This window comes from Neorhizobium sp. USDA 3394, assembly GCF_056280385.1.
Genome location: NZ_JBWCDU010000002.1, coordinates 849947 through 965289, shown reverse-complemented (window position 1 = coordinate 965289; position 115343 = coordinate 849947). Strand labels below are relative to the sequence as shown.

At 60.3% G+C, this 115343-nt stretch carries 99 protein-coding genes (2 of these 99 running past the window's edge); 51 read left to right on the top strand and 48 right to left on the bottom strand.

The features are described 5' to 3' along the window. Nucleotides 1-1448, top strand: the 3' portion of a protein-coding gene (gene fhuB / locus ACZ9EJ_RS26160; RefSeq protein WP_052754097.1) for a Fe(3+)-hydroxamate ABC transporter permease FhuB. It extends 550 nt beyond the left edge of the window; only the last 1448 of its 1998 coding nucleotides appear in the window; its start codon lies beyond the left edge, outside the window; it ends in the stop codon at nt 1446-1448. Nucleotides 1449-1608: 160 nt separating this feature from the next. Here the strand turns inward: fhuB and ACZ9EJ_RS26155 are convergent, their stop codons facing one another. From ACZ9EJ_RS26155 to ACZ9EJ_RS26115, 9 genes are all read right to left on the bottom strand, one after another. Next, the gene (locus ACZ9EJ_RS26155) at nt 1609-3264 is read right to left on the bottom strand and encodes an alpha-keto acid decarboxylase family protein (protein WP_046641010.1); all 1656 of its coding nucleotides are present in this window, start codon (nt 3262-3264) and stop codon (nt 1609-1611) included. 35 nt (nt 3265-3299) lie between these two features. Beyond that, nucleotides 3300-4124: an MBL fold metallo-hydrolase gene (locus ACZ9EJ_RS26150; RefSeq protein ID WP_046630284.1), complete on the bottom strand. Its 825-nt coding sequence runs from the start codon at nt 4122-4124 to the stop codon at nt 3300-3302. 99 nt (nt 4125-4223) lie between these two features. Then, complete coding sequence (locus ACZ9EJ_RS26145) at nt 4224-5246, bottom strand: sugar phosphate isomerase/epimerase family protein (protein ID WP_046630450.1); 1023 nt, start codon at nt 5244-5246, stop codon at nt 4224-4226. Between the two features lie 212 nt (nt 5247-5458). Beyond that, nucleotides 5459-6397, bottom strand: a complete 939-nt coding sequence (gene iolE, locus ACZ9EJ_RS26140) for a myo-inosose-2 dehydratase (RefSeq protein WP_046641009.1) — start codon at nt 6395-6397, stop codon at nt 5459-5461. Beyond that, nucleotides 6394-6921 carry a hypothetical protein gene (locus ACZ9EJ_RS26135; protein WP_046630280.1) on the bottom strand — a complete coding sequence of 176 codons (528 nt, stop codon included), beginning with the start codon at nt 6919-6921 and terminating at the stop codon, nt 6394-6396. The genes iolE and ACZ9EJ_RS26135 overlap by 4 nt, the downstream gene beginning before the upstream one ends. Next, complete coding sequence (locus tag ACZ9EJ_RS26130) at nt 6918-8042, bottom strand: ferritin-like domain-containing protein (protein WP_046630278.1); 1125 nt, start codon at nt 8040-8042, stop codon at nt 6918-6920. Before ACZ9EJ_RS26130 ends, ACZ9EJ_RS26135 begins: the two co-directional genes overlap by 4 nt. A 100-nt stretch (nt 8043-8142) precedes the next feature. Then, nucleotides 8143-10014: a GMC oxidoreductase gene (locus tag ACZ9EJ_RS26125; RefSeq protein ID WP_046630276.1), complete on the bottom strand. Its 1872-nt coding sequence runs from the start codon at nt 10012-10014 to the stop codon at nt 8143-8145. A 51-nt stretch (nt 10015-10065) separates the two neighbouring features. After that, complete coding sequence (locus ACZ9EJ_RS26120) at nt 10066-11505, bottom strand: glycoside hydrolase family 15 protein (protein ID WP_046641008.1); 1440 nt, start codon at nt 11503-11505, stop codon at nt 10066-10068. An 876-nt stretch (nt 11506-12381) separates the two neighbouring features. Continuing rightward, nucleotides 12382-13353 (bottom strand): mannonate dehydratase, encoded by a 972-nt coding sequence (locus ACZ9EJ_RS26115; protein ID WP_046630272.1) that lies wholly within the window; start codon nt 13351-13353, stop codon nt 12382-12384. 386 nt (nt 13354-13739) lie between these two features. On the opposite strand from ACZ9EJ_RS26115, the gene ACZ9EJ_RS26110 reads away from it, so the two are divergent. From ACZ9EJ_RS26110 to ACZ9EJ_RS26090, 5 genes are read left to right on the top strand one after another with little or no spacing between them, the layout of a single operon-like run. After that, entirely contained in the window at nt 13740-15284 is a 1545-nt protein-coding gene (locus ACZ9EJ_RS26110) for an ABC transporter substrate-binding protein (RefSeq protein WP_370649755.1), read from the top strand. Between the two features lie 26 nt (nt 15285-15310). Further along, entirely contained in the window at nt 15311-16339 is a 1029-nt protein-coding gene (locus ACZ9EJ_RS26105) for an ABC transporter permease (RefSeq protein WP_046630268.1), read from the top strand. Continuing rightward, a complete protein-coding gene (locus ACZ9EJ_RS26100) occupies nt 16336-17238 on the top strand; it encodes an ABC transporter permease (protein WP_046630266.1) in 903 nt (300 codons plus the stop codon). The genes ACZ9EJ_RS26105 and ACZ9EJ_RS26100 overlap by 4 nt, the downstream gene beginning before the upstream one ends. Beyond that, complete coding sequence (locus tag ACZ9EJ_RS26095) at nt 17225-18070, top strand: ABC transporter ATP-binding protein (protein WP_046630264.1); 846 nt, start codon at nt 17225-17227, stop codon at nt 18068-18070. The genes ACZ9EJ_RS26100 and ACZ9EJ_RS26095 overlap by 14 nt, the downstream gene beginning before the upstream one ends. Further along, on the top strand, nt 18067-18804 hold the full coding sequence (locus ACZ9EJ_RS26090) for an ABC transporter ATP-binding protein (protein ID WP_046630262.1): 738 nt from the start codon (nt 18067-18069) through the stop codon (nt 18802-18804). Before ACZ9EJ_RS26095 ends, ACZ9EJ_RS26090 begins: the two co-directional genes overlap by 4 nt. Nucleotides 18805-18948: 144 nt before the next feature. Here the strand turns inward: ACZ9EJ_RS26090 and ACZ9EJ_RS26085 are convergent, their stop codons facing one another. From ACZ9EJ_RS26085 to ACZ9EJ_RS26040, 10 genes are all read right to left on the bottom strand, one after another. Further along, nucleotides 18949-19215 carry a hypothetical protein gene (locus ACZ9EJ_RS26085; RefSeq protein WP_046630260.1) on the bottom strand — a complete coding sequence of 89 codons (267 nt, stop codon included), beginning with the start codon at nt 19213-19215 and terminating at the stop codon, nt 18949-18951. Between the two features lie 87 nt (nt 19216-19302). Further along, nucleotides 19303-19539 (bottom strand): hypothetical protein, encoded by a 237-nt coding sequence (locus ACZ9EJ_RS26080; protein ID WP_046630258.1) that lies wholly within the window; start codon nt 19537-19539, stop codon nt 19303-19305. Nucleotides 19540-20404: 865 nt separating this feature from the next. Beyond that, entirely contained in the window at nt 20405-21316 is a 912-nt protein-coding gene (locus ACZ9EJ_RS26075; RefSeq protein WP_046641007.1) for a class I SAM-dependent methyltransferase, read from the bottom strand. Further along, nucleotides 21313-22029, bottom strand: a complete 717-nt coding sequence (locus ACZ9EJ_RS26070) for a ThiF family adenylyltransferase (RefSeq protein WP_052754096.1) — start codon at nt 22027-22029, stop codon at nt 21313-21315. The genes ACZ9EJ_RS26075 and ACZ9EJ_RS26070 overlap by 4 nt, the downstream gene beginning before the upstream one ends. Before the next feature lie 64 nt (nt 22030-22093). Next, on the bottom strand, nt 22094-23542 hold the full coding sequence (locus ACZ9EJ_RS26065; protein WP_476100101.1) for an aKG-HExxH-type peptide beta-hydroxylase: 1449 nt from the start codon (nt 23540-23542) through the stop codon (nt 22094-22096). A gap of 271 nt (nt 23543-23813) precedes the next feature. After that, a complete protein-coding gene (locus ACZ9EJ_RS26060; RefSeq protein WP_046630252.1) occupies nt 23814-25511 on the bottom strand; it encodes a S8 family serine peptidase in 1698 nt (565 codons plus the stop codon). Nucleotides 25512-25543: 32 nt separating this feature from the next. Beyond that, nucleotides 25544-26566, bottom strand: a complete 1023-nt coding sequence (locus ACZ9EJ_RS26055; protein WP_046641005.1) for a phosphatase PAP2 family protein — start codon at nt 26564-26566, stop codon at nt 25544-25546. A 35-nt stretch (nt 26567-26601) separates the two neighbouring features. Beyond that, complete coding sequence (locus tag ACZ9EJ_RS26050; protein ID WP_255736498.1) at nt 26602-28392, bottom strand: AfsR/SARP family transcriptional regulator; 1791 nt, start codon at nt 28390-28392, stop codon at nt 26602-26604. A 505-nt stretch (nt 28393-28897) separates the two neighbouring features. After that, nucleotides 28898-29083, bottom strand: a complete 186-nt coding sequence (locus ACZ9EJ_RS26045; RefSeq protein ID WP_476100099.1) for an FCD domain-containing protein — start codon at nt 29081-29083, stop codon at nt 28898-28900. Beyond that, on the bottom strand, nt 28998-29528 hold the full coding sequence (locus ACZ9EJ_RS26040) for a GntR family transcriptional regulator (protein ID WP_476100097.1): 531 nt from the start codon (nt 29526-29528) through the stop codon (nt 28998-29000). The genes ACZ9EJ_RS26045 and ACZ9EJ_RS26040 overlap by 86 nt, the downstream gene beginning before the upstream one ends. 120 nt (nt 29529-29648) lie before the next feature. Between ACZ9EJ_RS26040 and ACZ9EJ_RS26035 the strand changes: the two genes are divergently transcribed. The 7 genes from ACZ9EJ_RS26035 to ACZ9EJ_RS26005 all read left to right on the top strand — a co-directional run bounded on the left by ACZ9EJ_RS26035 (nt 29649) and on the right by ACZ9EJ_RS26005 (nt 36855). Continuing rightward, nucleotides 29649-31073 (top strand): M20 family metallopeptidase, encoded by a 1425-nt coding sequence (locus tag ACZ9EJ_RS26035; RefSeq protein WP_046630246.1) that lies wholly within the window; start codon nt 29649-29651, stop codon nt 31071-31073. After that, a complete protein-coding gene (locus ACZ9EJ_RS26030; RefSeq protein WP_046630244.1) occupies nt 31066-32748 on the top strand; it encodes a M28 family peptidase in 1683 nt (560 codons plus the stop codon). The genes ACZ9EJ_RS26035 and ACZ9EJ_RS26030 overlap by 8 nt, the downstream gene beginning before the upstream one ends. A gap of 49 nt (nt 32749-32797) precedes the next feature. Then, nucleotides 32798-33643 (top strand): transporter substrate-binding domain-containing protein, encoded by an 846-nt coding sequence (locus ACZ9EJ_RS26025; protein WP_046630242.1) that lies wholly within the window; start codon nt 32798-32800, stop codon nt 33641-33643. A gap of 97 nt (nt 33644-33740) precedes the next feature. Next, nucleotides 33741-34463 carry an ABC transporter permease gene (locus ACZ9EJ_RS26020; protein ID WP_476100095.1) on the top strand — a complete coding sequence of 241 codons (723 nt, stop codon included), beginning with the start codon at nt 33741-33743 and terminating at the stop codon, nt 34461-34463. After that, entirely contained in the window at nt 34463-35185 is a 723-nt protein-coding gene (locus tag ACZ9EJ_RS26015; protein WP_046630238.1) for an ABC transporter permease, read from the top strand. Before ACZ9EJ_RS26020 ends, ACZ9EJ_RS26015 begins: the two co-directional genes overlap by 1 nt. Continuing rightward, complete coding sequence (locus ACZ9EJ_RS26010) at nt 35182-35964, top strand: ABC transporter ATP-binding protein (RefSeq protein ID WP_285229814.1); 783 nt, start codon at nt 35182-35184, stop codon at nt 35962-35964. Before ACZ9EJ_RS26015 ends, ACZ9EJ_RS26010 begins: the two co-directional genes overlap by 4 nt. Nucleotides 35965-36006: 42 nt before the next feature. Beyond that, entirely contained in the window at nt 36007-36855 is an 849-nt protein-coding gene (locus ACZ9EJ_RS26005; protein ID WP_046630236.1) for a transporter substrate-binding domain-containing protein, read from the top strand. A 48-nt stretch (nt 36856-36903) separates the two neighbouring features. Here ACZ9EJ_RS26005 and ACZ9EJ_RS26000 read toward each other — a convergent pair whose 3' ends face one another. Further along, the gene (locus ACZ9EJ_RS26000; protein ID WP_046630234.1) at nt 36904-37341 is read right to left on the bottom strand and encodes an Lrp/AsnC family transcriptional regulator; all 438 of its coding nucleotides are present in this window, start codon (nt 37339-37341) and stop codon (nt 36904-36906) included. A gap of 116 nt (nt 37342-37457) precedes the next feature. Here ACZ9EJ_RS26000 and rocF point away from each other — a divergent pair, with 116 nt between their 5' ends. The 5 genes from rocF (at nt 37458) to ACZ9EJ_RS25975 (ending at nt 43624) form a co-directional block, all read left to right on the top strand. Further along, on the top strand, nt 37458-38378 hold the full coding sequence (rocF, locus tag ACZ9EJ_RS25995; protein WP_046630232.1) for an arginase: 921 nt from the start codon (nt 37458-37460) through the stop codon (nt 38376-38378). Further along, nucleotides 38378-39499 (top strand): ornithine cyclodeaminase, encoded by a 1122-nt coding sequence (locus tag ACZ9EJ_RS25990; RefSeq protein WP_046641004.1) that lies wholly within the window; start codon nt 38378-38380, stop codon nt 39497-39499. The genes rocF and ACZ9EJ_RS25990 overlap by 1 nt, the downstream gene beginning before the upstream one ends. Before the next feature lie 193 nt (nt 39500-39692). Further along, the gene (locus ACZ9EJ_RS25985) at nt 39693-40754 is read left to right on the top strand and encodes an ABC transporter ATP-binding protein (RefSeq protein WP_046630223.1); all 1062 of its coding nucleotides are present in this window, start codon (nt 39693-39695) and stop codon (nt 40752-40754) included. 121 nt (nt 40755-40875) lie between these two features. Further along, nucleotides 40876-41898, top strand: a complete 1023-nt coding sequence (locus ACZ9EJ_RS25980; protein WP_046630221.1) for a Fe(3+) ABC transporter substrate-binding protein — start codon at nt 40876-40878, stop codon at nt 41896-41898. Nucleotides 41899-41950: 52 nt separating this feature from the next. Continuing rightward, complete coding sequence (locus ACZ9EJ_RS25975) at nt 41951-43624, top strand: ABC transporter permease (protein ID WP_080954099.1); 1674 nt, start codon at nt 41951-41953, stop codon at nt 43622-43624. A gap of 50 nt (nt 43625-43674) precedes the next feature. Here ACZ9EJ_RS25975 and ACZ9EJ_RS25970 read toward each other — a convergent pair whose 3' ends face one another. Beyond that, nucleotides 43675-45021 (bottom strand): sensor histidine kinase, encoded by a 1347-nt coding sequence (locus ACZ9EJ_RS25970; protein ID WP_251089566.1) that lies wholly within the window; start codon nt 45019-45021, stop codon nt 43675-43677. Then, nucleotides 45018-45722, bottom strand: a complete 705-nt coding sequence (locus tag ACZ9EJ_RS25965) for a response regulator (protein ID WP_255736499.1) — start codon at nt 45720-45722, stop codon at nt 45018-45020. Before ACZ9EJ_RS25965 ends, ACZ9EJ_RS25970 begins: the two co-directional genes overlap by 4 nt. 215 nt (nt 45723-45937) lie before the next feature. Here ACZ9EJ_RS25965 and ACZ9EJ_RS25960 point away from each other — a divergent pair, with 215 nt between their 5' ends. The 9 genes from ACZ9EJ_RS25960 to ACZ9EJ_RS25920 all read left to right on the top strand — a co-directional run bounded on the left by ACZ9EJ_RS25960 (nt 45938) and on the right by ACZ9EJ_RS25920 (nt 55317). Next, nucleotides 45938-46243: a hypothetical protein gene (locus ACZ9EJ_RS25960; RefSeq protein ID WP_046630215.1), complete on the top strand. Its 306-nt coding sequence runs from the start codon at nt 45938-45940 to the stop codon at nt 46241-46243. A gap of 74 nt (nt 46244-46317) precedes the next feature. After that, the gene (locus tag ACZ9EJ_RS25955) at nt 46318-47235 is read left to right on the top strand and encodes a sterol desaturase family protein (protein WP_080955761.1); all 918 of its coding nucleotides are present in this window, start codon (nt 46318-46320) and stop codon (nt 47233-47235) included. Beyond that, complete coding sequence (locus ACZ9EJ_RS25950) at nt 47232-47495, top strand: cysteine rich repeat-containing protein (RefSeq protein WP_046630213.1); 264 nt, start codon at nt 47232-47234, stop codon at nt 47493-47495. Before ACZ9EJ_RS25955 ends, ACZ9EJ_RS25950 begins: the two co-directional genes overlap by 4 nt. A gap of 26 nt (nt 47496-47521) precedes the next feature. Continuing rightward, nucleotides 47522-48184 carry an SH3 domain-containing protein gene (locus ACZ9EJ_RS25945; protein WP_046630211.1) on the top strand — a complete coding sequence of 221 codons (663 nt, stop codon included), beginning with the start codon at nt 47522-47524 and terminating at the stop codon, nt 48182-48184. A 5-nt stretch (nt 48185-48189) separates the two neighbouring features. Continuing rightward, nucleotides 48190-48507 carry a hypothetical protein gene (locus tag ACZ9EJ_RS25940; RefSeq protein ID WP_046630209.1) on the top strand — a complete coding sequence of 106 codons (318 nt, stop codon included), beginning with the start codon at nt 48190-48192 and terminating at the stop codon, nt 48505-48507. 205 nt (nt 48508-48712) lie between these two features. Next, nucleotides 48713-49750, top strand: a complete 1038-nt coding sequence (adhP, locus tag ACZ9EJ_RS25935; protein ID WP_046630206.1) for an alcohol dehydrogenase AdhP — start codon at nt 48713-48715, stop codon at nt 49748-49750. Between the two features lie 603 nt (nt 49751-50353). Then, nucleotides 50354-51436: an HlyD family secretion protein gene (locus ACZ9EJ_RS25930; RefSeq protein ID WP_080954106.1), complete on the top strand. Its 1083-nt coding sequence runs from the start codon at nt 50354-50356 to the stop codon at nt 51434-51436. Continuing rightward, nucleotides 51433-54201 carry a ribosome-associated ATPase/putative transporter RbbA gene (gene rbbA, locus ACZ9EJ_RS25925; RefSeq protein WP_046630204.1) on the top strand — a complete coding sequence of 923 codons (2769 nt, stop codon included), beginning with the start codon at nt 51433-51435 and terminating at the stop codon, nt 54199-54201. The genes ACZ9EJ_RS25930 and rbbA overlap by 4 nt, the downstream gene beginning before the upstream one ends. A gap of 3 nt (nt 54202-54204) precedes the next feature. Further along, nucleotides 54205-55317, top strand: coding sequence for an ABC transporter permease (locus ACZ9EJ_RS25920; RefSeq protein ID WP_046630201.1), 1113 nt, complete (start codon nt 54205-54207; stop codon nt 55315-55317). A 235-nt stretch (nt 55318-55552) separates the two neighbouring features. Here the strand turns inward: ACZ9EJ_RS25920 and ACZ9EJ_RS25915 are convergent, their stop codons facing one another. The 6 genes from ACZ9EJ_RS25915 to ACZ9EJ_RS25890 form a co-directional block, all read right to left on the bottom strand. Beyond that, nucleotides 55553-56707 carry a mandelate racemase/muconate lactonizing enzyme family protein gene (locus ACZ9EJ_RS25915; RefSeq protein ID WP_046630199.1) on the bottom strand — a complete coding sequence of 385 codons (1155 nt, stop codon included), beginning with the start codon at nt 56705-56707 and terminating at the stop codon, nt 55553-55555. A 28-nt stretch (nt 56708-56735) separates the two neighbouring features. After that, nucleotides 56736-57944, bottom strand: a complete 1209-nt coding sequence (gene manD, locus ACZ9EJ_RS25910) for a D-mannonate dehydratase ManD (protein WP_046630198.1) — start codon at nt 57942-57944, stop codon at nt 56736-56738. Between the two features lie 4 nt (nt 57945-57948). Next, nucleotides 57949-59661 (bottom strand): ABC transporter ATP-binding protein, encoded by a 1713-nt coding sequence (locus ACZ9EJ_RS25905; RefSeq protein ID WP_046630197.1) that lies wholly within the window; start codon nt 59659-59661, stop codon nt 57949-57951. Continuing rightward, nucleotides 59658-60812 carry an ABC transporter permease gene (locus ACZ9EJ_RS25900; RefSeq protein WP_046630196.1) on the bottom strand — a complete coding sequence of 385 codons (1155 nt, stop codon included), beginning with the start codon at nt 60810-60812 and terminating at the stop codon, nt 59658-59660. The genes ACZ9EJ_RS25905 and ACZ9EJ_RS25900 overlap by 4 nt, the downstream gene beginning before the upstream one ends. Continuing rightward, nucleotides 60809-61795, bottom strand: a complete 987-nt coding sequence (locus ACZ9EJ_RS25895; protein ID WP_046630195.1) for an ABC transporter permease — start codon at nt 61793-61795, stop codon at nt 60809-60811. Before ACZ9EJ_RS25895 ends, ACZ9EJ_RS25900 begins: the two co-directional genes overlap by 4 nt. Nucleotides 61796-61879: 84 nt before the next feature. Continuing rightward, nucleotides 61880-63820, bottom strand: a complete 1941-nt coding sequence (locus ACZ9EJ_RS25890) for an ABC transporter substrate-binding protein (RefSeq protein ID WP_046630194.1) — start codon at nt 63818-63820, stop codon at nt 61880-61882. A gap of 173 nt (nt 63821-63993) precedes the next feature. Between ACZ9EJ_RS25890 and ACZ9EJ_RS25885 the strand changes: the two genes are divergently transcribed. Beyond that, the gene (locus tag ACZ9EJ_RS25885) at nt 63994-64686 is read left to right on the top strand and encodes a GntR family transcriptional regulator (RefSeq protein WP_046641002.1); all 693 of its coding nucleotides are present in this window, start codon (nt 63994-63996) and stop codon (nt 64684-64686) included. Between the two features lie 257 nt (nt 64687-64943). Beyond that, complete coding sequence (locus ACZ9EJ_RS25880; protein WP_255736872.1) at nt 64944-65645, top strand: GGDEF domain-containing protein; 702 nt, start codon at nt 64944-64946, stop codon at nt 65643-65645. 71 nt (nt 65646-65716) lie between these two features. Here ACZ9EJ_RS25880 and ACZ9EJ_RS25875 read toward each other — a convergent pair whose 3' ends face one another. From ACZ9EJ_RS25875 to ACZ9EJ_RS25845, 7 genes are all read right to left on the bottom strand, one after another. Beyond that, entirely contained in the window at nt 65717-66814 is a 1098-nt protein-coding gene (locus ACZ9EJ_RS25875; protein WP_046630435.1) for a hypothetical protein, read from the bottom strand. Nucleotides 66815-66836: 22 nt separating this feature from the next. Continuing rightward, nucleotides 66837-68009, bottom strand: a complete 1173-nt coding sequence (locus ACZ9EJ_RS25870; protein ID WP_046630191.1) for a polysaccharide pyruvyl transferase family protein — start codon at nt 68007-68009, stop codon at nt 66837-66839. Between the two features lie 54 nt (nt 68010-68063). Continuing rightward, nucleotides 68064-69242, bottom strand: coding sequence for a polysaccharide pyruvyl transferase family protein (locus ACZ9EJ_RS25865; protein WP_046641001.1), 1179 nt, complete (start codon nt 69240-69242; stop codon nt 68064-68066). A gap of 39 nt (nt 69243-69281) precedes the next feature. Next, nucleotides 69282-71960, bottom strand: coding sequence for a glycosyltransferase (locus ACZ9EJ_RS25860; protein ID WP_046630189.1), 2679 nt, complete (start codon nt 71958-71960; stop codon nt 69282-69284). Next, nucleotides 71950-73431 (bottom strand): DUF6212 domain-containing protein, encoded by a 1482-nt coding sequence (locus ACZ9EJ_RS25855; protein WP_046630188.1) that lies wholly within the window; start codon nt 73429-73431, stop codon nt 71950-71952. The genes ACZ9EJ_RS25860 and ACZ9EJ_RS25855 overlap by 11 nt, the downstream gene beginning before the upstream one ends. 181 nt (nt 73432-73612) lie before the next feature. Next, on the bottom strand, nt 73613-74860 hold the full coding sequence (locus tag ACZ9EJ_RS25850) for a glycosyltransferase family 4 protein (RefSeq protein WP_046630187.1): 1248 nt from the start codon (nt 74858-74860) through the stop codon (nt 73613-73615). Nucleotides 74861-74904: 44 nt separating this feature from the next. Further along, entirely contained in the window at nt 74905-75417 is a 513-nt protein-coding gene (locus ACZ9EJ_RS25845) for a MarR family winged helix-turn-helix transcriptional regulator (RefSeq protein ID WP_046630186.1), read from the bottom strand. Nucleotides 75418-75672: 255 nt separating this feature from the next. Here ACZ9EJ_RS25845 and ACZ9EJ_RS25840 point away from each other — a divergent pair, with 255 nt between their 5' ends. From ACZ9EJ_RS25840 to ACZ9EJ_RS25800, 9 genes are all read left to right on the top strand, one after another. Then, the gene (locus ACZ9EJ_RS25840) at nt 75673-77433 is read left to right on the top strand and encodes a type I secretion system permease/ATPase (RefSeq protein WP_046630185.1); all 1761 of its coding nucleotides are present in this window, start codon (nt 75673-75675) and stop codon (nt 77431-77433) included. A gap of 17 nt (nt 77434-77450) precedes the next feature. Next, entirely contained in the window at nt 77451-78851 is a 1401-nt protein-coding gene (locus tag ACZ9EJ_RS25835) for an HlyD family type I secretion periplasmic adaptor subunit (protein ID WP_370649753.1), read from the top strand. Nucleotides 78852-79123: 272 nt separating this feature from the next. After that, on the top strand, nt 79124-79783 hold the full coding sequence (locus tag ACZ9EJ_RS25830) for a calcium-binding protein (protein ID WP_046630183.1): 660 nt from the start codon (nt 79124-79126) through the stop codon (nt 79781-79783). Between the two features lie 65 nt (nt 79784-79848). Next, nucleotides 79849-82104 carry a glycosyltransferase family 2 protein gene (locus ACZ9EJ_RS25825; protein WP_046630432.1) on the top strand — a complete coding sequence of 752 codons (2256 nt, stop codon included), beginning with the start codon at nt 79849-79851 and terminating at the stop codon, nt 82102-82104. Next, nucleotides 82101-82940, top strand: coding sequence for a class I SAM-dependent methyltransferase (locus ACZ9EJ_RS25820; protein WP_046630182.1), 840 nt, complete (start codon nt 82101-82103; stop codon nt 82938-82940). Before ACZ9EJ_RS25825 ends, ACZ9EJ_RS25820 begins: the two co-directional genes overlap by 4 nt. Beyond that, nucleotides 82937-84199, top strand: coding sequence for a glycosyltransferase family 4 protein (locus ACZ9EJ_RS25815; RefSeq protein WP_046630181.1), 1263 nt, complete (start codon nt 82937-82939; stop codon nt 84197-84199). The genes ACZ9EJ_RS25820 and ACZ9EJ_RS25815 overlap by 4 nt, the downstream gene beginning before the upstream one ends. Beyond that, the gene (locus ACZ9EJ_RS25810) at nt 84196-84927 is read left to right on the top strand and encodes a hypothetical protein (protein WP_046630180.1); all 732 of its coding nucleotides are present in this window, start codon (nt 84196-84198) and stop codon (nt 84925-84927) included. The genes ACZ9EJ_RS25815 and ACZ9EJ_RS25810 overlap by 4 nt, the downstream gene beginning before the upstream one ends. Nucleotides 84928-84945: 18 nt before the next feature. Next, on the top strand, nt 84946-87231 hold the full coding sequence (locus tag ACZ9EJ_RS25805; protein WP_080954097.1) for a glycosyltransferase family 2 protein: 2286 nt from the start codon (nt 84946-84948) through the stop codon (nt 87229-87231). Then, nucleotides 87228-88547 (top strand): glycosyltransferase family 4 protein, encoded by a 1320-nt coding sequence (locus ACZ9EJ_RS25800; RefSeq protein ID WP_046630178.1) that lies wholly within the window; start codon nt 87228-87230, stop codon nt 88545-88547. The genes ACZ9EJ_RS25805 and ACZ9EJ_RS25800 overlap by 4 nt, the downstream gene beginning before the upstream one ends. Before the next feature lie 80 nt (nt 88548-88627). Here the strand turns inward: ACZ9EJ_RS25800 and ACZ9EJ_RS25795 are convergent, their stop codons facing one another. Continuing rightward, entirely contained in the window at nt 88628-89581 is a 954-nt protein-coding gene (locus ACZ9EJ_RS25795; protein ID WP_046630177.1) for an alpha/beta hydrolase, read from the bottom strand. Between the two features lie 377 nt (nt 89582-89958). Here ACZ9EJ_RS25795 and rfbC point away from each other — a divergent pair, with 377 nt between their 5' ends. The 4 genes from rfbC to rfbA are packed head-to-tail and all read left to right on the top strand — an operon-like array spanning nt 89959 to nt 93411. Beyond that, nucleotides 89959-90531, top strand: a complete 573-nt coding sequence (gene rfbC, locus ACZ9EJ_RS25790) for a dTDP-4-dehydrorhamnose 3,5-epimerase (protein WP_046630176.1) — start codon at nt 89959-89961, stop codon at nt 90529-90531. A gap of 10 nt (nt 90532-90541) precedes the next feature. Further along, on the top strand, nt 90542-91603 hold the full coding sequence (rfbB, locus tag ACZ9EJ_RS25785) for a dTDP-glucose 4,6-dehydratase (RefSeq protein ID WP_046630175.1): 1062 nt from the start codon (nt 90542-90544) through the stop codon (nt 91601-91603). Continuing rightward, nucleotides 91603-92502 (top strand): dTDP-4-dehydrorhamnose reductase, encoded by a 900-nt coding sequence (rfbD, locus tag ACZ9EJ_RS25780; protein WP_046630174.1) that lies wholly within the window; start codon nt 91603-91605, stop codon nt 92500-92502. The genes rfbB and rfbD overlap by 1 nt, the downstream gene beginning before the upstream one ends. 45 nt (nt 92503-92547) lie before the next feature. Next, nucleotides 92548-93411 (top strand): glucose-1-phosphate thymidylyltransferase RfbA, encoded by an 864-nt coding sequence (gene rfbA, locus ACZ9EJ_RS25775; RefSeq protein WP_046630173.1) that lies wholly within the window; start codon nt 92548-92550, stop codon nt 93409-93411. A 217-nt stretch (nt 93412-93628) separates the two neighbouring features. On the opposite strand, the gene ACZ9EJ_RS25770 is transcribed toward rfbA, so the two are convergent. Beyond that, nucleotides 93629-95632 carry a putative bifunctional diguanylate cyclase/phosphodiesterase gene (locus ACZ9EJ_RS25770; protein WP_046642401.1) on the bottom strand — a complete coding sequence of 668 codons (2004 nt, stop codon included), beginning with the start codon at nt 95630-95632 and terminating at the stop codon, nt 93629-93631. A gap of 261 nt (nt 95633-95893) precedes the next feature. Between ACZ9EJ_RS25770 and ACZ9EJ_RS25765 the strand changes: the two genes are divergently transcribed. After that, on the top strand, nt 95894-96937 hold the full coding sequence (locus ACZ9EJ_RS25765) for a class I SAM-dependent methyltransferase (RefSeq protein WP_046642400.1): 1044 nt from the start codon (nt 95894-95896) through the stop codon (nt 96935-96937). A gap of 200 nt (nt 96938-97137) precedes the next feature. Here the strand turns inward: ACZ9EJ_RS25765 and ACZ9EJ_RS25760 are convergent, their stop codons facing one another. The 4 genes from ACZ9EJ_RS25760 to ACZ9EJ_RS25745 all read right to left on the bottom strand — a co-directional run bounded on the left by ACZ9EJ_RS25760 (nt 97138) and on the right by ACZ9EJ_RS25745 (nt 101564). Then, nucleotides 97138-98196 (bottom strand): ABC transporter ATP-binding protein, encoded by a 1059-nt coding sequence (locus ACZ9EJ_RS25760; RefSeq protein WP_046642399.1) that lies wholly within the window; start codon nt 98194-98196, stop codon nt 97138-97140. An 88-nt stretch (nt 98197-98284) separates the two neighbouring features. After that, nucleotides 98285-99181 (bottom strand): carbohydrate ABC transporter permease, encoded by an 897-nt coding sequence (locus tag ACZ9EJ_RS25755; protein WP_080954096.1) that lies wholly within the window; start codon nt 99179-99181, stop codon nt 98285-98287. Beyond that, complete coding sequence (locus tag ACZ9EJ_RS25750) at nt 99178-100146, bottom strand: carbohydrate ABC transporter permease (protein ID WP_046630169.1); 969 nt, start codon at nt 100144-100146, stop codon at nt 99178-99180. The genes ACZ9EJ_RS25755 and ACZ9EJ_RS25750 overlap by 4 nt, the downstream gene beginning before the upstream one ends. A gap of 62 nt (nt 100147-100208) precedes the next feature. Beyond that, nucleotides 100209-101564: an ABC transporter substrate-binding protein gene (locus ACZ9EJ_RS25745; RefSeq protein ID WP_046642398.1), complete on the bottom strand. Its 1356-nt coding sequence runs from the start codon at nt 101562-101564 to the stop codon at nt 100209-100211. Between the two features lie 405 nt (nt 101565-101969). Between ACZ9EJ_RS25745 and ACZ9EJ_RS25740 the strand changes: the two genes are divergently transcribed. The 3 genes from ACZ9EJ_RS25740 to ACZ9EJ_RS25730 all read left to right on the top strand — a co-directional run bounded on the left by ACZ9EJ_RS25740 (nt 101970) and on the right by ACZ9EJ_RS25730 (nt 105769). Next, nucleotides 101970-102884 carry a LysR family transcriptional regulator gene (locus ACZ9EJ_RS25740; RefSeq protein WP_046630167.1) on the top strand — a complete coding sequence of 305 codons (915 nt, stop codon included), beginning with the start codon at nt 101970-101972 and terminating at the stop codon, nt 102882-102884. A 237-nt stretch (nt 102885-103121) separates the two neighbouring features. Beyond that, the gene (locus ACZ9EJ_RS25735) at nt 103122-104033 is read left to right on the top strand and encodes a sugar phosphate isomerase/epimerase family protein (protein ID WP_046630166.1); all 912 of its coding nucleotides are present in this window, start codon (nt 103122-103124) and stop codon (nt 104031-104033) included. A gap of 80 nt (nt 104034-104113) precedes the next feature. After that, entirely contained in the window at nt 104114-105769 is a 1656-nt protein-coding gene (locus tag ACZ9EJ_RS25730; protein WP_046630165.1) for a GMC oxidoreductase, read from the top strand. 129 nt (nt 105770-105898) lie between these two features. Here the strand turns inward: ACZ9EJ_RS25730 and ACZ9EJ_RS25725 are convergent, their stop codons facing one another. The 3 genes from ACZ9EJ_RS25725 to ACZ9EJ_RS25715 are packed head-to-tail and all read right to left on the bottom strand — an operon-like array spanning nt 105899 to nt 108317. Then, nucleotides 105899-106489 (bottom strand): hypothetical protein, encoded by a 591-nt coding sequence (locus ACZ9EJ_RS25725; RefSeq protein WP_046630164.1) that lies wholly within the window; start codon nt 106487-106489, stop codon nt 105899-105901. Beyond that, the gene (locus ACZ9EJ_RS25720) at nt 106489-107532 is read right to left on the bottom strand and encodes an SAM-dependent methyltransferase (protein ID WP_046642397.1); all 1044 of its coding nucleotides are present in this window, start codon (nt 107530-107532) and stop codon (nt 106489-106491) included. The genes ACZ9EJ_RS25725 and ACZ9EJ_RS25720 overlap by 1 nt, the downstream gene beginning before the upstream one ends. Beyond that, nucleotides 107529-108317 (bottom strand): DUF1295 domain-containing protein, encoded by a 789-nt coding sequence (locus tag ACZ9EJ_RS25715; RefSeq protein ID WP_046642396.1) that lies wholly within the window; start codon nt 108315-108317, stop codon nt 107529-107531. Before ACZ9EJ_RS25715 ends, ACZ9EJ_RS25720 begins: the two co-directional genes overlap by 4 nt. Before the next feature lie 187 nt (nt 108318-108504). Between ACZ9EJ_RS25715 and ACZ9EJ_RS25710 the strand changes: the two genes are divergently transcribed. From ACZ9EJ_RS25710 to ACZ9EJ_RS25690, 5 genes are read left to right on the top strand one after another with little or no spacing between them, the layout of a single operon-like run. Then, a complete protein-coding gene (locus tag ACZ9EJ_RS25710; RefSeq protein ID WP_046630429.1) occupies nt 108505-109887 on the top strand; it encodes an NAD(P)/FAD-dependent oxidoreductase in 1383 nt (460 codons plus the stop codon). Beyond that, a complete protein-coding gene (locus ACZ9EJ_RS25705) occupies nt 109884-110708 on the top strand; it encodes a DUF1365 domain-containing protein (protein WP_046630161.1) in 825 nt (274 codons plus the stop codon). The genes ACZ9EJ_RS25710 and ACZ9EJ_RS25705 overlap by 4 nt, the downstream gene beginning before the upstream one ends. Beyond that, complete coding sequence (locus ACZ9EJ_RS25700; RefSeq protein WP_046630160.1) at nt 110705-111937, top strand: SAM-dependent methyltransferase; 1233 nt, start codon at nt 110705-110707, stop codon at nt 111935-111937. Before ACZ9EJ_RS25705 ends, ACZ9EJ_RS25700 begins: the two co-directional genes overlap by 4 nt. A gap of 24 nt (nt 111938-111961) precedes the next feature. Continuing rightward, nucleotides 111962-112333 carry a DUF2147 domain-containing protein gene (locus tag ACZ9EJ_RS25695; protein WP_080954105.1) on the top strand — a complete coding sequence of 124 codons (372 nt, stop codon included), beginning with the start codon at nt 111962-111964 and terminating at the stop codon, nt 112331-112333. A gap of 31 nt (nt 112334-112364) precedes the next feature. After that, the gene (locus ACZ9EJ_RS25690; RefSeq protein WP_046630159.1) at nt 112365-112784 is read left to right on the top strand and encodes a DUF2177 family protein; all 420 of its coding nucleotides are present in this window, start codon (nt 112365-112367) and stop codon (nt 112782-112784) included. A gap of 247 nt (nt 112785-113031) precedes the next feature. Here ACZ9EJ_RS25690 and ACZ9EJ_RS25685 read toward each other — a convergent pair whose 3' ends face one another. From ACZ9EJ_RS25685 to ACZ9EJ_RS25670, 4 genes are all read right to left on the bottom strand, one after another. Further along, nucleotides 113032-113463: a response regulator gene (locus ACZ9EJ_RS25685; protein ID WP_046630158.1), complete on the bottom strand. Its 432-nt coding sequence runs from the start codon at nt 113461-113463 to the stop codon at nt 113032-113034. Then, nucleotides 113460-114587, bottom strand: a complete 1128-nt coding sequence (locus ACZ9EJ_RS25680; RefSeq protein ID WP_046630157.1) for a PAS domain-containing protein — start codon at nt 114585-114587, stop codon at nt 113460-113462. The genes ACZ9EJ_RS25685 and ACZ9EJ_RS25680 overlap by 4 nt, the downstream gene beginning before the upstream one ends. Nucleotides 114588-114721: 134 nt before the next feature. Then, the gene (locus tag ACZ9EJ_RS25675) at nt 114722-115099 is read right to left on the bottom strand and encodes a response regulator transcription factor (RefSeq protein WP_046630156.1); all 378 of its coding nucleotides are present in this window, start codon (nt 115097-115099) and stop codon (nt 114722-114724) included. After that, nucleotides 115089-115343: the 3' portion of a response regulator gene (locus ACZ9EJ_RS25670; protein WP_052754092.1), read on the bottom strand. 147 nt of this gene lie beyond the right edge of the window; the window shows 255 of its 402 coding nt (coding positions 148-402); its start codon lies beyond the right edge, outside the window — the gene reads right to left on this strand; its stop codon occupies nt 115089-115091. Before ACZ9EJ_RS25670 ends, ACZ9EJ_RS25675 begins: the two co-directional genes overlap by 11 nt.

Sequence of the window (115343 nt, the reverse complement as noted above, 5' to 3'; positions counted from 1 at the left end):
GCGCGCTCAACCAGCAGGACTGGAGTGGCGTCGTGGCGCTCGCGCCGCGGCTGGCAGCGGGCATCCTCGCCGCGGCACTGCTGCTGCGGCCGCTGCGTGTCCTGGCGCTTGACGATTCCAGCGCCAGAAGCCTCGGCGTCGCGCTGCAGGGGGTCCGGTTCTCGATCCTCGTCCTCGCCGTCTGGCTGTCTGCCTCGGTCACGGCAACGGTCGGCATCATCGGCTTCCTGGGGCTCGCGGCGCCCACAATGGCCAGGTTCTGCGGCGCGCGCACCACCGGACAGGTGATGATGGCCGCGCCTCTCGCAGGCGCCGCGGTGCTTTTTCTCGCCGATTGCCTGACCCAGCTGCTGGGGCCGGGTTTTTCCGATCTCGTGCCGACGGGGGCCGCAACCGCTCTGCTCGGCGGACCGCTGCTTCTCCTGCTGCTGCCGCGCGTCCACGGTTTTTCTGCCGCGACCGCAACGGCCGATGCGGCCTCGCGGCAGCTTCGAAAGCCTGCTGCTGCGCTGTTGCTTCTGGCTGCGGCGCTTGCCATCATCGTCGCCCTCGTCCTGACGCTAAGCCCGACGGATCACGGCTGGAGCGTTGCGCTCGGCCCGCTCTTTTCCGAGCTTCTGCCCTTCCGCCTGCCGCGTATCCTGGCATCCGGCGGTGCCGGGGCCATGCTCGGAGCAGCCGGCTTCATCATGCAACGGGTGACCGGCAACCCGATCGCCAGCCCCGAAGTGCTTGGTGTTTCGAGCGGCGGCGGTGCCGGGCTGACGGCCGCTCTTTTCCTGTTCGGCTTTCCGTCACCTGCAATCATGCTTCTCGGCATGGCACTTGGCTCGCTTGCCGCCTTCCTGGTGATGATCGCGATTGCCGGCCGCTCCGGGTTTTCGGCCGAACGGCTGCTGCTCGCCGGTATCGCCATCAGCGCCTTCTGCATGGCGATCGTCAGCATGGTGCTCGCCCAGGGAGACATGCGCAGCTATATCCTGCTCACCTGGATGTCCGGATCGACGAATCGCGCCGGCGCCTTCGAAGCCTGGACGGCGATGATCACGCTCGTGGTGTTGACGGCGCCGCTTTTCCTGATGATCCGGTGGCTCGCCATCCTCCCGCTCGGGACTAGCCTTTCCCGCGGCGTCGGCCTTCGCGTCCTGCCTTCGCGCCTTGTGCTTGCGATCCTCGCAGCATTGATGACGGCGATCTCGTCTTTCCTCGTAGGCCCCTTGAGCCTGACGGGACTGATCGCGCCGCATCTCGCCCGGCTCGTCGGCTTCCGGAACCTGCGATGCCAGCTTGCCGCGGCAATCCTGATCGGCGCAGGCGTACTGATTGTGGCCGACTGGCTGTCGCGCGTCGTCATCTATCCCTACCAGGTACCGGTCGGCCTCTTCGCGGCGCTGATCGGCGGGCCTTATCTTCTATGGCTACTAGGGATGAAGGAACGCTCTCCCTAGCAGGATGTTGAAAAAGGCCTCCGGTTGACGAAATGGACGAGATCTCGGGCGACGGTCATGCCGAATTGTTCGACGATTGCTCCATCGAGATCGCATTCGCATACCCAAATGGCGACGAGGCCATCAAAGCAAAACCAGAGACTTCTTCAACAGCAGCCCACTAGTTCTGTTTCCACATTGCGTTGTCGGGGATCGAGTGGCTGGGCACGACCACCTGTATAATCGATGGGCTGCTCAGGTTTTCCAACCCACCGAGGACCGCGTCCTTGAGTTCGCCATATGTATGCACTTCCCAACCCTGGCAACCAAAGACATCGGCGAGTTTGCTGTAGTTCCAGCGGTGCAGGATGCAGGAATTGCGGAACGGCTTTTCGGCTTGAAAGACCGATGCGTCAGCGAGCCACTGCTCGACACCGTAGACCCCGTTGTCGATGACGAAGATGATTGGATTCAGTCCGAAACGGGTTTGGGTGGAGAGGCATTGCGCGGTCATCTGGAAGCCGCCGTCTCCCGAGAAAACCATCACCCGCTGGGAAGCCTCCTTCGCCAGACACACACCGGTCGCCGCCGGCCCTATATAACCTATTGCCGAATAGGAGGATTGGATGACGAAGCCCCGGGGGGCGGCTATCTTGAGAAGCATGCTTCCAAAATAGTTCAGGCTCGCGTCGCTTCCGACAATCGTATTCCCGTCGATGTAATAACGAATGAAATCGTAAAAGCCCTGATAGGTGACCTCCTCTGACAGGTTGCCTCGGGCCGGATTCGGAGGAATTTCCTGCGGCAGATCCTGGCGCGCGCAAGTCAGGTTCTTCTCAAGCAATCCATCGAGCAGATCCGCCAGCGAAACTTGCGCGTTGAACACCGCGCCGTACTTGAACGTTTCAAACGACGCAAATGCAGTTTTTTCAAAATCGATGGGCCAGCCGAGATCATTGATGTCAGTCAGCCAGACGCCGAGCGCCAGAACGAAATCGGAGTTCTTCATCAGTTCCTGAACCGAGGGAGACGAAGATTGCCCGTCGAAGACCCCGGCGAACTGGGCATCGTTTTCCGACAGGGTCGCCTTGCTCAACAGTTCGGTGACATAAGGGATCTGCAACTGCTGGATCAGCTTTTCCGCCTTGTCGCGAAGCCCGAACCGGTCGATTTCAACCCCGATCCAGAGCAGCGGATTGGCGGCCTGCTTCAGTCTTTCGCCAATCTGTCCGATCGTCTGCGTAAGGCTGTCTTGGTCGGACAAGACGGAGGCGGCGCTCAAGGCATTGGAAGGAGGCTGGCATTCCAGATCCACCATATCCTCAAGCAGTTCGATATAGACAGGGCGCCGCTGCGTGATGCATTGCGTGAGCGCATAGTCGATCAGCATCGGCGCCAGATGCGGGCTATCGATACGCACCGCGGCGGCCGTGATGTATTCGAAGACCTGCCTATCCGTCTCGCGACCACTGATGAAGTGATGGGCGCTATAGCCCGTCTGGTCGAAGGTCAGCGTTTTCTTGATGCTGGGCGCCCCGTTGATGAGAACAACCGGCACTCGCTCGACAAAGGCTCCGGCGATGGCATTGGTCGCACAAAGCGCGCCGGCGGAATAAGTGACGCAGAGCGCGCCAATTCCCTTCAGTCGCGCATATCCGTCGGCGGCATAACCGGCGTTTAGTTCGTTGACCTCTTCAATGACCTGGATGCCGCTCTTCTCGACGTAGTCGGTCACCCATTCGATCGAATAGTCTCCAGCGACGGAGAACAGGTGCAGCAGACCCAGTTCGTGAAGTCTATCGACCAGATATTGTCCGACCGTGTATTTCTCGTCCATGGCCTGTATGCTCCCATTTGCAAGAAAGATGAGGGCTAGAATTGACGCGCATTGCCGAAGAGACGCGGCATGTAGATGTCGAATATTGCCGGACATTTCCGCTCGGGATACCGTTCAAGCATGAAGCGCTTGAAGTCCTCGTTCACCAGCCCGTTGCCGGCGGCGTCCATGGCAACGGTCAGGTATTCCATGTTTCTTGCGACTTCGTTTCTGTCGGCTGGGACACCATGCCCGGCCAGGAACAGGTCGTAGTCGCTGAGCAACATCCCCTGCAAAACCTGGGCCCAATGATTCATGCTCTGCGTCAGATAGAGATGAGTGCCGCTGTAGATCAGGTCCTGCGCGATGAACACGCCAAGGTCTGGAAGACCGATTGTCAGAAGAAAATCGATTTCGGTATCCACGACCTCATCGAACACATATCTGACCCCGTCGATGATCTCCTCGCCGGCGCACACCACTTGTCCCGGTATGACGACGGTATCGGGCGCCAGATTGCCCATTTTCCAGTGGTCCAGCCTGGAATCCTCGCCATGTTCCTTCAGAAACTCGATGGTCTCATTGAGTGCATAAATGGGAAGGTCGTCGAAGGCGGCGCATAGGCCAAACCAGTGATCGGGATGCCGGTGCGACAGGTAGATCCGGTCGATGGGCTTGCCGATACTGTCCGCATACTCCCGGAACTTCTGGGCGTAAGGGGTAAGAAACTGCCCATCGACGAGAACAAGCTTGTTCTCGCTTTCGATGATATGCGTCGCATTGGCGATATTGTCTTCGGTAAACGAGGAAATGAACGTGTGAAGCCGCACGCCGCCTATTCGCCGGGCAATGATGATGGGATCAGGAAATTGCGCTACCATTGACGTCTTCCTCTCGAAAATCATTGGCTGCGGCACTCATGCGGGCGGCTGCCGGTGATGAATGTCCCATGCTGCGGCAAAGCGGTTGGCCGCTCGCCATCACCGGCTCGACGAATGGCTAAAGGCCGCGATTTTGTCTTCCAATGTCTTCAGCGCGCTACGAGCAACATCGTAGGCACTGTCTCGCCCTGTCTCCGGCTCGTCTTCGCCCGGCCGCCAGAAGCGCCTGCGCGTCATCCTCATGGAGCTATCGAAGGGTGGAATCGCGTTGAAGACCTCGACCAGATACGGCCCGGTATAGACCGGCTCGATTTCGCCCAGCATGATGTCCCAGGGGATCCAGCTATCGGTCACGGCGCCACGGTCCGGCCCTGAAATATGGACGTAATTGAGTTGGTTCTTGCGTGTGGCGCGGGCGACATTGGCCTTGAAGATTGCAGGGCCCTGGCTTTCCATCACGACTTGCGCCGTGTCGATCGTCACGCCACATGCGGGAATGTCGTAGGTTTCCAGAAAATCGAGCGCGTCCGAGATCATGGTCGTGCCGGGCGTTTCCCAGTTCTTGACCGGTTCGATGGCGAGTTTCACTTTCTTTTCGTTGGCATATGCGGCCAATTCCCTGAAGGGGGCACTGGCCGCCGCGTAACGCGGCTTCATCCAGTCCTGGAGCGCATCGCTCCAGATTCCGTCACCGGAATCGGTCAGCGGAAAGACACCATAGGGATAGAGGAAAGGACCCGACATGATCGCATCCTCGCCGCCGAGCGCCAATGTGATATCGACGCGTGACTTGAGATAGGCCAGAGCCTGCCTGCGCTGCTCCTCGTAGGGCGAAGTGGGGTCGAATGTCCGGGTGGTGCCCACATTGGTCGTGAATTTCGCATCCCTGAAGCCCGCATCATCGAATGCCCTCTTCAGGCAGACATAGCTGTCGACCTCGGCATGATGATCAGCCGCGGCCGGCCCGCTGGCGATGTGCAGATCGAAACCGGTATAGCCCATCTCCGTCAGAGCCTGCAGATGCCGGATAAGGACCTGGGTATAGGCCTTGTCATCCGGCCTCGCGTCCGCCGTGAACATGAAGAAGCTGAAATATATGTCTCGCTTGAAAGGCTTTTGCATCGTCATCGCTCCAGCTGTCTCTATGTTTGAAGATCGGTTGATCCCCGTGAATGAATTTTCGGATGAGCGCGGCTGTCTCACCTCTGTAATCTCGATGCGAACGGGCTCGGCGAACGGCTCAGGAACCAACCCTTAAGAGCTTTCCAATCCAAGAAAGCGCGCATAGATTGCATTCATAAAGACGGTTGTGCCATCATAACCGCCCGCCAGGATCACCAGCCGAGCAGTTCGCGCAAATAAGCCCGCCCCATTTTTGCGTATTGCAGCGGATTGGCCTTTGCCGGGTCCTGCTCGGCCTCGACACAGATCCAGCCGGCGAAGCCTGCTGCTGCCAATGCCTCCAGAATCTCCGGAAAGGTGCGGATCGAGCCATCCCCGGGGACGGTGAATATGCCCGCCTCTATCCCCTGCTCGAAGGACAGCCCCTTCGCATGGATCTCCGAGACGATATCTGCGCGCATATCTTTCAGGTGAACATGCTTGATGCGATGAGCGTAGGTGCGGGCAAGCGCGAGCGGATCGACACCGGCAGCCGCCTGATGCGCGGTATCCAGAAGCATGTTGACCAAGGCGGGATCCGTCTCATCCATCAGCCGGTGGATCGCTTCGGTTTTCATCACCCCGGTCCCCAGGTGCGAGTGATAGCAGAGCCGGCGATTGCGGGCCCTGGCCTTCTCTCCCGCCTCGTGCAAACCTTCGATCAGGCGCTTCCACTGATCCTCGGAGAAGTCCGGGCAATTGGGAAACAGGGCGACGGGAAGCGGGTTGACGGCCCCGCCAAATTCGGCAACGACCAGATCGGCCCTCCGCGGATCGTCGCTGTCGCATTCCATGGCCTCCAGAAAGTCGAGTTGGGTATCGACATTGCTCAGCGTGTGCTGCTTCATCGATCTGATGGTGAAATAGGTGCTGACCCAGGGTTCGGAAATCCGGAGCCCCCGCAGTTCCAGTGCGGGCCGCAAGACCTTCGGGTCAGTGGGATATTTGTGGCCGACGCCACATCCGACATAACCGGCCAGCGCCATTTCGCTCAAAGCCTGTTCGTAGGGAATGCCGATATCGATGCTGATGAAATCGTCATTCCACCAGAGCGTGGGGATGACGCCGAGCCAGACCTTGTCGGGCGTCAGGCGGTGCAGATTTGTTGTCATGACATGATCCCAGCGTTTTGGAGATGAACGGAAATGGCCTCGGATTTTGCTGTCGAAGAACCTGGAAAGGCTGGAATTTTCGGAGGATAGGCCCATGAGCCGTAACCCGGCGCCTTGGCACCGGCCGGATGGGCTCCGATTGCCTTCCAGAGCAATCCTTCCACATAGGCATCTGGAGAAACCACGAAGGTCGCATCCGCCGGCTTGGGTCCAAAGCGCTGCGTCCAGGCGTAAGACAATTCGAACCAGGTGCCCGAATACCAGAGCTTGGTCAGCGAACGTGCCACATCGCCCAGCAGTTCATTTCCCAGAATGGTCGCACGCAGTGCCTGGCTACGGGTGGAATCTTCGGGTGGAGGCAGAGCGACGAAGGCGGCCAGCAGCGTGTCGGTAATGTCGTCGCCGACAACCCTATCCAGCGTGCCGAGATAGGCTTCTGCCAGGCCTGTCCCAAGAAGATCGAAACGGGAAAAGGCGGTCAATTCGGCGGAGAGGGTAAGAAATATCTCGATACGGTTGCTCATGCGACCGCCTCCGCCTGGCTTGCAACCTCTTGCGCGGCAACATCTCGTCCGATCTCGTAGGTCGGGCTGCCGTTCAGACCGGGATGGCCCGGCAACGGATTGCGGATGAGCTCCAGCATCATATTGCGGAACTCGAACATGATGGGCACGGCCTCGAGCAGCAGGCTCGGCTGCCCGTTATAGGCGAGCGTCAGAAGCTTCAGGAAATCCCCGTAGCGGTGATTGAATGCGATCGTCGCCGCGCGCAGTTCCGAGCCGTCGGGAATCTCCGCCACTTTCAGGTTAGGCTTGATGGGATAAGCGCCGTCCCAGTCGACCTGCAATTGCGGACCCGTCGGGTGGCCGGGCTTGTCGCCCTTTATGTAGTAACGCCCTTTGACCAGCTCGTCGAAACGATAGTAGTGGGCGAGTTCGTGCTCGTCACCGTCGTAAATGCCGCCACCGTCGCCTTCACCCTGTTCGATAATGAGTTCGAGGGCATCGAGAGCGGTCTTCAGATTGAAAACGGGAAGCAGTTCGCCGCCACCGGAATAATAGTATTCCGAGGTGACCTGGCGCGATATATCCCCGGTGAAGATGGTCCCGCCTTCCCGCTGCGCCTTTGCTTCAAACTCCTTGAGACTACACACGATGGCCATGTAGAACTCGCCGATACTGTAGAAATGCATTTCGTTGTTGCTCGGATGGCTGCCAAGCATGCTTTTATGCGGCGCAGTTCTGCGCTGTATCAGCGGATTGCCGGCTTTCAGATTCTCCGGACGGATAGCAGGCCGCTCGATTTTCAGGAAGGTCGCCAGCGCCTCACGGCCGAATGCCTGGATGCCGACCTCGAAATCCGTCTCGCCATCCGGCAGATAAGCGGGATAGCTGACGACGAAATCCGGCCGCCTGAGGTCCGGCGTGCCGCCAATGGCATTCAGAACATTGGCGGCGATGGTGAGGTGCAGCATTTCTTCAACGACGATCACGCGCAGAATCTGTGCTGCGTCCCGGTTGACGCCGGGCTTAATTGAATAAAGCGCAGTCAGATAGGGCGGGATTGTTGCGTGTTCGAGCCGCATGGCCTCATGGAGAAACTCTTTCAGCTCGTCAAGCGTCCGAATGCTGCTGTGCGTGTGCATGCTCAAGCTCCGTAGGATGTAACCTGGATACGGGGGACTGTGCCGGTGTCGCTTGCGTCAGATCCGTCTCTTCGTGCCGCGCACCTGCAGCCGTTTTCTCTCAATGCAGATATTTCAGGATGTCGCGGCCGCTGCGGAAGCACATAGCCGCCAGCGTCAATGTGACATTGGCGGTGCCGATCGTTGGCATGCTGCCACCGCCCACAAGATAGAGGTTTTCGTGGTCCCAACTGCGCTGGTTCTTGTCCACGACCGAATTGGTTTTCATCGTTCCCATGATATGCGTGCCGGCGAGGTGATTGCCCCCGCGGATCGCATATCCTTGCCCCTCGTAGGCCACATAGCCGAAGTCGCGGGGGTCGTAGCTGGTATGATCCTGAGCGCCGAGACGCGCAAAAACGGTGCGGGAAAACTGGCGGGCATAGGCAGCGCCCCTCATGGTATATTCCGGCACGGTGAAGGACAGGACGGGCCGCATATTGCCCAGCGCGTCCGTGAATTGCGGATCCACCGTGATGCGATTGCTTTCGACAGGCAACACCTCCAGCATGACCGCCAGCAGCAGCTGCCGCGAGATGCGGTCGATCAAGCCTTGCCGCAGATCCGCCCCATACAGGTTCCGATCGTCCACCAGTTCGAGAAGATCGGAGGTCGGCGCCCCCGTTGCCCAGCCCCAACCGTCATTGTGGATATCGATGGCAAAAGCCGCCTGCTTTTCGCGGAAAGGACCGTCCCTCAGGTCCACAATGCCGCCCGTCGAGCTGGTGCCGCGCATCGCGCCGCAGATCTGCGGCATCAGCGCCCAATTCAGGAGATAGGCATGGTCCATGAGATTGCGTCCGACGAGGCCGCTGGTGCTGCGCAGGCCGGATGAGAGCATTAGGCGCGCCGTTTCGATAGCGCCTGCCGCGAGGACGAAGACCTTGCCCTTCACCGTGATCGTCTCATGCTCCGGCGAGGCGGCGTCCTTATAGACCTTCACCTCCAGGGCACTGACTTTCCCGCTGTCGGGATCGATGACCACCTTCGAGGCGACGGCCTGCGACAACAGATCGACCAGCGGCTGACCGCTCTTGCCGTTCATCTGGAAAGCCTTGGCAAGCGTTTTGCCGGAATGGTAACGGGCTTGTACGGGACAGAGCGGCACGCAGTTCGTGTTGCCCTGGCAACGGCCGCCCTCTTCCACCTGATGGGTATCGACCGCCCCGATCGGGCGGTAACCCGCTCCGCCGTCATAGGCCGGATTGGGAATGCCGTTGCGTCCTTGCGGATAAGGTCTGACCTTGAGCGGATAGGTTCGACCGTAAAGATCAACGCTTGTGCCATCGATACCGTTGTTGACCTGCTGGTCCAGATAAGACAGCGGCAGGCCGCGCATGGGAAAGACATAGTCGCCGGGAAAGGTCTGTCCCAGGTAGGTCTGGTCCTCGACATTGGCCGACACGCCGATTTCCCGCTCGGCCAGGCGATAATCCTCCTCGACCTCTTCGAAGCTCAGGGGCCAGTCCAGCCCCTGGCCGTAGATGGTGCGGGACTTGAAGTCGGAACGAAGCATGCGGGGGGTCTTTGCCTCCCAATGCATGGTCGTTCCGCCGAAAATGCGGGTATATGTAGTATCGCTCACATAAGGGCCGGATTGAACGATATAGGTCGAACTGTCGGTCTCTCCCGCCTGCAGCTTTCGGAGTTGCGGGCTGCGAGGTATGGCCGCATTCGCGTTCATGGGGAATGGCGACTGGTTATCCTTGGTCGCGGCCGAATAGAAGGTCGTCAGGAGATCATCGTAGCCGACGAGACTGCGGTTGACACCCGTTCCCGCCTCCAGAACAAGCACGCGCTTGCCCGCTTCTGCGGCCTGCTTGGCAATGATTGCGCCGGATATGCCGGAGCCGACGATCACGATATCGTAGTCGGTGGACCCGGCAACAGCATGGGGGTCGGCTTTCAGCGCCGATTCAGATGGAAGAAGCACGTCGATCCTCCATATCACGAAGAAGTTTAGGCGCAGTCGTGTGCTCTTGGCTCATGCCGCACCCACAAGGTTTTGAGGATTTTTAGCTTTGGCTTTGGCGCTCCCAGCGGTCACCCTATTCCGGGCAACGGCGGAGCGGGCTCTGACCGCAGACAGGAAGGATGCATAGCTCCACGTCAGATTGTGCACGCTTTTTTCGTAACCCGTGCTTCCATCGAACTGCTCGCTCAATTCGTAATGATCGCTGTGATAGACGACGGAACGCAGCATGGCGTCGGAGGACGCGCGTAGCGCCGCTGCTGCATTCGCTGGAGTACTGGAGACACTGATGGAGAGGCCGTCGAAGAAGGGCTTGGAAAGGTCGTCAAGCGGGATGGTGCCGCCCGCCTCGATGGCATTGGCGAGGCGGTATTGAAACTCAGCGAAATTGGCCGTGCACAGAGCCCAGGGATGCCCTCCGGTGATTGGATAAGCGACATCCCCGTCATAATGATCGCCGGGATAACGTCCGAATAATGGACCAATGCCCTTGCCGGCATCAGCGCCGTTGATCGGGTAGAAGGTGGAAACCGACGGGTCGGCCCACTGGCGTCTCAGGATAGCAGCGGTCGCCAGGACCTTCGTATCCGTTGGCTCAATCGCGCCGTAGCAAACTGCCGATATGATATCGATGTTCGCGTCATAACCAGGTTGCGTGGCGGCATCGAGGACGCTCACATAGAGCTGTCCGTTCCAGTGGCCCGCAAGCTGACCTTCCAGCCATGCAATCGCATCGGCCACCGCCGCTGGCACCGCAACGCCGATGGAGTTCCTGGAAATTTCCTGGAAAAACCGCAGTTGCACCGCTCTCGCAAAGAAGGAATATCCGACATATTCCTCCCACAGGTTGGCAGTCTTGTTCTGATAGACCTGCAGGAGATATGACAGATTGGTTTCAACCAGCTGCTTGGCGAGGTTCTGCGTATTGCCGTCGAGTTGATCGAAGGCAATCAGAAGCGCGACCGACTGAATGGCCGGGCCGTCATTCTGTTCGGACCACGGACGGATATCACCGGCGACAGTAAAGCAGGCGTGGCCGAGCGTCACCGCGGACGAGTTCATGGCATTGGTTTGACAGAGAGCCGCGAAGTTCACGTAGTCGATAAGAGCTGGCACGCCTCCGCCTTTAACCGGCGGCAGATCCGCCGACGTGATCTCTATCGCGGTAATGGCGCTGTCACGGACCCAGTTGAACACGTAATCCTGATCCACGCCCGGTGTGTTCGCGGGATAGGAAGGCGCGGCAATGACGCAGCCCGGTTTGGAATAGACACCAGGGCTCACCGGGTCTTCGATGACATAGCCGCTGCTCGTTACATTCCGCATCATCAGCAACAGGAAATAACGTGACAGCGCCACCAGATCGGTCTGGGCGAAAGCAGGCGCTGGGGTTCTTGCAGGCGTATTGGCACCCACCGCCGGACCTAAACCGGCCAGGTTCGTGTTCGTCATAGCTGGCTCCAAAATCAGTTGTGATCAAATCAGCAGGAATGCTTGGTTGCCACTCGCTGGAGATGCTCCGCCAACCTGACGCTGCAAAAGCACCTCAGCCCGCCTCATCCCCTCCCCGGAACTCAACATCCCTGGAACGGAAGAACCTTCACCGTTAAATATTCTCGATCATCTCAGATATTACACTCGCAGATCAGGTGTTGATCCTGCTTCAGGCATGCGAAAGCGATCCCCCGGCACCAGGAAGTAGCCGAGTGTGAACTGCCGCCGATACAAGAAAACGAGGTCATCAAAGTCTTGAAAATGACGCCTAAGACGCGATCTCAGGGAAAGCTTATTGGAAGACGAACAGTACGAATTACCGAACTAAATACAGGTTGCACCGGCTACCAGCAGTCACCAAAACCTATTCTCGGCCAGTCCAGGAAGACCAGATTGTCTTGCGCCAGAGGCGCGCAAACCCTCTACCTATACGAGATTTTCTCTCGACCACACATTTATCGCAAGTTGATTCCGGCCGCAACAGGAAAACTCGATCGCGAGATTATTTCTGGACGCGGCGCCTGGAAAGTCGGCCTGGATCCCTGGGCGCCTTCCTGAATTCGTATGATTCACTGCGGTCAGCGGTGGCGCCGAAATGGCCGGACCCGCGGAAAGCGTTGTTTATGACTTCGCGTGGAATGCATCACTTTACAACGCCCACTCGCCGCCGCAAATCGGCGACGAGGCTTTGGATTTCGAGGCCCCTGTCACCGGCCCGACGAGCCGGTAATGGACAATGGGCGACCTGTAATATCGCAAGATAGCGCTTCGGGATCCAAGCCGCCGAGCCCGGCAGCTTCGATCACCGACGTGGCGTAAGGGCGGCCGTCAACGTCACTGTTTCATCGCTTCGAGCAGGGCTGTGATATAGCCGTAGCAAAATGCAAAGGCTACGCCCGTGGGATCGCGGCCGCTTATCGTGGGAACGTGGTCCGGCATGATCATGTAGCGATAGCCGACCTCCTTATAGACTTTGAGGGAGCGTACCATGTCCATGTCGCCCTCGTCCGGAAAGGTTTCCATGAAGGAGAGCTTTCCGCCCGCGATATTACGGAAATGCACATTGAAAATCTTGCCGCGCGTCCCGAACCAGCGGATGATGTCGTCGATTTCCTCTCTGGGGTTCTCCAACATCTCGCCGATCGAACCCTGACAAAAATTGAGACCGTGATAGGGGCTCTCGCGCATGAGCACGAACTTCTTCAGACCCTCGACGGTACCGAGCACGCGAGTAACGCCCCTGTAACCGGGCGGGGTGTAGGGATCATGCGGATGGCAGGCAAGCCGCACCTTGTTGCTCTCTGCGACGGGCACGACGCGTTCCAGGAAATAGTCGATCCGTTCCCAGTTTTCATCCTCCGACAACACACCCGCCAAGCCCGGTTCGGCCTGCTGGTCGGCCTTGTCCCATCGGAAGGCTTCGTTGAGCGACCCTCCCCGGCCCGGTTCCATCTGCGTACGCGGGATGCCGATCAGGTTGAGATTGTATTTCACCGAAGGAATTCCGGCCTTGGCCGTTTCCTCGATCAACCTGCACACCGCGTCGATCTGCCGGTCGCGGTCGGGACCCTTGAGGAGGATATCCGGATAGGATGCCTTTTCGATAGGCTGCGACGGAAGCGGAAGCTGGATCATGTCGAGGATGAGCCCGAAGCTTTCAATCTTGTCGCGGTGACGTTCGAGATCTTCCAGTTTCCAGCTCGATGGCGCGCCGGGCGGATCGGCGCAGATATGTTTCAATCCCAACTGAGCGAAAACGCGGTAGTCGTCATCGTCTCTCGCGCCAACTTGGGTGCCCACATACATTTCAACATCCTCCCTGAGCGTATCATTTATCATACGACCTAATATGATTTTTACCGGCTGTCGAGCATCTTCGTGCGGCAGGCGTGGAGATCCGGCCGATGGATCTATACATGAACAGTTAGCCGCCCCGCACGGTTATTCTCGAAAATTCTGTGAATATTGTTTGCTTGTGCGTATTACCCGGAATATAGGCGATGAATTCTTACGCTCTGGGAAAAAATGAAAGCCCTGCGGAAGACTCCCGCGGCTAGCTTGCCATCCCTGGAAAAGTTGGCTAAGTCATCATACAACATTTGAACAAGCGACCATGTCTTCAGTTCACTCTGGGAGGAGTTACAATGAGATACCTTTGCGCCCGATTGCTCGTCGGCGCGGCTTTTGCCGTCATGTCTTTCGGCACGCCGGCAGCTTTTGCCGAGACGCCGGCCAATCAGCTCGTCATTGCGACCTCGCTTGCCCAGGTTCTCTCGCTGGATCCGCATCAGGCGACGGAAGCCAAGGCCAACGAGATCATGGCAAACCTCTACGATCGCCTGGTTTCCACCGATGGTTCCGGAAAGATTTCCCCGCAACTTGCCGAAAAGTGGGAGATCGATGACAAGGGAATCACGTTCCATCTGCGTAAGGCGGAATTCGCCTCGGGCAATCCGGTCACCTCCGCGGACGTGGTATACTCGATCACCCGCCTCCTGAAACTCGACCAGGCCGCGGCCGCCAATCTCAAGCGTGTCGGCTACAACGGCGGCAACGTTGAAAAACTGGTGACAGCGCCGGACGAGAAGACGGTGCGCATAGACCTTTCCGGCGAGGTCACGGCGGAACTCCTGCTCTATCGCCTGGCGATGGTCATCGCGAGCGTTGTCGACAGCAAGGAACTGAAGAGCCATGTCGTCAACGACGACTGGGGCAATGCATGGCTACGCACCAATTCGGCAGGCTCGGGCCCTTTCACGCTGAACAAGTGGACGCCGAACGAGATCGTCATCCTCGACGCGAACAAGAATTACGTCGCCGGGCAGCCGAAGATGCGCCGCGTCGTGGTCCGCCATGTGCCTGAAAGCCAGGTCGAAAGGCTGATGCTGGAGCGTGGCGATATCGACATCGCGAGCGCGCTGACCGCCACCGACCTTGCAACATTTACGGGCAAGCAGGGTTATGAAATCCAGCGCGTCCCGACGGGAGGCTTCTATGTCCTGGCGATGAATGCCGGCAAGGAACCGCTTTCCAATCCGAAGGTCCGCGAAGCGATCGCCTACGGCATCGACTACAAGGGCATGGAAAAGGCGATCATGGGACCATACGGCCGGGCGCGCACGGTTCCAGTTCCGGAAAACTTCGAATATGCCATTCCGAGCCCGGATTGGAAGCTGGACGTTGCAAAGGCAAAGGCCTTGCTTGCAGAAGCCGGGTACAAGGACGGCTTCACGCTGAACCTGAAGACGATTGCCCAGACGCCGCGCATCGATCTTGCGACCGCGATCCAGGCGTCGCTCGGTCAGATCGGCGTGAAGATCAACATCATGCAGGGCAATGGTGCGGATATCATCGCCGCGCACCGAGCGCGAGATTTCGATTTCCTGATCCCGCAGACAGGGGCCTATATGCCGAATGTCCTGGGCGCGATGGAGCAATTTTCGAGCAATCCGGACAATTCGCTGAAGGCCAACAATGCCGGCAACTTCGTATGGCGTTCCAGCTGGGACATTCCCGAGCTGACGGCCATCACGGCCAAGGCAGCGCTGGAGCCGGACGCGAAGAAGCGCGGAGCGCTTTACGTTCAGATGCAGGAAATGTTCGTTGCCCAGAAGCCTGCCGTTCTGCCGCTTTTCGAACGCTACGAACCGATCGTCCTGACGAGCCGTGTGCAGGGCTATGTCGGGCATCCGAGCCAGACGACGCGCCTGGAAGGCGTCACGAAGACCGATAAGTAACTCAACGTCAGGTCAGGCAGCCGATCATGAAGGAACTTTCGTTAGGCGAGCTGGGACGACGACTTATCCATCTCATCGTCAGCCTGTTCATCCTGTTGTGCGTCACCTTCGTGATCGGCCGCGTTATGCCGACCGATCCGGTCGGGGCCATTGTCGGCGAACTCGCCGATCCGAAAGCCTACGAGGCCATGCGCGTCAGGCTTGGCCTCGATCTGCCCCTCTACCAGCAATTCTTCGTCTATGTCTGGGGACTGCTGCATGGCGATATGGGCACAGCCATCCTGACCGGCAACGCGGTCACCAAGGACCTGTCCCAGGCATTTCCGGCAACGCTGGAACTTGCGACGCTCGCGGTGTTGATCTCCACTCTGATCGGCGTTCCCCTCGGCCTGGCGGCCGGTCTTTTCAGGGATAGCGCGATCGACAAGTTTGCCCGCGTCTTCGCGCTGGTCGGGCATTCGATCCCGGTCTTCTGGTTCGGTATCGTTGGGCTGGTCATCTTCTATGCCAGCCTCAATCTGGTCGGCGGGCCTGGCCGCGTCGATGTCTTCTACGAAGGCCTGATCGAGCCGACCACGGGGCTAATGCTCGTCGACAGCCTGCTCGAAGGCGAGACCGAGATATTCTGGAACGCCCTGTCGCACATCATACTGCCGGCCTGCATCCTGGCCTACATGGCGATGGCCTATATCACGCGCATGACCCGGGCGTTCACGCTAGAGCAGCTCAACCAGGACTATGTCATCGCCGCACGCGCCAAGGGCGTCGGCCCGGTCCGCACCGTTATCGGCCACGTCCTGCCCAATATCGCCGTCCAGCTGATCACGGTCCTCGCGATCTCCTACGGCAACCTGCTGGAAGGCGCGGTGGTGACGGAGATCGTATTTTCCTGGCCGGGCATCGGCCAGTACATGACCAATGCCCTCATGATCGGCGACATGAACGCAATCCTTGCGGCAACCATCGTTGTCGGTTTCATCTTCATGTTCCTGAATTTCGTTGCAGACATTGCCTACGCGCTTCTTGATCCGCGTACCCGGGAGGCCGCACGATGAGCAATATAGTCCAGGACGACGCCATCATCCGGCCGCCGGCAATCGGCACCCGGATATGGAACTCGACCTCCCGCATTCTGCACAAGCTCGCCGACGAACCGCTTGGCATGATGGGTTTCATCATCCTCGCCATCCTGGTTGTGGTCGCGATCTTTGCGCCGCTGATCGCGCCTTACGATCCCGCGGCCCAGACATTGAGCGACGCGCTTCAGCCTCCGAGCTTCGCGCATCTGGCCGGCACGGACGAATTCGGGCGCGATATCTTCAGCCGCCTCGTCCACGGCACGCGCATCACGATCCAGACGGTCCTGTCCGTCTCGGTGATTGTCGGCCCGATCGGCCTGGTGATCGGTGTCGTCGCGGGCTTTTTCGGTGGACGCACCGATGCCATCCTGATGCGTGCCACCGATATAGTCCTGTCGTTTCCGTCCTTGATCCTGGCGCTTGCCTTCGCCGCTGCTCTCGGGGCAGGCTTGGGGACCGCGATCGTCGCCATTTCGCTGACCGCCTGGCCACCGATCGCCCGGCTCGCACGCGCGGAAGCACTCGTCGTGCGCAACGCGGATTACGTGGCGGCGGCCCGGCTTTACGGCGCCTCACCGTTGCGCATCCTGCTTCTCTATATCGCCCCGATGTGTATTCCCTCGGTGATCGTGCGGCTGACGCTCAACATGGCGGGCATCATCCTGACGGCGGCTTCCCTCGGCTTCCTTGGCCTTGGTGCGCAGCCGCCGCTGCCGGAATGGGGCGCGATGATCTCCAGCGGGCGAAAATTCATGCTCGATTACTGGTGGGTCGCGGTGATGCCCGGCGTCGCCATTCTGCTGACCAGCCTTGCCTTCAACATCGCCGGAGACACGCTTCGCGATCTATTGGACCCGCGCCATGCCAGATCTTGATGAAACGCCTGTCCTGTCCGTTCGCGACCTGAACGTCCGCTTCGGCCGAAACTCCATTCCGGCGGTCTCCAACGTCAGCTTTGATGTCGGGCGGGAGCGCATCGGCATCGTCGGCGAATCCGGTTCGGGCAAATCGACAACCGGCCGCGCCATCATGCGGCTCCTGCCGCAACGCGCCGCCGTGACCGCCGAGCGAATGGATTTCCTCGGCAGCCCGTTGCTGGAAAAGACCGAACGGCAGATGGGAGGCCTTCGCGGCAAAGACATCGCCCTGATCATGCAGGATCCGCGCTATTCGCTGAACCCTGTCCTGACCATCGGAAAGCAGGTTGCCGAGGCCGCAAAGCTGCATCTTGGCGTCCGCGGCAAGGATGCCGTCGCGCGTGCCCGCGACATGCTGGCGAGAGTGCGCATCAACGATCCCGATCGCGTCCTGTCTCTTTACCCGCACCAGATATCCGGCGGCATGGGCCAGCGCGTGATGATTGCGATGATGCTTCTGGCGCGCCCCAAGCTCGTGATCGCCGATGAACCGACGTCTGCGCTCGACGTCAGCGTCCGCAAGGACGTTCTGATGCTGCTTGATGAACTGGTACGGGAGAACAATTCCGGCCTGATCCTCATCAGCCACGACATCCGCATGGTCGCAGCTTTTTGCGAGCGCATTCTGGTCATGTATAGCGGCCGCGTCGTCGAAACGCTGAGCAGGCTCGAAGATGCGGCGCATCCCTATACCCGAGGCCTGATAGCCGCGATGCCGGATCCCAAACATCCCGTCCGGCGTTTGAAGGTCCTCGATCGCAAGTCCATCGAAGTGGAGACCAATCCATGATCAAGGTCGAAAACCTCGATGTCGTCTATGGTGCCAAGGATAAAAGCAATCATGTCGTACGCGGCGTCAGCTTCGCCGTAAGCCGCGGCGAAACGCTGGGCATTGTCGGTGAATCCGGTTGCGGCAAGTCGACGGTGCTGCGTTCTCTTGCCGGCCTCGAGGGCGCATGGACCGGATCGATATCGTTTGACGGCAAGCCGGTCGGCAAGGTGCGGACACGCGAAGAGCTGAAACTTGCCCAGATGGTGTTTCAGGACCCCTACGGTTCGCTGCATCCGCGCCATCGCATCGGGACCGCGCTCGCCGAACCCATCAGGTCGATGGGCGGTGGCGATGGTTGGGCAAGGGTCGCGGAGGCACTGCAACAGGTCGGCTTGCCGGCGCATTTCGCCAGTCGTTTCCCGCATGAACTTTCCGGCGGCCAGCGTCAGCGCGTAGCGATCGCACGGGCGCTGATCCTGTCGCCGCCGATCCTGCTTCTCGACGAGCCGACCTCGGCGCTCGATGTCTCGATCCAGGCGGAGGTACTCAATCTGCTGGCAGACCAGCGGGAGGACCGCAATCTGACGTTCATCCTTGTCAGTCACGATCTCTCCGTCATCTCCCACATGTGTGATCGGGTCCTGGTCATGCAGAACGGCGTATTTGTCGACGAACTCAGCAGAGAGGATCTTCAGGCGGGCGTGACCCACGCGAGCTATTCCCGCGAACTGTTCGAGGCCAGCTTTTTGTAGACCGTCCACTCCGAACCTCACCCGGGCGATGATCCCAGTTCGTTGAGCCGCATATGGTGGGGAGCAGGAAGAAACATGGCGAGAGCCGCCAGCGACAGAAAAAGCGCCGGGAAATCCCGGCGCTCTATGTTCGAACCTTCGGTATTAGCGGGCGCGCATTAGCCCGTCGTAATAGTCACCGCTGTCGATCATCGGAGACGCCGGAATCTCGACACGCCGATCGCGCTTCAGCGGCGGATAGCCATAGCGGGTGACCGAGGGAATGCCCAGGGAATCCGCCGTGACCGCCAGCTGGCCGCGGTCGCGAGAAGCGCCCTCATAATATTCGCCTTCCTGCGCAAAGGCACTGCCGCCTGCAAGGGTGGATACCATCAGGGTGGCGAGGATGGTGGAGATGACAGAGTTTTTCATAGTCGTTGTTCCTTGTTTAGCCTGATCGGCTTCTGGTGCGACCCGCCGATCGATGTCTTGAATGGACTGTTTGGATGCTTCCGGGATCTACTGCCGTTCGTCGCCGGGAAGCCGGTTGTCGCGACGGGTTGGGGCCCGGACCTGCGCCACGTCACGCGTGGCATCGGCCTTTGCCGCGGTTTTGGCGGCATCCGCCGGGGCGGTGAACGAAACTTCGGTTCCCGAAGTCAGCCGATGGCCGTCATAGGCAAGGACCTGTCCGGCAAACGAAGCCATGCAGGCCGCGGCGATGATGAAGGCAATCTTCTCTATAGGCACAGTCATTTTTTCACTCCATTGTTGGCGAAACCCGCTTCTGCGGGCGTCGTGATGATTTCAAGTCTGGTGAGACAGCAGTCGCTGTCATCAGTTTCCGAATGACTGGAGGATCTCCTCTCGGCCCGTTGAACGGTGTTGCCGAAGCTCTCCGTGAGCTCATCCTTCGGAGACGAAAGTAGGCATGAGGATCTGCCTCACCGGCTTGAAGCGTTTGTGAGCGTATATTCTCCTGCCGATCGGTTGAGTGCTGCCGGGGACGGCCAATGCCAGCCAGCCGGACCGTGTTCTCCACCGCCTTTCGTGATGAGACTTTCTCTCGAACCCGTCATCGCCCCGCCAGCGCGGCGTTAAACTTCCGTAAAAAATCACGGCAGCGGGAAAAGTAATGGGGAGGCGCTTCAACTAGAATTTTTCGCGCCAGCGAACGGTCCTAGATCTTCCGGTTTAATATATAAAAAATCAGAACTATTATAGGAATTATTTCGTAATCATACATAGCAATGCCTTAAATAATCTGACTTTAATTCATATTATACTCGCGAGAAACCGCCCGGACGAATCGGGATAACTGAAGGTTTCCCGATCTCGTCTCGTGCGGAATGTGTGTGGGGGCGCGATATTGTGATTGTGTCAGGCGGTGCCGGACACCCCGGATGCTATGGGTCATGATGACCGCGATCGAAAGGGAATGCGCGCCGGACCGTCTCTCGGGGACGCTCCCGACGTGACTGACGGTGCAAGCTTGGCTGAGATCGAGGAATTTATCGAAACATTCCGGTCGTGAAAGCTCGGCTTCCACCACCAGAATGTTGTTTGAAAGGGACAGATGCCTTCAGGAAGCCGTGCGAGACAATGTGGGTCTATCGCGATCTTACGAGTATGCGCTTTGCAGGCGAACCGCCCTTGCCGCCTCCATCCAAAAACTGCGTGCGGCAACAGTCGGGTGACGAACGGAAACATGACGATTGGACGTCACCGCTTCCAGCGCCATCGGGACTTCTGTGCGTTTGCGTTGCCTCACGCCTTCGGCACCGATCCGTTCGCCGGCGCGCGCGACCAGCAGATAAGGGTGTCGGTGATGCGCGAGCTTGCTGATCAGCCGGCGGCGTTTCGCCATCGCCTCCGCCAGTTCCTGCATCTTCGGAACCGTGTGCAGAATATCGCGCGCCAGCCGGGCTGCGGCGCTGTCTTCGAAATGGAACCGAGGCAGCCGCTTGATCTTCCCGACGCTCAATCCCGCGTCTTCGTGCACGGCCACGATGTCGTTCAGTCCGTCAGGCATCCACCCCAGGCCGAACGTTTCTTTCTCCTCCTGGCGAAGGCAAGGAGGTGCATCGGCGTCGTAGACATAGTGGCAATCCATCAGGAGACCGCCCGGCCTCAGGCATCTCGCTACCATCCGGTAGAGATCCAGCGGACGCTCGAAAAAGGCAGCACTTCCTCCGCATATGATCACATCTGCCTCCGACATAACGCCTGGGAGCGCGGCAATATCGACGCAGGAAAACATCGCCGTCGAACCCTCCAGCCGTGCGACCTCCCGCGCGACGTCGATGATCGCCGGATTTTCGTCCACGCCGATCACTTCGGCTCGTGGGAAAGCCCGTGCAACCCTGCGGCTGATCCAGCCGGTATTGCAGCCGAAGTCGACGATTTTGCGCGAGCCGCTGGGAAATGCGGCAAGGATCGCCTCCATCATTGCTTCCCCGCCGGGCGGTACGTTCTTCTGTTTCAAGGCGGCGACGATCGAGAAATAGTAGTCCTGGGAAGAGAGGCTCTTCATGGTTGACATACCTTGCAATCGAGGTGCTTGGAAACGGGGTGGAGCGCGGCGTGGCCCATGGCAGGATTGAAAACCCAGCGATGGCCGCGCAATGAACTACCCTGGGTGAGGCGTTCGATGGCGATCTGCGAAACCGCAAAACAAGCGATCAGGGCGTTGTCAGCCGGCGACGGCGGGACTTCGCGCCCAGTGTCGACCGATTCTGGCAATGTCGCGCAACAGAAAGGGCAGGCATCGTCCGGCTGCGCCACCAGTGGCCCGGCGACATAAAACGAGCCGGTCTGGCCGACATGCAGGTAAGGCGGAGGCACGGGCTCCGTTGCGTGATATTCCGCCAGAAACTGGCGGGCCAGGGAGTCATCGTCTTCTGCAAGTATCAGGAAAGGTTTGCGTGTGCGGGCCAGAGTGAGCCGGGCAGCTTCCGCCCCATCGGTAAACTGGGTCATGATCGCGACCGCGGCGGAAAATCGCGAGGCGAGATAAGTTGCCAGCCGGTCGCTCTTCAGTCGACCGGCATCCTCCGCCGCCCCCCGGCTCATCCGTTTTTGGCTGCTCGCTTCGATACGGTCGCCGTCCACCAGGAAGAAATTGCGAGCCCCGAGCGCTGCAAGCTGGGAGGCGATCTGGGAGCCGAGGCCTCCGCATCCGACAATTATGAAATCCGTATCGTGAATGACATCAAAGAGATCGGCATGATGTTCGAAGGCTCTCATGATCGTTTACCTTGCTTGTACCGGTCGGGAACTGCTGAGAATTCAGAGCAACCTCGCCCACCCATCACGCATGCTCCATCACTATCGAAGCTGACGTTCCCGCCAGCGCGACATCTGGGAAGGATAACTCATGGGGAGGCTGCCTGGCGGCTTTGCGGATCGTATGGAGCCGTCCATGGTACCAGAGGCTCAGGCCATCGCCGCTGCCCTGCAGCATCGGGCGGCCCATTCTTGGGTCGATGGGCTGCTCCCCCCGCAGAAGCACCTGGCCTAGATCCCAGGCCTGACGATCCACGACACACATGCGCTGGGCATAATAGGCCTGGCGCCGCGCCGGCGGCTCGCAATCCAGAAGCCGGTCGATGAGCGCCAGGATTGTGGCGCCCCAGGATGGAATGACGGCGATGTCCCGGAGGTCGAGAAGAACATCGCCGCCCAGACGCTCGATCCCCTCGCGGGCGATATCGATGAGCGGAATTAGGCGGGCAGCATACGCAATGACAAAAGCTGCTTCCCGCGCGCGGTGCTCAGGCGGTGCTCTGAAAGGCAAGCATGCAATGCGGACGGCGCACTCCCAGGGAATGGCGTAGGCCGTATGCAGGATGCTTTCGAGCGTCTGTAAACTGTGTGTGTATGGCGATACGTATCGCAGCTCGGTGGGCAGCGATAACGGCGCAGCCGCCGTATACAGCCGTAAGAGGACATGCCCCGCTTCGCGCAGAAGCTCCGCGGCGGTCGCCGGATAGTCTTCGGCGTCCAGTTTTTCCTGCGACAGGACCGCGACGGCACTCCCCGGCAGGTCACCGGAGCTGGAGAACAAGCTTATCGCACCACGCCGGGTGCCAATATAAAGTGTGTGAAGCCCTGCAGTGAGCCGTTGATGGCCACCGGGATCGACGTTCGAGATCAAGTCGATTGCCTTGGTGAGATGATCGTCGATCCGGTCCAGGTCATGGTCACTCATCTGGGCCTGCTCGAAGCCGGGATCGGCCTGCCGGCAATGAGCGATGCGCTTGCGCATCGTGCGGCTCGCTTCCAGACTGTCAATCGGGACAAGGCCGATACCACAGGCAAGCCGGCGGGCAGGACGGCGTTCGAGCGCAAGGTCTTCAGCAACAAGATCAGGCTGCAGGCTGTAGTCCACAACCTCGGAACTGGCGCCATCGACGTAGCTTTCCAGCCCCCGCTGAAGCTCGTCCATCCAAGCCGCCAGCGCGGGAGACCGGTAGGGGTCGCTTCGCACGGGCAGGAAGGCTGCGGTGGGCAGGAACGCGTCGGCATCATGATATCCGCCATCGGCAAGGCCTGGGAAATAACGGGCCAGCGCCTCGACCCTTTCTCCACAACCCGGCAGTTCGGAAGCAGCAGCCAGAATTCGGGCATAACGAGGCCGCTGTTTCAGCATGTTGCCCGTTGCGGCCGCATTCACGAAACCGGACTTTGAAAAGAGCGGATTGCGCTGGAGCAAGGCTCTGGCCTGATCCGCCAACGGCTCGATCTGATAAGCAGACATCTTAAGCTCTCCTCGCCCCAGGCGCATCAAACCTCATCATGAGGCGCGCCACTTCAGGGAAGATTAGTTGCTGCCAGAACCGGCCGTACCGACGGCCTTCCGGCTTGAAACCACGATCTCGTCTAGTCTTCCGTTGAGAAGAGCTTCTTGCGGACCCGTCATCGGCACGCCAGCACCGCGTTAAACTTCCGTGAAAAGGAAGCTTCGCCGACAAAAAAAGCCCCCTTTTTTAGGGGGCTTCAATCCTGGTCATCCTTGCTGAGGAACGGCCTCACGGGGACAAGACGGCGGCGATGGCTGCAGGGACATCAGGCAGGCCGAACCCGAAGAAATAGCTCATATCGAGAGCATCTTCGCCATCCGCATTCATGCAGTCGGCGGTCAATGCGCGTATTCCCGGTGCGACCACCGCATCCAGCCGAGCCGTGGACTGGAGGATTGACTTGACGGAAGGGCCGGAGAGCCGTGCATCGCCACCGTTCCGGGTCTTATGGGCTCGCTGGATCAAGGCGCATATGCCCCCCACCTGTGCGGAGGCTCCCGACGTGCCCCCGAACGTGGTGTAGTAGCCTCCACCAATGCCGGGATTGGCTGCCGACGGCACCAGGGACGACCATGGATCCGCACCCCGGTCGTAACCGAATGCGCCGGGAAGGTCGGTCGTCAGCAGCGAGAAGTGAGAATACTTATATTCCCGCAGCCCGAATGCCTCATGGTCATGTTGCGCAGCGAATGGGGACAGGCGGTCAACGCGCAACTGATGACGATTGAAGACTTCGCCGTCGTCGGATGGCGAGACGACCGTAAGCCCCTCACCGTAATTGCTGTATCCCGAGCGGTAACCCTCGACGGTGACCGCGCCGACGGCGATTATCCCGTTGTCGTCGGCGGCCAGATTGGCCGGGTAGATCAACTGGCTTTCACCGCTGTTTCCCGCAGCGCATACGATTGGAATGTGATGACTGATGGCAACGATGAGTTGCTTGAGGATATGCCAAGCTCTATCGGGGTTTGATCCCTTTTGCGGGGCTTTGGGCTCCAGCTCGAAGCCCCCCTGCTCAGCCAAAGAAATACGCGCGAACAGATCGGCAGCAATCTGATTTTTCCAGCGTTCGAGATCGGCCTTCAATTCGTTCTTCGGAATAACCCGACTGCGCTTCGGGTCCGGCAAGCCGCGTGGCAGGACGATGACATCGACGCGCTGATGATAGGCGTAGAGGAATGCGGCTATGAATTGCAGGACGTCGTCCTCGAAAGACGTCCTGATCGAGATCACCCGCGAGAAGGGATCGACACCGAAATAGGGAAGAACGTTGCGATTGGCGCTCGGGCATGGCGTGCCGCCAGCACCGTAGAATACACCCTCGGGGAGAGCCGAGGGACCTCCGTCCTGCGTCGCCACGGCCGGTTCGCCGGCGATCAGGCCGGCACAGCAGGTGCCATGGGAAGCAAAAAGCGACTCCGGATTAAACAGTCGTCGCACGACACCCTGCGAAGCCGCGTATTCCGCGACAATGTCGTCGAGATATTCCCGATCATCGTTGGACAGGCCGAGATTTCCCAACGGCGCGATATCAAGCCCCGAGAAGAACGCCTGCTTTTCTTCACGGTCGAAGGATGTGGTCGCATCGAGGATTTCGGCGACGCGCGAACCGTAGCGGTGGCTCGTAAGGTCGATCGAGGCTTCGCGATCAAGCCGGGTCGCCAAATTCGGATGATCGGGCGCAATCCCAACATCGATCAACGCCACGCGGGCGGGATGGATAAGACCGGCAGCCGCAATCGTGTCCCAGACACTTCCCCCGATCTGCGGGTCGGGGACCGGACGCGCCGCAGTCTCGTTCTCGGACGGCGGAACGATCGGCGGCGAACCGTAGTCGGCATCGATGACGCCCAACGCGGTCAGATGCCAGAGATAGTAGTAGTTCATCGGCGCGGCTTGCGGCGCTTCCATGTCGGCGGACGTCATGATCTTCGTTCTCCCCAAAGAATAAATCGGCCTCAAACCCATTCGTCGTGGACCGCCTGGAAAAGCGGCCCGAACGCATCATGGAGGTACGGAGCGAAACGCCGCGCCAGGTCCCGGCCGGCCTGCGTATCGCTCGGATAATGCAGCCCGGCCCATTCGCGATTTTCAGCGACGTTCTGCGCGATACGGGCGAGTTCGTCCGTTGCCGGATGTTCAGGCAGGATCGTCGAAAAAGCGAACGCGATCGAAAAGCACTGGAAGGCATGGTTGCTGGGATAGGATTCGTGCACCGGCACCGGCAGAAGCGGTCGCAACAGGGATTCGAACTGGTTCGGCCGGAGCCTGTTGAACTGGCTCTTGTAGAGAAGCCCGACATATTCGCAGGCGGTCAAGATCGCCTGAAACAATCCCTCGGTCTGTTCGTACCCGCCGATGTCCTCGATATACAAGGCGCGGGTAAATTCCGACACGGAAATGGTCGCCTCGGCCTCGATGTCTGGCAATCGCCTCGCCCGCTCTCGATCGCGCCGCTGCATGGAAAGCAGCACCGCCGATTCCAGCCGGGTATAGTCCGGGCCGGGCGGTGGCAGGATGTCGAGCATTTCCCAGGTAAAGCGCCGCGCGGCCGTGAACGCGTTGCGCGACGGCTGCTGGTGCAATCTGCGCAATTCGAACGCTGGAATGAGTTGCGATACGCCGAGACTCGCGCCGTCCATAGTCGACTTGTTTTTGTTCTTATTCTTATTTTTGTTTTTATTCTTGTTCTTGTTCAGCGTAGCCTTGTTGAGCACCGACTTGTTTGCGACGCCCTTGTTGAGAACCGAGGCAGCTGCCATCGTCGCCATCATCAACGGAGGCTCGTCTATGGATAGGTCCTCCTCAGGCATATCGGCCGGCGCGGATGGAACCGGAGGCGGCGGCTCCACCGCCTCAGGAATGGCCTCGATGGGCCTCGGTTCGCAAGGCAGGACCGTATCAGGCTCAACCCGAAATTTAAATGAATTCATAAATTCTACAATTTTAGATTGCATCTCCAAGTTTGTTTCCCCTACCATGCCCCAGTCTCCCATAATGAGATCATCGTGATGCCTTAGCGAATTCTGGCGCCAGCCTTGATCAGGCCGTCGAGCAACAGCTTTCCACCGCCCGTGCTGAGCAACGGATAGCCCGTGCCGCGAAACGAGGTTATGGAAAACCCGTTTTCAACCTTGTCGAGCCGTTCCACATATTGGCGCGCGGCCTCCAAATTGCCCGTGTGAGCGTGGCTGGAAGCCAGATAGCGCAACAGGCTATTGAAGTTCGGCCGGGAATGGAGTGCATCCTCGCCTGCCGTTATTGCCGCCACGTGGTCGCCCGCTAACCCGGCGCTGATGCATTTCGTTGTATCGAAGTAATATTTATGAGGGCTGTAGACGCCGAGCTCCTGCACCCAGCGCGCCATCGCACTGGCCTTCTCCGGCTGCCCCGCATAGCAATGCAGCATGGCATAGAGATCCCAACCGAGCGGCAAGGCCGGGTTCAGACGGATCGACTTTTCGAACAGACCGGCTGCGTAATCGTACTCCCGGAACAGGAAAGAATGCACATGCCCGACCAGCGCCAGCGAGACGGAGTTATTGGGATCGAGTTCGAGAGCCTTTCGCGCATAGGCCTGGGCCTCCTCGATCACATGCGCATCCAGCGCGCTAAAGCGCTGGCCGACCTGGAATGTGCGGATGAAGGATAGCCAGGCGAAGGCAGACGCTCGAGGCTGATAGTGAATCTGCTCCTGCAGCTGCCTTTCCGCTTTATCGAGATCGCCTCTCGAAAGCCGGAAGATCGCGTTGACCGCATCGATGAAGAGACCATCGCGGGTCAGGCGACCGTCGCCGGCGCTCATCTCCTGGTACAGCGACAACTGGTCGACCGCCTGGCTGATCAGAGCCGCCGCGATCCCGTATTCGGACCTTTCCATCTGGGTGCGTCCGATCATACGGCTGCCGAGCCACATGATCCGGTTGTCGAGCAGATGCTTGATCGCCAGTTCCACCAGCACCTGACTGCCATCGAATGTCAGCCGCAGTTGAAGGCACAGTGGAAGACCCATCTTCCGATCCGGCTGGCCAAGGTGCGGATCGAAGGAGAGATCGGTAATGCCGAGCCCCAATCCGTCGAAGATCGCCTTGGCGAGCAGGTTCTGGAATTGCAGTGCCGCGATCTGCCCGCCATCTCCGGCGCCGATGACAATCGGCGGCCGGAGAGCGATGGTCCACTGGATATTGTCCGGCGACGGGGGCTTGTCCGGATCATTGCCCACACCTGCCGAGGGAATATTGGCCGGCCGCTGGTCAGGCAAGCCTGTCAAAGGTAATAGCGCCGAGAGCGTGCTGACGTCGCGGCGAGGTTGCTGCCGAGGTTCGAAAACATCGTCGACGCGCCCTTCTTCGACGCGTCGGTACCAGTTCTGCCTCTCGACCGTCAGCCAGTCTTCGAATTCAGGATCGCGGATATCCATGCCTTCGAGCAATTCGTCGGTGATCTGGTCGACAAGGCGCTCGCTGCGCAGCATATCGTCGGTGTCGAGCGCGATGCGGTCCATGTCCAGCCACACGGTGTTCTTGTCGGCGATGATGAGATCGCGGGACGAACCGAGGGCTTTATGAATATCCAGCAGGGCCTGTCTCAGGCTGGCAGCCGCCTGATCCTCGGATCGGTCGCTCCACAATTTGTCTCTCAGCCACACCCGCGAGCGGGATCCCCGCGCAGACAGAGCAAGCATTGCAAGGATCGCCTGGGCCTTCTGGGACCTGGGTGTGGCGGATTTCCCTTTGCTGTCGACGAGACTGAACGGGCCAAGCAGGTACATCCGGAACACTGCATGTTTTGCATCCATGCGATCCATTGGCCCAACTCGTCTTGTGCCCCTCTCGATCATCTCATCGAACCTGGGCTGCCCGTCCAGCAGACAGTCTGACACAAAAGCGGTCCTTGACAAGAGCGCGACAGGCACGACGGCCGGTCGGCAGCGCATGTCAGCGTTGTGGCCATTAACGAGTTGAAGCATATAGAGCATCCCTGGAAACCGCACGCCTGCCCTAGCGCGCCGCAGTCAAAGCAGCGTCAAAACAGCGTTAAAATCGGGCATCCACGACCGGTGCCGAAGCGGTATCTCGCATTTCTCGCTTGCGAAACAAGGCGCCGGCCCGCGATCCCGGGAGCCCGATTATCTAGATAGAATTGACTAGGGCGCCGTCGTTATAGCCAGAACGAGCATCGTCTTGCCCTTGCTGATCTTGTTGCCGCTTTCCGCCAGAATTGAACGACCGGCGCCGCTGTTTTGCCGTGCCGATGGCACCGGGATCTGTTTCCCGCCTACGCAGTGGCAGTGGGGGATTTACAAAGCATGCTCATCTTTGTCGGATGTGTCTCTCGATGAGCGACTTCAGCCTGTTGACGTTGCGCGCCTCCAGGAGATCGACCATCTCATGATGCTCTAGAGCTGACTGCTCAATTCGGGCCCGTGTCTTCCATTGGGCAACGGGAGCGGAAGATGTGCGCTGGCGGAGTTCGGCGATAGTCCCATCCAAGCTCATCGTTACCGGACAGCTGAACGAAGGCACGGTGGAAGCTCAGATTGGCTTCATACAGTTCCAGCACGGTCCCGTGCAGGGTCAGGTTTTCGAACCGCTCTGCCAAAGCGCGCAAATTCCCGAGATCCTCGGCAGTCGCCATGGCCACGACTTTCGACACGATCCCGGTTTCCAGTATGATACGGATCTCGGCAATATCATCCGCTTGTTTTCCGTCGGCCTTGTAGACGTGATAGCCGCGGTTCGGCACGTGCTCGACAACGCGCTTCTGCGCCAGGCGATCGAGCGCTCGGCGGATCTCGTTGCGCCCCCGCCCGTAACGCGCTTCGAGATCGATCTGCTTCAACCAGGCACCCGGCGGAAACAGGCCGGATTGAATGTCCGTCAGTATGAGCTGGGTGGCATCGGGTTCGCCATCGGCAACGGAATCGTCGAGCAGGCTATTCATAGTTTTGACCTCAGGCGGCCGCGAGGCGATTTGCCTATTCATTAGCCAGAAATTTCGGTTGCCGAAAGAAGAATCTTCTCATAAATTGGTACCAATTTTGGATCAAATGTGTAGGCAAAAATGAAAAATTCGGATGGCGTCTGGGAGATCGTTGACCACAAGGCACCCCGGTTTGCCGAGCTCAGCGATTACGTCTGGGAGGTTCCGGAGACCAATTATGAAGAATATCGCTCCTCCGCGGCTCATGCCGAACTGCTTGAGGCCGAAGGCTTCAGGGTTACGCGCAATGTCGCAGACATCCCGACGGCCGTGATGGGCGAGGCCGGCGAAGGCGGGCCGGTCATCGCCATTCTCGGTGAATATGACGCCCTGCCCGGTCTCAGCCAGGTGGCCGGCCTTGCGGAAGAAAAGGCGGTCGTCGAAGGCGGCCATGGCCATGGCTGCGGGCATAATCTTCTCGGCTCCGGTGCCATGCTGGCGGCAGCCGCCGTCAAGGACTACCTCAAGGCCAACGGCCTTCAGGGCCGCGTTCGCTACTACGGCTGCCCGGCCGAAGAAGGCGGCTCGTCGAAGGGCTTCATGGTACGCGCCGGCGTTTTCGACGATGTCGACATCGCCATCTCCTGGCATCCGGCCGCATTCGTCGGCGTCAACAATCCGATCTCGCTCGCCTGCAACGAGCTCAACTTCCATTTCTCGGGCCGCGCGTCGCATGCCGCCGCCTCCCCGCATCTGGGGCGCAGTGCACTCGATGCGGTCGAACTGATGAATGTCGGCGTCAACTACCTGCGTGAGCATATGCCGTCCACGGCGCGCATACACTATGCCATCACGGATACCGGCGGCCATGCGCCGAACGTCGTGCAGGCCAAGGCTTCGGTGCGTTATCTCATCCGGGCGCGCACGCTTCCCGAGCTGCTGGAGCTCGTCGCCCGGGTAAAGGATGTCGCAGCCGGTGCGGCCCTGATGACCGGCACGTCGGTACGCAGTCAGGTCGTCAGCGGCGATGCGAACCTCATCGGCAACACACCGCTCGAGGCGCTCATGCACAATCATATCGAACGCGTCGGCCTGCCGCCCTTCGACGCTGCGGACAAGGCGACCGCCGCAAAATTCCAGGAGACCTTCAGCCCGGCGGATATCGCCACGTCCTTCGGCCGGTTCGGGCTGAAGGTCCGCAAAGGCGTCTCCCTCTGCGACGTGATCTTCCCGCCGGAAAGCGGCGATGGCACGCTCGTCGGCTCCACCGATGTCGGTTCGGTCAGCTGGGTCGTGCCGACAGTGCAGATGCGGGGTGCGACCTATGCCATCGGCACGCCCGGCCATTCCTGGCAGCTCGTCGCCCAGGGCAAACTGCCGGCCGCGCACAAGGGCATGACCCATGCGGCCAAGGTCATGGCATCGACAGCCGTTGACCTCATCCTCAAGCCCGAACTGATCGCCGAGGCGAAAGCCGATCACGCGGCGCGGCTCGAAGGCACGCCATTCATCAATCCGATCCCGGACGATGTCCAGCCCGACATTCGGGAGAAGCGGGATGTCTGAGGCGCCGCTCCGGCCCGACCGCCTGATCCTGATGGATCACATCCGCGAGTTCGCCAGGCGAGTAAAGCTTTCGGGCACGGCGGAAGAGCTGGAAAGTTTTCGATATCTGGAGCGGCAGATGGCCTCTTACGGCTATCGGACGCAGCTTCTTTTTCATGACGCCTATATCAGCCTCCCGGGCAAGGCGGCTGTCGAGGTCGGTGGTGCCGCGATCGGTTGCATCACCCATTCCATGTCGGTCTCGACACCTGCCGAAGGTGTCTCGGCAGAGATTGTCCATGTCGGAGAAGGCACCGAAGCCGACTTCGAGGGCATCGATGTCAAGGGGCGCATCGTGCTTGTCGACGGCATTGCGACCGAGGATGTCGCGGCCTTTGCAAGTGCCCGCGGCGCGATCGGACAGATCCATGTCAGCCCCAACGAACATCTCTATGAGATGTGCGTGTCACCCGTCTGGGGCAGCCCGTCGCAGCATACGCGCGAGCAACTGCCAAAGACGGCGATCTGCACGATCGCCCGCGACGACGGCGAAAAGCTGCGGCAGGCCTGCCGCGCAGGCAAGGCGCCTGTTGCCCGCCTGACGACGGAGGTCGATACGGGCTGGCGCAAGACGCCCATCCTGGTCGCGGAACTTTTTCCGGACAACCGGCCGAATGCACCTTTCATCCTGTTTTCCGGCCATCACGACACCTGGCACTACGGCGTGATGGACAATGGCGGAGCCAATGCCACCATGCTGGAGGCCGCCCGCCTTCTGGCCGAGCGGCGTGACGAATGGCGGCGCGGTCTGCGGATCTGCTTCTGGTCCGGTCATTCCCACGGCCGCTATTCCGGCTCCGCCTGGTATGCGGACGAATATTGGGATGATCTGGAACGGCGCTGCGTGGCGCATGTGAACGTCGATTCCACCGGCGGTGCTGGCGCGGACATCCTGACAAACTCGGCCGTCATCGACGAATTGAAGGCAGTCGCGGCAAGGGCCGTCGAAACAGTGACCGGCCAGGTGCATCGCGGTCGTCGTCACGGGCGCGCTGCCGACCAGTCCTTCTGGGGCGTCGGCATTCCCTCGATGTTCGGCAGCCTAAGCCACCAGCCCCCGGGGCCAGTGAAGATGCTGACGGCGCTCGGGTGGTGGTGGCACACCCCGCACGATACGCAAGAGCATATCGATCCGGCCAATCTTCAGCGCGACACCGAGATCGTTTTGCGCGTGCTCGATGAACTGCTCGCTGCCCGCGTCCTGCCGCTCGACTACGCCGCCTACGCAGTGTCTCTCAAAAGTGAACTCGACGGCCTCGACGCGGATCTTGCAGGACGGATGGATATCAATGTCCTGATTTCGGCGGTGAATGAACTGCGCCGGCGTGCCGAGGCGGTCAACGGCGTTGCGCAGCGGGAAACCGATCCGGTTCTAGCCGAGATCATCAACGACCGCCTTCGGCAGGCTTCCCGCCTCCTCGTTCCGTTGAACTACACGTTCGGCGACCGTTTCCATCACGACAGCGCGCTGCCGCATCCGGCCTGGCCATCACTCTCGGGGCTTCGCGAACTGGCGGCCCTGCCAGAAGGGCATGCCGATATCCCGTTCTTCGCGGTTCATGCGCGCCAGACGCGCAACCGCATTCTCTCCGTCCTGAGGCAAGCCTGCGCGGTGCTTGCCCTCGAAGGATCATGACATCCCGACCTTCCTCTCCGACACAACGAACAAATAAGGGAACAACGACATGAAAACCGGGAAATTCTGGGCGGTCACACTGGCCGCCACTCTCAGCATCATGCTGCCGGGCGCGGAAGCCAAGGACTGGACCCATGTAAAGGTCGGCATCGAAGGCGCCTTTCCGCCATGGAACGCACTCGATTCCAAGGGCAAGCTGACCGGCCTCGATATCGACCTCATCAACGACCTTTGCCAGCGCGCCAAGGTCGAGTGCGAGCTGATCGCCGGGGAATGGAGCGCCATGATCCCCAGCGTCAATGCCGGCAAGTTCGACCTCATCATGACGCTCGGGATAAATGAAAAGCGCAAGGAAGTCGTCGACTTCACCGTGCCCTACGCGAGCGGCGTGGCGACCTTCATCACGCTGAAGGACAGCCCGGTGAGCAAGCTGCCGATGACCGGCGAGAGGCTGAACCTCAACGACAAGGACAAGGCCGATCCCGTGATGAAGACGATCGGCGGCGTTCTTTCCGGCAAGACGATCGGCGTCGTGCAATCGACGAGCCAGGAACAATTGATCAACGCCTATTTCGGCAAGGACGTCACAGTTCGGACCTACAAGAATTCCGGCGAGCGTGATCTCGATCTCAAGGCCGGTCGCATCGATGCCGGTTTCGACAGCGGAGTCTACGGCACCACGGCGCTTGCAAAGCCCGGCAACGAGGATCTGGCGATGGCCGGACCGCTGATGAAAGGCGCCATGCTGGCGACGGAAGTCGCCATGGGCATGCGCAAGGGCGAGACCGACCTGAAGGAAAAGTTCGACGCAGCCATCAAGTCGGCGGCTGCGGATGGCGTCATCAAAAAGCTCTCCGAAAAGTGGAGCAAGCTCGATCTGACGCCATCGTTCTGACCCGGCGGCGGACCCGGTACGAGGCGCAAAACGATTTGTCCTCGTGCCGACCCGCCCGGGTTCGATCCGAACAAACCTCCATGTGGATGAGGTTTTCATGAATCAGCCGACAATACTGGATCTGATCGGAACCGGCCCGAATGGCTGGGGCATGGCGCTTGCCGCGGCCACCATCATGACGGTCCTGATCGCCATCGCCGGCTTTGCGATCGGTGCCGTGATCGGCGTCTTCGGCGCCTGGGCGAAAGTCTCAGGCGGGTGGGTGACGCGCGGGATAGCGGGTTTCTACACCACCGTTCTGCGCGGCATTCCCGATCTTCTGGTCATCTATCTTTTCTATTTCGGCGGTAGCGCCGCGGTGACCGCGATCGGCAGGCTCTTCGGCGCTGAAGGCTTCATCGGCTTTCCGGGCTTTCTGGCCGGTGCGCTCGCCGCCGTCGGTATCACCTCCGGCGCCCAGCAGACGGAAGTCTTTCGCGGCGCCTATCGGGCGGTGCATTCCGGCGAGCTGGAGGCGGCTATCGCCTGCGGCATGTCACGCTCCTTGCGGTTTCGCAGGATCCTGGCGCCGCTGACACTCCGCCACGCAATTCCCGGCATGGGGAATGTCTGGCAGGTCGTATTGAAGGAATCCGCCCTGGTTTCGGTCACGGGCGTCGTCGAACTCCTTCGGCAGTCGCAGATCGGCGCGGGCTCCACCGGCCTGCCCTTCGATTTCTACGTCATTGCCGCTGCCATCTACCTGGCTATCTCGACGGTTTCCGGCGGTCTCCTGCAACTCAGCGAAAAGCGCTTCACGCGCGGCGTCAGGAGGGGTTGATGGATCTGCCGTTTCTCTACGAGACCTTCCTGAGCCTTGTTGCGGCCGTGCCGCTGACGCTGCAGCTTGCCGCGAGCGCGATCGGACTCGGCGCGTTCCTGGCCCTCGGCTTGGCGCTCTGCCGGCTGTCCGGCATCCTGCCGCTCGACTGGTTCGCGAGGGCCTATATTTTCGCCTTCCGCGGCACGCCGCTGCTCGTGCAGATCTTCCTGATCTATTACGGCCTTGGCCAGTTCCGCGAAGTCCGCCATAGCATGTTCTGGGTGGTGCTGCGCGACCCCTACTGGTGCGCTGTCATCGCCCTGATGCTGAACACTGCCGCCTATTCCGCCGAGATCATCCGCGGCGGGCTGCTCTCGGTCCCGTTCGGGCAGATCGAAGCGGCGCGCGCCTGCGGCATGTCCCGTTTCATGACCTTCCGGCGCATTGCCCTGCCGCTCGCGATCCGCCAGGCCCTTCCCGGTTATTCCAACGAGATGATCTCGATGGTGAAGGCGACGTCGCTTGCCTCCATCATCACCATCATGGAAGTGACGGGCGTCGCGGCCAAGCTGATCTCCGAGACCTATCGGGCGATCGAAGTCTTCGTCGTCGCCGGTGCCATCTATCTCGCCATCAATTTCATCCTCACCCGGCTTGTCGCCCTTGCCGAATATCAACTGAGCCCGCACCTGCGCCAGCCTGCGGCCTTGCCCAGCACATCCACGGGAGCCGCAAGATGATGCCTTCGACCAATCCACCCGCACCGATGGCCATTACCGTGCGCGGGCTTCGCAAGAGCTTCGGTCCCGTCGAAGTGCTGAAGGGCATCGACATGGAGGCGCGCGAGGGCGAGGTCGTGTCGATCCTCGGCTCCTCCGGCTCCGGCAAGTCGACCATGCTCCGCTGCATCAACATGCTCGAGACACCCGATGCCGGCGAAGTGACGGTTGCCGGCGAAACCATCCGCATGAAGCCTGCCGGCTCCGGCAAGAGCCGCATCGCCGACTGCAGGCAGGTGGAACGCATCCGCTCCGAGCTCGGCATGGTGTTCCAGAGCTTCAATCTCTGGTCCCACAAGACCGTGCTCGAAAACGTCATGGAAGCGCCGCTGCACGTGCAGAAACGTTCGCGCGCCGAATGCCTGGAAGAGGCGGAAGCCCTGCTTGCCAAGGTGGGCATTGCCGACAAGCGCAATCATTACCCGGCGCATCTTTCCGGCGGCCAGCAGCAGCGCGCGGCCATCGCCCGCGCACTTGCCATGCGGCCGAAGGTGATGCTGTTCGACGAGCCGACCTCGGCGCTCGACCCGGAACTCGTGGGCGAAGTGCTGCGCGTCATGCGGGCGCTTGCCGAGGAAGGTCGCACCATGCTGGTCGTCACCCACGAAATGGGCTTTGCCCGCGATGTCTCGAGCCGGGTCATCTTCCTGCACCAGGGCGCCATCGAAGAGGAGGGCCGGCCACAGGATATGTTCACCGAGGCGAAATCCGAGCGCTTCCGGAAATTCATCAGCGGCTGAGCCGGCAACGATTCTACCCAAACAAAAAGAGGGAACTGACACATGAAATTCATCAGGACAGCAATCACCGCGGCCTTCACGGCGGTGACACTGATGGCGACCGGCGCCGCTGCGCAGGAGAAAACCGAAATCGTCATCGCCACGGAGGGCGCCTTCCCGCCCTACAACCTGACCCGCCCGGATGGCACGCTGGACGGCTACGACATCGAACTCGGCAAGAACCTCTGCGAGCGCATGAAAATCAAGTGCACGTTCGTCGCTCAAGCCTTCGACGGCATCATCCCCGCCCTCAACGCCGGCAAGTTCGACGCCATCATGGCCGGCATGTCGGCGACCGAAAAGCGGAAGGAAGTCATCGACTTCTCCCTGTCGTACGGCAGCACCGGCCAGTCCTTCGCCACGCTGAAGGACGGCCCGCTGGCAAAGATGCCCATGAAGGACGAGCTCTTCTCGCTCGCCTCCAATGAAGCCGGCGCCCGCAAGGCCGTCGAAGAGCTGAAGCCGCTGCTGCAGGGCAAGACGGTTGGCGTCCAGACGGCTTCGATCGCCGCACGCTTCATCGACGAATACCTGAAAGGCGTCGTGCAGGTTCGCGAGTACAAGACCACGGAGCAGCATGACCTCGATCTCGTCTCCGGCCGCGTCGATTTCGTCATGGCATCGATGGGTTACCTCATGACCGCCGTGCAGAAGCCGACCAATAGCGACATGACGATCGTTGGCCCGCGCTTCCAGGGCGGTTTCCTCGGCGCCGGCAGCTCGGTCGGTCTTCGCAAGGCGGATACTGCACTCAAGCAGAAGTTCGACGAGGCAATCGCCGCCGCCAAGGCGGACGGGACGACGAAGAAGCTGTCCATGAAGTGGTTCGGCTTCGACATGACCCCGCAATAACCGGTCGATGTTCCGCTATCGGAAGGCCGCGGCATTTCGCGGCCTTTTTCACAGCCGCGCCTTGGTGCTGCGTGGGGTCGCCAGCACAAGGCTGGTTTCGGTCGCCGTAATCCCCGGCACCAAACGGACTCGCCGCAGCACGATGTCGAATTCGGCCAATGTGGTGGTGCCGAGTTCAACGATCAGGTCCCAGCGACCGTTGGTAGTGTGGATTTCCGAAATCTCCGGAAATCCGCCGAGAGTTTTGATGACCTGGTCCGCCGCCCTACCCTCGATCTCCACCATCATGATGCCGCGCACCGGCAGTTCGACAGCATCGGCCCGCAAAATGACCGTATAGCCCAAGATGCTGCCGTCCTTTTCGAGCCTGTCCATGTGCGAACGAACGGTGGCACGCGAGGTCCCAAGATCCGTCGCGAGGTCGGAAATGCTCCGCCTCGCATTGTGTCGCAATAGCGTCACGAGTTTACTGTCAAAATCGTCCATAATCAAAATGGCTCCATGTGGCACCGTTTTGATAAGCCAATTTGTATAATTTGACAAATTGCCCTGTTCAATCCGCCAGTCGCTTGTGATCGAATGGTTCCAACGGAGATAAAGACATGCATTGTAAACTGATTGGCATCCCCCTGCAGGACGGCGCGACCCAGCTGGGTTGCGAAATGGGGCCGAGCGCCCTTCGGACAGCCGGCCTCGAGGCCGCTCTTCAGGAGCTCGGCCATCAAGTGACCGACCTTGGCAATGTCGGCATCTCGAAGGTTGCCGACATCAAGCATCCGAATACAGCCGTTCGACGCCTTCCGCAGATCGTCGCCTGGACGGAGCTGCTGACGGAACTGGCCTATCGCGAAAGCGGGGAAGGCATGCCGATTTTCCTCGGTGGCGACCACGCGATCTCCGCCGGCACGGTGGCGGGCGTCGCCCGCCGCGCCGCTGAAGCCGGGCGGCCGCTTTTCTTGCTCTGGCTCGATGCCCATAGCGATTTCCACACGCTCGACACCACGACCAGCGGCAACCTGCACGGCGTGCCGGTTGCCTATTTCACCGGCCGTCCGGGCTTTGATGGATATATGCCGAAGCTCTCCCATCCGGTCGATCCGGCCAATATGTGCATGGTCGGCATCCGCAGCGTCGATCCGGCCGAGCGCGCCGCACTTCGCGAGAGTGACGTCACGGTTCACGACATGCGCGCGATCGACGAACACGGTATCGCTGCGCTGCTGGGCGCCTTTCTCGAAAAGGTCGGAGCGGCCAATGGCTTGCTGCATGTCAGCCTCGACGTGGATTTCCTCGAGCCGACGTTTGCTCCAGCCGTGGGCACGACGGTCCCAGGCGGCGCGACCTTCCGCGAGGCGCATCTCGTCATGGAGATGCTGCATGACAGCGGCCTGGTCACCAGCCTCGACCTGGTCGAGCTCAACCCATTCCTCGACGAGCGCGGTCGCACCGCGACGCTGCTCGTCGATCTCACCGCCAGCCTGATGGGCCGCAAAGTCATGGACCGCCCGACGAGGAGTTTCTGATGCCCGTATCCGCCAACCTGAACATCGTGCCGTTCATCAGCGTCGAGAACATGATGGACCTCGTCGTCACCACCGGCGTCGACAGGTTTCTGGTCGAGTTGGCTGGCTATATCGAAGACGATTTTCGCCGTTGGGAAAGCTTCGACAAGATCCCGCGCGTCGCGTCCCATTCGAGAGACGGCGTGATCGAGCTGATGCCGACCAGCGATGGGACGCTCTACGGCTTCAAATACGTCAACGGCCATCCGAAAAACACCAGGACAGGCTTGCAGACGGTGACGGCGTTTGGTGTGCTGTCCGACGTCCACAGCGGTTATCCCCTGCTTTTGTCGGAAATGACAATCCTGACGGCGCTGCGCACGGCGGCCACCTCGGCGATCGCGGCGAAGTACCTGGCGCGCAAGGGCGCGCGCACCATGGCCCTGATCGGCAACGGCGCCCAGAGCGAGTTTCAGGCCCTCGCCTTCAAATCCTTGCTTGGCATCGACAAGCTGCGGCTTTACGACATCGATCCCGAAGCAACCGCCCGATGCCGCCGCAATCTTGAAGGATTTGGCTTCGACATCCTGTCCTGCGACTCCCCCGAACAGGCAGTCGAGACGGCCGATATCATCACCACCGCGACCGCCGACAAGCACAATGCCACGATCCTGACCGATAACATGATCGGCCCCGGCGTCCATATCAACGGTGTCGGCGGCGACTGCCCCGGGAAGACCGAGATGCACCGCGACGTGCTGCTTCGCTCAGACATCTTCGTGGAGTTTCCGCCGCAGACGCGGATCGAGGGCGAGATCCAACAGCTTTCATCCGATCATCCGGTAACGGAACTCTGGCAGGTCATCACAGACGCAAAGCCGGGCCGCTCGACGGACAAGCAGATCACGCTGTTCGATAGCGTCGGTTTCGCCATCGAGGACTTCTCCGCGCTCCGCTATGCGCGCGACCGGGTGAGTGGCTCCACCTCGATAAACCACCTCGATCTGCTGGCCGATCCGGACGAGCCGCGGGATCTGTTCGGAATGCTTTTGAGACGCCAGACGCTTCTTGCCTCTGCCCGACCCGCAAAGCCTGAACATCATTCAAAATCAGATTGCCCAACAGGCGCCATCCGGACATGACTTCACCGGAAGCGAAAGCACGAGGCGCCATGATGCGATTTCACGCAGGGCATTGCCCGAGCTGCGGCGCGGGCGGAGAGGCAAACGCTTTGGCATGACATAAAAGAATAGCGGGGCGGGACGGTTTTCAGCGCTATCCGCTTTCTGTATCAACGTCCAAACCCATCGCTCCACGATCGCGAGGACGTCAGGAATGGTTGCCAATACTGCGGAATTTGCGCTGGAGATCCAGGAGCTGACCCGACGCTTCGGACCGACGGCAGCCGTCGACTGCATCTCGCTATCGATCCGCCAGGGAGAAATCATCTGCCTCGTCGGACACTCCGGATGCGGGAAATCGACACTGCTCAGATTGATCGCCGGCGTCGACACGCCGGATGGCGGCACGATTTTCCTGGAAGGCAAGGAGATTTCAGGCCCATCCGCCTTCACGGAGCCGGAGGCGCGCAATATTGGCTTTGTTTTCCAGGATTATGCTCTCTTCCCGCATCTGAGCGTGGAGCAGAATATCCTGTTCGGTCTCAAAGCCTGCAACAGAGCCGAGGCGATCAGGAGGAGCGCCGAGCTGATTGACCGAATGGGGATCACCCATCTCGCCGATCGTTTTCCACATATGCTGTCGGGCGGCGAACAACAGCGTGTGGCGCTGGCAAGAGCGCTTGCTCCGCAACCCCGCATCCTGCTGATGGACGAACCGTTTTCCAATCTGGACCCGAGCCTGAGGGACAGAGTGCGCAACGACACGCTGTCGCTCCTGAAGACGCTGGGCACCACGGTGATCATGGTCACGCACGACCCGGAAGAGGCGCTTTCGGCCGGAGATCGAGTGGTGCTGATGAAGGCTGGTCGGATCGTACAAGCCGGTACAGGCTACGATCTGCACGATCGGCCCCTCACCCCCTATGCGGCCGAATTCTTCTGTGACTTCAACAAGGTGCCCGGCGTCTACAGGCGCGGCAAGATCGAGACAGCAATTGGCGGCTTCTCACAGACCCTGGCTGCACCGGAAGGCAGTTCGTCGACGCTTTATATTCGTCCTCAGGCGATCTCTGTCGCCCGGGATGGCGGTGACCTCTCCGGGCGTATCGTAGGACGAAGCTTCCATGGGCAATTCGAGCAGTTTCTCATTCGTGTCGATGAGCTAGAAGTACCTCTGACGGTCAGAACGACACACCGGCTGCCGCAGGATGTCGATCTGGTGCGTATTTCCATCGACAGCGGCCAGGTTTTGGCGTTTTCAGAGATCAAAATCTAGGATTGCATTTGAGGGATTAAACTGGATCAATAAATCGTGAAGGCGACTGCAAGTTGAACTTTTAAACTTGACTGAAAGGTTCATAAACTGCTGCAAGAATGGCGCATTCCTGGAGGGACATATGAATACGCACGCCATCGCAGCATCGACCTTTCTCGCCGCCTCGCTTTTCCTCGACGCCGGCGCGGCCGCTGCCGCTGAGCTCAATATCTATACGACACGCGAGCCGGGGCTGATCCAGCCGCTTCTCGACGCATTCACCAAATCCACCGGGACAAAGGTCAATACCGTCTTCCTGAAGGACGGACTCGCCGAGCGCGTTGCGACCGAAGGCGCCAGCTCGCCCGCAGACATCCTGATGGCGGTCGATGCCGGCAGCCTGGTCGATCTGGCCGAAAAAGGCGTGACCCAGCCGATCGAATCGGCGGTCCTGAATGCCGCCATTCCCTCGCAGCTGCGCGACGGAAAGGGCCATTGGTTCGGCCTTTCGATGCGCGCACGTGTGCTCTATGCAGCGAAGGACCTGGATCTGGCATCGTTCAACTACGAGGACCTTGCGGATCCCAAATGGAAGGGCAAGGTATGCATTCGCGCCGGCCAGCATCCTTACAACACGGCGCTCTTTGCGGACTACATCGCGCATTACGGCGCCGCGGAAACTGAAAAATGGCTGACCGGCGTCAAGGCGAACCTCGCGCGCAAGGCGGGCGGCGGCGACCGTGACGGCGCCAAAGACATTCTCGGCGGCATTTGCGATATCGCCATCGCCAATTCCTACTATGTCGGCCTGATGCGCTCCGGCAAGGGCGGCCCCGATCAGGTCAAGTGGGGCGAGGCCATCAAGGTCATTCTACCGACCTTCAAGAATGGCGGCACGCAGGTCAACATCAGCGGTGCAGCCGTCGCCAAAAATGCGCCGAACAAGGCCGAAGCAGTAAAGCTTCTGGAATATCTCGTCTCCGATGAAGCCCAGAAGATCTACGCCGAAGCGAATTACGAATACCCGGTCAAGGCCGGCGCCAAATCGGATCCGATCATCGCCGCACTCGGCGAACTGAAGATCGATTCCAAGCCTCTGACCGAGATCGTCAGCCATCGCAAGGAAGCGAGCACGCTGGTCGACAAGGTCGGCTTCGACAACTAAGATCTGGAAAGGCGCCCGCGGCTTTGCAGGCGCCTTTTCCATCATTGGTTTTGTGAGTATCTTGCTCCCCCATATCCCTGCGATCGGCTGGCCGACGCGACGCACCGGCGCCCGTTGGCTCTTCTGCGCCAGCGTCGTCGCTGTTTTGGTAGCTCTTCCTTTTGGCGGCCTCCTTGTACAGGCGATCCAGGGCTCCCCCGGACTCTGGGTCCATCTGATATCCTCGATCCTTCCGGTTGCACTCGCCGATACGCTGGTGCTGCTCTGCGGCGTGGGCATCGTGACGACCGCCATCGGCACAGCCATGGCATGGCTGGTGACGGCCCATGCCTTTCCCGGCCGCAGGATAGTCGAATGGGCCCTTCTGCTGCCGCTCGCAGTCCCCACCTATATCATCGCCTATGCCTATCTTGATATCCTGCATCCGATTGGCCCGGTTCAGGGGGCGGTTCGCTGGATACTCGGATATTCCAGCCCGCGGCAGTTCCGCCTGCCTGACGTGCGGTCGATGACAGGCTGCATCCTGTTGCTGGGTTTTGTCCTCTATCCCTATGTCTACATTCCGGTACGGGCGATGTTCCTCACCCAGTCGGCCAATCTCGTGGACGCGGCCCGAATGTTGGGCGTGCCCCGGCGGGCGATTTTCTGGAACGTTGCCCTGCCCCTTGCCAGACCGGCGGTCGCCGTCGGTGTCAGCCTTGCTCTGATGGAAACCCTGAACGACGTGGGCGCCGCCGAATTCCTCGGCGTCAGGACCCTGACCGTATCGATCTATACGACGTGGATCACCCGCAGCGATCTGCCGGGCGCGGCGCAGATCGCGCTTTCGCTGCTCTTGATCGTCGTGGTTCTCGTGGCCCTTGAGCGCTGGGCCCGGCGCAGGCAGCGTTATTCCGGAGATGCCCGGCGCCATCGTGAACTCGAACCGCGTCCAGTCCGAGGCCTCAGAGGTGCCGCGCTGCTGATCCTTTGTCTCATCCCCATCCTCATCGGTTTCGCCGCACCGGCTTTCTATCTCATCGTGGAAGCATCGAAACGCGTTCGCTACGCAGGACTGTCTCCCCGTCTCGTTGACGAGGCCGTGAGCACGATATCTCTGGCCACGATCGCAACCGCCGTCACGGTCCTGTTCGGTGTCGTCATCGCCTATACCAACCGCCTTCGCCCGGGCGCAGTGTCGTCATGGTCCTATCGCCTCGCCACGATGGGATATGCGGCCCCCGGCACGGTAGTTGCCATCGGCGTTCTGATCGTGTTGGCGACGGCAGATCGGCTGGTTGACCAGACCGCCATCGATTGGTTCGGAATATCCACCGGCTTGTTGTTCATCGGTTCGGGCGCTGCGCTGATCTACGCATATGCGACGAGGTTTCTGGCTATCTCGGCCGGAAGCATTGACGCCGGGCTTGCACGCATTCCGGTGTCATTGGACCAAGCCTCCCGGTCGCTCGGCCAGTCTCCAACGGGCACCTTGCGCCACGTCCATTTGCCGTTGTCGAAGGCGGCGATAACAGCAGCCGGCCTCCTGGTCTTTGTCGATTGCGTCAAGGAGCTCCCGGCTACGCTTCTGCTGCGACCGCTCAACATCGAAACATTTGCCACTCATCTCTATGGCGAGGCTGCGAGAGGAACCTATGAGGAGGCTTCCATCGCCGCCTTGGCCATCCTCCTGATCGGGATGGTCCCGGTCATCCTGCTTTCCCGCATCGGCCGCTCAGGTCATTGAGATTGCAATCGCGGCCATCATGTCCGCCACAACGACGACGACCGGTGACATCATCGGCTGCGAAATAGGCAAAGCCGGACGATCAGTCTTGCTCCACCGGCCGGTGCATCGTCGATTTCCAGACTTCCTCCATGAGCTTCCACCAGGTTGCGGGCGACAGCGAGGCCCAGGCCGGCACCGCCTGTCTTGCGAGCACGGGAGGTTTCCAGACGCACGAAGGGCTCCATCAGAAGCTCGCGCTGATCGGCTGGAATGCCCGTTCCCTCGTCGTCGACGGTCACTTGCAGCCACTCGACATCGATCGCGAGCTTCAGATGGGCGGCATCGCCATATTTGAGTGCGTTGTCGATCAGGTTTGCGAAAACCCGCCGAAGCGCCAGCCGGTCGCCGATCACCAGCGCCGTCTCGGGCGGCAGGGCGGCCAAGGTGACGCGCCCGCCAGCAGCCCGGCGGTCCCTCACCTCCGCTTCGAGAAGCGGCACGAGGTCGAGAAGTTCCTCGTTCAGGGCTCCGACACCCGCGCGGCCGGCCAGCAATGCGTCGTCGAGAAGCTCGATCATGTCATCTATGTCGGCTGCCGCCTTTTCCCGTTCCCTTTCATCCGGGATATGCTCGACGCGAAGCCTCAACCGTGTTGCGAACGTACGTACGTCGTGCTGGATACCGCCGATCAGCGCCAGCCTGGCGCGTACGAGCGCATGCAGGCGTGTCTGCAGCCGGTCGAATGCCTTGAGCAGCGCCCGGGTCTCGGGCGCCGCACCTTTCAGCTTCGGCAGCACGACCGGCGCGCCAACCGGGTCGATCCGATCGACGGCGGCGGCGAGCCGCGTCAGCGGGCGGATTTCGCGATGGAGGACGATCAGCGCGACGACGCCGAACAAAGTACCGACCAGACCGGCGCCGAGACCCACCGGCAGGCCGAACCAGGAGACGATGAAGGGAGTGCGGGTTTCCATCACCAGTACCCGATCCGGCGAAAGACGGACACGGAACTGGACCGGGTTGAGCACGCCCTGAAACAGGCGTGGCCTCCGGAACCTGCGTTCGGGAACCAGAAGGCGGATCGATAGCAGGTCGTCGCCGAGAACCTCCCGGTAGATCCGGTAATCCGGGTCGTCCCAGAGATCGAGGGTGTTTTCCGGGCTTAAATCCGTCCCGGCAACGCTTAGATCGAGGATGGGCGAATTCACTGCATCGATCAGCACCGGCCAGCGCTCGGCAGGACCTGACTTCAAAAGCGCGACGATCGCGGCAATCTGGCCAGGCGGCGGGTTGGAGGCGGTGCGACTGAGGCCATTTGCGAAATAGTAGGATGAAATCAAGGTGATCCAGAGCGCCAGGAAACCCGCCCCTCCAATCGCGATGAACCGCCTGGAAAGGCTCAGGCGAAACATCATGTCACCTGCCGCACCGGCACCGTCAGCAGGTAACCGCCATTGCGCACCGTGCTGATCAGGTTGCTGCCGGGGCTTGCCGCTTCCAGTTTCCTGCGAAGCCGCGAGACGAGAATATCGACCGTGCGATCGAAGGGATCGGCAGTGCGGCCATGGGTCCAGTCAAGAATCTGGTCACGCGAGAGAACCCGGCGCGGCCTCAGCACGAAACAGGAGAGAAGTTCGAACTCCCCGCTCGTCAGGGAAACGGTACCTTCCGACCCGGCCTGCAGCTGACGTGCGTCGAGATCGGCAACGAAGCGGTCGAAGGCGTAACGCCGGCTAGCCGGCTGGAACACCTGCGGCGTAGCGCGACGCAACAGGGCCCGGACGCGCGCCAGAAGTTCGCGCGGGCCGAACGGTTTGACGAGATAGTCGTCCGCGCCGAGTTCGAGGCCGACAACGCGGTCGGTCTCGTCGCTCTTCGCCGTCAGCATCAGGATCGGCAACGGTCGCGTTGCCCGGATGCGCCGGCAGACGGAAAGACCGTCCTCGCCGGGCATCATCAGGTCCAGGATCATCAGGTCCGGCTCGCACCGCCGAAGCACCTCGTCCATGGCGCGCGCATCCTCGGCGGCTTCAATGGCAAAACCCTCGCGCGACAGCAGGTCGCCGACGAGCTGCCTTATGTCGGCATCGTCATCAACGATCAGAATTCTCGGCATGGATTGGTCCATGGCGCGACCATGAACAAGCGATTTGCCGAAATCAAGCGTCGGCGAGCCGTTGATACAAAAAGCTACAATCCGGCGACAAAGGCCTACAAATCGAAACCAGCGCGACATAACCGGCATACATCGCGCCGCCATCCTCATCCATATCGACGATCGGTCCCTGCTTTCGTCGATGCGACGATCCACATGGAAACGAGGATGAAACGATGACCAAGACACTGACCGCCGGCCTGCTCGCCGGAACTTTCGCTCTGCTCTCTGTCAGTCAGGCAAATGCCTGGACCCGTGATAGCTCGATCAGCGGCCCACGCGGCACGGCATCCGTGCATGCGAGCGGCAGCTGCGCAGGCGGCTCTTGCTCTCGCAGCATCAATCGCACCGGCCCGAACGGCTACGGCATGTCGCGCAGCGGCTCGGTCTCCTGCGACGGCGGCTATTGCACCGGGTCCCGGACCACGACAGGCCCGCGCGGCAACACGGTTACCCGCTCAGGCAACTTTCATCGCTACTGACCTGATGCGCGGCGCCCGGCGGCTTCCCGCCCCCCGCACGAGCCGCCGGGCAACATTCCTTGCGAGGTTCTCCCATGTTCCAGAGTTCCGTCGATCCGTCGCTGCGTCTCGGCATCCTCATCATTGCGGCCTCCTTCATGCTGCTCGAATATCTGATCGGCAGGCTGGCGCACCACGACACGCATGATTTGAAGGAATCGGCGGCCTCTTTTGGCGTCGCGGCGATACACAGCCTGGTGCGCCCGCTCGAAGCAGCTCTCGTCGCCATGCCTTTTGTGCTCGCCTATCGGCACCGCCTGCTGGACATCGACATCACAAATGCGGTGGGGCTGCTGGCGCTCTTCGTGGCGGTGGACTTCGTCTATTATTGGCATCACCGGGCCTCGCATCACATCCGATGGCTCTGGGCCACACATGCGGTGCATCACTCGCCGACCAGGCTCAACCTGACGGCGGCGATCCGGCTCGGCTGGACCGGCAATATTTCCGGCAACTTCCTGTTTTTCCTGCCGCTCGCCTGGCTTGGCTTCCATCCGTTCGGCATCGTCGCGATGCTTGGCCTCAACCTCGCCTATCAGTTCTTCATCCATACCGAGCTTGCGCCGCGTCTCGGCCCGCTCGAATGGGTGCTGAACACGCCGGCGCATCATCGGGTGCACCACGCTTCCAATGCCGGCTGCCTCGACAAGAATTTCGGCGGCATCCTGATCGTCTTTGACCGGCTGTTCGGCACTTTTGCCGAGGCACCGAAGGCTGAGCTTTTGCGCTACGGCCTGCGTGGCCGCTCGAACTCACTCAATCCGGGGCGGATCGCGCTTGGCGAATGGGCCATTCTCTGGCGGGACTTCCGGCGCGCAGCCGGCCCAGCCGCCAAGCTCCGGGTCCTGTTCGGGCCGGTCGGCCCGGCCCCGCGGCCGGTCAACAGACCTGCGAATGACAGTCTTACGACCAATGACAACTCCACCACCAGAACCGAAGGACAATCCCCATGATCCGCAAGCTTCTCATTGCCCCAATCCTGTTTGCCCTCCTCATCGCAGCGCTTGCAGGCACGGCCTCGGCCCAGATGCAGGCATCGCCCGAAATGCGGCAGCAGGCGATCAAGGTCGCCCGCGCCTGCCGCGACGACCTGAAAACCTATTGCGACGGCGTCGAGCGCGGTGAAGGCCGCATCGCCGCCTGCCTCAGGGACAATGCCCAGAAGCTCTCCTCACCCTGCCGCACGGCGTTGAGCGACGTGATGCAGCACTGAGCTCTCACCTTCGAAAGGAAAATCCGATGTTCAGGAAACTGCTTCTCACACTCGCGATGCTTGCCGGCATGACCTCGGTCGCAGCCGCCGCCACAGCGGCGATCGCCACGGGCAATGTCAATCTGAGGGCCGGCCCCTCCACCGCCTATCCGGTCGTCACCGTCGTCCCTGCCGGCGCCCGCATCATCACCTATGGCTGCCTTGATGGCTACAGCTGGTGCGACATCGGGCTCGGCACCACGCGCGGCTGGGTTTCGGCAAACTATATCCAGGTCGTCTATCGCGGCGCGCCCGTGGTGCTGACACCGGCGCTTGCTCCTCGTGTCGGCATCGTGGTCGTCGGCTACAATCGCGCCTATTGGGATCGCTACTACGTGCGCTACCCATGGTACCCGACCTGGCGCTACTATCCGCCGGTTGTCGCGCCGCGCGTCAATTCCTTCGACCGGACGGTGGAATGTGCAAACGGCGCCTGCACCGCTACCCGCTCGACGACCGGCATCCACGGCGGCACGGCCACCCATAACCGCAGTTGCTCCAATGGCGAATGCACGGCGACCCGCGAAGTGGTCGGTCCCCGCGGCAACACGGCGTCGAGGGTGCGCAATTGCAGCCGGGCGGAACAGTCCTGCGCCGTCACCCGCACCGGCCCGCGCGGCAACAGCCATACCCGCTTCTTTGAGAGGTGAAGGGGATGGGAGAGGCCCTGCTATGCTCACGTGCCGCGAGGCGCAGAGTTCTGTGTCTCGCCGCCCTGTTCCTGTGTCTCGCAGCCGGGACCTTCTCGTCCCCGGCGGCCGCAGAAGACCTCGATGATGAACCGCTCGACGAGTTCTGCCTTACCCGGGATGGTGGGCAACAGATCTGCCTGGCGTTCTTCCTGGACGAAGACGGCTACGAACTCTGCCTGATGGATGAGAAGGACCGAATTGCCCGCTGCATGCGCTCCTGGCGCCTCGAACCGGACCAGAAACCCGACGGCGGTCTACTTCGCACCCCTGATCTGCTTTGACTGAGGGAGGGATCACCTTGCCTGTGGACCAACGACGGCAACAAGGCGCCGCCGCCCTATAACGGGCCAATCGTGCGACTGCAGTGACCCACGCCAGCGGCGCAAGGCCCAACCGTCGGCCCCGTGATTGCGCTGGGTCAATGAAGCCGCCCTTGTTCGAGATCATCATTGCGGCATTCATGCCTTCCACAACAAGGAGACGAACATGACGCGAACGATGAAAGCCGCTGTTGTGCATCAATTCGGCAAGCCACTAGCGATCGAATGCGTCCCGGTGCCCGTACCGGGTCCGGGCGAAATCCTCGTCAAGGTCATGGCCTGCGGCGTCTGCCACACCGACCTTCACGCCGCCGATGGCGACTGGCCCGTCAAGCCAAGCCCGCCGTTCATTCCCGGACACGAGGCGGCCGGCATTGTCGTCGAGCTCGGCGCGGGCGTGACAGGACTGAAGGAAGGTGATGCGGTGGGGGTCGCCTGGCTGCATGATGCCTGCCTTGCTTGCGAATATTGCGAGACCGGCTGGGAGACGCTTTGCGAGCACCAGCACAATACCGGCTACAGCTGCAATGGCGGCTTTGCCGAATATGTCATCGCATCCGCCGCCTTTGCCGCAAGGCTGCCGCAGAATGTCGACTTCGCGGCAATCTCGCCGATCCTGTGCGCTGGCGTGACCACCTACAAGGGCCTCAAGGAAACCGAAGCGAAACCCGGGGAATGGGTGGCGATCTCAGGCATCGGCGGGCTCGGCCACGTCGCAATTCAGTATGCCAAGGCGATGGGTTTCCATGTCGTGGCACTCGATGTCAGTCCGCAAAAGCTGGAGCTTGCCCGCAGCCTCGGCGCCGATCTCGCCGTCGATGCCCGCTCGCTGACCGCCGTCGAGGATACGCTGAAGGCAACCGGCGGCGGGGCGCATGGCGTGCTGGTCACCGCCGTTTCCCCGCCGGCCTTCTCCCAGGCGATCCGGATGGTCCGCCGCAAGGGCACGGTCAGCCTCGTCGGCCTGCCGCCCGGCGAGTTCCCGACGCCGATCTTCGACGTCGTGCTCAAACGCATCACCGTTCGCGGCTCGATCGTCGGGACACGGCGCGATCTCGACGAGGCGATCGCCTTCGCCACGGAAGGCAAGGTCAAGGCAGAGATCCACAAGGCGCCGCTCGAAGACATCAACGACATCTTCGCACGCCTGAAGGAGGGCAGGATCGACGGGCGCATGGTGCTGGATTTCTCGTCGGCATCCTGACCATCATTCCGCGTCGGGCGACAGGCGTCCTCGAAGCGTGATAAGGATTGCGGCTGTTTCACATTGGCAAATCCTTTGTCCACGGCTGGAGGCGAGGTTTCTTGCCTCCGGTCGGGCCAATTTTCGAGCGAAGAAATCCGGGCTTCCGGCACTGTTCCCGTCACACATCCAGATATCCATTCGCGTAGCCGCGAATGCCCACCAGGCGCCGATGACGACAATGACGATCAGGTCGCAGCCAATCTCCAGTGCGTACTGGGCGAGAACCTCGCCTCTCCTTCGCGCGCGCGTCGGTTGCTCGCCGCGTCAAGCTCCGTGGCCAGTTCCATCGCCTTGGCGATATCAGCGTTAGCGTCATTGGCTCCGACGGTTGCCAGTAGTATCTTCAAGGACATGTTAGGCTCCATCCGGTTGAGAAGGGGTGGCTGAAGGGAGCTTGGACGGCTGCGGGGAGGTCGTGATGATCCTTGTCGATCGATGTCATGGCAATCGCTCTACAATGTTGCAACGAGATGCCGGATCACCACCGGCGTATGTGATTGATCGCGGTCAAGGTGGCTCCGCCGGGAATGGCCGATGAACACCTATTCCCACCTGAAAGGAATGGAGCTTGTGTTGAGCCGTAAATTGACTTTAGGCCTCGCCATCATCGCTGCTGCGGGTTTTGCGTATTTCGCGTGGCGCTATTACGACATGCGACTTTCGGCAGCGGCAATGCTGGGCATCGCCAGTGGAAACGGCCGCATCGAGGCCGTCGAGATTGATATTGCGGCGCGGACGGCAGGGCGGCTGTCTGATGTAACGGTCAGGGAAGGCGACTTCGTCAGGGCGGGCCAGATCGTTGCCCGCATGGACATCGAACAGCTGAACGCTCAGAAACGAGAAGCCGAGGCACAGCTTTCCCGCGCCAAGATCGGGATCGATACTGCAAGAAGCGTCGTCGCCCAGCGCAAAGCCGAAAAAGATGCGGCGGCCGCCACAGTCTCCCAAAATGCAGTTTTGCTCCAGTCCGCACAGAGGCGGCTCGCCCGCAGCCTGCAGCTTTCAAAAAGTGGAACCGTCTCGGACCAGGCGCTCGACGACGATCGAGCCCGGGTCGACGGCGCAGCTGCGACCTTCAGCGCCGCGCAAGCAAATTTGGCCGCGACCGAGGCGGCGATCGGTGCTGCAACCGCGCAGGTGATCGACGCCGAGGCCTCGGTCGAGGCAATGCAGGCGACCGTCGCGCGGATCGACGCGGATTTGCGTGACTCCGAGCTCAAGGCGCCGCGTGACGGACGGGTACAATATCTCGTGGCGCAGCCCGGCGAAGTGGTCGCCGCCGGGGGCCGCGTGCTCAACATCCTCGATGTCGGCGACGTTTACATGACCTTCTTCCTACCGACCGAGGAGGCCGGGCGCACCCCGATCGGCGGCGAGGCACGGATCGTTCTCGATGCCGCCCCTCAATATGTCATTCCCGCCCGGATATCGTTCGTGTCCGATGTGGCGCAATTCACGCCCAAAACCGTAGAGACCGAGGAGGAACGCCAGAAGCTGATGTTCCGTCTGCGGGCGCGGGTCTCTCCGGAACTGCTTCAGAAATATATCGCGCAGGTCAAGACTGGTTTGCCGGGTCGGACCTATGTGAAGCTCGATCCGGCCGCCGAATGGCCTGCGTCCCTGTCGCAGCCGATTACCCCATGAGCCCGGAACAGCAGACGATAGGCATCCAGCCGGAGCCGGCCTACGTGGTGCGGTTGAAGGATGTCAGCCATTCCTACGGCAGGACACGGGCGATCGACGGCATAACTCTCGACCTGCCGGCAGGCAGGATGATCGGCCTGATCGGTCCGGACGGCGTGGGCAAATCCTCGCTTCTGTCGCTGATCTCAGGCGCGCGGCAGATCCAGACGGGCGAGGTCGAGGTGCTCGGCGGCGACATGCGCAGCGCCCGTCACCGGGTCCGCACCTGCCCGGCCGTCGCCTATATGCCGCAGGGGCTCGGCAAGAACCTCTATCCGACACTGTCGGTGTTCGAGAATGCCGATTTCTTCGCTCGCCTGTTCGGCCAGGGCCGCGAGGAACGCGAATACCGCATCGCCAACCTTCTGAAGCGCACCGGCCTCTCGGGTTTCGAGGATCGTCCCGCCGGCAAGCTTTCGGGCGGCATGAAGCAGAAGCTCGGCCTCTGCTGCGCCCTCATCCATGATCCGGACCTTCTTATCCTCGACGAACCGACCACCGGCGTCGATCCGCTGTCGCGCCGGCAGTTCTGGAACCTCGTCGAGGATATCCGGAAGGAGCGGCCAGAAATGAGCGTGATCGTCGCGACCGCCTATATGGAGGAAGCGGCGCGCTTCGAATGGCTCGCCGCCATGGATGCGGGAAAACTGCTTGCGACCGGCTCGCCGTGGCAGTTCCTCGCCCGGACCGGCAGCACAACGCTGGATGATGCCTTCATCGCGCTGATGCCGGAAGAGAAACGGGCGATGCACGAGGCCATTCCGGTCCACCCGCCTGCGGATTTCAGCGAGGCGGAATTTGCGATCGAGGCCGAGGGCCTCACCATGCGCTTTGGGGATTTCACCGCGGTGGATAATGTCAGCTTCCGCATCCGCCGCGGCGAGATTTTCGGCTTCCTCGGCTCGAACGGCTGCGGCAAATCCACCACGATGAAGATGCTGACCGGCCTGCTGCCGGCAAGCGAAGGTACGGCGAAGCTTTTTGGCAAGACGGTCGATCCGAAGGACATGGATGTCCGGCGGCGCGTTGGCTACATGAGCCAGGCCTTCTCGCTCTATAGCGAATTGACGGTCCGGCAGAACCTCGACCTGCATGCGCGGCTGTTCCAGCTGCCGGCTGACGCCATCCCAGCCCGGATCGAGGAAATGGGCCGGCGCTTCGAGCTTACCGACGTTATGGACACTCTGCCTGATGCCCTGCCTCTCGGCGTCCGGCAGCGGCTGTCTCTTGCGGTGGCGCTGATCCATTCGCCGGAAGTGCTGATCCTCGACGAACCGACATCCGGTGTCGACCCCATCGCCCGCGACCAGCTCTGGGCGGCGCTGATCGAGCTCTCCCGCAAAGATCGCGTCACGATATTCATCTCCACCCATTTCATGAACGAGGCGGAACGCTGCGACCGCATCTCGCTGATGCATGCCGGCAAGGTGCTGGTCAGCGATACCCCTGACGTGATCCGCGAAACCCGCAACGCCACGACACTGGAAGAGGCGTTTATCGCCTATCTCGAAGATGCGATCGGCGAAACGGCTGCTTCATCCGCGCCGGCATCATCGACGACCGAAGGCGAGCGCAAGTTCGCCGGCCCGCATCGGCAACGCGCTTTCGACCTGCGCCGCATCTGGAGCTACAGCCTTCGTGAAACGCTGGAAATCCGCCGCGACCCCATCCGTGCGACCCTGGCGCTGATCGGCAGCGTCATCCTGATGTTCGTGATCGGCTACGGTATCAACATGGACGTCAAGGACCTCAGCTTTGCGGTTCTCGACCGCGACGACACGGTCGCCAGCCGCGACTATATCGCCGATATCGCCGGCTCCCGCTATTTCATAGAGCAGCCCCCTCTTGCAGATTATGCCGACCTCGACAGGCGCATGCGCGACGGCTCGCTGAAACTGGCGATCGAGATTCCGGCCGGTTTTGCCGAACATGTCGCGCGGGGCCATGATGTCGAGATCGGCGCCTGGATCGACGGCGCGATGCCGCAGCGGGCGGAAACGACGCGCGGCTATGTGCAGGGCATGCATGCCCACTGGCTGGAGCAGAAGGCGCGCGAGATCTACGGCGATGCCGCAAGCGGGCAGTTCTCGATCGAGACCCGCTTCCGGTACAATCCCGGCATCGAAAGCCTGGTGGCCATGGTGCCGGCGGTCATTCCGCTGCTGCTCCTGCTGATCCCGGCCATGCTCGCGGCGCTGTCGGTGGTGCGGGAAAAGGAGCTCGGCTCGATCGTCAACTTCTACGTAACGCCGGTGACGAGGCTCGAATTCCTCATCGGCAAGCAGCTTCCCTACCTGGCGCTCGGCATGATCAACGCCGTGCTCCTGTGGCTGTTCGCGGTCCTGGTGTTCCAGGTGCCGTTCACCGGCAGCTTGGCCGCCTTCGCGACGGCGGCGCTTCTCTATGTCGCTTTCGCGACCGCCTTCGGCCTGCTGGTCTCGACATTCATGTCGAGCCAGATCGCCGCGATCTTCGGGACGACGCTGCTGACGATCATCCCGGCCGTGCAGTTCGCCGGGATGATCGATCCGGTCTCCTCGCTGCAAGGCATCGGGGCGCTCATCGGCCGGATCTATCCCACCACCTATTTCAACATCATTGCCCGCGGAACCTTCTCGAAGGGGCTCGACTTCGAAAATCTCTTCGACGCCTTCCTGCCGCTCGTCATCGCCGCTCCGCTGCTGATTGCGGCAAGCACCGTCTTTCTCAAGAAACAGGCCAGGTGACGGATGCGGCTCGCCAATATCTTCCATCTCGGGATCAAGGAACTGCGCGGCCTGCTGCGCGACCCAATCCTGCTCGGGCTGATCGTCTATTCGTTCACGATCGCGGTCTATACGGAAGCGAAAGCCGTTCCCGAGACATTGAACAATGCGCCGATCGCGATCGTCGACGAGGACAATTCGCCGCTTTCGCGGCGGATCGCCGACTCTTTCCTGAAGCCCTATTTCAAGCCACCGGCGATGATCACCGCGGGCGAGATGGACGCCCGCATGGATGCCGGCACCGACACGTTCGCGCTCGACATTCCGCCGAACTTTCAGAGCGACCTGATCGCCGGCAAAACCCCGGTCGTCCAGCTCAATGTCGATGCGACCCGCATGACCCAGGCGTTTTCCGGATCCGGCTACGTGCAGAACATTGTCTCGACGGAAGTGGCCGGTTTTGCTGCTTCCGATATCGACGGTCGTATATCGTCGGTAGATCTGGCATTGCGCGCCCGGTTCAATCCCGAGCTAAACCAGATGTGGTTCGCATCGGTGATGAACGTGATCAACAACGTCACCATGCTGGCGATTATCCTGACCGGCACCGCGCTCATCCGCGAGCGGGAACACGGAACGGTGGAGCATCTCCTGGTGATGCCTTTGACGCCGTTCGAAATCATGGCCGCAAAAGTGTGGTCGATGGGACTGGTGGTGTTCGTCGCGACACTGCTTTCGCTGATCTTCGTGGTGCAGGGATTGCTGAAGGTTCCGATCGAAGGGTCGATCGTGCTGTTCATGGCGGGGGCAGCACTCCATCTTCTCGCAGCAACCGCGATGGGAATCGCGCTTGCCACCCTTGCGGGCTCAATGCCGCAATTCGGCCTGCTGCTGATGCTGGTACTGCTGCCGCTGCAGATCCTCTCAGGCGCGACCACGCCGCGCGAAAGCATGCCGGAGGTGATCCAGACGATCATGCTTGCAGCGCCGAACACGCATTTCATCCTGCTCGCCCAGGCGATCCTCTATCGCGGTGCCGGGCTTTCGGTGGTCTGGCCGCAATTTGCCTGGCTCTTCGTCATCGCGACGGTGTTGTTTGCCTTCTCGTTGCGGGGCTTCCGCCGATCTTTACGGTGACACGGAATAGATCGACACGCGGCAACGCAAACAAGACCTCTGGGCCAGCTCGGTGGAGGTCGCCGTCGTCCAAGGTCGAAAGCGACCGTCGCGCACCCGTGTCTATGGGGTGTAAAGATTGGTCGAATGAGTTCTGAGCAACGAGGGTCCCTATGTCGGGCGCGCTCGGACCAGTGCCTCATCGGCGGCATTCGCCCGGGGAGCGGATTAGCCTAGTCGGCGACAATGCGACGCGTCACCAATTCGTCACCGAGCCATCGCGGCGCTTCAGATGCGGCGCTTCCCAGAACTCGAAGCTCTGCTTGGAAATCAGTTCCTCGTTGACTTCGACGCCGAGGCCCGGCGCATCCGAGACCGGATAAAACGCGCCTTCCAACCGCGGCTGGACGGGGAAGAATTCGGAATTGTCGAAACCGAGATGGGTTTCCGCCGGGCTCGCGCGGGTCTCCAGCCAGGAGAAATTGGCGACCGCAGCCGAAAAATGGATGGTCGCGGCAGTGCAGATTGGCCCCAACGGATTGTGCGGCATCATGTCGACGTAGTGGGTTTCGCTCCAGGCAGCGACCTTCATGCTCTCCGTCAGTCCGCCGACATTGCAGACGTCGAGGCGGTTGAACTGGTGGATGTCGCGCTCGATATAGGGCTGGAACTGCCATTTCGAGGAAAACTCCTCGCCGATCGCAAACGGGATGTCGGTCATCCGGCGCAGCGCCTCGTAGGAGCTCGGCGACTCGTCGCGGATCGGCTCCTCAAGGAAATCGAGCGTGCCCTTCGGCATCTTCTGGCAGAAGCTCGCAGCTTCCGCGACCGAAAGGCGGTGGTGACAGTCGATGCCGAGCACGACGTCGTCGCCGAGCGCCTCGCGGGTCTTGACACACCATTTTGCGGTCGTGGCGATATGCTCGCGCGGTTCGTAGATGTCCTTGTGCTCGTGACCCGAGGGCGACAGGCGCATCGCCGTCCAGCCGTGCTCGACCAGCATCTGCGCCTGTTCCACCATGGCCGGGCCGGGTTCGGCAAAGGTGGTCGCGAAGGTCGGGATGCGGTCGCGCTGCTTGCCGCCCAAGAGTTCATAGACCGGCACGCCGAGCGCCTTGCCCTTGATGTCGTAGAGCGCGATGTCGATCGCCGAGATCGCCGCCTGCAGCACGCGGCCGCCCTCGAAATACTGGCTGCGGTACATTTCCTGCCAGAGCGCGCCGATCTTGAACGGATCGCGGCCGCGCAGGAATTCCGCGTAGTGCTCGAGCGCGCCGACCACGGCCTTTTCGCGGCCCGAGAGACCGCTTTCGCCCCAGCCGAAAATCCCGTCGTCGGTCTCGACCTTCACCAGAAGCTGGTTGCGGATGCCGACCTTGACGGCATAGCTCTTGATCGCTGTGATCTTCATCGTCTTCCTCCTTCCGATCCTTGGCGAATTACCAGTGCCACAGGGTGCCGTCTTCGAGACGGTTCACCGGCAGGTAGGCGCGCTGGTATGGATATTTTTCCGCAAGCTTCTCGTCGATATCGACGCCGTGGCCGATCGCCTCGCCCGGATGCAGGTAACCGTCCTTGAGGCTCCAGGCGCTCGGGAAGACGTCTATGATTTCCGGCAGGTAGCCGGAATATTCCTGGATGCCGAAATTCGGGACCCAGAGGTCCAGATGCAGGTTGGCGCCGAGGCAGATCGGCGACATGTCCATGGCGCCATGGCAGGCGGTGCGGACGTTATAGACGCTCGCGAAATCCATGATCCGCCGCTGCGCGGTGACGCCGCCGGCATGCACGGTCGTGGTGCGGATATAGTCGATGAGTTGCTCCTCCATCAAAAGCCGCGCATCCCAGATCGTGTTGAACACCTCGCCGACGGCAAGCGGCGTCGTGGTGTGCTTGCGGATCAGGCGGAAACTTTCCTGATGCTCAGCAGCGACGGTATCCTCCAGCCAGAAGAGACGCGCGAACTCAAGGTCCTTGCCAAGCCGGGCCGCTTCGATCGGGGTCAGGCGGTGATGGCTGTCATGCAAAAGCTCGATATCCCAGCCATGCGCCTCACGCACCGCCTTGAACAGTTCGGGGACGAAGCGGAGATATTTGGAGGTCGACCAGGTTTCCTCATGCGGAAACGCATCGTCGGCCGCATTGTTGGTGACGGATTTCTTGCCGGTGCCGTAGACATCCGGCAGACCGGGAATACCGACCTGCACGCGGATCGCCTTGTAACCCTGCTCGATGCGCTTGCCGACCGCTTCGACGGCTTCAGCTATATCCGTGCCCTGGGCATGAGTGTAGCACAGCACCTTATCGCGGCTCGCCCCACCGAGAAGCTGGTAGAGCGGCATATTGGCGGCCTTGGCCTTGATATCCCAGAGCGCGGTATCGATGCCGGCGATCGCCGCCATGGTCACCGGGCCGCGGCGCCAATAGGCACCCTTGTAGAAATACTGCCAGATATCCTCGATGCGGCTCGGATCGCGGCCGATCAGGAGCGGCGCTAAGTGCTCCTCCAGATAGGCGACGACCGCCTTTTCACGGCCGTTCAGCGTCGCATCGCCGACCCCGGTCAGACCCTCGTCGGTAAAAATCTTGACGGTAACGAAGTTGCGGCCGGGCGAGCAGACAATGATTTTGACGTTGGTAATTTTCATCGATTTATCCGTTGGCTGAAACTGTGCGGGCCGGGTCGTAGCGGAACCGCTTGTGGATGCGCCGCTCGCGCGGATCGGGATGGGGAATGGCCGAGAGCAGCGCGCGGGTGTAGTCGTGCTGCGGGTGATTGACGACCTGGTCGGTATCGCCCGCCTCGACGATCCTGCCGCGATACATGACCGCGACCCGGTCGCACATGTAGCGGATCACCGACATGTCGTGAGAGATGAACACGTAGGAGAGACCGAGTTCATCCTGCAGCTTCATCATCAGGTCGAGCATCTGCGAGCGGAGCGACACATCGAGCGCCGAGGTCGCCTCGTCGGCAACGATCAGGCGCGGCTTGACCGCAATCGCCCGGGCAATGCCGATCCGCTGGCGCTGGCCGCCCGAAAATGCATGCGGGTAACGTTCGCGCCAGGCGGGTTCGAGGCCCACCTGTTGCATCAGTTCGCAGACCCGGTCCTCGAGCTCCCTGCCCTTCACGCCGGCAAGCTTCAGCGGCTCTGCGATGATCTGGCCGACATTCTTGCGGGGGCTGAGCGAACCGACCGGGTCCTGGAAGATCATCCGCACCTCGCGGCGGATATCTTTCAGCTCCGCCTTGTCGGCGGTGCGGATATCGACGGTATGACCATCCGGGCGGCGGAAATCGATGGCGCCGGCCTGCGGATCGTAGACGCGCAGCAGGCAGCGGCCCATGGTGGTCTTGCCGGAACCGCTCTCGCCGACGATGCCGAGCGTCTCGCCCGGCCGCACGATCAGCGACACGTCATCGACCGCCTTGAGGCCGGAGGGGAAGGTCAGCGACAGGTTCTTCACGTCGAGAAGCGGGGCTGCTTCGGCCGAGATGGCGGCGCGCGTCAGGCGAACTTCCGCCTTCTTCTCCAGCTTGACGACCGAACCGATCAGCCGGCGGGTATAGTCGTCCTGCGGGGCATGAAAAATCTGCTCCACCGGGCCGCGTTCCATCACCTTGCCGCGATACATGACCAGCACTTCGTCGGCGATTTCGGCCACCACGCCCATGTCATGGGTGATAAACAGCACGGCCATGCCGTGGCTCTGCTGCAGCTTCTTGATCAGGTCGAGGATTTCGGCTTGCGTGGTCACGTCGAGCGCGGTGGTCGGCTCGTCGGCAATCAGGACCTGCGGATTGCAGGCGAGTGCCATGGCGATCATCACCCGCTGGCGCATGCCGCCGGAGAATTCGAACGTGTAGCGGTCGATCGCGGTTTCCGGGCGCGGGATTTCCACCTGGCGCAGCAGTGCGAGAACGCGTTCGCGCTGCTCGTTACCGCGAATGCCGAAATGGATGCGCAGCGCCTCGCCGATCTGGGTGCCGATACGGTGGACCGGCGAGAGCGAACTCATCGGCTCCTGGAAGATCATCGCGATCTCCTTGCCGCGCACCGAGCGGATGTCCTTGCCGCGCGCATCGAGCCTGGCGAGATCGCTCACTGAACCGTCGGCGCGGGTGAGCAGGATCGAGCCGCCTTCGATACGGCCGGGCCGGTCGACGATCTGCAGGATCGAGCGGGCGGTCACCGACTTGCCGGAACCGCTCTCGCCGACGACGCAGAGCGTCTTGCCGCGCTTCAGTTCGAACGAGACGCCATCGACCGCCTTGAAGATGCCGGTGCGCATCGGGAAGTAGGTCTTGAGGTCCTCGACCTTGAGGATCGTTTCCTGTGACATATTGGGGTTCATGCTCATGACACGGACTCATAAGGGTCAGCGGCATCGCGCAAACCGTCGCCGAGGAAGTTGAGGGAGAGGACCGAGATGACGATCGCTGCGGCCGGCGTGAACAGCAGCCAGGGCGCCTGTGCGACGGCGCGGATGTTCTGCGCCTCCTGCAGCAGCACGCCCCAGGAGATGATCGGCGGCTGCAGGCCGATGCCGAGGAAGGACAGCGCCGTCTCGGCCAGGATCATCGACGGGATCGCCAGCGTCAGAGTCGCGATGATGTGGCTCATGAACGACGGGACCAGGTGGTTGAAGATGATGCCGATCTCGCTCATGCCGTCGAGTCTTGCGGCGATGACGAAATCCTCGCTGCGGAGTGACAGGAACTTGCCGCGCACTTCGCGGGCGAGGCTCGTCCAGCCGATCAGCGAGACGATCAGGGTGATGACGAAATAGGTCCTGAGCGGCGGCCAGCCGACGGGGATCGCGGCGGCCAGTCCCATCCAGAGCGGGATGGTCGGGATCGAGCGCAAGAGCTCGATGAAGCGCTGGATGGCGAGATCGACCCAGCCGCCGAAGAAACCGGAAATACCGCCGATCGTCACCCCGAGGATCAGGCTCATGAACACGCCGACAAGCCCGATCGACAGGGAGATCTGGGCGCCGTGGACCACACGACTGAAGATATCGCGGCCGAGCCGGTCGGCGCCGAAGATGTAGAGGCTGTCGCCGACCTGAGGATTGGTGAGGCCGAAAAGCTTGGTCTGCATCGGGATCAGGCCGAGCAGACGATAGGGCTGCGGCGCCTTCACGAAGAAGCCGACCGAGATCGGCTTGGTCGGATCGGCCACGAATTCGCGGCGCATGGATTCGGTGTTCAGCGTCATCTTCAGCTGGTTGACATGCGGCCGGAACGAACCGTCGAGCAGCAGCGACAGGCCTTGCGGCGGCGCGTAGGTGAAGCGTGCATTGGTGGCATTCGGATCGACGGGCGCGATGAAATCCGCGAATCCCGCGACGAGATACATGAAGACGATCACGACGAGGCTCGCGAGCGCTATTCTGTGCTTCTTAAACTTGAGCCAGAACAGGCGCCACTGGCCGGCGACGGCAATGTCCTTGCCGGACAGGTTGAACGACGGGCCGGTTTCCGGCGGGAGGCTGGTGATATCTGTCATTGGAAACGGATCCGCGGGTCGGTGAGAGCGAGCAGGATGTCCGAAATCAGCGTGCCGATGATGGTGAGCACCGAGATCAGCAGGATGAGCGAGCCGGCGAGATACATGTCCTGGGCCAGCAGCGCCCGTAAGAGCAGCGGGCCGGTGGTCGGCAGGCTCATGACCACCGAGACGATGATCTCGCCGGAAATGACCGCCGGCAGGATCCAGCCGAGCGTCGAGATCAGCGGGTTGAGCGCAAGTCGCACCGGGTAGCGGATCAGCAGCTCCAGTTCGGACATGCCCTTGGCACGCGCCGTGGTGACATAGGGCTTGGACAATTCATCGAGCAGGTTGGCGCGCATGATGCGTACCAAGGCCGCGAGCGAACCGAGGCCGATGACCACCACCGGCAGCCAGACATGCCTAGCGAAGTCGACGAGCTTTCCAAAACTCCAGCCGGCATCCACATAGTCGGGCGAGAAGAGACCGCCGACGCTTTGGCCGAACCAGGCGGACATGACATACATGGCCGACAGCGCCATCAGGAAATCCGGCACCGCGAGGAAGAAGAAGGCAAGGAAAGTCGCCGTGTAGTCGGAGATCGAATATTGCCGCACCGCCGACAGGATGCCGATCGGGATGGCAATCGCCCAGACGAAGCAGAGCGTCAGCAGCGACAGCAGCAGCGAGAAGCCGAGGCGGTTCCAGATCAGTTCCGTCACCGGTTTGCCGAGCTCGAACGAGATGCCGAAATCGCCGGCCGTGAGGATGCCCCAGATCCATTTGTAATATTGATAATAGATGGGCTGATCGAGGCCGTAGCGTTCGCGCATCGCCGCGACCGTGCCGGCTTCCACCGCGCCACCCTGGCTTGCCCAGTCGGCCATCAGCGTCGTCAGATAGTCGCCCGGCGGCAGCTGGATGATGATGAAGGCGATGATGGAGACGGCAAACAGTGTCGGGATCGCGAACACCAGCCGCTTGAGAATGTAACGGAGCATAGATCTGACCGTTCGATTTGGATCGAAGGGATGCCGGCGGCAGCGCTCAAGCCGCCACCGGCCTCGTGAGGAACCTGATGGCCCTTACTTGGTCGGCTTGTCGAAGTACCACTGGGTCAGCGTCGGAGCCGGATGCCAGAGGTTGCCGGTGATCGGAATGCCGTTGACGACATTCTTCAAGTTCTTCGACGTCATCATGTATTTCGGCATCGGGCGCGAGATACCGATGTTGAGGAAGTTGTCGGCCGACTGATTGAGGAAATCCTTCATCTTCTGGCGGCGGTCGTCATCGGTCACGGCGGCGTTGACCTTGTCGTAGGCGGCCATCAGCGCCTTGATGTTTTCCGGCGGTTCCTCGCCGGTCGCGTGGTTCGAATACCATTCGCTCCACTTCATCGCGAAGAAGATGTCGGCCTTCTGGAAAGGCATGTAGCAACGCGGATCGGTATAGACTTCCGAAAGCCCGCCGACGCAGTTCCAGATATAGGCGTCCTGCTCGTTGGCCGCCCACATGGTGTTGAGGCGGGCGCGATCCGTGGTGCGCAGCTGGATGTCGATGCCGACCTCCTTGGCGTATTTCTGCACCATCTGCATCACGTCGGGATAGGACAGGCCGAAGACGTCGGCGACCATGAAGTTGATGGTGAAGCGCTTGCCGCTCTCGTCGAGACGATAACCTTCGGCATCCTTCTTCGGCATGATCTTGTCGAGGATCGCCGCCGACGCCTTGGGATCGAACGCGGTATACTGTTTCGCCTCGCGCTCGTTGAACAGCTCGTGCTCGGGCTGAACGGCAACCTGCGCCGGAGCCCCCTGCCCGACATAAACGAGATCGATGATCTCCTGCCGGTTGATCGACTGGCTGAGCGCGATACGGAAATCCTTGTTCTGGAAGATCTTGCGCTTCACCGGATCGGTGGAGTTGAGGTTCAGGAGGATGACCGCATCGTTGGCCGGCAGGTCCTTGACGTCGACGAACTTGTAGTTGCCCGTCTGCTGGCCGTCGAAGAGGACCGACTTGAAGGTCGAGTTGTTGATGTGGCGGAAGGCGAAATCGAACTCACCGGAGGTCATCTTCAGTGCCATCAGCTGCGGGTCGTCGAGCTTCGCCCAGGTGATGCCGTCGATATAGGGCAGCTGATTCCCGGCGGTATCGACCTTCCAGTAATAGGGATTGCGGGTCGCGACGACGCGTTCGCTGTCGGCATAGGGAACCGTCAGGACCCACGGGTTCAGCGTCGGCAAGGCGAGGTTCTGCCAGAACGGCGGCTGGAAGGTCAGCGAGACCTTGGAATTGAACAGCGCCACCCAGTCGCCGGCGGCCGGATTGGCCTTCAGCAGGGCCGGAATGCCGTCTTTGTTGTATTTGTCGTGGAACTGCTTGAGGTAGTGCTTGGGATAAATCACCGGCAGGTGACCCTGGCCATAGGCGAGCTGCTGGATGAACAGGCCGTAGGGCGACTCGAACTTGAACTCGACCGTCAGGTCGTCGATCTTGGTCACCTTGACCGGCTTGCCGGCAACCGTGAAGGTCGGGTTCTTGGCCGGCGAAAGGGCCGAGTTCATGAACACGTCTTCGTACCAGAACATGATGTCGTCAGCGTTGAAAGGCTGCCCGTCGCTCCATTTCAGGCCCTTGCGAAGCTTGAACGTGTAGGTCGTCGCATCGTCCGAAGCCTTGAACTCCTCGGCCAGAGACGGCATCACCTTCTGCCACTTCGGGTCCCAGCGGACGAGCAGTTCGTTGGCGATCGTGCGGGTCAGATTGTACTGGTCGCCATTGGCGAGGATAGTGGTGCGCAGCGTGCCGCCATACTTGCCGACGCCGTCGATCATGGTTTCCACGTAGGGATGTTCCGGAAGACGCTCGGCGACCGCTGGCAGCTTGCCCGCCTTCACCTGTTCGTCAAGCATCGGCGCCTGCTTGTAATCCGTCGCCCAGGCCGGAAGCGTCGCTCCCCAGAGCACGGTCGTCAGCAACCCCGTCGACACGACGAGGCCACGCAGCTTCTGCTGGTAACCCATATTCTCTCCTCCTCTTAACCGGCTGTCTCCGCCGCATTCCTCCCGAACGAGTGCCATCGCGGCATTCGTGCTGGATGAAAGCTTTCAGATCGTACATTCTTTGTCAATCTAGATGTACGAAATTAAATGTTTTGCTCTTGGAAGACGGCGGAAAGTGCATTAAAAGCAAGCCTATGAGCACGATTACCAGCATTAGACAGGCTGTCCCCGCCCGCGACGATCTGGCCGAGGACGGTGGTTCCTCGATCTACGAGAGGCTGCGCGACGACATCATTCACGGGCGCGTCAAGGCGAACGAACGCCTGAAAGTGGCCGAACTTGCGAGCCGCATGGGCACGTCCACCAATCCGGTGCGCGAGGCGCTGCAGCAGCTTCGCGGCGAAGGTTTCGTGATCATGACCCCGAACCGCGGTGCCCGTGTCCGCCCCATCGACGAGGAGTTCGTTCGCGACATCTGCGAGATCGAGGTGCTGATCGAGCCGGCGCTGACCCGCTGGTTCGTCAATATCGCCACCAAGGGAGAGATTGAAGAACTGGAGCGAGTCCAGGCAGAGATCGAGAGTTTGAATTTCGAGGATGAGATGCGGCACTCACGACTTGATTTGCAGTTTCATCGGCTGATGTACGACCGACACTACAACCGCCATGCGGTCGATCTTTGGGTACGGCACCGACAGATACTGGGAGCGATCAGCCGCCAGTTCACGACCTCCGTCAAGCGCCAAAAGGACGTGATCCGAGAGCACAAGGACCTGCTCGCCTGCCTGAGACAGCAGGACCCTGATGCAGCCGCCGCCGCAATTGCCACACATGTTTCGGGATCCGGCGCGCATATCATTGAACACATGCGCGCGCGACGATATTGACTGCGCGATATCGCCGAGTACCACGCCTGCCGAACGCGAGCTCGTACCGACTGACCTGGCATCACCCGCCCGAGCCTGCGATCTGGTTGATCGCGACGATCATTCTTCGTGCTCATTGTTAAAATGCCATAAGGTTTATTCATCTGGTATTTCACGGAACCTCTCAAAGATAAAAGCCACCGCAAAAGCGCCGCCGACCGATGACCCTTTATTATCGTTTCCGCCAAACTGTAGCCGTACCACATGTCAGGATGGCCATGTTCCGCGCCATCGCCACTGCAATTGGAGCGGCTGCGATTGTTTGGGTTATGAGCCTGCTTGTTCCCCAACGTCCCTTCTGGATGGAAGTGGCAGCCGTGGCGTTGATATCGGCGGCGGTTACATTTCCGCTTCAATTGGCGCTCTATCTGCGTAACGACGCGCTTCGCGATACCCAAGAAGAGCTTCGGAACGCGCTCCGTCATGCCCCCGTCACAGGCACAATGCGCGCGGGCGAATTTGCGAATTCGGTCCAGCATGCGATAGAACGCCGGCGCATCAGCAGCACCGAAAGCTCCGATGGCGTATTGCTCGTTCTCAGGATTGACGATTTCGATGCGATCGATCGCCGTTACGGTCCACAATGGGCCGATACGCTGCTGCAATCGATGGTTCGGATCATATATTCTTCCGTGCGCCATGGTGATCTTGTCGCCCGCCTTGCCTCAGACGAACTCGGCATCTATCTGCCCGGCACGACGACGGAAAATGCCAGCACCATCTGCGAGCGTATTCGCGGTCAGGTAAGGGAAACCACGTTCACAGCCGGGCAGGAGCGCCAGATATCGGTGACGGTGCGGCTTGGCGGTACCAGGGTCGAGCACCAAGCCGACTTTCAGGCTCTGCGCGAGGCAGCCAACCGCGCCGCCATCGCGGAGGAGGAAGCCGGCCCACTCCTATTCCGGGAGCGGTTCTCTTGAACGGGAAACTCCAGCCCGCCACGCATGTTCGGTCTTTGAGATCTTGAGGCCGCGAGTTTCCTTACCTCACGTCACCGTTTCCCGTTTTTCGTGGCCGCGACGCCGGCCGGGCTTAAGGCGCCGCAACGCCAGACGCTGTAGACCGGCTGGGTGTCCCAGTCATAATAGAAGGCTGCTCTCAGCCGTCTTCCATCCATCAGCTCTTCAAAACTGCGGCGCACGGCACGAACCGCCCCTTCCCGCTCGCGATCGTCCAGGGGGCAGGAAAGCGCAGTGTTGGCAAGGCCCCACTCGGTCACCCAGCACGGCTTGCCCTCCCCTTCAGGCCGGCAGAAGCCGAGAAGCGTTCTGACATAGTGTGCCAGCGCCGCATCGTCCTTGCGTCCCGGATAGAGATGAATTCCATAGCCGTCGACCAGCGCATCGATCCCCCGCTCTTGCAGGAGTGAAATGAATTCGCCGGGGTCGAGCCGTTCCATGCCCCGGCTATCGGCCTCGCTTGTGCCAACATCGGAGAGCCCGGCGGAAATCAAAAGCGCATCGCGGCTGTGAACCGTCGACAGCAACTCCTCCCGAGTGATGCGGAGGGCGCCGACATAGGCGTCTAGCCCGCGCCCGAAGGCCGTGCGGTCTGCGACTTCCGAAACGTTGCGCGGCGTCCGTCGCCCGGGCTTTTCGTAGACGGCGAGGTCGCCGTTGTAGGCGCTGTAGTTTATCTCGTTTCCGGGCTCAACGGCGTCGATGCGGATGCCCATGCCGTCGATGCGGCGAAGGGCCGAGCGCAACTGCGACCGGTAAAGATCGAGGTCAAGATCCGAAAGCCGCTGAACATCCCAGATACGGCCGAACCCGGTGCGGGGACGCACCGCCGGCGGATAATAATCCTTGTTGCCGAGCTGGATCTCGAGAAGGACTTTCAGCCCTAGCCGGTCCGCAATTTCGAGCGCGTCGATGCTCTTGTCCACGGGCATGGACAGCGAAAGCCGGACATGGGTTATGCCACTCGCCGCGATTTCCTTGAGGATACGTTCCTGGTCCGCACGAGAAAGCCAGGCGAGGTTTACCCGGTTGACGCCGATGCGAGCGGCGGGCTCATCGCCCGCGCCCGCCGGCGGCACCGGGGCAAACGCCCAGAACACCGCCAGCGCAAAGGCGAGGATCGCCCGCATCCGCACCGCCACCTTCATCCGCTCAAAGTCCGATCTGCCCCAGAGCACTGCGGAAATTCGCCTCGCAGGCGGAATAGCGGTCGATCACGGCCTGCGTGTCGATCTTGCCGAGGAAGTTGGCGAGATAGGCGCGCTTGTCCGTCTCCCTGTTCCAGGTGGAGGCCTCGATATAGGGGAAGCCGATGAATTCCAGCATCTCGCGCATTCGGTCGTCGACGGCGATCATCAGGGCGGGCGTGCCGGCCTGCATGCCGATGATGCAACCATGGAAGCGGCGGCCGAAGCAGAGATCGCGCTCGGACATCGCCCCGCGCCACTGGTTGGTATCGAAATAGACCAGCAACTCGTATTTTCGCTGCCATTTCTCCGAATGTTTGTATTCCGTGCCCCCGGTGATGCGCGCACTCGACCGGTCATAGGCGATATCACTGTCGCCGCCGGTCAGGGAAAGGTTGTAGGCGACAAGTTCGTCCTGGACGACATAGCTTGCGACGCTGTCGGGCTTGAGCAGTGCGTGGGCATCGACGATGGTATCGGCAACGCTGCCAAGATAGCCGCCGAAGGCGATCTTCTGGGCTTCCGCAAGCGCCGGGTTGGCGAGCGCGGTCAGCGAACGTTTCATATCGTTCGGCGAGAAATAGAGTGACGGGCAGCCCGTCGGCTTGACGAACTTCATCCCCTGCTCCCTCAGGAACTCGGCGGTGAAGTAACCGCGCGTGAGGAAGAAACTTTCCTTGTTGCGCAACACGTCCAGGAACTTGAGCGTACCGGCCGGCAGTTGATCCTTGAGCCCCTCCTTGCGCTGGATGCCGATGCCCATCACCACGACCGGCATCGTCAGCTTCGCGAAGATTTCCGCCTCAAGGTCGGCGGAATAGCCGGGACGCAGCAGATTGGCGGAGGCGAAGACGCAAAGATCGAATTCGCGGTTCAGCTGCTCGAAAATCTCGTTCGAGTCCCGATTGTTGGCCAGATGCCAGAACGGCAGATAGGTGACGTTATGACCGCGCAGGCTCTCGGCCGCTCCCTCGCCGATCAGATAGTTGCCGGTATTGGCGATCTTCCTGACCTGCGCGATCAGATCCTTTTTTGTCCTCGTCTCGTCGAAATAGGGCCGATGGATAACGGTCGTGCCGGAGACGTCCGCAATCGTCCGCTGCAGATAGGATGGAATGCCCGTAAGCAAGATACGCATGACTGTCCTCTGAACCGAAGGGTGATGGCCCGCGGGCCCTTGGATAGGGCCTCGCTAAAGACCGATGCCGATTTCGCGAAGCGTGGTGCGGAAGGCGCTCTCGCGATCGGAATACCGGTCGGCGAGTTCGCTCGTGTTGAGCTGCGTCAGATGGTCGGCCACAAACTCGGCGCGGTTTTCCGCCTTGTCGACCTCCGTGATGTCGACAGCCGGCAGGCCGGTGAAGCCCAGCATCTCGCGCATGCGGTCGTCCACCGCCACCATCAGACTGGGCACAGCCGCCTGCATGGCGATGATCGAACCGTGAAAACGCCGGCCGAAATTGAAATCCATCGAGGAGGCCCAGCCGCGCCACTGATTGTTGTCGAAGAAGGTGCGAACCTCGAACCGCTGCTTCTCCCGTTCAGTGCCGGGATAGGTCAGATCGCCGATCATCCGGCCCGACGCGGAATCATAGACACGCCCCTCGTCATTGGGCTCCACCTTCATATCGAAGTGGAGGAACTCGTCCTGCACGACGTATGGCGGTACGGTATCTTGCGGGGCGAGCGCGTTCGCATCCAGGATCGCATCCTGATTGCCGCCGAGATAGCCCGAAAAAATGGTCTTCGCCTTGCCGATCTTGACGCTCGACAGCTTCCTCATCGACCGGCGCATGTTGTCCGGCATGAAATAGACGGAAGGGCAGCCGGTCGGGCGCACGAAGGAGAAACCCTGATCCTTCAGGAAGCCGGCGGACTCGTAGCCGCGTGTCAGGAAATAATGCTCTCGCTCCTTCAGGACGGCCAGAAGCCGCTTCGTTCCTTCCGGAAGATTGTTTTCCAGGTCCTTGCGGTTCTGCAACCCGATGCCCAGCATGACGATCGGCATGTTGAGCCGGCTCAGCACATCCGCCTCTGCATCCGCGGAAAGCCCCTTGCGCAACAGGTTCGCGCAGGTGAAGACGCAGATGTCGAAATTGGCGTTGAACTCATCGAACCCGCTGCCGCTCTTGCTCAGATTGTAGAGATGCCAGAAGGGAACCTGCTTGGCATGCGGCGCGAGCGCCCGCAGGGCGCCTTCGCCGATGAGGTAGTTCCCGGTATTGCTGATGTTTCTCAGCTCCTGCAGGAACTCCTCTTTCGTTTCCGGTTGCTTCTGCCGCTCCGAATAGGAGACGGACGAACCATGGGCGCCGTTGGCAAGGCGCGTGTAGTGACCAGGAATACCCGTCACGAGAATTCGCGGACGCATTCGACAAGACCTTTCTGTTTCAAAGAAGCGGCCCGGCAATCAGCCAGCTGCCGCGACCACGGGGTTTGACGTCGCCTGCTCGCGAAAGATCGCGGCGCGGGACAGTGACGAATTTTTCACGGACCGATCGCTCCACGAGATGAACTCCGAGAAGGAGGAAGTCCATGATCGGTGCGCGGCGCTTCTGATGCAGCCCTCCATCAGTGGCGCAAGTCTGCCGCGATTGCGCGCAATTTCCTCAATAATCCGCGCCATCTCCCTCACCATCTGAGGATCGGAAGCCGCGTTGATCAGTATGCCGTCTTCGCCATCGCAAATGAGCTCATCCACCGCGCCAACCGCGGTTGCGATGGGCACACAGCCGAGTTGCTGCGCCTCGGCGATCATCAGCGGAGCACCCTCCCACCGTGACGGCATGAGGAGAACATCGGCCCAGCCGAGCGCCTTGATGAGATCCTTGCTCGCGAAGACCGGCGGGCGCACGTCGACGCCGAGATCCTTCAGCCGTTCACTCCAGGAGACCCTGGAATCGGCGAGAATTTCCCCTCCGATGGCCCTGCCGTCGAAGGCGACGTTGGAGGCCCGCAATTCCGCGAGCACTGCCGCCAGCCTGTCGATACCCTTCTGTTGGTCAAACCGGCCCATGTAAAGAATCCGCAAGCGGTCATCCTTGCGCTCAATCCGCCTGACGGCCAGAACCTCCGCCAAGGCTTTGGGCGGCACCGAAAAACTCGCGCCGTTCGCAACGGCGAAGACCTTCTCGTGCGGAACACCGTAGCTGTGCAGATAGGTCTTGAGCTGTTCAGAGCAGGTGAGGAACGCATCGTAGCAATGCTCGTGGGCGATCGCTGCGAAGGGCTGGCCGGCGGGCCTCTTGAAGGCCGTATTGTCCACGACGTGCAGATAGCAGGCCGTGCGCGTGCCTTCGGAGCGCAGTCGCGCGATAAGAGGATGGACGGCCATCACGTGATTGTTGATCACCAGGTCGAAGCCGGAAAGCTGCCCTTTGAGCGCCTGCCAGTCGACCGAATGCTCCTCGGCGATGAAGTCCTGCCCCAGGAAAGAACCCGACCCTCCCCAGGCCGGAATTCCCGCCTCCCAAAAATGGATGTAGTCGAAGCTGGAATCGAATTCGTCGATCACGTCCATCCGGGACGTGCCGAGCACGAAGAGGTGGGTTTCATAACCGGCCGCGCTCAACTCCCGGGCCGCGGCATAAACGACCTTTTCAGCCCCGCCGAACGAGGCGTTCGGCACCAGCAACGCCACGGTGCGCTTGCCCTCGTTATGCCCGAGCGGCAGGACCGGCGAACCTCCGATCTCCTTGCGCAGCGCCTTGTGGAGATCGGTATAGGGCACGAGCCGCGCGGGACGCCAGGTCCACCGCCTGCCCGCTGTCTCGCGGAGGGGGCTTGAGGCGATTGCGTTGAGGCAATTGATCATCACCTGCTGAGGCGTGATGAGAGAGCGGCGCGGGAGGCTTCTTGGAAAAGGGAAGCGCACTTTCAGAACAGCCGATGTCGGCCATACCTGCTGGCTTGCGATCGAGGCGAACCAGTCCACGGCGTTGTTCTGAACCACGTCCTGGGCGATCCGGGTCGACAGGAAAACGAGATCGGCGGGACCGATTTTTTGGGCGCCTGGCCCATGAATGACCGGCTCGATCTTGCGTTGGGCGGCATCGTTGGCGAGCTGGACGAAGACGACGTTGCTCACCTCGCTCAGACGCTCGAGATGAGCAAGCACGTTCGGCAGCATGCGCGAGCGCCGCAGAAGGTCGAGCGCCGCGCCGCTTCCGGCGACCAGGAATGGCGGAAAATGTTCATTGTCCGGCTCGCCGATATTGCCCCAGAAGGCCGGGATTATATCGTCGAGGCGAAGCATCGTCGGTGGCTTGGTGGGATCGGTGAAGAAGGAGATCGCCGTATCTTCCGTCCGCGCGAACAGGTAGCGTGGGCAGTCCTCGTGCTCGAAATCCACCAGCATCGGGCGCTGGAACAACGGCATGTGGCGCTTGCGCAGGAAGCTGACCGATGTGGCGCGGTCGCGGTTCGCCTCCTTGAAGCGGCTTTCCGCCCTCAGCCTGTATTCGAAGACGGTGTCGTGGCAGGGCATGCCGACGAAACCGTGCTCGATGCAGGACAGCCAGAATTCCCAATCTTCGAAACCGTTCTGTCGGTCGTCATTGAAGCGGACGCCGTCCTTAAAAACCTCGATCGAGATCATCGATCCCGTATCACAGATATTGTCGGTGATGCAGTGCACCAGCCGCGAATAGCGATTGCCGTAATGGGCGCGCCAGCTGACCGAAAATGTGTCGATATTCGTGTAAACCCAGCCGCAGCCGCTGGAGACGAGCTGCTGGTAAAGCGTCTTGATCGTGCCGGGAAGGATGCGGTTGTCGGCATCGAGGAAATAGACGGCCTTCGCCTCGGGAAAGTGATCGATGACGAAATCGATGGCGCGATTGCGCGCACCACCCGGGCCCGCGTTCCGGCCGAATATGACATGGACGGAAGGGTTGGCCGCAGCGTAGAGCAGCAGCTGATCGAACGTCTCGTGCCGCGGATCGCCGTCGACAGAGACGACGATGACAATCCGGCAGTTGCCGGGATTCGAGGCAAGCACCGACTCGATCGCCTCAAGAGCAAGTGCCGCGTGACCGTAGAGAGGCATGGCCACAGCGATCAGGTCCGCTGGTTCCCTGTTACCGGACATCGGCGGCCTCCGTAAATTGTTTGACCATTCTGAAGCCGGACACTTTAAGCCAGGAGAAGTCGACAGAATCCGTCACTGCGCGGCTGAGGATCACCAGATCCATCGGGCCGCGTACCGGCTCGTCCAGCTGAATGTTGATATTGACGACCTCGCTGGAGCTGACTTCGCGCCATCCGCTGAAGAATGCCGATGGCCTGGCCGTGCCCTTTCGCGCGATCTCGGCGACTTCGGAACGCGCATTCGAATTTGCCGGCGCAAGCAGGAAGCTGACCGCCGCGGGCTTACCTTCCGGATGATCGATAAAGGCGCTCACCGAAAAGGATATCGTTCCCGCCTCGACGGCGCGGCTGACCGCGCCGGCTGATATGCCGCTTGGCAATGGATGGCAGACGATGGCATGCTCGTGCTCGAGGAAGCGCACCGTCTGGAATTCCGGGACGATGGGTGTAACCGACACGTCGGCGATCTGACTGAGCGTTGCGACCGCCAGACGATAGTCGACAGTGTACTGGCCTTCGAGCAGGTTGCTCGGCGCTATCATGTTGGGGGTCCTGGTGGGCTTGACCCCGGGCAACCCCGTGAACACCTTGAATGCCAGCGGACGCAGGTCGAGATCCGGATGCGGAAGTTCCGAGCGCGCCGAATAACGTTCGCCGGCGATCGGATAGCCAAGCGAAAGGCCAACGGTTTCCGGCCCCGTCGCCGAGATCCGCAGCCGCAACGTGCGCGCAGCTCCTCCACAGGCACGCGGCAGCGAGAAGAAATTCCAGTTCGGCACCAGCTGCGCATAGGGGACGGTCCACTCGGCAACCCCTTCGCCGCTCTCGAGATAACTCAACGCGACGACAAGCTCTCCACTGATTCTGGGCACCGAGTGAAAGTGAAGGGCAAACCCCGCCACGCCGAGGCTGGATACCGGTAAAAGCTGCTCGATAAAGGCTGCGGCAAGCAACGGCCCGATGCCCTCGTCCTTTGGATCGGCATAGGGATCGTGGGAGAAGATCTCCGAAACCGGCTCCCAGTTTCGCGCCTGGAACGCGTCTTCGAGCGCCCGGTAGTTTTCCAGCAGCGTTTCTCGTTCCCTTCGCAGGATCGCAAGCTCCGAGGTAATCGAGGCACTGTATCGCGCAAGCCGGCCGACGCTACCTTCGGTCAGCGCCTGCAGAAGCTGGAGGCTTTCCGGCATGTTTGCGGGATCAAGCCGCCGGATGGGAACGGCAGGGACCGTGCCCAACGGCCCAAGCAGCGCCATACCCGCCTGCAGATCCGCCTCGCCCTCGTCCGAATAGGCGATGGCGACCAACGGAAAAGCATTCTGCAATGTCACCGGAGGAAGGCCATCGGCATCGAGGAAAACGACCTGATGTTCGACATCACTTCCTTCGAAGCAGGACCGATCCCGGGCCGATGCCGCGATCAGCTTTCTCGTCACCAGTTGTTTTCCAATGCCGGAAGACGTCAAATTTAGCACACACCGCCCCTGAAGATTTGCCCTGCAACAAAGAACAAATATTCCGGATAACCAAACTTTATCAAAGTCATCCGGAGCACTCTATCGGAAGCCTAACAACTAACATTGCAGTGCACAATAACAAAATTTAGCTGATTCAAAGAAATGATTTCGGAATATACTTTCAAAATTGAAGTAATAATTACGTTATCATTCCTTTAACGTCTCGGAACGACCTTCCGGTGAGTTTTTCAATGATGTTTTTCTGACGATCGAGGCATTCCGTCAGCCGAAAACGCCTCTCGACTGTCCGGCGGGCCGCAAGGCGCATCCCGAAGTGACGTTCCGGATTCGCCAGAGCGCCGAGAATGGTCTCGGCAAGTGCATCCGTATCGAAGAATGGCACCAAAATGCCATTCTTGCCTGAACGTATGACCTCCTGAACGGGTGCGGTATCCGATCCGATGACCAGCGCGCCACAGGCCATCGCCTCGAGCACCGACCAGGACAGGACGAAGGGATAGGTCAGGTACAGATGCGCGGAGGAGATCTGGTAGAGCTGCCGCAAGACCGCATGCGGCACCGGGCCGGGAAAGACGATATTCTCCCGTGGCATGTCCAGCGACTTGAGGAGATGATCCTTCCACGCCCCACCGCCCGGCGGCGGCACGCCGTAGCTGACACCGTCTCCTCCGACGAACACGAACAGAGCATCGGGGCGTTGGCGCACGACCTTGGCGGCAGCCGCCAGAACCTGCGGGAATCCGCGATACGGTTCGAGATCGCGCGCGACAAAGGTGACGATGGGAGGACCATCGGCACTCAGCACGCGCCCGTCCGGAAGTGTGGCCGAAGCTGTCGGGTCCGGTCGAAACCGCGCCGTATCGATCCCCTCGTGGCACACTGAAATGCGCCCCTGGGCGTCGGCGGGATAAAGACTTCTCTGCCATTGGGTGGGGCTTATGCCGGCCTCGATGGCCTCGAGGGAGAGGAGTTGCGCGATATTGCGCAGCCGCAGTCTCTTGCGCGTCTCCAGATCAGGTCGATCGTCGGGGGAGAACCCGATATCGGCCCCTTCCGACCGGTAGAAGAACTCGCAATACCCCAATGCGGGGACCCGCGGGAGCACATCCTTCAGGAACATCATGCTTCCCCAGCCTATATGGCCGACGACGACATCGGGCACCATCCCCTGCCGCACCATGGCATCAAGCGTCTCGGCAACGCGATGGCCGATTCGCGCATGGTGATCAGGAGTACCCATGTGTCGGGCCATATGCGGATCTGCACGCGGGCCCGCTTCCGCTCGATGTCGGACGACGCGAACGGAAGGGATCTTTTGATCTATGGTCTCGGTGACGAGGCTGACCTCATTGCCCATCTGCGCGAGTTGGGCCGCCAGGGCAGCGAACTGACCGAAACCTCGCCGATGAACAAACGCCACGTGCATCGCGTCTATTCCCCCACGGCCAGGGGCATGCCCTCACCCACCACTCAAACGCCGTAGCGTGGGGTACGACCCCAGGCCAGTTCGAGCTGATGCAGTGTCTGAAAGGCCGTTTCAAGCATCCGCTGTTCCTGGTCGCCACGATTCACCGCGCGCTCATAGGCCATCGCTGCGTCCCGGAGATTTGCCCTGAGCTGCCGCCCCTTCTCCGTCAACTTGATGCGGGCGGACCGCTTGTCGCGCTGGGAGGCAACCCGATCGATGTAGTCACCATCACCAAGCTGTTTCAGGTAGTAGGAAACGTTGGAGCCGACATAATGCCCCCGATCCAGAAGCTCGGCGACCGAAAGCTCCGAATCACCGATCGCCAGCAGGATCATCGCCTGTGCCGGCCCGATATCGTCGACCCGAAGCCTGGTCAGCTCCGCGCGGATCAGGCCCGAGAAGCGCCGGCTTGCCCGCTCCATGAGGCGAGCGAGCTCGAAATATGTCACCTGCTGGAGGTCCCCAAACTCGGCATCCTGAGGATGCTTGGGGTTTGTCTGTGCCGTCTGGCCCATTTGAACTGTCACTTCGCCGTTCAGCTCTACAGGCAAATTAAGCACAACTTCTTCTTTCATCCCACTCTCCGTTTCAGGAAACTACTTCAAAAATTGAAGTAATATTCAAATACGCCCAATCCCCCCTATCGCCATGAGCTTGCATAAGCCCTCCGTTATGTGCCAGATTGGAGGAAGCAATACTATCCTTCGGTTTCGCTATAACCAAATACGTCCATCGACTGATTGATCTAACGTTAACCAGGACAAATTGCCATGCGCGATACTGTTCAAAATGAGACAACTGGCAAGGGGAAAATCCGGGGAGGCTTGAAACAGACCAGCCCAGGGTTGCTGGTAGCACAAGCAAAGCGTGTATTTTTCTCAGGGCTGCTTTATGCCGCGGCGCTCAGCGTGTGCCTCAATTTATTACAACTGACGATGCCTTTGTTCATGCTGCAGGTGCATGACCGGGTACTCAACAGTCAGAGCATGGACACGCTTGGAATGCTCACCATCCTGGCCGTGGGCGCCCTGGTCGTGCTTGGTGTTCTGGAATTCATCCGTGCACTTTCGTTCCAGGCCATGGGAGGCGCGCTTGTGCGCCGGCTGAACATGCCTGTCCTTGCGGCCGCCGTTCAGGCCTCGGTCGACCAGGGCCTCACGCGTGCGACTCAGTCGCTTCGCGACATCTCGGAATTGCGAACTTTCCTGACCTCGTCGGCAGTCAGCGCGCCCCTCGATGCGGCATGGTCACCGATTTTCCTCGGCGCCCTTTTCCTCTTGCATCCGCTTTTCGGTCTTATCGGAGCCGTTTCCGCCGCCCTGCTCCTCTGCGGCGGGCTGATTACGGACATTTTGACACGCCAGCTCACCAAGGAGGCCAACCAGACGAATATCGAGGCGGTGTCGAAGATTGGCGCATCGCTGCGACATGCCGAGGCAATCGAGGCAATGGGCATGCTGCCAGCCCTGGCGGCCCGTTGGCGAGCCCTGCAACTCCAGGCCCTCATCGCCTTTGAAACGAGCGGGAGCAGGAGCAAGGCAATGTCGTCCATTACCCGCAGCCTGCGCTATTGCATCCAGATCATCACCCTGGCAGCTGGTGCATTTCTGGTGCTGCAGCAGGAAATCACGCCCGGCGCGATGATGGCATCGAGCATCCTGGTTGGGCGCCTCTTGATTCCCTTCGATTCGCTCATCGACAATTGGCGGCAATGGGTGCTGGCGGCAGCGGCCTGGCATCGTCTTGAGGCCATGCTGACGGCGGACGTTGCGATCCGCCAGACGATGCCGACGCCGCATTCGTCGGGCGACATCGTGGTCGATAAGCTTATTTACGCAGCCCCCGGGCTGGATGTGCCGATCATCAAGGGCATTTCCTTCTCCCTTTCTCCGGGTGAGGTCTTGGGTGTGATCGGCCCTTCCGCCGCAGGCAAGTCGACCCTTGCGCGCCTGCTGGTCGGCATTCTGCGCCCGACATCCGGCGGCGTCTTCCTCGACGGCAACAATACCTATCTGTGGGAGCGCAGTTCATTCGGCCGGGTTGTTGGATACCTGCCGCAATCCGTCTCGCTTCTGGAAGGCACCATTCGGGAAAACATCGGGCGAATGGCAGACAGCGATCCATACAAGGTACTGGAGGCGGCGCGGCTGGCCGACATCCATGAAATGGTCGGGCGCCTGCCGCTCGGCTACGACACGCCGGTCGGCGACGGACATCTGACCCTTTCCGGAGGCCAGCGGCAGCGAATCGCTTTGGCCCGCTGCCTCTACGACCAGCCTCGCCTCATCGTGCTCGACGAACCGAACGCAAATCTGGACGCGATCGGCGAGCGGGCCCTTATCCGCGCGATCGAGCGCGCCCGCGAAAGTGGCGCCATCGTCATCATTATCGCTCACCGGCCGGCCATCATGCAGGTCGCCGACAAGCTGCTCGTGCTTGAAAACGGCCGCATCACCCAGTTCGGGCCACGGACGTCCGTGGTTGCGGCCACGATGCCGGGCGAAACAACCCGGGAGGTCGCCGCGATATGACCGGCCAGAAACCTTTCGTGATTGAGAAAAAGCCGCTCGCGATCCGCGCCGATCTTTCCGAGCGCCAAATTCAGCGATATCAGCCGGCCTTGCCGGATGCCGACCCATCGAACCTCGAGTCCGACCAGTTTGACAACCGTTCACCGCTGCGCGGCCTCGTGATTGCGGGGCTTGCCACGATCCTGGTGTCCTTCGGCGGATTTTTTGCCTGGGGGTTTTCGGTCGAGCTCAACAGCGCGACGGTCGCCAACGGCACGGTGATCGTCGATTCGAAACGAAAAACCATCAGCCATTTCGAAGGCGGCGTGATGAACCGATTGCTGGTGCAGGAGGGCGACAAGGTTGTCACCGGTCAGCCCCTGGTCGAACTGGAGGATACGCGCGCCCGTTCCAGCCTCCGGTCGCTCCAGGCCCGGCGCATTGGCCTGATCGCCAAACTGGCTCGACTGAAAGCCGAACAGAATGACGCGCCGCAAATCAGTTTTCCAAGCGATTTCGGCGACGCCTGGGATGTCACGATCGATGACTCCGTCAGGGCTGAGACGATTTTTTTTGAAAGGCGGCGCGAAACCAAGGTCGGACGCATCGAGGTCCAGAGGAAGACGATCGAGGAACATCTGGAACTGGCAGCCTCATACGAGATCCAGATCGAGGCGATCGACCGGCAAATCGGCTTCATCCGGGAACATCGCGCGTCGATGGACTCACTGGTGAAGATAGGCGCCGTACCGCGGACCCAGGTCATCGAGATCGACTCCAGGCTCAGCGATCTCGCGAGGCAACGGGGCGAACTCGTCGGCAACAAGGCCCAGTCCGAAAAGGCCGCAGCCGGCGCACAGCTTGCGATGACCGGGATCGAAAGCGACTTCCAGTCGACGATTGCCGGCGAAATCACCACCGCACGCGTCGATCTCGCCGACGTCGAACAACAGATCACTGCTTCCAAGGACGTGTTGCGGCGGCTTGAAATCCGCTCTCCGCAGGATGGCATCATCAGCAACATCCTGTTGCGTACCCCCGGCAGCGCGGTCACGCCGGGCCAGCCGTTGCTCGAGATCATTCCGGAAAACGAGCCGCTGCTGGTCGAGATGCGCGTCAACCCTCGCGATATCGACAGCATCGCCGTGGGCTCGCATACCCAGGTCCGGCTGACGGCCTATAACCAACGGTCCCGCCTGCCGATGGAAGGTACAGTCACGTATGTCGCCGCGGACCAGTCGGTCGATGAGAAATCAAACAGTGCGTTTTTCGTCGCGCGCGCCAAACTCGACCCGGCATCGCTCAAGGCAAACCCTGATGTGCGCCTCTATCCCGGCATGCCGGCAGAAGTGCTGATCATCCACGCGTCACGCCGCGCGATCGACTACATCACCTCTCCCGTCCTCGAAAGCTTCAATCGCGCCTTCCGGGAAGATTAGTATCCGGGCCGCAGGAAATGCCGCATAGCAGCAAATATTTCAAATATTGAATTTGTTTCGAAGTAAAATGCAGAAATTTTAATCTGTAATGCGGACGATTATCGAAGCAATGTGCCATTAGTATTCAATATGGGAAATATATTTCCCAACTTCTGACATTTTAGCCTCTGGTGATGCTTGCGCTTCCGTTTTTTGCAGTGCACATTTCAAGCGCGAAATCGTCGCACCCTGCGCCGACAACGCACTCATACAAACCTGAAGAGGAGAGGCAGATGGCCACATTGGAAGGCGGAGCATACGACGATGCCCTGTTCGGTTCCCGCTTCAACGACTTCATCCGCGCCCATGCGGGCGATGATTTCGTAAGCGGCGGCAACGGGCACGACATGGTGTTCGGTGGTGAGGGTGACGACATCCTGTTCGGCGGAAAGGGACATGATTCCCTGTTCGGCGGCGAGGGTAGCGACTTGTTGAACGGTGAAGCTGGCGACGACAACCTTGTCGGCGGCTGGGGTGATGATCTTCTTTACGGCGACAAGGGCAATGACACCTTGCTCGGCGGGCATGGCAATGACCTTCTGTCCGGCGGCAAGGGTGCTGACATCCTCTACGGCGGCGGCGGCAACGACGTCATTGACGGCGGCGCTGGCAATGACCTCCTGGCCGGCGGTGCTGGCAATGACGTCTTCGTCTTCGGCGGCGGCGGCGGCAATGACGTCATTCTCGATTTCACCGCTGGCGAGGATATCCTGCAGATATCGAAGGGCATCAACGGCCTCGACGTGACTTCGCCGGACGATCTGGCCTCGCGCATCACGCAGGTCGGCGGCAATGTCGTCGTCGATCTCGGCCATGGCGATACGCTCACATTGGTCAATGTCGACGCTGACGACATTCATGCCAATCCCGAGAACTATTTCACGGTTCACTGAGCATGATTTCTGCGCGTCCTGCCTCCTCCCGCGGGGCGCGCAACTCCGATTCAGAGGGGCAGCATGTGACGTTCGACGAAGCGATAGACGGCACTGGCGTTTTCAGAAACGCAAAAACCTTTCGGCTCGGCGCGGATTTGGCAATCCTGGTCTGGGATCTCCCCCCGCCACTTCCCGCAACCACCAAGTACCTGTTGTCGCTGGAACGGTCGCCCGTACCGCTGGTCAGCATGATGCTTTCACTCGGCCACGGAAGACACCGCATGTTCTGGGCAATGCGACCGGAACAACAGCCGGTGAATGTCGAGATCTGCACGGAACAGGGTGGTATCGTCGAAACCGTCGTCATGCAGCCGGCACGCCTGCTCGCACCTCTCGACGTGGAAGCGCTGTTTGCGGATCTTGCACCGGGTTCCCGCATCAAGTTCGTCAACAACCTGCTGACGGTCTGGCGAAGCGCCTTCCGCATCACCGGCGACCATCTATTCCACATGATCGTTGAAGACGCTCTTCATGCGCTCGTGCCCGAACCGCAGGCGGCCAGCGTCGTCTGCCAAGTTGCCCAGGGCCGCCATCTGATCGAGACGGCGATCAACCCTGACCTCGGCGACATTATAGCGATCTATGCGATCGGCGCGATATCGATCGCACGCATGGCCGCAAGGCCTGTCCTCGGGCGCAAAGCAAAGAGCGGCCTGCAACCCTGCCATTTCATCGCAGAGGCGCCTTTTCCCTCTCCTCCGTTTCTGATCGTCCTCCTGAGCAAGAACGGTGCCGCAATCCGCCAGCTTGCCGAGGACAAACCTCGCCATCCCAGCCTTCAGAACTGGTGGAGCAAAAACCGTGAGGCGGTGGAACTGCGCGAAATGATCGTCCGTTGCCTCGCCACCTTGCCGGAAGGCAGTGCCGCGACGGCGATCGACCTTCAGGTCAACGCCCCGTTGCCTGCAACCCGGATAGCCAAGTCGTCGATGCATCCATCCGGAGAGGTCGATCTCGCCCTGACGCTCGACGACGGCCTTCTGGCAGGCGGCTGGTTTCATGCGCCATCATCCGCCTTCGCCGGCATCGACTACGTCAAGGAGGACGGCACGGCCGTGCCGCTTGACGCAAACAGCTATAAATTCCCGGCATGGGCGGAAGGCAAGGACGAGAAGAGCAAGACCGATGTAACCGGCTTCGTTGCCTGGATACCGCTGACGGAATCCCCCGGCCCGCTCCTGCAGCCGAGATTTCAGTTGCGCCTTGCCTCGGGAGCCGTCAGGCCGCTGATACCGAAGCCGCAGCCTTTCGAGCCCGCAACGCAGCGAAACCATGTCCTGCGCGCCGTGCCGCCGCAGCATGCGGTCGACAGCGCCTTCCGCACGATCCTCGCGCCCGCCCTGCAGGACATAGAACGGCGATTGGGCAAGACCATAGAGGTGGATTTCACCAAGGACTACAGCCTGCCCGAAACCCCACCCCTCGTTTCAATTGTCATCCCCCTCTATAAGGTTCTCGATTTCCTGCGCTTCCAGCTGTCGGGAATGGCCACCGATCCGTGGCTCGTCGCCAATGCCGAGATCATCTTCGTCCTCGATTCACCGGAAATCCAGGATGAGACGGAGCATATGCTGGGCGGCCTGCACCTCCTGCACGGGCTGCCGATGAAGCTGGTCGTCATGAACCGCAACAGCGGCTACGCACGGGCCTGCAATGCCGGCGCACGTTTTGCCCGAGGCGCCATTCTGGTCATGCTCAATTCGGATGTCGTGCCAAGGGGCCCAGGTTGGCTTCAGCTCCTGTCGCAGCCGTTGCTGGAAAATAGCAGGCTTGGCGCCATCGGCCCGAAACTGCTCTTCGAAGACGGATCGCTGCAGCATGCCGGCCTGTATTTTGGCCGCGACCAGCGCGGGGTCTGGTTGAACCACCATTTCAACAAGGGCATGCCCGGCGACTATGCTCCCGCCCAACAAGCCCGCGAAGTTCCCGGCGTCACCGGCGCCTGCCTCGTGAGCCGCAGGGTCGTCTACGAGCGTGTCGGCGGCTTCACCGAGGACTACGTGATCGGCGACTACGAGGACAGTGATCTCTGCCTCAAGATCCGCCGCCTCGGGCTCCAGATCGCCTATGAGCCGGCCGCCTGCCTGTATCATTTCGAGCGCCGCTCGATCCGCCGTAGCCAGGATTATATGCGCGGCGTTGCCAGCCAATACAATTCATGGCTGCACACGCAGCGCTGGGAAGACGACATTACCGACTTGATGGCAAACCAATTCGGCAGAGACCAGGATCGCCCCGCCGCCACGGACGGCAGAGACCGGGAAAGGAACGCAGCGTGACACAGGCAGCACTCGTGCACCCTCCCAAGTCGGTTCGGCTGGTTGATGAGGACCGTGTTCGCTGGCTGCTCGAAGCCGTTCGGGGCAACCGTTTTCTGCCGCAGCCGGAACCCACCAATGTGTTCGTCGGTGACGGTGATTTTCGTACGATAGGCGCGGAATTTCTCGGACACTTCATCCGTATCGGCGGTCTGCGCGAAGAGGCCCGCGTACTGGACATCGGCTGCGGTATCGGTCGGATGGCCGTGCCGCTCACCCAGTATCTCGATCCGCAGACGAGCCGCTACGATGGCATCGATCCTGTCGAGGGCGGCATCGACTGGTGCCAGCGAACGATCACGCCCGCCTATCCCAATTTCGCCTTCCAGCGACTGGATATCGCCCACGAACTCTACAATCCGAACGGCAAGGTCAGCGGCAAGGTCCTGAGGCTTCCCTTTCCGGATCACCATTTCGACTTCATCATCATGACGTCGGTGGTCACGCACCTGCCCCCCGCGGAAGTCCTCGTCTACCTCGCCGAGGTTCGCAGGGTCCTGTCACCCGGCGGACGCCTGTTCATGACGGCCTTCGTGGTCGACAGGATCGCGGCGGCAAACGAGCAAGGGCGGCGTGATCCGCGCCTTGCGTTTCGCCGTTATGGCGAAAGCCCGTGCTGGTTCGTACCCAACCAGGCGCCACTTGCGGCGGTCGGCTTCGAAGACGGCTTTCTCGACAAGGCGCTCGAACGGGCCGGCCTCTCCATCGCCTTGAAATCGCTTGGCCATTGGCGCGGTACCAAGGCGGCCCACCATCAGGATTTCATTGTGGCGAAGCGTCGGGGAAATGGCCGATGAGCAAGCGCATTCTGGTCGCTGCCCACAACCATCCGTCGCTTCATCCGGGCGGAACCGAGATATTCGCTCATGATCTGTTTCGCGCCTATCAGCGCGAGGGCCATGAAGCTCTTTTTCTCGGTGCCACAAACCAGATTCATCGCGAAGCAAGACCAGGCACGAGCTTCCAGAGCATCGGCTCGGCGGGAGACGAAATCCTGCTGTGGTCGGGACATTTCGACCGCTTCTTCATGAGCCAGATCGACCTCTATGGCGTCGTGCCTGACATAGCCGAACTGCTGCGCGATTTCCGGCCGGATGTGGTCCACCTCCATCACCTGCTGCTGCTTGGCGCCGAATTCCCCCACATCGTCCGCCGCACCCTGCCCGATTGCCAGATCGTCATGACACTCCACGACTACTACCCCATCTGCCATCATGACGGCCTGATGGTGCGCACCGGCAGCAAGGAGCTTTGCCACCAGTCCAGCCCGGACCGCTGCCATGCCTGCTTCAAGGACATTCCGCTTGATCGCTTTGCGTTGCGCGAACGCCACCTGAAGGCGCTGTTGAGCACGGTTGACCACTTCGTCTCGCCAAGCGCCTTCTTGCGGGATCGCTACGTGCAATGGGGACTGGACGAAGATTCGATCAGCGTCATTCCCAATGGCATCCCCGCCCGCAAGACCGGCGGGCGAAGAGATCTGCTCCAGGGCGGCAAGCCGGTTTTCGGATATTTCGGCAATCTCAACCCCTGGAAAGGGGTGACCGTCTTGCTCGAGGCGGCGCGTCAGCTTCTCGCCGACGGCCTGGATTTCGAACTTCGCGTCCATGGCGGCGCGCCCTTCCAGAGCGAGACCTTCGTCGAGGAGATCAACAGGCGCTTTGCCGAGACATCAGGATCCGTGCAGGCCCGAGGCCCCTATCGGCGCGAGGATATCGGCGACCTGGTGGCCGCGGTCGATTGCACCATCGTTCCCTCCGTCTGGTGGGAGAACGCACCGCTGGTCATTCAGGAGGCTCAGGCGCAGGGCCGCCCGGTCATCGCCAGCAATATCGGCGGAATGGCTGAAATGGTCGAGCATGGCGTCAACGGCCTGACCGTCCCACCCAACGATGCCCGGGCGCTCGCCGCGGCGATGCGCGACATCGTGGAAGACCCGAAAATGCTGCACCTTTTTGCGCAAAACGCCCGCAAGCCCGACGACATCGAAACGACCGCCCGCCGCTATCTCAAGTGGATGGAGACGGCACGGGTTCAGGCATTGGAGAGCGTATGACCAGTCCCGCCGAACGACCGGATGCCGCATCCGAACAGGATAACGTCAAGCCGATGAACGGCCGGGTGGACGCCGTCGACATGGGCAGGATTTTCGGCTGGGCATTCGACCCGATGGCGCCGGATCAACGGCTGACCATCCGTGTCCTTCTCGATGGCAAGCTAATTGCCGAGGCCGTTGCCGATCGCAATCGTCCCGACCTGCGGCGCAACGGTATCGGCGACGGCAAACACGCATTCGAAATAACGCTGCCCGACCCTGTCCATTCGCGCGCCAACGATATCGTCGTCATGGCGCGCAATGGAAGCGGTTCCGAACAGGCTCTGCGTGTTCCGCAGCCGAACGAACAGGCGGCCGAAGCCCTGATCGCCGCGCCGCTGGCAAAAGTGCTCGACAAGCTTGATGTGCTGATGGCGTCGCAGCGGCAGTTGCAGGTCTCGCAGCGCTCCCTGCAGCGCGCACCGGAAATCGATGCCGACAAGACCGAAACCACCGACCTGACTGAAATCGGCAACGCCGTCGAAAACCTCAAGGTGGAGGTCAGCCAACGACTGAACGACCTCGATGTCCACCTGATGCGGCTGGACGGGGTCGTGGCGGGGATGGAGAAGAACCTGAATACATTGAAGAAGCGGGCGAACGCCGAATTCAAACCCATGCTCTTGCTGCTGTTCGTTCTCGTCGGATTTGCCGCAGGCGCCGGCCTTACGCTGATTGTCAAGATCTGACCGAGGGAGGGGCAAGGCATGTTGGTTACGGAACAATCCTCCACTGTTATCAATCCTCCGGTCGCCAGCCCCCTGGTCGCCAGCCCCCTGGTCGCCAAACCAACGCCCGCCAAGCAGGGGGCGAGCAGGGCGATGCGCTCCGGAAGGGTTATCGGCTGCCGCATCGACGAAACAACCCTGCTCATTATCGGCCTCGGCCAGGTGCCGGCCGGTGATGTGACGGTTGGCGTCGGCGAAGATCAGACCGACAAGCGAACTGCATTTGTCTCGGAATGGCGGTTGACCGCATCCTCACCGCGGGCCAGCCAAGGCTTTGCGGCACTGATTCCGGCAGGGGACATCGACCTTGCCATGGCCGCGATCCGCTTCGGAGAGAAGGAAACGGGAGCGCCTTACATCCTTGCGCCCCGTCTTGCCTCAATGGAGGAAGCAGCCGCGCTTATGCTCGAGTCCGCCGGATCTCAGTCGGCCACCGTCATAAACCGGCTCGTGGACGCTCTGATGACCGGTGATCTCAGCCGCCGCAGGCTTCTCGCCATAGCTGCGCTTTTAAAGACGACCCAAGCCAACGATGGCTTCATTGAGTTGATCGGCGAGAGCCATGACGGCGTCACATTCCTGCAGGGCTGGAGCCGCGGCATGGCGCCCGGGCCTTGCCGGATGTCCCTGATCGGAAGGGCGACACCGGTGGTTTCGGAATGCGGCATAGCCACTTTTACACGTCCCGACGCTCCTGATGGAGCCGCGGGTTTTGTCGGCCTTGTCAAGGCGGACGAGGCTGCCTGCGCTTCCGACATTGAAGGTCTGATCTTTAGAGGGCGCGCCGGTTGGAGGCATGTTGCGGTCCATCCTCGAAAGCGCATCGCCGATCCGCAGGAAACCCCTGAGCATATCCGCTCGGTTCTGATGCGCACCCATGGCACGCCGGACGTGCTCCTGTCCCTGCGGGGCGCCGCCAACAGCTTCGAGGGCAAGGAAACCCTCTCCAGCCTGCCCTATCTCGTCCGGATGGGGATAGACGGCCTATTCGAGGCTCATGCGGGAAATCTCCTTATCTCCGGCTGGCTTTACGACCCCGATGGCCACGTCGCGACGGTTAGACTGCGCCGGCGCGCCGCTGCCACACGCCTCGACCAACACTGGACATGCTTCGATCGCCCCGACGTCACGGACAGCTTCAGCGACCAAGCCCACTTTGTGCCGGGTCTTGCGGGAGATCAGCACGCCCACGGCTTCGTCGCCCACGCCCAGCTATCGGGTGAAGACCCCGGTGCCCCCCTTTATTTCGAACTGACGCTACAGGATTCGCGCCGCGCGTTTCTGCCGGCAAAACCGACACGCCTTGCGGCGCGTTCGGCGGCTTTACGCCAGATCGGCTCGATCGATCCCGCCAACAGCGCGCTGCCGGCGATCGTCGATACACACATCGTCCCGTTCCTCACACGATCATCAGCAAGATCAGTGCCGGTCATCGAAACGATCGTGGATGCCGGTTTCTTCGATGAAGAAAAAGGCTTGCCGATCGTCCTCGGCTTAGGCGAGAGCGAGGAAGACATCTCCCCGCTGCTCGCCCTGCTCGCGCTCGACCCGGAAACCCGAGGCGCGCCGATCGTGATAGCCATGCCTGCCGAGCGGTTTCGCAGGCAGGCCGCCCGCCTCAAGGAACTCGCGCGCTTCTATCGCCTTTCGGTCAGGTTGGTGTCGACGAAGGGGACAGGCGACGTCTACGACATGCTGGAGGCGGGCACGCAGGCGCTTTCGTGTGAAACGGTCGTGTCGCTCTCCGCCTCACTGATCCCGCACGGGACAGGGTGGTACGGCAAGCTCGTGGCCGCGGCTTCGGCGATGAAAGGAAGCATAGTCTCGCCCGTCCTGGCGTACGAAGATCATTCGGTTCGCTGGGCGGGAAGCTGGATCGACGACGGCAATGACGAACAACCGGTTGTCGGCCGCTACGCCGGATATCCGCTCAAAGCGGTGACCGACATGAAGGTGACCAGCATCGCGGCGGCCTCGCTCGAATGCTGCGTCATGCCCCGCGACGCCCTGTCGCGCGCGGGCGGCTTTTCCGGCGGCTATCTCGGCAGGCAGGAAAAGGGTCTGGATCTCGGCCTGCGCCTCAGCCGGTCCGGATACGACTCCTATTTGCTGCCGTCCGTGCAGATGTGGGGCTGCGACGACGCACGCGCCGGCGACAGCCCTGCGATGACGGCCTTGGTAGAAGAGGTCGATCGAAAAATCTTCAAGAGCCAATGGCTGCCTATCCTCGCCGTTGAAAAGCAGCTGGAAAAGAGGCCCGCATGAACGAGCAGCTTCGCGTCCTTGTCGTCTCGCATGCCCATCCGTCGGTCTCCCTCGGCGGAGCGGAAATCGCCTCCCACAACCTTCATCTCGGTCTGAAAGCATTGCCGAACGTGGAATCGGTTTATCTGGCCCGGATCGGACACCCGGTGCCGCGGCACGCCGCATCCGCGCTGATGAGCCTGCGCCTCGTGGAGGACGAATTACTGTTCCACACAGACGATTACGACCACTTCTTCCTGTCCAATGGTGATACGCAGGCGATCAGCCGGGACCTTTTGCGATTTGTGCGCGATCTCAGGCCCCATGTCATCCATTTCCATCATGTTCTCGGCATCGGCCTCGAAGCGCTCTATGCCTTGAGAGAAGCGTTCCCGCACGCCGCCATCATCGTCACGTTCCATGAATATCTGTCGATCTGCCACAATCACGGGCAGATGGTGAAACGGGCGTCCGGGCAGCTCTGCGAAACCGCGTCCCCCCTCGCCTGCCACGGCTGCTTTCCGGAGATCCCCGTATCACGCTTCCTGAAGCGGGAACTGTTCGCCCGCGGCATGCTCGGCCTTGCCGACGCTTTCATCTCCCCCAGCCGGTTCCTGGCGGATCGCTACGCCGCATGGGGCATCGAAAGGGACAAGATCAACGTGATCGAAAACGGCATCGCCATGGAAACAGCGGCGCCCGCGCGCGAGTTTCAAGGTCCCAAGCCGCGCCGCAATCGATTTGCCTATTTCGGACAAATGACGCCGTTCAAGGGCGCCGATCTTCTGATCGACGCGGTCTCGCGCATCCCGAAGGAGATATGGGGCGAAGACTCCTGCCTGATGATCTTCGGCGGTAATCTCGAGCGACAGCCGGCCGAATTCCAGGACCGTATGAAGAAGCTGATCGCCGACGCCGGCCACCGGGTCCGCTTCTACGGCGCCTACCAGAACGCAGACGTGCCGCGTCTCATGCGTTCCGTCGACTGGGTGGTTCTGCCGTCCGTCTGGTGGGAAAACTCGCCCGTCGTCATTCAGGAAGCTCTGCTCCACCGCAGGCCGATGATCTGCTCCGATATCGGCGGAATGGCCGAGAAGGTGCGTGACGGAAAGGACGGCCTGCACTTCCGCGCAGGCAGCAGCCAGGATCTCGCGGATCGCATCGTCGAGGTGTTGGGCGATGGCAAAATCTGGGAGCGGCTGCGGGTTTCCATGCGCCAGCCCGCCGACCGCGCCGCCTGCGCTCGCGAACACGTCAAACTCTATCGCACATTGCTGCGGCGGAAGCTCGATGCCGCGATCGCCGAGAGCCCCAAGCTTCTCTCGCCCGCGCTTTAAGACATCCGTCGCAAGAACCGCTGAGAGGCGGTCCGACTGGCGAAGTCGGCCTTGTCCGGGCAGGCCGGGCAACATTCGGATCACGATTTTGCGGCACCAGCCGCTCCGAGCCGCGCGATACGGCCGTCCAGTTCCTCGAGCCGGCGACCGAAGCCGATATTGTCCGGCTGATGCGCCATGGCTTCCGCCAGCATGGCCCGCGCCGTTACAAGCTCCCCGTCGCGAATATGGCGGTTGGCCCGATGGTAGAGGAAATTTGCCCGCTCGACAGGGGAGAAATGCGGGCCGAAGCGCGCATGAAACCGGTCGGCCCAGGCCCGATGCCGAGCAATCGCCGTCATGGCGATCTGATAGGGCCGCATCGGCGCAGTCACGCGCGCTGCACGGGCGAGACCGCGCAGACCCGGAAGATCGTCTCCGCGGCAAGCCTCGATCAGCGACAGCGCGCGCGCCGTCCCTGCAAATGCGCGAACGGTGCCGTGGCCGGTCATATGGACAGGCACCAGACGGGTCCTCTCCTGTAGCGCCGCGATCCGAACCGCGTGCTGATGATCGACGGTGTGAAACGGATCGAAGAACAGATAGGCCCGCCCTGCCGCGTGATCAGGCGCGATGGCCATATTCGAATGAAGGTCGGGCGAGAAATGACGCGCAAACCTGCCGTCGAAAGGAACGGCCTTCGGATCGATCGAGACTTGCGGGCAAAAGGCGACTGCCACGGTGGCATTGAATCGCCGCCTGTACCGCAACGCCGCATAGCCGCCCTGCGAATGCCCATAGAGGACCCGCTCCGATGCCGCTTGAAGTATAGGCGCGGCGGCCTCGACAGCCTTGACGACGCTTGCCGCCGGAAACCAGTTTGGCCGCCGACTGATAAAACCAAGCGCCGAAATGTCGGCCTTCTCGCACAATCTCTGCCCCCAGAAGCGACTGCCGTTCGCCCTCATGTCCATCTCGTTAAATGTGACGAGAAGATAGGGGGACGACCCGGAATGATGTATCACCTCTAGGTTTTCATCTGAAAATACGATCATACGGCCACCACCAAATGCTTTTAGAACAAAAGTAATTCAATTTTTGAACTATATTTTGTCCGATATGCAATCATGCGTAAAACGTTGCTTAACATCAATGTCAGATTTACCCGCACAACAGGAATATATGTTCCTATATATCCCTTTCTTGGCTAAACGATTGTTATCAAGCTTGAAGAATACGAATCATACCCTGCATTCACAAGATGTTTCTCGCCTGAATGCATTAACCGGAGGAAACGGAGCCTGGCCTCGTTGCAACGGCACAAGAACGAAAAAATGCTCTTTGGCGATGTTCTTCGGAATGACCGGTGAATGCGGCCGGACGTGTCCATGACGTGGACGAGATGATCTAGCGACCCGACTGCGAGGAAGGCATGCAATTCGAACGAACGAAAATCGGCGACGTCGTGCTGGTGACGCCGCAAAAATTCGGTGACCATCGCGGATATTTCTCAGAGACCTTTCGGTCCGACGTCTTTGGCCAGAACATCGGCGCCTTCAATTTCGTCCAAGACAACCAGTCGCATTCAGCAGACGTTGGAACGGTCAGGGGCCTGCACTTCCAGATTGAACCTCGCGCTCAAGGAAAGCTGGTCCGGTGTATCGCTGGTTCCATCCTCGACGTCGCAGTCGACATCCGGAGAGGATCACCGACTTTTGGACAACATGTCCAGACGGAACTGACCGCCGAGAACGGTTGCCAGGTCTGGATACCCGCGGGGTTTGCGCATGGGTTCTGCACTCTCCAGCCCAACAGCATCATCTCCTACAAGGTAACAGACTATTACAGCCGCGACCATGACCGTGGAATATTATGGAACGATCCGGAGCTCAATATCAGGTGGCCAGTGACGGCACAAAGCGCCGTGCTTTCGGAGAGAGATCGAACGCAACCATGTCTCGCCGAGCTTGAGACGACGTCATTCACAATAGGCACTGGCAGCTAGGGAACATGTAATGCGCGTCCTCGTTACCGGCGGAGCCGGGTTCATCGGATCGGCTGTCGTGCGTCATCTGGTTCTCGTTCGAAACTACAACGTCTTGACCGTAGACAAGCTGACCTATGCCGGCAACCTAGCCTCGCTTGCCCCCATCGACGGCAACCCGCTGCATCGTTTCCTTCGGGCAGACATTTGCGATCGAGCGATGATGCAAGAGGCGTTCGACAGTTTCAAACCCGAGTGGGTCATGCACCTGGCGGCGGAGAGCCATGTGGACCGTTCTATTACCGGTGCCCGCGACTTCGTCGAAACCAACGTCATCGGCTCATTTACCTTGCTGGAGGCGGCCCGGCACTACTGGCAGGATCTCGCCGGCAAAGCCAAAGCAGACTTTCGCTTTCTCCATGTCTCTACCGACGAGGTGTATGGCTCTCTCGGCGAAGACGGATTATTTACCGAAGAAACTCCCTATGATCCCTCCTCTCCCTATTCAGCGTCCAAGGCAGCCTCTGATCACTTGGCCAAAGCTTGGGGCCGCACCTATGGCATGCCGGTTATTGTCTCCAACTGCTCGAACAATTACGGCCCGTATCACTTCCCTGAAAAACTGATCCCGCTGAGTGTGCTGAATGCTCTCGAGGGCAAGTCACTGCCAATTTACGGCAGCGGCGCCAATATCCGCGACTGGCTATTTGTCGAGGATCACGCCAGGGCGCTGGGCCTTATCGCCGAACGCGGGAGGGTGGGCGAAACGTACAATATCGGCGGCCGCAATGAGCGTCGCAACATAGAGGTGGTCAGGAAAATCTGCTCGATCATGGATAACATGCGACCGCGAAAAGCCCCACACGTGCGATTGATTGCATATGTCGCAGACCGGCCCGGGCATGATGCACGCTACGCGATCGACGCCACGAAAATCGAGACGGAATTAGGTTGGAAGGCAGAAGAAAACTTCGATACCGGGATCGAAAAGACGGTCAAATGGTATCTGGAAAACGAATGGTGGTGGACGCCGCTGCGTCAGGAATCCAGCGGCGGCCGGCTCGGTCTCCTTAACGGGTCCGGAGACAACTGATGGCACGTCGCTATGTGGTCACCGGACGTAACGGGCAGGTCGCGCAGTCTCTGATCGAGCGTGTCGAGCGCCACAGCGAAATAGAAATTATCCCGCTGGCAAGACCCGATCTCGACCTTGCCGATATCGAAACGATCGAAAGAGCTCTTACGGAGGCGAGACCTGAATTGATCATTTCCGCTGCCGCCTATACCGCCGTCGACCAAGCGGAAAGCGACGCAGCCAAAGCTTTTCTGGTCAACGGCGCGGCCATAAATGAGATCAGTCGGGTCGCGGCCAAGCTTAACGTGCCGATAGTTCACCTGTCGACGGACTATGTCTTCAACGGCAACAAGACCTCGCCCTATCATGAGAGCGACCCCGTCGCGCCCCTGTGTGTCTATGGCCAATCGAAACTCGAGGGCGAACGTCGTCTCATCGCCTCGGGAGCAGATTATGTCATCCTCAGGACCGCATGGGTCTACAGCCCCTTTAACAAAAACTTTCTGCGCACGATGCTCCATCTTGCTGCTAGTCGCGACGAACTCCATGTCGTCGCCGATCAATACGGCAATCCGACATCTGCACTCGATATCGCCGATGCCATATTAACGGTTGCCGACAACTTGCTGTCATCACGGGACGGACGCCTGCGCGGTATATTCCACATGGCGGGAAGCGGCGAGGCCAGCTGGGCCGACTTCGCGTCCGGAATCTTGCGCATATCTGCCGAGATGGGCGGCCCGTCTGCGATCGTGCATCCGATCCCGACTGCGCAATATCCGACACCGGCGCGCAGGCCAAACAATTCGAGATTGGATTGCGGCAAACTCGAAAGCATTCACGGTATTCGTCTGCCAAACTGGCAAATCGCGACTGCGACTACGTTGCAACGGCTCCTGGCCGGCGGTGCCGGGTAAAACACATCGGGTAGCCATAAAAAGGCGTTTTGAGGAGAATTGTCGATGAAAGGTATCATTCTGGCTGGCGGCAGCGGGACGCGTCTGCATCCGATGACACTTGTCACGTCGAAACAGCTAATGCCCGTCTATGACAAGCCGATGATCTATTATCCACTCTCAACGTTGATGCTGGCCGGAATACGCGACATCCTCATCATATCCACTCCGCATGATCTGCCGGATTTTCGCGGCCTGTTGGGTGATGGTTCGGCTTGGGGAATTTCGCTCTCCTATGCGGAACAACCTTCACCTGCAGGCATTGCTCAAGCCTACATCATCGGCGCCGATTTTGTCGGATCGGATCAATCCTGCCTCATCCTCGGCGATAACATTTTCCACGGCCATGGCATCACCGAGCTTTTCGAAAGCGCGGCGGCGCGCGACGATGGCGCCACAGTGTTCGCCTATCATGTTCAGGATCCGGAACGTTATGGCGTTGTAGAGTTCGACAAGGCAAGGAAGGCGATCTCGATCGTCGAAAAACCGACGGTGCCGAGATCAAATTGGGCTGTTACCGGCCTCTATTTTTACGACAAGGACGTGGTCGACATTGCCGCAAACCTCAAGCCGTCGCTGCGCGGGGAACTGGAGATCACCGACGTCAACCGAGTCTATCTCGAACGTGGCAAGTTGAACGTTGAACAAATGGGCCGGGGTTTTGCCTGGCTCGACACCGGCACACCCGAGAGTTTGTTGGAAGCAGGGAATTTTGTCGGCACCCTTCAGAAGCGGCAGGGCATCAAAATCAACAGCCCGGAAGAGGTCGCCTGGCGCAAGGGCTTTATAGATGACAAGCAGCTGGAGGCGGTCGGCAAGGAGCTGGGCAGAAGCGAATATGGTAGATATCTACAAACGCTTTGCAGCTAGGCTCACGACCGGATGCCGTCGTGGCCGGCGTCTCATGAGTAGCCGCTTGGACGGCTGTTCTTCAGAGCGACAGCAACAAGCAGCGACTGGATGCGAGATTGTACAGGCCCGAGAACGAGCCGGTTGCATGGGCTTGGACCATGGCCCAATTACCAAGATGAATTCGATGCCACATCAAAGGACCGTTGACAAAAGTCCTGCTGTAAAAAGGTCTGCCCTACAATCCATTCCGAAATAGCCGTCTGGAATCCGGGTTCCTGATCGTGCTGAACCGCAGCACATTATCGGCTTCAAGCTGGGAAGCCGGCGCGGGTCGTCCAATGTAATAACCCTGAAGCTGGCTGATTCCGTACTGCTGCATCAGACGCTGATGTTCAATGGTCTCGACACCTTCGACAAGGATCTTCACGCCGCGGTTGCGTAATAGGGTGATGATGTCAAGCAACATCCTCTTGCCTCTCTCCGTGTTGCAGTCATGGAGGAATGAGCGATCGATCTTGACGGTGTCGAATTCTATCAGGCGAAGCCAAGAGAGGCCCGCGAACCCTGTGCCAAAGTCGTCGAGCCAGACTTGAGCGCCTAGCTTTCTCAAATCGCTAATGCAACGAACCACATCCTTGTCGATTTCCAGTTCCACGCCTTCGGTAATTTCGAAAGCAAGCCGAGCGCCCGTCACGTCGAATTCCGCCAGTGTTGCGGCGACATAGCCGGCGAAACCCGGCACCTTAAGTTCAATCGGCGAAACGTTGACGCTCACAACTTGCACAAGGTCGGTCGCCAACAGGTCCCGGCAAACAGTGCGAATTGCCCATCGACCCAGTTCAATGATCGATCCGGTTCTTTCCGCGACGGGGATAAATTTCCCGGGCGACACTGGCGTTCCGTCCAGCATAGCCAAGCGCATCAAAGCTTCAACAGCGTCCGTCTTGCCTGTCTGGACATTGCGGATCGGCTGATAGACGAGGGAAACAAGGCCGTGTTCAAGCGCGATCTTCAGGGTCGCGGCTATATCCTCGCTGTCGTCATTGCTCTGCGGGTCTTCGGGATCGAAGACCACAAGGGTATCGCGACCAGTCGCCTTGGCGGCGTAAAGCGCGCGATCAGCTTCATGAATGACCTTGTCGACCTGCTTGGTCTGATCTCGCGTGTAGGACACCCCGACACTTACAGTGATGACACTGGTCCCATCTCGCCTGTGCTCGTGTGGCCACGCCAATGCTCGGACGCCAACACACATTGCTTCTGCGAGTTCGGTCGCTCTTTCCGAATCTTGCATTGGTGCGATGACGATAAATTCCTCGCCCCCGTATCGCCCGATGATCGAGCCGAAGGACGACGCCACGCTCTGGAGAAGGTGGGAGACAGCGACAAGGCACCGGTCACCTTCTTGATGGCCGTAGCAGTCGTTATAGTGCTTGAAGTAATCCACATCGATAAGCAGGACGGCAAACGGCACCCTGTGGTCCTGCCAGCGTTCCCAATAGTCACGCAGACGTTGATCGATTGCCCGGCGATTTTCCAGGCCGGTCAACGAGTCCGTGTTTGAGAGCTGCAAAAGGGCTTTGCCCCTTTCGTCGGCAGCAGCTTGCTGCAGGCTTGCTTCCAGAGCATTCAGGAAAACTTTGTAGCGCTCTCTGTTGAGCTGAAGATTCACGTATGACGTAAAAATAAAGCAAGAAATGCAGAAAGCACCAAGGATCAGCTTGTGGAGAAGCAACATCGGCGCGAACAGATAGAGGGCGACGATGAAGATGAGCATGTTCGTTGCAGACGCCGCAAGAGCAACCGGAAACCGGAAGCTGAAGAACAGGTTGACGCTCATCATAAAGATCGCCCCAAAAACCATGTAGTATGAGAAGGCGTCCTTGACCGTGGTCATCTGGGCGGTGAGAAGCCAGACAAGATAGGCTGCCAGCACGGACGCCGCCGCCACCATGTCGACCGTATCGGCCTTTGCGTTGCGGTAAAGCAGGAACTCCAGAATGCATAGAGCGCCAACGCCGACCGCCAGCCGGCCAGCGATCGTGTACTGGACTACGTCGCTGATAAAAAGATAATCCGTGAAAGAGTAGGCAAGGTAAACGGCTACCGCAATCCAGAGGCCGCTGCGCGTTGCGCACTTACGGCTGCTCTCGCTCTTTTGCCGATAGAGGCAACGCAGCTGTTCTGGCGACAGTGACGGCCGCATGGTGGCGACTGCGGTCTCGGCTAACACGTGCATCATGCCCCTGCCACCCAACATCTTGCAGCGGTAGCCCTACGCAGACCGCTAGCCGGAGTTGGATAGCGCTAGGCAGACTCCACATCAACGGATAACGCGCGAGCGCGCCTTAACTGGCGGAGTATCTCTCGGGTTCACTAATATTTTCTAAAGTTAGAACGTGCACCGCGACCGCTGCGGGAAACCTTGACGCTTGACCTTCATGAGAATGCTGAAGATCTTAGATAGTGTTTTAAATCATTATTCACCAGCGAGGTTTCCGTGGCTCAACCCCTTTTCTCCCTTGACGGCCAAAGCTTGATCACACCGCAGTCGGTCAGCGACAAGCTTCGCTCACCCAACCAAAATGATGAAACGGACCTCCTGCGAACTGCACAAGCTGAATTTGCTGTTGTCATCAACATTGCGATGCAACGGTTCGCCACGGGCAAGGACCTGCCGGACGCAGTCAGATGGTTGATTGGTCAACTCCATGACACGCGACAGAAATTCGGCGTTGCTGTGTGGCAGAAGCTCATCCCGATCATTCAGGCCCATCCCTCGGCAAAGATTCTGCAGCAGTGCCCGTTTACTCGTTGGTCCTTTGAAAAACCTCGCGGCTATTCCGGTGACGCCGGTCTTATAGACTTTATTTATCGGCATCCGGCGGTGGCCGAAGAGGTGGCTGGATCCCCCCCTCTCGGTCTGGAAATCTTCGAGTACACGATAAACGCTCCCGGCCCGGTTGCCGTAAGGGAACGTCGCGACATCCTGACCCGCTTCGTTGATGAGACCGCTGCGCGAACGGGTTCAGACACCGAGATCCTTGCGATCGCCGCGGGTCATCTTCGCGAAGCCGAGGCATCAAAAGCACTTGCGGAAGGCCGCCTTAGGCGTTGGGTCGCACTCGATCAGGATCCTGAAAGTATTGGCTCGATCGCGAGCCAATTCCACGGGACTTCCGTCGAACCTATTGATGGATCTGTACGGGGGCTGCTTGCACGAAAGCACCAGATTGGCACTTTCGATCTCATCTATGCGGCTGGATTGTACGACTACCTCACCGACAAGGTAGCAATCCGCCTGACGCAGATTTGCATGGAAATGCTGAAGCCGGGCGGCATCTTCCTATTTGCCAACTTCTCCGATGAGATGGCCGATGACGGATATATGGAATCCTATATGAACTGGGAGCTTCTCCAGCGTTCCGAGGCCGACATATGGCGTATTGCCAATGCCAGCGCCCCGGAAGACTCGGTTGATACGACGGTTTGGTTCGGTACCAACCGCAACATCATTTACAGCACCATCAGGAAGCTCTCGTAAGCGTCGAGGGGCCTGACGCCTTACAAAATCCGACGCACAGGCGGCGATATCGAACGGGCTGCCAGTTGTCGGTTGCCCTTCATTTCACACGACAAACCAATGGCATGAGTTGGCACCAACAGCTCACTGATCGAGATCAGTGAGCTCGTGTTCTTTTGCATTTAGTTCATCGATGCCGGGCTCCCGCGTCCACCGCATCCTCAGTTGATCCGGTGCTCGCTCTGCGGGTCGAAAAGGTGAACCTTTGCGGGATCACATGCGATGCTCAGGAAATCGCCCGGACGAGTGGTAATCCGCTCGCGAAAGACGCCGATCACACGCTGCCCGGCCACGCGACCGATGACGTGGGTTTCAGCTCCGGTCGGCTCAACCACCTCAACGACCAGCGGCACGCCGCCGTCGCCGGAGAGGATGAGGTGCTCGGGCCGGATACCGTAGATTACTTGCCGACCCTCGCTCGCCGAAGAAGGGCGCTCAGAGACCGGAAGCGCGATATCGCCGATCCAGACATTGCCCTCGGCGTACCGCCCGGACAGCAAATTCATGCCCGGCGAACCAATGAAGCCTGCCACGAACACATTGGCGGGACGATCATAGAGACTGAGAGGTGTGCCGACCTGCTCAAGGAAACCATCCCGCATCACGACGATCTTGTCGGCCATGGTCATGGCTTCGACCTGATCATGCGTTACGTAGATCATGGTGCTTCCGAGACGCTGGTGCAGCGCCTTGATCTCGCCGCGCATGGTGACACGCAGCTTGGCGTCCAGGTTGGACAAAGGTTCATCAAACAGAAAGACCTGCGGGTTGCGCACGATCGCACGCCCCATCGCAACGCGTTGGCGCTGGCCGCCCGAAAGCTGCCGCGGATAGCGCTCCAGCAGCGCTTCGAGATTGAGGATCTTCGCCGCCTTCTCGACCTGGGCGCGGATTTCCGGCTTCGCGCCGCCGCGCAACTGCAGCGAAAAGCCCATGTTCTGCGCGACCGTCATGTGCGGATAAAGCGCGTAGCTCTGGAAGACCATGGCAATGTCCCGGTCCTTGGGCGACATTTCGTTGACGATGGTCGAGCCGATATGGATCTGCCCGTCGCTGATCTCCTCAAGGCCAGCGATCATGCGCAGCAAGGTCGATTTGCCACATCCCGAAGGGCCGACCAGAACCACGAACTCGCCGTCGTCGATATCGACGTTCACGCCATGGATGACCTGGGTGTGGTTGTAGACTTTGCGAATATCGCGGAGATTTACGTTTGCCATGCTTTCATTCCTCGTTCTCTAGCCCGACTGGTCCGTCCGGCGTCGCGGTCTGCTCTCCGCGCAAGGCGGATCGGCGAACCGGTGATAGTTATCCCTTGACCGCGCCGCCGAGCACGCCGCGCACGAAATACTTCTGAAGGCTGACGATCAGCACCAGCGGCACGACCACCGAGATGAAGGTCGCAGCAGTGAGCGTGTTGAGACCGCCGGCATTGGTCTGGGCAAGGCTCGCGACCTGCACCGTCAGGGGCGAAAGCGAACCGGAGCCAAGGAAGATCAGCGGGATCAGCAGATGGTTCCAGGCGATCATGAACTGCAGGATTGCCAGCGAGGCGAGAACGGCCCCCGACAGCGGCAGGATGATCTGGAAGAAAATTCTCGGCTCCGAGGCGCCGTCGATGCGCGCCGCCTCAACCAGATCGGACGGAATGCTGGCGAAGAAGCCGTAAAGGAGAAAGATCCCGAACGGCACCGTCAGACCCATCTCGATGATCCAAACCGGGATGAAGGTCCCCGTCAGGCCAAGCGCGAGGAAGAATTTCAGCATCGGCACCAGCACCAACTGAGGCGGCAGAACCTGGAAGCCGACCATCGCCAGAAACACGGCAATACGCCCGCGAAACCGCATGCGCGCCAGGGCAAACGCACCGATGGCGGAGAACAATACTGTGCCGAGCACGGTCGGGATGGTCAATACGATCGAGTTCACGACACTGCGCCCGACGCCGGCCAGGTAGATGGCCTCGACATAGTTCGACAGCACAGGCCGCCACTCGACGAAAGCATGCCACCAGCCGGTCAGGGATGAGTCGCTTTCCGAGCGGAACGTCGTCACGAAGAGCGACAGGACAGGCGTGAACCAGACGACGCAAAGAAGTAGCACCGCACCGTGAAGTGCGATGCGCTTCAGTCGCCCGCCGAGCCTGGAGGTGGAAGGTGCAGCTACGGGCATGGCTCTGCGGCTTTCAATTGCGGACATCATCATTCTCCTCCCTCCGACCGGATCTGCTTGATGTTCATGAAGATCACGGGGGATGCCAGGATGAGGAGCAGCACAGCGATGGCGCTGGCAGTTCCAAGGTTCTGCCTCACGAAGAGTTCCGAATACATCTTGTTGGCAATCACGTCAGTGCCGAAGGATCCGTTGGTCATGACGTAGACGATATCGAAGACCTTGAGGGAGAAGATCGCCTGGGTGGTCAGGACCACGAGTATCGTCGGCCAAAGGGAAGGAAGCGTCACGAAACGGAAAACCGCCCACTCTCCTGCCCCGTCGATCTTCGCCGCCTCGACAAGTTCCCGCGGGATGTTCTTCACACCCGCAGACAGGATGAGCGTTGAAACGCCGATGCTCATCCAGACGGCGACGAAGATAAGTGCGTAATTGTTGATGCTGCGGTCGATCAGCCAGGCGATCGGCATTTTACCGGTGACCGCCGTCCAGATGGCGTTGAGCGTGCCAGTCTGCGGCTGTAGCGGCGGCGCGTAGGTGTACATCATCTTCCAGATGACGGCGCCGGCCACAAAAGACATGGCGGTCGGCAGGATCAGGAAGGTTCGCGCAATGCGCTCATATTTGACCCGATCCAGCATGATCGCGGCCGATAGGGCGAGCATGGCAGTCAATAGCGGAAAGACGACAATCCAGAGGACATTGTTGAATAGAACGGGCCGCATGGCGGTTCCGAATGCCCATACGAAGTTCCGGAACCCGACCCAGTTGCTCCCGCTAGCATCGCGAAAGCTGAGCACGATCGAGGCAACGAGGGGATAGGCTATGACGAGGCCTACCAGCGCCAGCACCGGTGAGAGCCATATCCAAGGACGAAGGCTGCTCTGGCGTTTCTGCGAAAACCGCCTAATGGCCAGTTCCCCCGGCAGGATGATGGCGAAAGCCATTGCGGGCACGGCAAGGAGCCCGAGGAAAAGTTGCAGGATCTGACTGCTCATGGCGCTATTCCGTCTTGTGCCGGGGGCGGCGCCAGGCCACTCCCGGGAATTGATCGTCAGGCTTACTTTGCAGCGTCGATGGACTGCAGCACTTCGTCGAGACTGTTCGGATCAAGCACATATTGCACGATCCCCTTCCAAAATGCCTGGATGACAGGCGGATCGACAACCTGGGTCGGCTGGGCGACGAGCGTGACGCCCGGCTTTAGCAGGGTTTCACGCGCGCGCTTCAGCACCGGGTTGGAATAGTCGGACGGCTGAACCGCCTGGCTGGCAACCGTCCAGTTACCGGCGGAAGCGACGAGTTTCTGCGCCTGGTCTGACACAAGATAGGACAGGAATGCCTTCACCTGCGGCGTTTCCCGGAAGGCAAGATAAAGCGTACCGCCAAAGGTCTCGTAATTGGCGTTCTCCGGTTTGCCGGGAACCGGCATAAAATCGAGGTCCTCGATCGGCTTGATCTTGGGATATATGATGCTGGTCACGCCGTAGGCATAGGTTCCCCAGAGAAGAACCGAACACTGAGGCGGCTCATAGAACAGTCCCGTGCCGATCTTGACAGCGGGCGTCGACATTGCAGCGACCGGGCCCCCCGGCACCATCTTCGGATCAAGGGCAATCTTGCCGAACGCTTCGAATGCAGCTTTGACTTCCGGCGCCGTCCAGGAGATCGAGCCGTCTGCCAAACCCTGCAGGGTCTTGGGCCCGGAATTCTTCAGGATATAGGCCTGGATCCAGTTGCCGGCGATGGCGCCTGACGAAGCACCGCGTTCATCCGTGTAGCACCAGGGCGTCTTGCCGGCTGCGGCGCGCCTAACCGCCCACGTATCGAACTGCTCCCAGGTCGGGTTGTCCTTCGGTCCATCATAGGTATGGGCGTTATACCAGACCATGAAATTGTTGAGTTCGGTCCAGACACCGTAGATCTTGCCGTTGACGCTCGCGGCGTTGAGGAGGCCCGGATCGAACTTACCCTGCATGGAGGCGTCGCCGATCATCGCGCCGACATCCTTCAAGGCTCCTCGCTTGGCGTAACGCACGAGGTTGTTGATATTGGTGGAGCCGGCCAGATCCGGCGGATCGCCCGCTTGGACGCGGGTCTGCAGGACCGCCGCGAAATCGGTCGTGCCCGTGTAGTCGACGACAATTCCGGTGGCCGCCTGGAAAGGAGCCCAGGCTGCCTTCAGCATCTCGAGTTCGCGGCCGCCATTGACGCCAAGGATCGACACCTTGCCTCCGATCTTCTGCCCGCCGGTCAGTGTCGAGGCGTAGGTCTGCGCTGCATCGAGAAGCGGTTTCGGAAGCTCGACTGCCTGCGCATGCGCCAGCCTGCCGGAGGAAGCCAGCGCCAGCGCGACCGCCAAACACGTGGACAGCCGTCTCGGTATGAGCGCCTTTTCGGTTTTCCGGAATACCATATGCATTTACCTCCTGTTTTTAGAGTCCGTTCGTGGATTCTTATATTTGCGCGCACGGATATCCCGATGATTTCCGGACCTTCCCGGAAAACGGACAATACGTTGCGGACAAATCTGCGGCGCGGTTCCAGTCACGCCGTTGCACGTCTCTCGCGATTACGACGCGGCGCCTCTCGGCTTTGGGATAATCGGCGCAATCATCGTGTTCCCCTTGTCGTGGCGCTGACTGCATCCGGCATGCCGGCCCGCGAGCAATCTCGCGGCAACATACCATGGCAATAGTCGCCCGGCACTTATGGGATCAATGTCTGTTCACCGGGGGCACGAAGTCAAACAACTAACATTGCTCAGGGTATAACCTTTGGTCATACTGGGGTGGTAGATGCCTCTGTGCGGCCGGGACCCATGAACAAAAATCTGCACCGACTAGACCTTCGGCAACTGCGGCACTTCCTCGCGGTCGTGCATACGGGCAGCTTCAGCATGGCGGCGGAGAACCTCCGGCTCACGCAACCGGCGCTCAGCAAAAGCATCCGCAGCATGGAACAGGCGCTTGGGGTGCGGCTCCTGGACCGCGGACCGACTGGGATCCAGGTCACACTGTTCGGGGAAAAGCTGCTCGGCTACAGTGAGCTTCTGCTTTCGCTAGCCGACGAGGCGGTGCACGAAATCGACTCACTTCGGGGCGCGCGAAGTGGCTCGCTTAGGATTGGAAGTATGGCGGCCGCTTTACGGCAACTGGTCCCGGACGCCTTGAACCAGTTTGCCGTCGCCCGTCCAGACGTTAGCGTGCTGGTTCACGAGGGCGTCAATGAGGTTCTGCTACCACAGCTTTTTTCGGGGAAGCTTGATGTGGTCTTCACCGTCAAACAGAGCGATCTCCTCAACGAGGACTTTGAGTGGCGACTTGTCGCACGAGAACCTGTTTCAATCGTTGCCCATCAATCACATCCCTTGGCAAACCGTAAGAATGTGACGGCTGCAGACCTTGCGGAATTCAGTTGGGTGCTCCCGCCCCTGCCCGAATCAGACCGGCTGATTCTTGAAGCTTTTTTCAAGAACGCATCACTTCCGAAGCCTGTGGTTGCCATAGAGACCACTTCGATCAATTTCCTCACTTCCATGATCGCTCGGACAAGCCATTTAGCATATTTGACAAGAGCCAATCTTGAAGGAAGCGGACTAGGCCTGGTCCCACTTGACTTCCACGAAATCTCCTTGACCCGCGATATCTACGCGGTCTTTCGACGCAAAGGTGAGGTCCGTCCAACTGTTTCAGTGCTGTTAAAGGAAATCAGCCGCTACGGCGATTTTGGCTAGGAAAAATTCGCCACCGGGGAGCCATGACCATTGGTTATACCCTGGCCAATCGAAGTTATTTTATTCGACGAGGACGCTCATGTACCTCTGGATATAGTAGCCGCGTCAGTAGGCCGGCGAACCAACAGAAACAATGTCGCAGGGCATGTGGCATCATCCAGACGACTGTCCGGTTGATGGCGAAGCCGTGCCCGAACGGGGCATTGCGCAGTGTGGTAAACCAAAGCGGATATTCTCATGACAGATCCTCGCGTTGCTTCCGGCGGTTACAGATATGCTCTCAACCCGATCCAGTGGTTCGCCACCAATGACGGGTGGCTTGACCCCGACAAGGGGCCGGCGCCCAGGGATCTGCTGAGGGAAATCGCACGGTCTGGCTTTCAGGCGGTGCATGCGCAGGTGCCGGCAGGATGGACGGTGACGGAGTACAAGGGCGCCTTGGAGGATGCCGGCCTCAAACCAGCTCCTGGCTACCTGTCGATCGCGCTGCCGGAGCACGGAGTGGAGATGCCAGCCATGCTGGAAGCGGCCCGCGCGAACGCCGCGCAGCAGGCAGAGCTGGGCCTGACCGACATGTTCGTCGCCACCCGGATGACCAGGGACGCGCCGCGCGTCGAACACCCGGGCATCGGCGCACAGTTCGACGAAGCCCGGTTTGCGATGATCCTCGATCTGATCGATCGTGCTTCCGCCGTCATCAAGGAAGAAGGCGTCAGGGCGGCGCTTCATCCGCATATCGGCACCTGGATCGAAACGGAAACCGAAACCCGCCGTCTGCTCGACAGTATCAGTGCAGATCAGCTCGGCTTCGGTCCCGATACCGGTCATCTCTCCTGGGCCGGTGCCGATGTGATCGGCCTCATCGGTGATTATCGCGACCGGATCCACGTCATGCACGTCAAGGATTGCCGTCTGCAGGTCCGCGATGCGGCCAAGGCCGCCGGCAAGACCTATCAGCAGACCGTCGTTTCCGGTCTTTGGGCAGAGCCCGGCGCCGGTGAACTCGATCTGGCCGGCATGCTTGCGTCGCTCGGCAGCGATTTCGACGGCTGGCTGATCGCCGAGGTCGATTTCCCGACGCTGCCGCCCTTCGAATGCGCCAAGGTCAGTGCCGAATGGCTCGCGAGCTTGCGGCGGCCCCTCCACTGAACACACGAGCAGCGGTCGAATTCGTCTTGGCTGCCGCTTCCAAGAACAGCCGCTTGCCGGAAGCAGGATACCGGAACACTATGTCTGAAACCATTTATGATGCACTGGTCATAGGATCCGGCGCGGCCGGATCGTTTGCGGCCAGAGAATTGACCGCGCAGGGTCTCTCCGTTCTTCTTCTGGAGGCTGGGCCGGCGGTCGGCGCGAAGGATTTCGATCCGTCCCGCAAGAAGCCGGTTCAGAAGGACATCAATATCTGGGAACGGGCAATGGCCTTTGCCAATGGTCAGACCGTTCAGGCTCGCGCCATCTTTTTCAAGGAGTGGATGAGCCATTTCTTCGTCAATGATCGCAAGAACCCTTATACGACACCAGCTGACACGCCATTCCTATGGATTAGGGGACGACAGGCTGGCGGCAGGCTGCACGCGTTCGGCCGAGTACTCATGCGGTGGACTGACGATGATTTCAACCTGCACAGCCGCACCGGAGAGGGGGCCGACTGGCCCATCTCCTATGCGGATCTGGCTCCGTTCTATGCAGAGGTCGAATCCTATCTGGGCCTCTACGGTCAGGAAGACAACGTCGCGACACTGCCTGACGGTATTTATGCGAAGCGCGCTAACCTGACGCCAGCAGAAGAGGTGTTCAAGGCAGCCGTCGAAACGCGCTGGCCAGAACGGCGGGTTGTTTCCTGGCGCTACATCGCTCCGGAACCGGAGCGCGTTCCCCGTCCCCTGCGGGACGCCCAGGCGAGTGGCCGGCTAACCATCCGCTACAATGCCGTGGTGCGCCGGATCACTACGGACGACAAGACCGGTTTGGCGACCGGCGCAGAGTTGACGGACGGGACCAATGGCAGAACGGAGACGGTACGGGGCGCCAATATAGTTGTATGCGCCTCGCCGATCGAAAGCATCAGGCTGCTGTTGCATTCGGCAGCGCCGCTCCATCCTGCGGGGCTCGGCAACAGCTCGGGAACATTGGGGCGCTACTTCATGGATCAACTGCCCTGTCTTGCGATCGGAGCTTTTCCTCCGGTTCCCGGCTGGACGAAGGATGAGACCGCCCCCCCGGATCCCTTCTATCCAGGGTCTGGAGGAATATTCATTCCGCGCTTCAAGAACTTCGCACGCGGCGAGAAACGAAGTGACTTCGCCTATCAAGGAACCGTTGGGAGAGGGATCGTCTCCAGCGACACGCCAGGGCGCATGGCATTCTTCGGTTATGGGCAAATGTTGCCTCATGCCGATAACCGCGTCACACTCGATCCAAGCAGGAAGGATGCGTGGGACATCCCCATCCCGCACATCCGCTGCGCAATGAATGAGGGGGAGCGAGAGCTCCTCGCTCGGCAGGAGCAGACGCTGATCGAAATGGTGAAGCAGGCGGGTGGCGAGCTGGAATTCATCGGCTCCCCTCTTGGCCTCAAGGAAATGGGCAGAGGTGCCTATCCCAATGCCGACCCTTTTAGCCGTTTCCTCTTTCGCAGAATGTTCCACCGGAGCATGCCCATGGGCGCGGCCATTCACGAAAGTGGCGGCGTGAGAATGGGCACATCACCAGACACATCTGTCCTCGATGCTTGGAACCGCAGTTGGGATGTGCCGAACCTTCTGGTTACGGACGCCAGTGCCTTTCCCACCGGCGGGGTGTCAGGAACCACCCTGACAGTGATGGCCATGACAATCCGCGCCTGCAGACAGCTTGCAGCCAACTACAAGTCTCATGGTTGACTGCGGTCGCGTCTCGCCCTGGCAAAACGGTGCGGGCCACATCGTTTGGCACGGCGGCCGCTTTGGAGGCATCGCCCATGCTGTCTGGCTCTATTCAGGTGTCAGTCCTGAAAGTGGAAAACGTTCCACTTACAGCCACTTTCCTCGACGATGGTCCGGCTCGACCTTGTCGGACTTCGGCGCGGCCGAAAAGTCACGACTGTTATGGATTCCGGCATATCGCAAACAGATGAAAACCATAAGGCAGGCGACGGCAAATGCGTTAAGGTCGAGTAGAATGGCGAGATCCCCCTTGCTCCAGGCATGCAGCGGCGTGTCGATGGTGTATCGGGACAATATGAAAACCAGAAACAGCAAGGCGGCCAAGCCGCGCTGCCATCGCGTCTCCTCCACCCGGAACGAGAGGGCGACCAGCATGATGCAGGGTGCGAAGAAAAGCTCGGTGCCCGAACCGGTGCCGAACAGCTTGACCTCGAACAGAGTATCAAGCGTGCCGACCAGCGGCAGGGCGATGCGGGCCGCCAGCGGCGCGCGGCGGGCGATGAACGGAATGGCAAGGAAAAATGGCGCTGCGAGCAGCGTGCCGAGCGAGGCCGCCACGCCGCTGTCGAGGAGATACCACACATACAACGGATAGAACGGCTTGTTGGCGAAGATCACCCAAGCGATCGTCACGGTCGCCTGGGTCATCGGGTCGAGTGGAGGCCGCGAAATACCCATTAGGCGGCTTGTTTGGAACGGGTTGGGGTGAGCAGATAGTGGCCAACGCCCCAGACATCGCCATTGTCATGGCCGAACATGCCGGCGGTCGCCAGGAAAAACAGTCGCCACCGACGCTGCCAGAGCGGGGCATCCTTGCCATAGACCTGCCGGAAGATCGGCTGAATGCGGTCAATCGCCTGGTCGAAGGCAGCAAGCCAATCGAGTGCCGTGCGGCGATAATGCGTGCCCGACCAGCGCCATTCCTCCTCAACCGTGAAGAGATCGCCGAACCGGTGCGGCAAATCATGCGCCGGCATGATGCCGCCGGTGAAGAAATGACGGGCCACCCAGTCTGCCGGATCATTGTGGTCGAAGCGATAGGAGCGGTTTCTATGGTTGAAGACGTGCAGAAAAAGCTTGCCGTCCGGTTTTAAATAAACGCGGACCCGTTCCAGAAGAGCGCGCCAGTTCGACATGTGCTCGAACATTTCCACCGAAACCACGCGGTCGAAGCGCTCATTCGTCGTGAAATCGTTCATATCGGCGGTAATGACGGTGAGGTTCGCCAACCCGCGTTCGTGGGCAAGATCGACGATATAGGCCCGCTGCGATGCGGAATTCGAGACCGCGGTGATTCGCGAGTTCGGAAATTGCCGGGCGAGGTAAAGCGACAATGAACCCCAGCCACAACCGAGTTCGAGAATATTGATGCCGTCCTCTATGGCAGCATGTTTCAACGTTTCGGCAAGCGCATGGGTTTCGGCTTCTTCGAGCGTGGTGTCGGACCCAGGGTAGAGACAGCAGGAATATTTCCGCTGCGGACCTAGCGCCAAAGCGAAGAAATCGGCTGGTATCTCATAATGCTGGCGATTGGCTTCGCCCGTGTGGGTGGCAACGGGAAAACGGTCCATCGTTTCGATGAAGGCCAGTTCCTCCTTGAGTGGTGCGGCGGCCAGTCGCCGCTTGCTGCGAGCGCATAGGAAATCGATGCCCGCCAGTGTCATGCCGTCGGTCAAAGGCGCCCGCTCGGCGGCATTGATGGCGAAAGCCAGCAAATTCATGGTAGTTCTCCGTTTCTACGGGGGCCGGGAAAGAAGGCGTTGACGCGCTTCTGGACAGCACGGAACTTGTCTCCGCGCGAACGCAGCATGTGTTCTTCGAGCGGCGGGATGCCGGAGACATGCACCAGCAACCAGTACATTAGAGCCGGCGAAAGCAGCGATGCCCATGTCCATGGGGACGGGGTCAGTGCCAAAAGCGGCCAGGCGCACCAGAAGAGCCATTCGAAGAAATAGTTGGGATGGCGGGAGCGGCCCCAGAGGCCGATCTCGCAGACGCCGGTCCGGTCCGGCAGGCGGCGGAAGCGGGCAAGCTGCAGGTCGGCGATCGCTTCGCCAGCCAGCGCGGCGACAGCGACGAGCACGGCGAGCCCATCCAGAAGGCCGGGGAAAGGCGTGTCGTTCGTCGCAGCCAGATAGACTGCAAGCACCAGTATGAACGCGGCCAGCGCCTGGATCTGCAGAAACAGGAATAACCGCCAAGCGGCGTTGTCGCCCCATTCCTCGATGAGCTTGGCGTAACGCGGATCTTCACTGCGGCCCAGGGTGCGGGAGCCGATATGGCTGGCAAGCCGCACCGCCCAGGCCACAACAAGGGTCAGCGACACGATACGCCTCCCGAAATCACCATTCGCGAAGAGCACGGCGGCAATGCCGCCGAGCCCGACCGCCAGGGACCAGATCGTATCGATCCAGCCGCTTAGGCCGGTGCGGCGCTGCACGGCCCAGGCTCCGGCCATCGCCAGCGACAAGCAAATTGCAATGATGAGCAGAAGTGCCCAATCCATGGTTTTCCTCGCGAGGTCTTTTGCGACACGGGATCGTCTACGGCGAAGCGCAAGTTTCAGTTTCATGCGAGCAACAAAAATCTGGAAAATTTTTCGCCTGACGAAACTAAGTCGTCGCCGGTCCCGTACATGGCGCGGTGAGGCTGGAAAATGCAGACCGTAACGATGGATTGAGCGAGAGGATTTGATGGCATTCGATGAGCGTATCGTGGGCAGAAGGCGCCTCAATATTGCCGTCGTGGGAAGCGGCATTTCAGGCCTTTCGGCCGCCTGGCTTCTGTCACACCGACATGATGTCACCGTCTATGAAGCGGCGGACCGCATAGGGGGTCACAGCAATACGGTCGAGTTCGAAAGCCCGAATGGACCTGTGGCGGTGGATACCGGCTTCATCGTCTATAACGAAACCACCTACCCGAACCTCACGGCCCTGTTCCGCACGCTCGAAGTGCCGACCACCATTTCTGACATGTCCTTCGCGGTCTCACTGAATGGCGGCGCATTCGAATATTCCGGCGGCACGGGCTCCGGTCTCTTCGCGCAAAAAACCAATCTGGTCAGGCCGCGCTTCTGGTCGATGATGCGGGATCTCTTGCGGTTTTACCGCAACGCGCCGCGCGACCTTGCGGTCATGGGCAGCGTCTCTCTCGACGATTACCTTAACCGCAATGGCTATGGCCGTGCCTTCCGCGACGACCATCTCTATCCGATGGCAGCAGCAATCTGGTCGACGCCGGCTATGGAGGTCGGCTCCTATCCGGCGGCCGGCTTCATAAAATTCTGTAGCAATCACGGACTTCTCGAACTTTGGAACCGCCCGGTCTGGCGCACCGTCAAAGGCGGCAGCCGGGAATATGTGGCGCGGTTGAGCCGCCTTTTTGCCGACCGCATCCGGCTTTCGACCCCGGTGGAAGCGGTACGCCGTCGGCCCGGATCGGTGGAGATTCGCGATTCGCACGGACGCGTTTCGGTCTTCGACGACGTCGTGATCGCGACCCACGCGGATCAGGCCCTACGCATGCTCGGCGATGCGAACGACGAAGAGCGCCGCATTCTCGGCGCCTTCCGCTATTCGTGCAACGAGGCCGTGCTGCATGGCGACACGGCCGTCATGCCGAAACGGCGCGCTGCATGGTCGAGCTGGAACTATGTCGCCGATACGCGGGCAGATACCGGAAACGGGCCGACGCAGCCGTCGATTACCTATTGGATGAACAGGCTGCAGCCACTCGGCACCGCCCCGCCGACATTCGTGACGCTCAATCCGCTTCGTGCGCCGCGCGAAGAAACCGTCATCCGCCGCGATACCTACGAGCACCCCGTCTTCGACCTTGCCACCGATCGGGCGCAACAGGAGATCTGGTCGCTGCAAGGCCTGCGCAACACCTGGTTTTGCGGCGCGCATTTCGGCTCGGGCTTCCATGAGGACGGCATCCAGGCGGGTCTGGCGGTCGCGGAAGACCTTGGGGGCGTTCGCCGCCCGTGGCAGGTGGAGCAGGAAAGCGCCCGCATTGTGCGCAGACCGCTGATCGGGGCTGCTGGCCTGCCAATCGTGGAGGTGCCGGCATGACGGAGAGCCTGAAATCCGCGCTTTTTACCGGGCATGTTACGCATTCGCGGCTGAGGCCGAAGCAGCACACGCTTGCCTATCGCCTCTATTCGCTGCTGATCGACCTCGACGAACTCGACCTGCTGGACCGCCGCCTGCGGCTGTTTTCCGTCGATCGCTTCAACCTCTTCTCCTTCTTTCCAAAGGATCGCGGCGACCGTTCGGGCAGCGATCTCAGGGCCCAGGTAAATCGCTCCATGCGTGCCGCCGGGGTCGAGCCGGATGGTGGGCCGATCCGGATTCTGACCATGCCGCGCCTCCTGGGCTGGGCCTTTAACCCGCTCAGCGTGTTTTTCTGCTACGGCAAGGACGGGTCCGTCAGGGCGATCCTTTGGGAAGTGGACAACACGTTCGGCGAACGACACGCTTACATGATCGCTGTCGAGGATCGTGGGGGCCGCGAGATCGTCCAGCAATGCAACAAGGCGTTCTATGTCTCGCCATTCATGGACATGGATCTGCGTTACGAATTCCGTGTCGTCGTCCCGACTGACTGGCTCTCGATCCGCATCGAGACATTCGACCGCGACGGACTGGTGCTCACCGCCCGGCATCTGGCGAAGCGAACCGAGTTGACGGATGCCGCGCTCGCAAGGGCTTTTGTTGCCATTCCCTTCCTGACGATACGCGTCATTGGCGGCATCTATTGGGAGGCGCTGAAGATCTGGCTCAAGGGCATTCGCCTTCGCGCCAGGCCACGTCCGCCGGAGAACCCGGTTTCATTGATCCGCAAGGCGTTGGCCGAGCCTCGCACATCGCATGGAGAGACTGATATCCCATGAGCCAGCTTGACGATTTTTCCCAGATATCGATCGAACTGTCGTCGAGCGACGAAATGCTTGGCTTTGGTGGCCGGCTGGTGGCTCGCCTGATCCGCGATATCCGTTGCGGTCTCTTGACCATCGTGCTGCCCTCCGGCGCGGTCGTGAAGGGCGCAGGACCCGAGGCCGGGCCGGACGCAACCATCGTCATCAAGCGCTGGCGTATGCTCCGCCGCCTTGTCACCGCCGGTGACATCGGATTTGCAGGAGCTTTCATCGACGGAGATTGGACGACGCCGGACCTGACCGCGGTCATACGGCTTGCCGCCCGCAACGGCGATGCCCTTTCGCCGGCGATCAACGGGAATGTCCTGATGCGGCTCGTCAACCGGGTCGGGCATCTGCTGAATGCCAATACGAAAAAGGGTAGTCGCCGCAATATCGAGGCGCATTACGATCTCGGCAACGACTTCTACAAGGAATGGCTCGATTCCAACATGCTCTATTCCTCGGCGATCTTTGACGAGACGACGCCGAGCCTGGAGACCGCCCAGCAAAAGCGTCTCGACGTCATTCGCGAGAAACTGGCGCTGGAAGGCGGCGAAAGCGTGCTGGAAATCGGTTGTGGCTGGGGTGCGCTGGCTGTCGAGCTTGCCACCCGAGCGAATGCGAATGTTGTCGGCCTGACACTTTCGCCGTCGCAACTCCTCTGGGCGAAGGATGCTGTGATGGCAGGCGGAAAGGAGGCCCAAGTCGATCTGCGGCTGCAGGATTACCGAGATATCGAGGGGCAGTTCGATCGCATCGTGTCGATCGAGATGTTCGAGGCAGTCGGTGAAGCGTACTGGCCGAGCTATTTCGACGTCCTGAAGCGATGCTTGAAGGACGATGGCCGCGCCGTACTCCAGATTATCTCGATCGAGGAAAAGCGTTTCGAGGCCTATCGCGGCAGTATCGATTTCATCCAGAAATACATATTCCCCGGCGGCTTTGTGCCCTCGGACAGCGCGCTGGAGAGGGCTGTCTCCGCCGCCGGCCTAAAGCTGACCGGGATCGAGCATTTCGGACAGTCCTATTCGCGCACACTGCGCGAGTGGCGGTCACGCTTTCACGCGCATTGGCCGGCGATTGCCGCTCAGGGTTTCGACGGGCACTTCCGGCGTCTCTGGCACTATTACCTCTGCTATTGCGAGGCCGGCTTCGAGGAGGGGTGCATCAATGTGGGACTTTACACGGTTGAACATGCGTAAGGCATCTGGACAAGGATGATCAAGATGAAGCTTCTCGCTACGGCGACTGCGGTTTTCTCGCTTGGCTTCGCCTGGATTGTCCAAGCCGGCGACATCGAAGGTCAGTGGGCGCGTGGAGACGGAAACGCCAAGGTCAGGATTGCCCCCTGTGGGGCCGACGTCTGCGTAGTCAATACCTGGATCAAGCCGGGGATGGCGAAGGAAAAGACTGGCGACAAGCTCGTCATGACGATCAGAGCGGGTGCCGATGGCGTCTATTCCGGGACGGCCTACGATCCGCAGCGCGACATGACCTACAATCTCACCGTGAAGGTGAATGGCAACAGGATGACCACAAGGGGCTGCGTCGCTGCAGGTCTGATCTGCAAGGGGATCGACTGGACGCGGATCAACTGAAGCATCGGCGGAAATCGTAAACGAGGAGACCATGAAGACATATTATGTTGCCTATCTCGCCACCCTGATCGTTTTTGTTGCTATCGACTTCGTCTGGTTGAGCACCATGGCGGATCGGCTTTATCGTCCCATACTGGGCGATATGCTTGCGCCAGAGTTCCGTATCGGTCCCGCCATTGCTTTCTATATCCTCTATGCCGGAGGATTGACGTTTCTTGCAACGAGAGCCGGCTTGATTTCTGGCTCGCTTGCAACGGCCTTGCTTTATGGTGCGGCGGTGGGCTTCACGGCTTATGCCACTTACGACCTCACCAATCAGTCGACGCTCAGGAATTGGTCGACACTGCTGACGATCGCGGATCTGCTTTGGGGAACCGTCCTTTCCGCGGTGGCAGCAGGGGCAGGTTTCTGGATCACACAAAGGATTGTCGAAGGAGCAGGCGGAACCTGACTGACACGACGCTTGCCAAACCACGCAAAACTTCTCGCTTGGATAGGGTGAGATCGCCTGCTCGATGACGGTTCGAAGATCAGCCTGTCGCCAATCTCCATTCAAAGGAATGGTCCTGTGCGCGCCGTTAAGGCCAGCGGCGCTTGTCCTATTTTCCGAACTCCAGCCAGTTCCTTTTTGATCGAATTGGCTCTGGTCTATCAAGTGTTCAGTCAAACCGACGGGCTGTTATAACTATGGCACCAAGCTATGCATGCCTGCGCACCGTCGGCGGTTGGATGTCGCCGGCAAGAACGAGGCTGGGCGGGGGCGCGAGGTCGTCAACGCCTGAGAGCACAGCGGAGATGTACTGTAGCGCGTTCTTCATCCCGTTCACCGTATAGGGTTTCTCGATCGCGCCGAGTGCGCCCACGAAGTCATCTGGAAGGCGTTTGATGTTTCCACTGACGAATACGAACGGCACCCGCGCCTCGGCAAGACGGCGGCCGACATCTATCCCGGTCGGGCCGTCCATCAGATGGATATCCACAAACGCGAAATCTGGCCTTGAGGCAGACAGAAGATCGCGAGCCTGATGGCTGCTCATCGCCACACCAATTACTTCGTGTCCAGCTGCCTCCACTTCGCTTTCCAGTTCCATCGCAAGCAGCATCTCGTCTTCGACGATCATTACCTTCAATGTTCATTCTCCCGATGTTCATCGACAAGCAGCGTCACCTCCACCGTAGTCTTTCTGCCCTGGCTGCTCCGCTCGATATGAGCGCCAAGCTGCTGGGCAGAAGCTTCAAGAAGCAAACGGCTGAATTCTGCGCTTTCCGGGTCAGGTTGCACGGGTTCGACTGTATCCTCGACGCGGATCAGGAAGTGTCCGTTCAACCGTTTCACGACGACATGGATTTCGCCGCCGCCGTCACTCAAGCCCCGTCTGACTGCGTCACCAACGAGCTCATTGACGATGAGCGATAGCGGTGTTGCCTTGACTGCGGGAACGTAAAGCGGCTGCAGGTCAAGCGTCAAATGAATGTCGTCACGGCCGATACCGCCGATCAGATCGGTTACAAGTTCGCGGGCGAAGTCAGCGACATCGAACCTGGAGATATCGTCTAGGGTAAACAGCTTTCTCTGGACGGTGCTGAGTGCTTCCACCCGATTGAGAACGGCCATGAGGGTATGCCTCTGGCGCTCATCTTTTGTGGTGCGAGCCTGCAGCTTGACGATTGAAGCCATGGTCAAAAGGTTGTTTTTGACGCGATGATCTACTTCATGGACGAGGAGTGTCTTGGCGGCAAGCGCAGCACGAAGATCGGCGGTGTTCTTGGCGACTTCGTTCTCGGCTTGATGGCGGGCCGATGCGAGCTCGGCTTCCCGGCTCTTAACGTTGGTAAAGTCGAGCTGCGAAGCAAAGAAATAAACGATCCTGCCTTCATCATCTCGGACGGGGCTCAGAAACAGGGCATTCCAGAAGGTACTGCCGTCCTTGCGGTAGTTCAGGATGTCGACCGCGATATCCCGCCCTGCACCCACTGCCTCTCGGATACGAGCGACTGTATTCTTATCTGTTTCTGGCCCTTGGAGAAGGCGACAATTGCGGCCCACCAATTCGTCGCTCGAATAGCCGGTAAGCTTCTCAAATGACGCATTGCAAAAGATTATCGGATTATCGTCCTGACTGGGATCTGTGACGATCATCGACATGCGTGTTGCCTTGAAGGCCGCCGCAAAGGGATCTTCTCGAACATGGCTCGCAACAAGGCGATCGCCGGCGTTTTGCGCGTCGGTTTTAGATCTGTTCTTTTCCGCCATGATCTTCCCGCAGAAATCAAGCTCCGTACAATGCGACAATTCCCGTTTGGTTCCAGATCGTGGTTCGAGCCGCCGCACTGGCTGTCGGGCGAGCGTTGCTCCACACCTGGCTCAACACCCTCCGGCACGGTGAGTCAGGAGCCACGACCGCCTCTCATCCTTTTGATTCGATCCACAAGGTGCTGTGGATGGTAAGGTTGATCAAGCGGGCCGTCCTCACAGAGTTCGCCGGCAAGTCTCGCGGTCTTTTCGACAGAATGCGTCAGGAATACCCGCACGCCCGGGCGCTGCTGGCGGGCGAGCGTGGACAGCTCGAATCCGGACGCGTCACGAAGACTTGCATCGGTGACAACGATCGCGATGTTGAAACGAGCCAAGGCTTGCCTCGCTTCAGATGCATTCGTAGCTTCAATGACCCGATAACCGCATTCGCGCAAATATCGCGCCACCGTCGCCCGCTGCAGCGCGTCGTTTTCAACCAGAAGAATGGTCTCGGCATCTTCAGCCACCATGCATTGCCTTTTTCATGATCTCCAACAGCGGGGGCCCGATGTCCCAGACAGGCTTGTTCAGGAAAAGATCGTAAAGCTGGTCGTCGGCTGGGTTCTCGGCGGAGACAATGACAACCTTGGTCAAGTCGGCGGTATCGCGGACCATTCTGGCAAGGTCTGTGCCCTTGTAGCGGCCGGGCATATTCAGGTCGGTCACCACCAGGTCGAAACGCACACCATGGCGTAGGAGCTCGATCCCCTCATC

Coding starts and splice junctions, on each gene's coding strand:
- ACZ9EJ_RS26155 (WP_046641010.1), bottom strand. CDS start 3,264: ATGGACGAGAAATACACGGTCGGACAATATCTGGTCGATAGACTTCAC.
- ACZ9EJ_RS26150 (WP_046630284.1), bottom strand. CDS start 4,124: ATGGTAGCGCAATTTCCTGATCCCATCATCATTGCCCGGCGAATAGGC.
- ACZ9EJ_RS26145 (WP_046630450.1), bottom strand. CDS start 5,246: ATGCAAAAGCCTTTCAAGCGAGACATATATTTCAGCTTCTTCATGTTC.
- iolE (WP_046641009.1), bottom strand. CDS start 6,397: ATGACAACAAATCTGCACCGCCTGACGCCCGACAAGGTCTGGCTCGGC.
- ACZ9EJ_RS26135 (WP_046630280.1), bottom strand. CDS start 6,921: ATGAGCAACCGTATCGAGATATTTCTTACCCTCTCCGCCGAATTGACC.
- ACZ9EJ_RS26130 (WP_046630278.1), bottom strand. CDS start 8,042: ATGCACACGCACAGCAGCATTCGGACGCTTGACGAGCTGAAAGAGTTT.
- ACZ9EJ_RS26120 (WP_046641008.1), bottom strand. CDS start 11,505: ATGACGAACACGAACCTGGCCGGTTTAGGTCCGGCGGTGGGTGCCAAT.
- ACZ9EJ_RS26115 (WP_046630272.1), bottom strand. CDS start 13,353: ATGTATGTGGGCACCCAAGTTGGCGCGAGAGACGATGACGACTACCGC.
- ACZ9EJ_RS26110 (WP_370649755.1), top strand. CDS start 13,740: ATGTCTTTCGGCACGCCGGCAGCTTTTGCCGAGACGCCGGCCAATCAG.
- ACZ9EJ_RS26105 (WP_046630268.1), top strand. CDS start 15,311: ATGAAGGAACTTTCGTTAGGCGAGCTGGGACGACGACTTATCCATCTC.
- ACZ9EJ_RS26100 (WP_046630266.1), top strand. CDS start 16,336: ATGAGCAATATAGTCCAGGACGACGCCATCATCCGGCCGCCGGCAATC.
- ACZ9EJ_RS26095 (WP_046630264.1), top strand. CDS start 17,225: ATGCCAGATCTTGATGAAACGCCTGTCCTGTCCGTTCGCGACCTGAAC.
- ACZ9EJ_RS26090 (WP_046630262.1), top strand. CDS start 18,067: ATGATCAAGGTCGAAAACCTCGATGTCGTCTATGGTGCCAAGGATAAA.
- ACZ9EJ_RS26085 (WP_046630260.1), bottom strand. CDS start 19,215: ATGAAAAACTCTGTCATCTCCACCATCCTCGCCACCCTGATGGTATCC.
- ACZ9EJ_RS26080 (WP_046630258.1), bottom strand. CDS start 19,539: ATGACTGTGCCTATAGAGAAGATTGCCTTCATCATCGCCGCGGCCTGC.
- ACZ9EJ_RS26075 (WP_046641007.1), bottom strand. CDS start 21,316: ATGAAGAGCCTCTCTTCCCAGGACTACTATTTCTCGATCGTCGCCGCC.
- ACZ9EJ_RS26070 (WP_052754096.1), bottom strand. CDS start 22,029: ATGAGAGCCTTCGAACATCATGCCGATCTCTTTGATGTCATTCACGAT.
- ACZ9EJ_RS26065 (WP_476100101.1), bottom strand. CDS start 23,542: ATGTCTGCTTATCAGATCGAGCCGTTGGCGGATCAGGCCAGAGCCTTG.
- ACZ9EJ_RS26060 (WP_046630252.1), bottom strand. CDS start 25,511: ATGACGTCCGCCGACATGGAAGCGCCGCAAGCCGCGCCGATGAACTAC.
- ACZ9EJ_RS26055 (WP_046641005.1), bottom strand. CDS start 26,566: ATGGTAGGGGAAACAAACTTGGAGATGCAATCTAAAATTGTAGAATTT.
- ACZ9EJ_RS26050 (WP_255736498.1), bottom strand. CDS start 28,392: ATGGATCGCATGGATGCAAAACATGCAGTGTTCCGGATGTACCTGCTT.
- ACZ9EJ_RS26045 (WP_476100099.1), bottom strand. CDS start 29,083: ATGAGCTTGGATGGGACTATCGCCGAACTCCGCCAGCGCACATCTTCC.
- ACZ9EJ_RS26040 (WP_476100097.1), bottom strand. CDS start 29,528: ATGAATAGCCTGCTCGACGATTCCGTTGCCGATGGCGAACCCGATGCC.
- ACZ9EJ_RS26035 (WP_046630246.1), top strand. CDS start 29,649: ATGAAAAATTCGGATGGCGTCTGGGAGATCGTTGACCACAAGGCACCC.
- ACZ9EJ_RS26030 (WP_046630244.1), top strand. CDS start 31,066: ATGTCTGAGGCGCCGCTCCGGCCCGACCGCCTGATCCTGATGGATCAC.
- ACZ9EJ_RS26025 (WP_046630242.1), top strand. CDS start 32,798: ATGAAAACCGGGAAATTCTGGGCGGTCACACTGGCCGCCACTCTCAGC.
- ACZ9EJ_RS26020 (WP_476100095.1), top strand. CDS start 33,741: ATGAATCAGCCGACAATACTGGATCTGATCGGAACCGGCCCGAATGGC.
- ACZ9EJ_RS26015 (WP_046630238.1), top strand. CDS start 34,463: ATGGATCTGCCGTTTCTCTACGAGACCTTCCTGAGCCTTGTTGCGGCC.
- ACZ9EJ_RS26010 (WP_285229814.1), top strand. CDS start 35,182: ATGATGCCTTCGACCAATCCACCCGCACCGATGGCCATTACCGTGCGC.
- ACZ9EJ_RS26005 (WP_046630236.1), top strand. CDS start 36,007: ATGAAATTCATCAGGACAGCAATCACCGCGGCCTTCACGGCGGTGACA.
- ACZ9EJ_RS26000 (WP_046630234.1), bottom strand. CDS start 37,341: ATGGACGATTTTGACAGTAAACTCGTGACGCTATTGCGACACAATGCG.
- rocF (WP_046630232.1), top strand. CDS start 37,458: ATGCATTGTAAACTGATTGGCATCCCCCTGCAGGACGGCGCGACCCAG.
- ACZ9EJ_RS25990 (WP_046641004.1), top strand. CDS start 38,378: ATGCCCGTATCCGCCAACCTGAACATCGTGCCGTTCATCAGCGTCGAG.
- ACZ9EJ_RS25985 (WP_046630223.1), top strand. CDS start 39,693: ATGGTTGCCAATACTGCGGAATTTGCGCTGGAGATCCAGGAGCTGACC.
- ACZ9EJ_RS25980 (WP_046630221.1), top strand. CDS start 40,876: ATGAATACGCACGCCATCGCAGCATCGACCTTTCTCGCCGCCTCGCTT.
- ACZ9EJ_RS25970 (WP_251089566.1), bottom strand. CDS start 45,021: ATGATGTTTCGCCTGAGCCTTTCCAGGCGGTTCATCGCGATTGGAGGG.
- ACZ9EJ_RS25965 (WP_255736499.1), bottom strand. CDS start 45,722: ATGCCGAGAATTCTGATCGTTGATGACGATGCCGACATAAGGCAGCTC.
- ACZ9EJ_RS25960 (WP_046630215.1), top strand. CDS start 45,938: ATGACCAAGACACTGACCGCCGGCCTGCTCGCCGGAACTTTCGCTCTG.
- ACZ9EJ_RS25955 (WP_080955761.1), top strand. CDS start 46,318: ATGTTCCAGAGTTCCGTCGATCCGTCGCTGCGTCTCGGCATCCTCATC.
- ACZ9EJ_RS25950 (WP_046630213.1), top strand. CDS start 47,232: ATGATCCGCAAGCTTCTCATTGCCCCAATCCTGTTTGCCCTCCTCATC.
- ACZ9EJ_RS25945 (WP_046630211.1), top strand. CDS start 47,522: ATGTTCAGGAAACTGCTTCTCACACTCGCGATGCTTGCCGGCATGACC.
- ACZ9EJ_RS25940 (WP_046630209.1), top strand. CDS start 48,190: ATGGGAGAGGCCCTGCTATGCTCACGTGCCGCGAGGCGCAGAGTTCTG.
- adhP (WP_046630206.1), top strand. CDS start 48,713: ATGACGCGAACGATGAAAGCCGCTGTTGTGCATCAATTCGGCAAGCCA.
- ACZ9EJ_RS25930 (WP_080954106.1), top strand. CDS start 50,354: ATGGAGCTTGTGTTGAGCCGTAAATTGACTTTAGGCCTCGCCATCATC.
- rbbA (WP_046630204.1), top strand. CDS start 51,433: ATGAGCCCGGAACAGCAGACGATAGGCATCCAGCCGGAGCCGGCCTAC.
- ACZ9EJ_RS25920 (WP_046630201.1), top strand. CDS start 54,205: ATGCGGCTCGCCAATATCTTCCATCTCGGGATCAAGGAACTGCGCGGC.
- ACZ9EJ_RS25915 (WP_046630199.1), bottom strand. CDS start 56,707: ATGAAGATCACAGCGATCAAGAGCTATGCCGTCAAGGTCGGCATCCGC.
- manD (WP_046630198.1), bottom strand. CDS start 57,944: ATGAAAATTACCAACGTCAAAATCATTGTCTGCTCGCCCGGCCGCAAC.
- ACZ9EJ_RS25905 (WP_046630197.1), bottom strand. CDS start 59,661: ATGAGCATGAACCCCAATATGTCACAGGAAACGATCCTCAAGGTCGAG.
- ACZ9EJ_RS25900 (WP_046630196.1), bottom strand. CDS start 60,812: ATGACAGATATCACCAGCCTCCCGCCGGAAACCGGCCCGTCGTTCAAC.
- ACZ9EJ_RS25895 (WP_046630195.1), bottom strand. CDS start 61,795: ATGCTCCGTTACATTCTCAAGCGGCTGGTGTTCGCGATCCCGACACTG.
- ACZ9EJ_RS25890 (WP_046630194.1), bottom strand. CDS start 63,820: ATGGGTTACCAGCAGAAGCTGCGTGGCCTCGTCGTGTCGACGGGGTTG.
- ACZ9EJ_RS25885 (WP_046641002.1), top strand. CDS start 63,994: ATGAGCACGATTACCAGCATTAGACAGGCTGTCCCCGCCCGCGACGAT.
- ACZ9EJ_RS25880 (WP_255736872.1), top strand. CDS start 64,944: ATGTTCCGCGCCATCGCCACTGCAATTGGAGCGGCTGCGATTGTTTGG.
- ACZ9EJ_RS25875 (WP_046630435.1), bottom strand. CDS start 66,814: ATGCGGGCGATCCTCGCCTTTGCGCTGGCGGTGTTCTGGGCGTTTGCC.
- ACZ9EJ_RS25870 (WP_046630191.1), bottom strand. CDS start 68,009: ATGCGTATCTTGCTTACGGGCATTCCATCCTATCTGCAGCGGACGATT.
- ACZ9EJ_RS25865 (WP_046641001.1), bottom strand. CDS start 69,242: ATGCGTCCGCGAATTCTCGTGACGGGTATTCCTGGTCACTACACGCGC.
- ACZ9EJ_RS25860 (WP_046630189.1), bottom strand. CDS start 71,960: ATGTCCGGTAACAGGGAACCAGCGGACCTGATCGCTGTGGCCATGCCT.
- ACZ9EJ_RS25850 (WP_046630187.1), bottom strand. CDS start 74,860: ATGCACGTGGCGTTTGTTCATCGGCGAGGTTTCGGTCAGTTCGCTGCC.
- ACZ9EJ_RS25845 (WP_046630186.1), bottom strand. CDS start 75,417: ATGGGCCAGACGGCACAGACAAACCCCAAGCATCCTCAGGATGCCGAG.
- ACZ9EJ_RS25840 (WP_046630185.1), top strand. CDS start 75,673: ATGCGCGATACTGTTCAAAATGAGACAACTGGCAAGGGGAAAATCCGG.
- ACZ9EJ_RS25830 (WP_046630183.1), top strand. CDS start 79,124: ATGGCCACATTGGAAGGCGGAGCATACGACGATGCCCTGTTCGGTTCC.
- ACZ9EJ_RS25815 (WP_046630181.1), top strand. CDS start 82,937: ATGAGCAAGCGCATTCTGGTCGCTGCCCACAACCATCCGTCGCTTCAT.
- ACZ9EJ_RS25810 (WP_046630180.1), top strand. CDS start 84,196: ATGACCAGTCCCGCCGAACGACCGGATGCCGCATCCGAACAGGATAAC.
- ACZ9EJ_RS25805 (WP_080954097.1), top strand. CDS start 84,946: ATGTTGGTTACGGAACAATCCTCCACTGTTATCAATCCTCCGGTCGCC.
- ACZ9EJ_RS25800 (WP_046630178.1), top strand. CDS start 87,228: ATGAACGAGCAGCTTCGCGTCCTTGTCGTCTCGCATGCCCATCCGTCG.
- ACZ9EJ_RS25795 (WP_046630177.1), bottom strand. CDS start 89,581: ATGATCGTATTTTCAGATGAAAACCTAGAGGTGATACATCATTCCGGG.
- rfbC (WP_046630176.1), top strand. CDS start 89,959: ATGCAATTCGAACGAACGAAAATCGGCGACGTCGTGCTGGTGACGCCG.
- rfbB (WP_046630175.1), top strand. CDS start 90,542: ATGCGCGTCCTCGTTACCGGCGGAGCCGGGTTCATCGGATCGGCTGTC.
- rfbD (WP_046630174.1), top strand. CDS start 91,603: ATGGCACGTCGCTATGTGGTCACCGGACGTAACGGGCAGGTCGCGCAG.
- rfbA (WP_046630173.1), top strand. CDS start 92,548: ATGAAAGGTATCATTCTGGCTGGCGGCAGCGGGACGCGTCTGCATCCG.
- ACZ9EJ_RS25770 (WP_046642401.1), bottom strand. CDS start 95,632: ATGCACGTGTTAGCCGAGACCGCAGTCGCCACCATGCGGCCGTCACTG.
- ACZ9EJ_RS25760 (WP_046642399.1), bottom strand. CDS start 98,196: ATGGCAAACGTAAATCTCCGCGATATTCGCAAAGTCTACAACCACACC.
- ACZ9EJ_RS25755 (WP_080954096.1), bottom strand. CDS start 99,181: ATGATGATGTCCGCAATTGAAAGCCGCAGAGCCATGCCCGTAGCTGCA.
- ACZ9EJ_RS25750 (WP_046630169.1), bottom strand. CDS start 100,146: ATGAGCAGTCAGATCCTGCAACTTTTCCTCGGGCTCCTTGCCGTGCCC.
- ACZ9EJ_RS25745 (WP_046642398.1), bottom strand. CDS start 101,564: ATGGTATTCCGGAAAACCGAAAAGGCGCTCATACCGAGACGGCTGTCC.
- ACZ9EJ_RS25740 (WP_046630167.1), top strand. CDS start 101,970: ATGAACAAAAATCTGCACCGACTAGACCTTCGGCAACTGCGGCACTTC.
- ACZ9EJ_RS25735 (WP_046630166.1), top strand. CDS start 103,122: ATGACAGATCCTCGCGTTGCTTCCGGCGGTTACAGATATGCTCTCAAC.
- ACZ9EJ_RS25730 (WP_046630165.1), top strand. CDS start 104,114: ATGTCTGAAACCATTTATGATGCACTGGTCATAGGATCCGGCGCGGCC.
- ACZ9EJ_RS25725 (WP_046630164.1), bottom strand. CDS start 106,489: ATGGGTATTTCGCGGCCTCCACTCGACCCGATGACCCAGGCGACCGTG.
- ACZ9EJ_RS25720 (WP_046642397.1), bottom strand. CDS start 107,532: ATGAATTTGCTGGCTTTCGCCATCAATGCCGCCGAGCGGGCGCCTTTG.
- ACZ9EJ_RS25715 (WP_046642396.1), bottom strand. CDS start 108,317: ATGGATTGGGCACTTCTGCTCATCATTGCAATTTGCTTGTCGCTGGCG.
- ACZ9EJ_RS25710 (WP_046630429.1), top strand. CDS start 108,505: ATGGCATTCGATGAGCGTATCGTGGGCAGAAGGCGCCTCAATATTGCC.
- ACZ9EJ_RS25705 (WP_046630161.1), top strand. CDS start 109,884: ATGACGGAGAGCCTGAAATCCGCGCTTTTTACCGGGCATGTTACGCAT.
- ACZ9EJ_RS25700 (WP_046630160.1), top strand. CDS start 110,705: ATGAGCCAGCTTGACGATTTTTCCCAGATATCGATCGAACTGTCGTCG.
- ACZ9EJ_RS25695 (WP_080954105.1), top strand. CDS start 111,962: ATGAAGCTTCTCGCTACGGCGACTGCGGTTTTCTCGCTTGGCTTCGCC.
- ACZ9EJ_RS25690 (WP_046630159.1), top strand. CDS start 112,365: ATGAAGACATATTATGTTGCCTATCTCGCCACCCTGATCGTTTTTGTT.
- ACZ9EJ_RS25680 (WP_046630157.1), bottom strand. CDS start 114,587: ATGGCGGAAAAGAACAGATCTAAAACCGACGCGCAAAACGCCGGCGAT.
- ACZ9EJ_RS25675 (WP_046630156.1), bottom strand. CDS start 115,099: ATGGTGGCTGAAGATGCCGAGACCATTCTTCTGGTTGAAAACGACGCG.